At 59.1% G+C, this 113992-nt stretch carries 108 protein-coding genes, 2 tRNA genes and 2 pseudogenes (2 of these 112 cut by a window edge); 48 read left to right on the top strand and 64 right to left on the bottom strand.

Translation table 11 applies throughout. The annotated features are described in order from the left end of the window. The 14 genes from pip to hutC all read right to left on the bottom strand — a co-directional run. Positions 1–381, bottom strand: the 5' end (the start) of a protein-coding gene (gene pip / locus ACA072_RS01850) for a prolyl aminopeptidase (protein WP_109627529.1). The gene continues 591 nt to the left of window position 1, outside the view; only the first 381 of its 972 coding nucleotides appear in the window; it begins with the start codon at positions 379–381; its stop codon lies beyond the left edge, outside the window. A gap of 105 nt (positions 382–486) precedes the next feature. Beyond that, positions 487–1404 (bottom strand): alpha/beta hydrolase, encoded by a 918-nt coding sequence (locus ACA072_RS01845; RefSeq protein ID WP_497622742.1) that lies wholly within the window; start codon positions 1402–1404, stop codon positions 487–489. 156 nt (positions 1405–1560) lie between these two features. After that, a complete protein-coding gene (locus ACA072_RS01840; RefSeq protein ID WP_497622740.1) occupies positions 1561–2517 on the bottom strand; it encodes a choline ABC transporter substrate-binding protein in 957 nt (318 codons plus the stop codon). Between the two features lie 253 nt (positions 2518–2770). Next, the gene (hutG, locus tag ACA072_RS01835; RefSeq protein WP_497622738.1) at positions 2771–3574 is read right to left on the bottom strand and encodes an N-formylglutamate deformylase; all 804 of its coding nucleotides are present in this window, start codon (positions 3572–3574) and stop codon (positions 2771–2773) included. 10 nt (positions 3575–3584) lie between these two features. Beyond that, on the bottom strand, positions 3585–4790 hold the full coding sequence (hutI, locus tag ACA072_RS01830) for an imidazolonepropionase (RefSeq protein WP_497622736.1): 1206 nt from the start codon (positions 4788–4790) through the stop codon (positions 3585–3587). A 135-nt stretch (positions 4791–4925) separates the two neighbouring features. Beyond that, on the bottom strand, positions 4926–6458 hold the full coding sequence (hutH, locus tag ACA072_RS01825) for a histidine ammonia-lyase (RefSeq protein WP_497449792.1): 1533 nt from the start codon (positions 6456–6458) through the stop codon (positions 4926–4928). A gap of 117 nt (positions 6459–6575) precedes the next feature. Next, positions 6576–8099: a histidine ammonia-lyase gene (gene hutH / locus ACA072_RS01820; RefSeq protein WP_497622733.1), complete on the bottom strand. Its 1524-nt coding sequence runs from the start codon at positions 8097–8099 to the stop codon at positions 6576–6578. A gap of 158 nt (positions 8100–8257) precedes the next feature. Beyond that, positions 8258–9088 (bottom strand): quaternary amine ABC transporter ATP-binding protein, encoded by an 831-nt coding sequence (locus tag ACA072_RS01815; RefSeq protein WP_109627517.1) that lies wholly within the window; start codon positions 9086–9088, stop codon positions 8258–8260. Next, complete coding sequence (locus ACA072_RS01810) at positions 9085–9936, bottom strand: ABC transporter permease (protein ID WP_461978651.1); 852 nt, start codon at positions 9934–9936, stop codon at positions 9085–9087. Before ACA072_RS01810 ends, ACA072_RS01815 begins: the two co-directional genes overlap by 4 nt. A 70-nt stretch (positions 9937–10006) precedes the next feature. After that, the gene (locus ACA072_RS01805) at positions 10007–10975 is read right to left on the bottom strand and encodes an ABC transporter substrate-binding protein (RefSeq protein ID WP_048396062.1); all 969 of its coding nucleotides are present in this window, start codon (positions 10973–10975) and stop codon (positions 10007–10009) included. Positions 10976–11044: 69 nt separating this feature from the next. Further along, positions 11045–12517: a purine-cytosine permease family protein gene (locus ACA072_RS01800; RefSeq protein ID WP_497622731.1), complete on the bottom strand. Its 1473-nt coding sequence runs from the start codon at positions 12515–12517 to the stop codon at positions 11045–11047. Between the two features lie 154 nt (positions 12518–12671). Continuing rightward, the gene (gene hutU, locus ACA072_RS01795) at positions 12672–14354 is read right to left on the bottom strand and encodes a urocanate hydratase (protein WP_497622729.1); all 1683 of its coding nucleotides are present in this window, start codon (positions 14352–14354) and stop codon (positions 12672–12674) included. A gap of 464 nt (positions 14355–14818) precedes the next feature. Further along, complete coding sequence (locus tag ACA072_RS01790; RefSeq protein ID WP_497622727.1) at positions 14819–15388, bottom strand: HutD/Ves family protein; 570 nt, start codon at positions 15386–15388, stop codon at positions 14819–14821. Next, complete coding sequence (gene hutC, locus ACA072_RS01785; RefSeq protein ID WP_154505298.1) at positions 15385–16095, bottom strand: histidine utilization transcriptional repressor HutC; 711 nt, start codon at positions 16093–16095, stop codon at positions 15385–15387. Before hutC ends, ACA072_RS01790 begins: the two co-directional genes overlap by 4 nt. Positions 16096–16241: 146 nt before the next feature. Between hutC and ACA072_RS01780 the strand changes: the two genes are divergently transcribed. Beyond that, entirely contained in the window at positions 16242–17606 is a 1365-nt protein-coding gene (locus ACA072_RS01780) for a formimidoylglutamate deiminase (protein ID WP_497622725.1), read from the top strand. 118 nt (positions 17607–17724) lie between these two features. Here ACA072_RS01780 and ACA072_RS01775 read toward each other — a convergent pair whose 3' ends face one another. After that, on the bottom strand, positions 17725–18294 hold the full coding sequence (locus ACA072_RS01775; RefSeq protein ID WP_497622723.1) for a lipocalin family protein: 570 nt from the start codon (positions 18292–18294) through the stop codon (positions 17725–17727). A gap of 31 nt (positions 18295–18325) precedes the next feature. Then, positions 18326–18580, bottom strand: a complete 255-nt coding sequence (locus ACA072_RS01770) for a hypothetical protein (RefSeq protein ID WP_010464535.1) — start codon at positions 18578–18580, stop codon at positions 18326–18328. A gap of 283 nt (positions 18581–18863) precedes the next feature. On the opposite strand from ACA072_RS01770, the pseudogene ACA072_RS01765 reads away from it, so the two are divergent. Beyond that, positions 18864–19898: pseudogene (locus ACA072_RS01765) on the top strand (HAMP domain-containing protein); the annotation flags it as partial. Positions 19899–19991: 93 nt separating this feature from the next. Beyond that, positions 19992–20756 carry a methyl-accepting chemotaxis protein gene (locus tag ACA072_RS01760; RefSeq protein WP_370694726.1) on the top strand — a complete coding sequence of 255 codons (765 nt, stop codon included), beginning with the start codon at positions 19992–19994 and terminating at the stop codon, positions 20754–20756. Positions 20757–20873: 117 nt separating this feature from the next. On the opposite strand, the gene ACA072_RS01755 is transcribed toward ACA072_RS01760, so the two are convergent. The 5 genes from ACA072_RS01755 to ACA072_RS01735 all read right to left on the bottom strand — a co-directional run bounded on the left by ACA072_RS01755 (position 20874) and on the right by ACA072_RS01735 (position 30478). Beyond that, complete coding sequence (locus ACA072_RS01755; RefSeq protein WP_497622720.1) at positions 20874–21476, bottom strand: DUF924 family protein; 603 nt, start codon at positions 21474–21476, stop codon at positions 20874–20876. Positions 21477–21478: 2 nt separating this feature from the next. Then, the gene (locus ACA072_RS01750) at positions 21479–22489 is read right to left on the bottom strand and encodes a class 1 fructose-bisphosphatase (protein ID WP_497622719.1); all 1011 of its coding nucleotides are present in this window, start codon (positions 22487–22489) and stop codon (positions 21479–21481) included. Between the two features lie 292 nt (positions 22490–22781). Beyond that, the gene (locus tag ACA072_RS01745; RefSeq protein WP_497622717.1) at positions 22782–24155 is read right to left on the bottom strand and encodes a DUF3999 domain-containing protein; all 1374 of its coding nucleotides are present in this window, start codon (positions 24153–24155) and stop codon (positions 22782–22784) included. Continuing rightward, positions 24152–27739: a DUF2339 domain-containing protein gene (locus tag ACA072_RS01740; protein ID WP_497622715.1), complete on the bottom strand. Its 3588-nt coding sequence runs from the start codon at positions 27737–27739 to the stop codon at positions 24152–24154. Before ACA072_RS01740 ends, ACA072_RS01745 begins: the two co-directional genes overlap by 4 nt. 288 nt (positions 27740–28027) lie before the next feature. After that, a complete protein-coding gene (locus tag ACA072_RS01735) occupies positions 28028–30478 on the bottom strand; it encodes a glycogen/starch/alpha-glucan phosphorylase (RefSeq protein WP_497622713.1) in 2451 nt (816 codons plus the stop codon). 259 nt (positions 30479–30737) lie between these two features. On the opposite strand from ACA072_RS01735, the gene ACA072_RS01730 reads away from it, so the two are divergent. Next, a complete protein-coding gene (locus ACA072_RS01730) occupies positions 30738–31178 on the top strand; it encodes a YkgJ family cysteine cluster protein (RefSeq protein WP_131061316.1) in 441 nt (146 codons plus the stop codon). 255 nt (positions 31179–31433) lie between these two features. Here the strand turns inward: ACA072_RS01730 and typA are convergent, their stop codons facing one another. Both typA and thiI read right to left on the bottom strand, forming a co-directional pair. Next, positions 31434–33254, bottom strand: coding sequence for a translational GTPase TypA (typA, locus tag ACA072_RS01725; RefSeq protein ID WP_497622712.1), 1821 nt, complete (start codon positions 33252–33254; stop codon positions 31434–31436). 139 nt (positions 33255–33393) lie between these two features. Beyond that, positions 33394–34848, bottom strand: coding sequence for a tRNA uracil 4-sulfurtransferase ThiI (thiI, locus tag ACA072_RS01720; protein WP_497622710.1), 1455 nt, complete (start codon positions 34846–34848; stop codon positions 33394–33396). Between the two features lie 330 nt (positions 34849–35178). Here thiI and glnA point away from each other — a divergent pair, with 330 nt between their 5' ends. The 6 genes and pseudogenes from glnA (at position 35179) to ntrC (ending at position 40759) form a co-directional block, all read left to right on the top strand. Next, positions 35179–36585: a glutamate--ammonia ligase gene (gene glnA, locus ACA072_RS01715; RefSeq protein ID WP_131061256.1), complete on the top strand. Its 1407-nt coding sequence runs from the start codon at positions 35179–35181 to the stop codon at positions 36583–36585. Between the two features lie 96 nt (positions 36586–36681). After that, positions 36682–36771, top strand: a pseudogene (locus ACA072_RS01710) (metal ABC transporter ATP-binding protein); the annotation flags it as partial. 112 nt (positions 36772–36883) lie between these two features. Continuing rightward, complete coding sequence (locus ACA072_RS01705; RefSeq protein WP_497622708.1) at positions 36884–37393, top strand: DUF4124 domain-containing protein; 510 nt, start codon at positions 36884–36886, stop codon at positions 37391–37393. Next, positions 37390–38010, top strand: a complete 621-nt coding sequence (locus ACA072_RS01700) for a DUF4124 domain-containing protein (RefSeq protein WP_497622706.1) — start codon at positions 37390–37392, stop codon at positions 38008–38010. Before ACA072_RS01705 ends, ACA072_RS01700 begins: the two co-directional genes overlap by 4 nt. Positions 38011–38240: 230 nt before the next feature. Beyond that, positions 38241–39326 carry a nitrogen regulation protein NR(II) gene (gene glnL, locus ACA072_RS01695; RefSeq protein WP_109627482.1) on the top strand — a complete coding sequence of 362 codons (1086 nt, stop codon included), beginning with the start codon at positions 38241–38243 and terminating at the stop codon, positions 39324–39326. Next, positions 39323–40759 carry a nitrogen regulation protein NR(I) gene (gene ntrC / locus ACA072_RS01690; protein ID WP_010464563.1) on the top strand — a complete coding sequence of 479 codons (1437 nt, stop codon included), beginning with the start codon at positions 39323–39325 and terminating at the stop codon, positions 40757–40759. The genes glnL and ntrC overlap by 4 nt, the downstream gene beginning before the upstream one ends. A gap of 535 nt (positions 40760–41294) precedes the next feature. On the opposite strand, the gene ACA072_RS01685 is transcribed toward ntrC, so the two are convergent. Continuing rightward, positions 41295–41735: a hypothetical protein gene (locus ACA072_RS01685; RefSeq protein ID WP_497622703.1), complete on the bottom strand. Its 441-nt coding sequence runs from the start codon at positions 41733–41735 to the stop codon at positions 41295–41297. On the opposite strand from ACA072_RS01685, the gene ACA072_RS01680 reads away from it, so the two are divergent. Continuing rightward, complete coding sequence (locus tag ACA072_RS01680) at positions 41734–42189, top strand: tRNA (cytidine(34)-2'-O)-methyltransferase (RefSeq protein WP_007949025.1); 456 nt, start codon at positions 41734–41736, stop codon at positions 42187–42189. The genes ACA072_RS01685 and ACA072_RS01680 overlap by 2 nt on opposite strands. Before the next feature lie 165 nt (positions 42190–42354). Here the strand turns inward: ACA072_RS01680 and secB are convergent, their stop codons facing one another. The 3 genes from secB to ACA072_RS01665 are packed head-to-tail and all read right to left on the bottom strand — an operon-like array spanning position 42355 to position 43551. Next, positions 42355–42840, bottom strand: a complete 486-nt coding sequence (gene secB, locus ACA072_RS01675) for a protein-export chaperone SecB (protein ID WP_131061261.1) — start codon at positions 42838–42840, stop codon at positions 42355–42357. 41 nt (positions 42841–42881) lie between these two features. After that, positions 42882–43136: a glutaredoxin 3 gene (gene grxC, locus ACA072_RS01670; protein ID WP_010464569.1), complete on the bottom strand. Its 255-nt coding sequence runs from the start codon at positions 43134–43136 to the stop codon at positions 42882–42884. A 1-nt stretch (position 43137) separates the two neighbouring features. Next, on the bottom strand, positions 43138–43551 hold the full coding sequence (locus ACA072_RS01665) for a rhodanese-like domain-containing protein (protein WP_438661557.1): 414 nt from the start codon (positions 43549–43551) through the stop codon (positions 43138–43140). A gap of 153 nt (positions 43552–43704) precedes the next feature. Here ACA072_RS01665 and gpmI point away from each other — a divergent pair, with 153 nt between their 5' ends. The 4 genes from gpmI (at position 43705) to ACA072_RS01645 (ending at position 48878) form a co-directional block, all read left to right on the top strand. Further along, on the top strand, positions 43705–45234 hold the full coding sequence (gene gpmI / locus ACA072_RS01660; RefSeq protein WP_497622700.1) for a 2,3-bisphosphoglycerate-independent phosphoglycerate mutase: 1530 nt from the start codon (positions 43705–43707) through the stop codon (positions 45232–45234). A gap of 228 nt (positions 45235–45462) precedes the next feature. Continuing rightward, complete coding sequence (locus ACA072_RS01655) at positions 45463–46758, top strand: murein hydrolase activator EnvC family protein (RefSeq protein ID WP_497622698.1); 1296 nt, start codon at positions 45463–45465, stop codon at positions 46756–46758. 31 nt (positions 46759–46789) lie between these two features. Further along, positions 46790–48109, top strand: coding sequence for a S41 family peptidase (locus tag ACA072_RS01650; protein WP_497622696.1), 1320 nt, complete (start codon positions 46790–46792; stop codon positions 48107–48109). Between the two features lies 1 nt (position 48110). Next, entirely contained in the window at positions 48111–48878 is a 768-nt protein-coding gene (locus tag ACA072_RS01645) for a divergent polysaccharide deacetylase family protein (RefSeq protein ID WP_497622694.1), read from the top strand. Between the two features lie 147 nt (positions 48879–49025). On the opposite strand, the gene ACA072_RS01640 is transcribed toward ACA072_RS01645, so the two are convergent. The 7 genes from ACA072_RS01640 to ACA072_RS01610 form a co-directional block, all read right to left on the bottom strand. Beyond that, entirely contained in the window at positions 49026–49781 is a 756-nt protein-coding gene (locus ACA072_RS01640; RefSeq protein ID WP_497622693.1) for a substrate-binding periplasmic protein, read from the bottom strand. Positions 49782–49859: 78 nt separating this feature from the next. After that, positions 49860–50630: an imidazole glycerol phosphate synthase subunit HisF gene (gene hisF, locus ACA072_RS01635; RefSeq protein WP_007972752.1), complete on the bottom strand. Its 771-nt coding sequence runs from the start codon at positions 50628–50630 to the stop codon at positions 49860–49862. A 9-nt stretch (positions 50631–50639) separates the two neighbouring features. Continuing rightward, positions 50640–51377 carry a 1-(5-phosphoribosyl)-5-[(5-phosphoribosylamino)methylideneamino]imidazole-4-carboxamide isomerase gene (gene hisA, locus ACA072_RS01630; RefSeq protein WP_010464588.1) on the bottom strand — a complete coding sequence of 246 codons (738 nt, stop codon included), beginning with the start codon at positions 51375–51377 and terminating at the stop codon, positions 50640–50642. A gap of 42 nt (positions 51378–51419) precedes the next feature. After that, a complete protein-coding gene (locus ACA072_RS01625) occupies positions 51420–51677 on the bottom strand; it encodes a DUF2164 domain-containing protein (protein ID WP_497622690.1) in 258 nt (85 codons plus the stop codon). Beyond that, positions 51678–52316 carry an imidazole glycerol phosphate synthase subunit HisH gene (hisH, locus tag ACA072_RS01620; RefSeq protein WP_150579556.1) on the bottom strand — a complete coding sequence of 213 codons (639 nt, stop codon included), beginning with the start codon at positions 52314–52316 and terminating at the stop codon, positions 51678–51680. Beyond that, entirely contained in the window at positions 52316–52909 is a 594-nt protein-coding gene (hisB, locus tag ACA072_RS01615) for an imidazoleglycerol-phosphate dehydratase HisB (protein ID WP_003218037.1), read from the bottom strand. Before hisB ends, hisH begins: the two co-directional genes overlap by 1 nt. A gap of 269 nt (positions 52910–53178) precedes the next feature. Next, the gene (locus ACA072_RS01610; RefSeq protein WP_497622688.1) at positions 53179–54843 is read right to left on the bottom strand and encodes an OFA family MFS transporter; all 1665 of its coding nucleotides are present in this window, start codon (positions 54841–54843) and stop codon (positions 53179–53181) included. A gap of 224 nt (positions 54844–55067) precedes the next feature. Between ACA072_RS01610 and ACA072_RS01605 the strand changes: the two genes are divergently transcribed. The 6 genes from ACA072_RS01605 (at position 55068) to ACA072_RS01580 (ending at position 60075) form a co-directional block, all read left to right on the top strand. Then, positions 55068–55472: an acetyl-CoA sensor PanZ family protein gene (locus ACA072_RS01605; RefSeq protein WP_497622686.1), complete on the top strand. Its 405-nt coding sequence runs from the start codon at positions 55068–55070 to the stop codon at positions 55470–55472. A gap of 78 nt (positions 55473–55550) precedes the next feature. Further along, positions 55551–57773 carry an AsmA family protein gene (locus ACA072_RS01600; RefSeq protein ID WP_497622684.1) on the top strand — a complete coding sequence of 741 codons (2223 nt, stop codon included), beginning with the start codon at positions 55551–55553 and terminating at the stop codon, positions 57771–57773. Beyond that, positions 57770–58837 carry an A/G-specific adenine glycosylase gene (gene mutY / locus ACA072_RS01595; protein ID WP_497622682.1) on the top strand — a complete coding sequence of 356 codons (1068 nt, stop codon included), beginning with the start codon at positions 57770–57772 and terminating at the stop codon, positions 58835–58837. Before ACA072_RS01600 ends, mutY begins: the two co-directional genes overlap by 4 nt. Beyond that, entirely contained in the window at positions 58834–59106 is a 273-nt protein-coding gene (locus tag ACA072_RS01590; protein WP_010464608.1) for an oxidative damage protection protein, read from the top strand. The genes mutY and ACA072_RS01590 overlap by 4 nt, the downstream gene beginning before the upstream one ends. A 103-nt stretch (positions 59107–59209) precedes the next feature. Then, a tRNA-Phe gene (locus ACA072_RS01585) sits at positions 59210–59285 on the top strand. A 328-nt stretch (positions 59286–59613) separates the two neighbouring features. Beyond that, a complete protein-coding gene (locus ACA072_RS01580; protein ID WP_077747585.1) occupies positions 59614–60075 on the top strand; it encodes a DUF4234 domain-containing protein in 462 nt (153 codons plus the stop codon). A gap of 37 nt (positions 60076–60112) precedes the next feature. Here ACA072_RS01580 and ACA072_RS01575 read toward each other — a convergent pair whose 3' ends face one another. Beyond that, positions 60113–60562, bottom strand: coding sequence for a carboxypeptidase regulatory-like domain-containing protein (locus ACA072_RS01575; RefSeq protein WP_497622680.1), 450 nt, complete (start codon positions 60560–60562; stop codon positions 60113–60115). Positions 60563–60825: 263 nt separating this feature from the next. Here ACA072_RS01575 and ACA072_RS01570 point away from each other — a divergent pair, with 263 nt between their 5' ends. The 5 genes from ACA072_RS01570 (at position 60826) to ACA072_RS01550 (ending at position 64118) form a co-directional block, all read left to right on the top strand. After that, on the top strand, positions 60826–61881 hold the full coding sequence (locus tag ACA072_RS01570) for a PDDEXK nuclease domain-containing protein (RefSeq protein ID WP_497624934.1): 1056 nt from the start codon (positions 60826–60828) through the stop codon (positions 61879–61881). Between the two features lie 72 nt (positions 61882–61953). Further along, positions 61954–62928, top strand: coding sequence for an alpha/beta hydrolase family protein (locus tag ACA072_RS01565; protein ID WP_497622678.1), 975 nt, complete (start codon positions 61954–61956; stop codon positions 62926–62928). A 38-nt stretch (positions 62929–62966) separates the two neighbouring features. Continuing rightward, complete coding sequence (locus ACA072_RS01560) at positions 62967–63383, top strand: hypothetical protein (protein WP_497622677.1); 417 nt, start codon at positions 62967–62969, stop codon at positions 63381–63383. Positions 63384–63387: 4 nt separating this feature from the next. After that, positions 63388–63840, top strand: coding sequence for a hypothetical protein (locus tag ACA072_RS01555; RefSeq protein ID WP_497622676.1), 453 nt, complete (start codon positions 63388–63390; stop codon positions 63838–63840). Positions 63841–63911: 71 nt separating this feature from the next. Further along, positions 63912–64118, top strand: a complete 207-nt coding sequence (locus tag ACA072_RS01550) for an AbrB/MazE/SpoVT family DNA-binding domain-containing protein (RefSeq protein ID WP_497622674.1) — start codon at positions 63912–63914, stop codon at positions 64116–64118. Positions 64119–64233: 115 nt separating this feature from the next. On the opposite strand, the gene ACA072_RS01545 is transcribed toward ACA072_RS01550, so the two are convergent. Together ACA072_RS01545 and gabP are read right to left on the bottom strand one after the other, a co-directional pair. Beyond that, positions 64234–64560 carry a hypothetical protein gene (locus ACA072_RS01545; RefSeq protein WP_438661575.1) on the bottom strand — a complete coding sequence of 109 codons (327 nt, stop codon included), beginning with the start codon at positions 64558–64560 and terminating at the stop codon, positions 64234–64236. Between the two features lie 359 nt (positions 64561–64919). Then, positions 64920–66311, bottom strand: coding sequence for a GABA permease (gabP, locus tag ACA072_RS01540; RefSeq protein ID WP_497622672.1), 1392 nt, complete (start codon positions 66309–66311; stop codon positions 64920–64922). 552 nt (positions 66312–66863) lie between these two features. Between gabP and ACA072_RS01535 the strand changes: the two genes are divergently transcribed. From ACA072_RS01535 to ACA072_RS01505, 7 genes are all read left to right on the top strand, one after another. Beyond that, positions 66864–67637 carry an ABC transporter ATP-binding protein gene (locus tag ACA072_RS01535; RefSeq protein ID WP_007897462.1) on the top strand — a complete coding sequence of 258 codons (774 nt, stop codon included), beginning with the start codon at positions 66864–66866 and terminating at the stop codon, positions 67635–67637. Positions 67638–67650: 13 nt separating this feature from the next. Continuing rightward, the gene (locus ACA072_RS01530) at positions 67651–68397 is read left to right on the top strand and encodes an ABC transporter substrate-binding protein (protein ID WP_497622671.1); all 747 of its coding nucleotides are present in this window, start codon (positions 67651–67653) and stop codon (positions 68395–68397) included. Positions 68398–68475: 78 nt separating this feature from the next. Then, a complete protein-coding gene (locus tag ACA072_RS01525; RefSeq protein WP_497622669.1) occupies positions 68476–69171 on the top strand; it encodes an ABC transporter permease in 696 nt (231 codons plus the stop codon). Next, a complete protein-coding gene (locus tag ACA072_RS01520) occupies positions 69168–69857 on the top strand; it encodes an ABC transporter permease (protein WP_497622668.1) in 690 nt (229 codons plus the stop codon). Before ACA072_RS01525 ends, ACA072_RS01520 begins: the two co-directional genes overlap by 4 nt. Then, positions 69838–71067, top strand: coding sequence for a methyltransferase (locus ACA072_RS01515; RefSeq protein WP_497622666.1), 1230 nt, complete (start codon positions 69838–69840; stop codon positions 71065–71067). The genes ACA072_RS01520 and ACA072_RS01515 overlap by 20 nt, the downstream gene beginning before the upstream one ends. Before the next feature lie 343 nt (positions 71068–71410). Beyond that, positions 71411–72235 carry an FkbM family methyltransferase gene (locus tag ACA072_RS01510; protein WP_497622664.1) on the top strand — a complete coding sequence of 275 codons (825 nt, stop codon included), beginning with the start codon at positions 71411–71413 and terminating at the stop codon, positions 72233–72235. 78 nt (positions 72236–72313) lie between these two features. Then, positions 72314–72389: transfer RNA gene (locus ACA072_RS01505), tRNA-Thr, on the top strand. Between the two features lie 178 nt (positions 72390–72567). On the opposite strand, the gene ACA072_RS01500 is transcribed toward ACA072_RS01505, so the two are convergent. Further along, a complete protein-coding gene (locus ACA072_RS01500) occupies positions 72568–73209 on the bottom strand; it encodes a BRCT domain-containing protein (RefSeq protein WP_497622662.1) in 642 nt (213 codons plus the stop codon). Positions 73210–73437: 228 nt separating this feature from the next. Between ACA072_RS01500 and ACA072_RS01495 the strand changes: the two genes are divergently transcribed. Both ACA072_RS01495 and ACA072_RS01490 read left to right on the top strand, forming a co-directional pair. After that, positions 73438–75096, top strand: coding sequence for a hypothetical protein (locus ACA072_RS01495; RefSeq protein ID WP_497622660.1), 1659 nt, complete (start codon positions 73438–73440; stop codon positions 75094–75096). A 352-nt stretch (positions 75097–75448) separates the two neighbouring features. Continuing rightward, complete coding sequence (locus tag ACA072_RS01490) at positions 75449–75661, top strand: hypothetical protein (protein WP_497624933.1); 213 nt, start codon at positions 75449–75451, stop codon at positions 75659–75661. Positions 75662–75808: 147 nt separating this feature from the next. Here ACA072_RS01490 and ACA072_RS01485 read toward each other — a convergent pair whose 3' ends face one another. From ACA072_RS01485 to ACA072_RS01475, 3 genes are read right to left on the bottom strand one after another with little or no spacing between them, the layout of a single operon-like run. Continuing rightward, the gene (locus ACA072_RS01485; RefSeq protein WP_438661586.1) at positions 75809–76519 is read right to left on the bottom strand and encodes an SDR family NAD(P)-dependent oxidoreductase; all 711 of its coding nucleotides are present in this window, start codon (positions 76517–76519) and stop codon (positions 75809–75811) included. A gap of 43 nt (positions 76520–76562) precedes the next feature. Next, positions 76563–77219, bottom strand: a complete 657-nt coding sequence (locus tag ACA072_RS01480; protein WP_497622658.1) for a DsbA family oxidoreductase — start codon at positions 77217–77219, stop codon at positions 76563–76565. Continuing rightward, positions 77216–77437: a tautomerase family protein gene (locus ACA072_RS01475; protein ID WP_497622656.1), complete on the bottom strand. Its 222-nt coding sequence runs from the start codon at positions 77435–77437 to the stop codon at positions 77216–77218. The genes ACA072_RS01480 and ACA072_RS01475 overlap by 4 nt, the downstream gene beginning before the upstream one ends. A gap of 222 nt (positions 77438–77659) precedes the next feature. Here ACA072_RS01475 and ACA072_RS01470 point away from each other — a divergent pair, with 222 nt between their 5' ends. Further along, positions 77660–77983, top strand: coding sequence for a helix-turn-helix domain-containing protein (locus ACA072_RS01470; protein ID WP_497622655.1), 324 nt, complete (start codon positions 77660–77662; stop codon positions 77981–77983). On the opposite strand, the gene ACA072_RS01465 is transcribed toward ACA072_RS01470, so the two are convergent. Beyond that, a complete protein-coding gene (locus ACA072_RS01465; protein WP_497622653.1) occupies positions 77980–78327 on the bottom strand; it encodes a type II toxin-antitoxin system RelE/ParE family toxin in 348 nt (115 codons plus the stop codon). The two genes, ACA072_RS01470 and ACA072_RS01465, sit on opposite strands and share 4 nt — an antisense overlap. Positions 78328–79137: 810 nt before the next feature. Between ACA072_RS01465 and ACA072_RS01460 the strand changes: the two genes are divergently transcribed. Continuing rightward, positions 79138–79419, top strand: a complete 282-nt coding sequence (locus ACA072_RS01460; RefSeq protein ID WP_497622651.1) for a DUF3077 domain-containing protein — start codon at positions 79138–79140, stop codon at positions 79417–79419. A gap of 73 nt (positions 79420–79492) precedes the next feature. On the opposite strand, the gene ACA072_RS01455 is transcribed toward ACA072_RS01460, so the two are convergent. The 6 genes from ACA072_RS01455 to ACA072_RS01430 all read right to left on the bottom strand — a co-directional run bounded on the left by ACA072_RS01455 (position 79493) and on the right by ACA072_RS01430 (position 85607). After that, entirely contained in the window at positions 79493–81106 is a 1614-nt protein-coding gene (locus ACA072_RS01455) for a Fic family protein (RefSeq protein WP_497622649.1), read from the bottom strand. A gap of 375 nt (positions 81107–81481) precedes the next feature. Next, a complete protein-coding gene (locus ACA072_RS01450) occupies positions 81482–82255 on the bottom strand; it encodes a DeoR/GlpR family DNA-binding transcription regulator (RefSeq protein WP_497622647.1) in 774 nt (257 codons plus the stop codon). Between the two features lie 55 nt (positions 82256–82310). Beyond that, positions 82311–83312, bottom strand: a complete 1002-nt coding sequence (pdxA, locus tag ACA072_RS01445; protein WP_497624932.1) for a 4-hydroxythreonine-4-phosphate dehydrogenase PdxA — start codon at positions 83310–83312, stop codon at positions 82311–82313. Positions 83313–83317: 5 nt separating this feature from the next. Next, the gene (locus ACA072_RS01440) at positions 83318–83812 is read right to left on the bottom strand and encodes a nucleotide-binding domain containing protein (RefSeq protein ID WP_497622645.1); all 495 of its coding nucleotides are present in this window, start codon (positions 83810–83812) and stop codon (positions 83318–83320) included. A gap of 44 nt (positions 83813–83856) precedes the next feature. After that, on the bottom strand, positions 83857–84597 hold the full coding sequence (locus tag ACA072_RS01435) for a four-carbon acid sugar kinase family protein (RefSeq protein WP_497622644.1): 741 nt from the start codon (positions 84595–84597) through the stop codon (positions 83857–83859). Beyond that, entirely contained in the window at positions 84594–85607 is a 1014-nt protein-coding gene (locus ACA072_RS01430) for a 2-keto-3-deoxygluconate permease (protein WP_497622642.1), read from the bottom strand. Before ACA072_RS01430 ends, ACA072_RS01435 begins: the two co-directional genes overlap by 4 nt. A 791-nt stretch (positions 85608–86398) precedes the next feature. On the opposite strand from ACA072_RS01430, the gene ACA072_RS01425 reads away from it, so the two are divergent. Then, the gene (locus ACA072_RS01425) at positions 86399–87325 is read left to right on the top strand and encodes a LysR family transcriptional regulator (protein WP_497449755.1); all 927 of its coding nucleotides are present in this window, start codon (positions 86399–86401) and stop codon (positions 87323–87325) included. On the opposite strand, the gene ACA072_RS01420 is transcribed toward ACA072_RS01425, so the two are convergent. The 7 genes from ACA072_RS01420 to ACA072_RS01390 all read right to left on the bottom strand — a co-directional run bounded on the left by ACA072_RS01420 (position 87242) and on the right by ACA072_RS01390 (position 92305). Beyond that, positions 87242–87559, bottom strand: coding sequence for an AzlD domain-containing protein (locus ACA072_RS01420; protein WP_094469616.1), 318 nt, complete (start codon positions 87557–87559; stop codon positions 87242–87244). The genes ACA072_RS01425 and ACA072_RS01420 overlap by 84 nt on opposite strands. Continuing rightward, on the bottom strand, positions 87538–88254 hold the full coding sequence (locus ACA072_RS01415) for an AzlC family ABC transporter permease (RefSeq protein WP_131061304.1): 717 nt from the start codon (positions 88252–88254) through the stop codon (positions 87538–87540). The genes ACA072_RS01420 and ACA072_RS01415 overlap by 22 nt, the downstream gene beginning before the upstream one ends. Further along, on the bottom strand, positions 88251–88664 hold the full coding sequence (locus ACA072_RS01410; protein ID WP_178082335.1) for a GNAT family N-acetyltransferase: 414 nt from the start codon (positions 88662–88664) through the stop codon (positions 88251–88253). Before ACA072_RS01410 ends, ACA072_RS01415 begins: the two co-directional genes overlap by 4 nt. A 46-nt stretch (positions 88665–88710) precedes the next feature. Continuing rightward, positions 88711–89460: a 2OG-Fe dioxygenase family protein gene (locus tag ACA072_RS01405; RefSeq protein ID WP_094469618.1), complete on the bottom strand. Its 750-nt coding sequence runs from the start codon at positions 89458–89460 to the stop codon at positions 88711–88713. 231 nt (positions 89461–89691) lie between these two features. After that, positions 89692–90978, bottom strand: coding sequence for an OprD family porin (locus ACA072_RS01400; protein ID WP_497622639.1), 1287 nt, complete (start codon positions 90976–90978; stop codon positions 89692–89694). A gap of 242 nt (positions 90979–91220) precedes the next feature. Continuing rightward, entirely contained in the window at positions 91221–91616 is a 396-nt protein-coding gene (locus tag ACA072_RS01395) for a nuclear transport factor 2 family protein (RefSeq protein WP_497622637.1), read from the bottom strand. Positions 91617–91633: 17 nt separating this feature from the next. Next, the gene (locus ACA072_RS01390; RefSeq protein WP_497622635.1) at positions 91634–92305 is read right to left on the bottom strand and encodes a DsbA family protein; all 672 of its coding nucleotides are present in this window, start codon (positions 92303–92305) and stop codon (positions 91634–91636) included. Between the two features lie 254 nt (positions 92306–92559). On the opposite strand from ACA072_RS01390, the gene ACA072_RS01385 reads away from it, so the two are divergent. Continuing rightward, positions 92560–94653, top strand: a complete 2094-nt coding sequence (locus ACA072_RS01385; RefSeq protein ID WP_497622633.1) for a TonB-dependent receptor — start codon at positions 92560–92562, stop codon at positions 94651–94653. A gap of 202 nt (positions 94654–94855) precedes the next feature. Here the strand turns inward: ACA072_RS01385 and ACA072_RS01380 are convergent, their stop codons facing one another. From ACA072_RS01380 to ACA072_RS01365, 4 genes are all read right to left on the bottom strand, one after another. Beyond that, complete coding sequence (locus ACA072_RS01380; protein WP_094469623.1) at positions 94856–95068, bottom strand: hypothetical protein; 213 nt, start codon at positions 95066–95068, stop codon at positions 94856–94858. Between the two features lie 245 nt (positions 95069–95313). After that, on the bottom strand, positions 95314–96420 hold the full coding sequence (gene aguA, locus ACA072_RS01375; RefSeq protein WP_497622631.1) for an agmatine deiminase: 1107 nt from the start codon (positions 96418–96420) through the stop codon (positions 95314–95316). 4 nt (positions 96421–96424) lie between these two features. Beyond that, complete coding sequence (aguB, locus tag ACA072_RS01370; protein ID WP_497622630.1) at positions 96425–97303, bottom strand: N-carbamoylputrescine amidase; 879 nt, start codon at positions 97301–97303, stop codon at positions 96425–96427. Between the two features lie 314 nt (positions 97304–97617). Continuing rightward, positions 97618–100530, bottom strand: a complete 2913-nt coding sequence (locus ACA072_RS01365) for an aminotransferase (protein ID WP_497622628.1) — start codon at positions 100528–100530, stop codon at positions 97618–97620. Between the two features lie 178 nt (positions 100531–100708). On the opposite strand from ACA072_RS01365, the gene rfbC reads away from it, so the two are divergent. The 4 genes from rfbC to ACA072_RS01345 all read left to right on the top strand — a co-directional run bounded on the left by rfbC (position 100709) and on the right by ACA072_RS01345 (position 105056). Beyond that, positions 100709–101254 (top strand): dTDP-4-dehydrorhamnose 3,5-epimerase, encoded by a 546-nt coding sequence (gene rfbC / locus ACA072_RS01360; protein WP_497622627.1) that lies wholly within the window; start codon positions 100709–100711, stop codon positions 101252–101254. A 106-nt stretch (positions 101255–101360) separates the two neighbouring features. Further along, positions 101361–103169 (top strand): sensor histidine kinase, encoded by a 1809-nt coding sequence (locus ACA072_RS01355; RefSeq protein WP_497622625.1) that lies wholly within the window; start codon positions 101361–101363, stop codon positions 103167–103169. Beyond that, on the top strand, positions 103166–104560 hold the full coding sequence (locus ACA072_RS01350) for a sigma-54-dependent transcriptional regulator (RefSeq protein ID WP_497622623.1): 1395 nt from the start codon (positions 103166–103168) through the stop codon (positions 104558–104560). The genes ACA072_RS01355 and ACA072_RS01350 overlap by 4 nt, the downstream gene beginning before the upstream one ends. A 40-nt stretch (positions 104561–104600) precedes the next feature. Then, positions 104601–105056: a YiiD C-terminal domain-containing protein gene (locus tag ACA072_RS01345; RefSeq protein ID WP_497622621.1), complete on the top strand. Its 456-nt coding sequence runs from the start codon at positions 104601–104603 to the stop codon at positions 105054–105056. A gap of 99 nt (positions 105057–105155) precedes the next feature. Here ACA072_RS01345 and cysQ read toward each other — a convergent pair whose 3' ends face one another. Together cysQ and nudE are read right to left on the bottom strand one after the other, a co-directional pair. Continuing rightward, positions 105156–105980, bottom strand: coding sequence for a 3'(2'),5'-bisphosphate nucleotidase CysQ (gene cysQ / locus ACA072_RS01340; RefSeq protein WP_497622619.1), 825 nt, complete (start codon positions 105978–105980; stop codon positions 105156–105158). Further along, positions 105977–106543, bottom strand: a complete 567-nt coding sequence (gene nudE / locus ACA072_RS01335) for an ADP compounds hydrolase NudE (protein ID WP_109627374.1) — start codon at positions 106541–106543, stop codon at positions 105977–105979. Before nudE ends, cysQ begins: the two co-directional genes overlap by 4 nt. Before the next feature lie 90 nt (positions 106544–106633). On the opposite strand from nudE, the gene yrfG reads away from it, so the two are divergent. Continuing rightward, complete coding sequence (gene yrfG, locus ACA072_RS01330; protein WP_497622617.1) at positions 106634–107296, top strand: GMP/IMP nucleotidase; 663 nt, start codon at positions 106634–106636, stop codon at positions 107294–107296. 121 nt (positions 107297–107417) lie between these two features. Here yrfG and lysM read toward each other — a convergent pair whose 3' ends face one another. Then, positions 107418–107867 (bottom strand): peptidoglycan-binding protein LysM, encoded by a 450-nt coding sequence (gene lysM, locus ACA072_RS01325; protein ID WP_497622616.1) that lies wholly within the window; start codon positions 107865–107867, stop codon positions 107418–107420. 138 nt (positions 107868–108005) lie between these two features. Here lysM and ACA072_RS01320 point away from each other — a divergent pair, with 138 nt between their 5' ends. The 4 genes from ACA072_RS01320 to ACA072_RS01305 all read left to right on the top strand — a co-directional run bounded on the left by ACA072_RS01320 (position 108006) and on the right by ACA072_RS01305 (position 113031). Next, the gene (locus ACA072_RS01320) at positions 108006–108893 is read left to right on the top strand and encodes a LysR family transcriptional regulator (protein WP_497622614.1); all 888 of its coding nucleotides are present in this window, start codon (positions 108006–108008) and stop codon (positions 108891–108893) included. Positions 108894–108987: 94 nt separating this feature from the next. Next, complete coding sequence (gene fdhD / locus ACA072_RS01315) at positions 108988–109827, top strand: formate dehydrogenase accessory sulfurtransferase FdhD (RefSeq protein ID WP_497622612.1); 840 nt, start codon at positions 108988–108990, stop codon at positions 109825–109827. Further along, on the top strand, positions 109824–112172 hold the full coding sequence (locus ACA072_RS01310; protein WP_497622610.1) for an FdhF/YdeP family oxidoreductase: 2349 nt from the start codon (positions 109824–109826) through the stop codon (positions 112170–112172). Before fdhD ends, ACA072_RS01310 begins: the two co-directional genes overlap by 4 nt. A 370-nt stretch (positions 112173–112542) precedes the next feature. After that, positions 112543–113031 (top strand): glycine zipper domain-containing protein, encoded by a 489-nt coding sequence (locus ACA072_RS01305; protein ID WP_109627361.1) that lies wholly within the window; start codon positions 112543–112545, stop codon positions 113029–113031. A 67-nt stretch (positions 113032–113098) separates the two neighbouring features. Here the strand turns inward: ACA072_RS01305 and ACA072_RS01300 are convergent, their stop codons facing one another. Together ACA072_RS01300 and ACA072_RS01295 are read right to left on the bottom strand one after the other, a co-directional pair. Further along, a complete protein-coding gene (locus ACA072_RS01300; protein WP_497622608.1) occupies positions 113099–113530 on the bottom strand; it encodes an acyl-CoA thioesterase in 432 nt (143 codons plus the stop codon). Positions 113531–113720: 190 nt separating this feature from the next. After that, a protein-coding gene (locus ACA072_RS01295) for a 3-hydroxyacyl-CoA dehydrogenase (protein WP_497622607.1) crosses the window boundary here: on the bottom strand, positions 113721–113992 show its 3' end. Its footprint extends 955 nt past the window's final position; the window shows 272 of its 1227 coding nt (coding positions 956–1227); its start codon lies beyond the right edge, outside the window; its stop codon occupies positions 113721–113723.

Below are 113992 nucleotides of genomic sequence, written 5' to 3'. Positions count from 1 at the left end.
TACACGCTCCGGATGGGTTTGCGCGTAAGCCAATGCCAGCGTCGAACCCCAGGAACCGCCGAACAGCACCCATTTGTCGATGCCCAGGTGTTTGCGAATTCGCTCAAGGTCGGCGACCAGATCCCAGGTGGTGTTGTTTTCGAGACTGGCGTGGGGCGTGGAACGCCCGCAACCGCGCTGGTCGAACGTCACGATGCGATACAGGTTCGGATCGAAGTACCGGCGGCTCTGGGCATCGCACCCGGCGCCGGGGCCGCCGTGGATGAACACCACCGGCAAACCTTCCGGTGAACCGCTTTCGTCGACATACAGCGTGTGAGTTTCATCGACGGCCAGATCGTGCCGGGCGTGGGGTTTGATCTGCGGGTACAAAGTCTGCATTGCGCGCTCCGTAAGGGGTCGAGGTCATCCCTGGGGGGACTTCTATTATTCTGCCGTCCGGCATCATAAACCCGAATTACGCCAATGAGCATGCCCCTTGCAGCGTCATAATCTGTCAGCCAAAAACCCGAGCAGTATTTCATAGAGCAAGTCGACCTCGGCGACTCGGCCTCTGGCCCGCAAACAGCCGTGAACCAGCCCCTCACCGTAATAAAAAGTGGTGGTCACACCTGCGGCCTGCAGTTGCTCGGCGTAGAGCACGCCGTCATCGCGCAGCGGGTCAAATTGCGCTACGGCGATCAATGCCGGTGGCAGTCTGCCAAAGTCTTCGGCGAGCAACGGCATGGCATAGGCGCCCGGCTGTCGGGTGCCGCGCAAGTACAGCGCGTGATAACAATCCACATCGCTGCTGGCGAGCAACGGCGCGTCGATGCATTCGCTGCGGGACGGCAACTGGTTATCGCCGCCCAGCCCCGGATAGATCAGGACCTGCGCCGCCGGCAATGGCTCGCCCGCATCCCGCAACGCCAGGCAAAGCGCGGCTGCGAGATTGCCACCGGCGCTGTCGCCGGCTACCAGCGTGCGCTTGGGGTCAAGCTGAAAGGGCCCGGTTCGCAAAGCGCGCCATACACGCAGGCAATCATCGAACGCCGCCGGGAACGGATGTTCCGGCGCCAATCGGTAATCGACAGCGATGACCAACACGCCGAGTGTCGACGCCAGTTCCGCGCAGATGAAGTCGTGGGAATCCAGATCCCCCACCACCCAACCGCCACCGTGCAGATACACAATGCACGGGGCACCGCCGGTCGGAGGTGATACCGGCGGCTGATAGGACCTCACCGGCACACCGGCCAACTCGAAATCGACCACGTACAGCCCGGCGGGACGTGGCGGAGTGAACGCCCGGCACATCTCGCGGTAGGCCTGACGCAATCCGTCGAGGCTGCTGTCGGTGCTGTTGAAGCTGACGGTCTTCTCGACGAACGCCGTCATCTGCTCGGATAGCGGGTAAGGAGTCATGGGTCTGCAGTCAGCCTGCTCAGGAGATCGTGAATGGCAATGGAGATCCCTGTGGGAGCGGGCTTGCTCGCGAAGAGGGCGTGTCAGTCGATATTAAGGTTGTTTGACACACTGTCTTCGCGAGCAAGCCCGCTCCCACATGTTTTGCGGATACAGTCAGTTTTTGAGGCTGGCCAGAACAGTTGCTACGCCGTCCTTGCCCTCGAAACTGCTGACACCCGCCAGCCAGCGCTGCAAATCTTCTGGATGATCACGCAGCCATTGCCGGGCAACGTCCTGGGGCGTCTTGCGCTCCATGATCGGCACCATCAGCTGGCTTTCCTGGGCGGCAGTGAAGGTCAGGTTTTGCAGCAGGCGATTCACGTTCGGGCAACGTTCGGCGTAGTCCGGGGACGTGACGGTCGAAACGGTCGCCGCGCCTTCGTTCGGGCCATAGACGTCTTCGCTGCCGGTCAGGTAGGCGATCTTCATGTTGATGTTCATCGGGTGCGGGGTCCAGCCGACGAACACCACGAACTCCTTGCGATTCACCGCCCGCTGAACGGCAGCGAGCATGCCGGCCTCACCGGACTCGATCAGTTTGAAGTCCTTCAAGCCAAAGTGATTGGTCTCGATCATGGTTTTGATCGTGGTGTTGGCGCCGCTGCCCGGCTCGATGCCGTAGATCTTGCCGCCGAGCTTGTCCTTGAATTTAGCGATGTCGGCAAAGGTTTTCAGGCCCGCTTCGGCGACGTACTCCGGTACGGCGAGGGTCGCCTGAGCGTCCGCCAGGCTCGGTTTGTCCATGACCTTCACCTGATTGGCGGCCACGAACGGTGCGATGTTTTTGTCCATCGCCGGTTTCCAGTAACCGAGGAAGATATCGAGGCGTTTGTCACGGATGCCGGCGAAGATGATTTGTTGTACGGCGCTGGTTTGCTTGCTCTCGTAGCCGAGGCCGTTGAGCAACACGTCAGCCATGCCGCTGGTGGCGATCACGTCGGTCCAGTTGACCACGCCCATGCGCACGGCCTTGCAAGAGGCGTCGTCACTGGCCAGGACGCTGGTGCTTAGAAGAGCGGTGCCGCAGAGGATTGAGAGACAGCGGGTGAACAAACCTTTGGTGCTTGTCATAGGGAGCGTTCTCGTGCGGCAGTTGATTGTTATGGGCTCGGTGTCTTTGTGCACCGTGCGCAGAACATTACGCAGCGTCGAGAGGGGAAAAGCGAACTGTAGCGACCGAGATTTGCACAGTGGCGACAGTGGCGCCCTGACATCAAGTCGAACGCATTACCTGTGGGAGCGGCTTGCTCGCGAAAGCGGTGTGTCATCAACAATGATATCGACTGACACGCCCTCTTCGCGAGCAAGCCCGCTCCCACAAGGGTTATGCGTTGTATTGGTTTTTGCCCCAGGCCAGCAGGCCTTGCAGCAATTCCTTGAGCACCACTTGCGTCGGCTCAGCCAGGTCCGGGCGATAGCGGAACGGCTCGAACTCTTCCATATACGTGCACTGCCCCAGCTCCAGCTGCACCGCATGGATATTCTCGGCCGGGTTGCCGTAATGCCGGGTGATGTGACCGCCCTTGAAGCGACCGTTCAGCACATGGCTGTAATCGCCATGACGCGCACAGATCGCTTCCAGCTGAGTGGCCAACTGTGAATCGCAACTGGCGCCGTTGAAGGTGCCGAGGTTGAAGTCCGGCAGTTTGCCGTCGAACAGGTGCGGGATGATCGAACGGATCGAATGCGCATCGAACAGCAGCGCGTAGCCGAACTCGGCTTTCAGTCGCGCCAGCTCGTTCTGCAAAGTGGTGTGATACGGCGTCCACACCTGCTCCAGATAAATCGCTCGTTCCGCCACCGACGGTTCCATGCCTTCGCGAAACAATGGAATGCCGTCAAACAACGTCGCCGGATACAGGCCAGTGGTCGCACCGACATACAAAGGCTTGTCGTCAGACGGACGGTTCAGGTCGATGACAAATCGCGAGTATTCGGCAGCCAAGGTACTGGCGCCCAGCTCGGAGGCAAACTCATACAGCTTCGGAATGTGCCAGTCAGTGTCCGGCAGGCTGCGTGCGTCGGGGATCAACCCGGCTTCGACCGCCGGGGTCAGGCGCAGGCCGGCGTGAGGCATGCTGATCAGCAGCGGCACGCGGCCTTGTTTGAAGCTCAGAACCTTATCCACAACAGTTCTCCTAGACGCTTGTCTCGACGCCGTGACGTACGACGCGTTTTTCCAGGTCACCGCCCAGCCAGTACGACAGGTCGGCGGGACGATCGATTTGCCAGGCGACGAAATCCGCCACCTTGCCGGCTTCCAGCGAACCATGCGTGTCGGCCATGCCCAGAGCGGTGGCGGCATGGATGGTTGCACCGGCGAGGGCTTCTTCCGGAGTCATGCGGAAACAGGTGCAAGCCATGTTCAGCATCAAGCGCAACGACAGTGCCGGCGAAGTGCCGGGGTTGAGATCGCTGGCGATGGCGATTTTCACGCCGTGTTTGCGCAGGGCATCCATCGGCGGCAACTGGGTTTCACGCAGGAAGTAGAACGCGCCGGGCAGCAGCACCGCGACGGTTCCGGACCTGGCCATGGCGATGGCGTCGTCTTCAGTCATGAATTCCAGGTGATCGGCCGACAGTGCGTGGTAGCGCGCCGCCAGACTCGAACCGTGCAGCGATGACAATTGCTCGGCATGCAGCTTCACCGGCAAGCCGAGTTCTTGTGCGGTGATGAACACGCGTTCGACCTGTGCCGGCGTAAACGCCAGGTATTCGCAGAACGCGTCCACCGCATCCACCAGCCCTTCGGCCGCCAGGGCCGGGAGCATTTCAGCGCAGATGTGATCGATGTAATCATCGGCGCGATCCACGTATTCCGGTGGCAACGCGTGAGCGGCCAGGCAGGTGCTGCGTACGCTGACCGGCAGTTCGGCGCCGAGGCGACGGATCACCCGCAGGATCTTGCGTTCACTGGCCAGGTCGAGGCCGTAGCCGGACTTCATTTCGACCGTGGTCACGCCGTCGCGCATCAAGCTTTTCAGGCGCTTGGCGGCGCTGGCGAACAGCTCGTCTTCGGTGGCTGCGCGAGTGGCACGCACGGTGCTGGCGATGCCGCCGCCGGCCGCTGCGATTTCTGCATAGCTGACGCCTTGCAGGCGCTGTTCGAATTCACCGCTGCGGTTACCGCCGAACACCGTATGGGTGTGGCAGTCGATCAGGCCCGGGGTAACCCAGGCCCCTTTCAAGTCGTTGACGGCCGGGTACTCGCCCGCCGGCAGGTCACTGCGCGGGCCGACCCACTCAATGTACGCACCGGACGTCACGATGGCCGCGTCCTCGATGATCGAGTAGACGCCTTGCGCCATGGTTGCGACGTGGCAGTGTTGCCAGAGAGTTTTCATCCCGAATTCCTCGTCTTTGATCGTTCTCACGCTCCGCGTGGGAATGCCTCTAGGGACGCTCCGCGTCCAGTGACGCGGAGCGTCACGGGCTGCATTCCCACGCAGAGCGTGGGAACGATCGGTGGGTGGGTGGGGTTAGAGGCTAGGCAGCAACTTGGCCGAAACCAGCTCATTCAGGCAACGCGTCGCCAACAGCTCGGTCGCCGCATTGATGTCCGGTGCAAAGAAGCGGTCCTTCTCATAGAACGGCACTTCGTTACGCAGAATCCCGCGCGCCTTTTCCAGCTTCGCCGAGGTCTTCAGACCTTCACGCAAATCCAGCCCCTGAACGGCCGCCAACCATTCCACGGCCAGAACTCCGCGCGTGTTGTCGGCCATTTCCCACAAGCGCTTGCCGGCAGCCGGCGCCATGGACACGTGGTCTTCCTGGTTCGCCGACGTCGGCAGGCTGTCCACCGAATGCGGATGGGACAACGCCTTGTTCTCGCTGGCCAGTGCCGCTGCGGTCACCTGGGCGATCATGAAACCGGAGTTCACGCCGCCATTGGCCACCAGGAACGGCGGCAATTGCGACATGTGCTTGTCCATCATCAGCGAGATACGGCGCTCGCTCAGGGAACCGATTTCAGCGATGGCCAGCGCCATGTTGTCAGCGGCCATGGCCACCGGTTCGGCGTGGAAGTTACCGCCGGAGATCACGTCGCCTTCAGCAGCGAAGACCAGCGGGTTGTCGGAAACCGCGTTGGCTTCGACGGCCAACACTTCGGCTGCTTGACGGAACTGGGTCAGGCAGGCGCCCATGACTTGTGGCTGGCAACGCAGAGAGTACGGGTCCTGGACCTTTTCGCAGTTCTGGTGCGAGTCGGACACTTCACTGCGTTCGCCCAGCAGATCGCGATACGCGGCAGCGGCGTCGATCTGGCCTTTCTGGCCACGGGCGGCGTGGATGCGCGCGTCGAACGGCGAGCGTGAGCCCAACACCGCTTCGACTGTCAGGGCACCAATTGCCACGGCGCCGGCGAACAGATCTTCGCCTTCGAACAGACCACGCAGCGCATAGGCGGTAGAAACCTGAGTGCCGTTGAGCAGCGCCAGACCTTCTTTTGCCGCCAGGGTCAGCGGGGTCAGACCGGCGATTTTCAGCGCTTCGGTCGCTTCCATCCACTCGCCTTTGTAGCGGGCCTTGCCTTCGCCCAGCAGCACCAGCGACATGTGGGCCAGAGGCGCCAGATCGCCGGACGCACCGACCGAGCCTTTCAATGGAATGTGCGGGTAAACCTCGGCGTTGATCAGTGCGATCAACGCGTCAATCACTACGCGGCGAATGCCGGAAAAACCACGGCTCAGGCTGTTGACCTTGAGCACCATCACCAAGCGTACCAGCGCGTCGCTGATCGGCTCGCCGACACCGGCAGCGTGGGACAACACCAGCGAGCGCTGAAGGTTTTCCAGGTCTTCGCTGGCGATGCGGGTCGAGGCCAGCAGGCCGAAACCGGTGTTGATGCCGTAGGCGGTGCGGTTCTCGGCGAGGATCTGTTCCACGCAGGCAACGCTGGCTTCAATCTGCGCCGAGGCGCTGTTGTCGAGGGTGATTTTGACCGGTTGCTGATAGATATCACGCAGTTGGGCAAGGCTCAGTTGGCCGGGAATAAGGTTAAGCGCAGTCATTTTGTGCTCCTTTTGAGAGTTTGTTATGAACTCACCAGACGCTCCGGAGATATCCGTTGTCCGTCGCGTCTCGCTTTTGGGGAGCCGCGCCTTGGCACGCTGGTTTTTGTGTAGAAATCAGTTGAGGTTCGGTAACGCCTTGTGCAGCAAAATCGGGTCTTTCAGCACGCTGGCAGCGGCGGCGATGTCCGGTGCCAACCAACGATCCTGATCGTACGCAGGGACACGTTCACGCAGCAGACGCCACGCAGCATCTGTGCCTGCGCCAAAACGTTGTTCTTTCAAGAATTCAAACGCCTGAGCCGCCAGCAAGTACTCGATCGCAAGAATCTGCGTGCAGTTTTCCAGCGCACGATGCAGCTTCAGCGCCGCGTTGGTGCCCATGCTCAAGTGGTCTTCCTGCAGGCCCGAGGTAACGTAGTTGTCGAGCACCGCCGGTTGCGCCAACTGGCGGTTTTCCGCGCACAGCGAAGCGGCGACGTACTGGACGATCATCATCCCGGAATTCACCCCCGGATTCGCCACCAGGAATGCCGGCAAACCGCTGACGTGCGGGTTGATCAAGCGGTCCAGGCGACGCTCGGCGATGGAGCCGATTTCCGCCATGGCGATGGCCAGCAAATCAGCTGCCAGGGCCACTGACTGGCCGTGTGGATTGGCCTGGGACATGATGCGGAAATTATCCGGCGAGCCCAGCAGCATCGGGTTATCGGTGACCGAGTTGAGTTCGATTTCGATCTGCTTTTTGGCGTGCTCAAGCTGATCGCGAGCGGCGCCGTGAACCTGCGGGATCGAACGGATGCTCAGGGCATCCTGCGTGCGGATGCCTTTGCTCGACGCAATCACCTCACTGCCATCGAGCAGCGCCCGCAAGTTGATACCGACCTGCTGCATGCCCGGGTGTGGCTTGAGCGCGATGATCTCGGCATCGAACGCCGCGATCTGGCCGCGCTGGGCTTCAAAGCTCATCGCACCGATCACGTCGGCCCATTGCAGCAGACGCGTGGCATCGGCAATCGCCAGGCAACTGAGGCCGGTCATGCACGGCGTGCCGTTAACCAGGCACAAACCGTCTTTGGCACCGAGCGGGACCGGTTGCAGACCTTCTTCGGCCAGGGCTTGCTGTGCGGAAACGATCTGCCCGCGATAGCTGACATTGCCAACGCCCAGCAGCGCGATGCCGACGTGCGCCATGTGGGTCAGGTAACCCACCGAACCCTGGGACGGCACTTGCGGAGTGATGCCGCGGTTGAGCAGCGCCAGCAGAGCTTCGACCACACGGCGATGAATGCCGGAGTTGCCGTGGCTGTAGTTGCGGATTGCCGCACACATGATCGCGCGAGTCTGCTCGTCGGCCAGCGGAGCGCCAACGCCACAGGCGTGGCTGAGCAAGGTGTTGCGCGACAGTTGGCTGAGCTGCTCGTCTTTGAGCGAGACGTTGCACAAGGCACCCAGACCGGTGTTGACGCCATAGGCGCGCTCGCCGCTGGCGACGATGCGCTGGACGATGGCCTGGGCATTTTCGATGCGCGCCCAGTTCTGTGGCGACAGCTCAAGCTGTGCGCCATGGCGGGCTACGGCGACCACATCCTGCCAACGCAGCGGGGCGTCGGCGATAACGATTTTTTCAGCCTGGGACATCTTTAACCTCTTGAAGTTGATCGTTCCCACGCTCTGCGTGGGAATGCCGCCTGGGACGCTCCGCGTCCCGTTGTCAGCGCAAGGCTCAAGCCCTGCGCATGGGTGACGCGGAGCGTCACGGGATGCATTCCCACGCAGAGCGTGGGAACGATCGACTGTCAAACCACCGCCGCGCGACGCTGTACGAACCGGTCGACATACTCATCGGCCGGCGAATGCAGGATCTCTCGCGGCGTACCGACCTGAATCAGGCGCCCGTCCTTGAGAATCGCAATCCGGTTACCAATCCGCACCGCCTCATCAAGGTCGTGGGTGATGAAGACGATGGTCTTGTGGAGGGTCTTTTGCAGTTCCAGCAACTGGTCCTGCATCTCGGCGCGGATCAGCGGATCGAGCGCACTGAACGCTTCGTCCATCAGGATGATGTCGGTGTCCGCCGCCAACGCACGAGCCAGGCCCACACGCTGACGCATGCCGCCCGAGAGCTGATGCGGGTATTTGTTTTCGTAGCCCTTGAGGCCCACGGTGTTGATCCAGTGCAGCGCACGCTCGGAGCACATTTGCTTGCTCTCGCCACGCACTTTCAGGCCATAGGCGACGTTGTCCACCACGGTCTTGTGCGGCAGCAGGCCGAAGCTCTGGAACACCATGCTGATCTTGTGCCGGCGAAATTCGCGCAGGGCTTCCATGTCGTATTGCAGGATGTCCACGCCGTCCACCAGGATCGCGCCGCTGGTCGGGTCGATCAGGCGGTTGAAGTGGCGCACCAGGGTCGATTTGCCGGAGCCCGACAGGCCCATGATCACGAAAATCTCGCCGGTGCCGATGCTCAACGACAGGTCGTTCACGCCGACCACGCAGCCGGTCTCGGCCAGCACCTGATCCTTGGTTTTGCCTTGGCCAATCATGCCCAGCGCTTCCTTGGAACGGTTGCCGAAAATCTTGAAGACGTTTTTGACTTCGATTTTGCTGATGGCTTCGTTGTTCATTTGCTCACCTCATGCCGTGGCCGACCATACGCCTGAGTAATGCGGTCGATGACCACTGCCAGAATCACGATCGCCAGGCCGGCTTCAAGGCCACGACCGACGTTGAGGGTCTGAATCCCCACCAACACATCTTCACCGAGGCCACGGGCACCGATCATCGAGGCGATCACCACCATCGACAGGGCCATCATGGTGGTCTGGTTGATCCCGGCCATGATGCTCGGCAGGGCCAGCGGCAGTTGCACGCCAAACAGTTGCTGCCAGCGGTTGGCACCGAAGGCGTTGATCGCTTCCATCACCTCGCCGTCGACCTGGCGAATACCCAGATCGGTCAAGCGAATCAGCGGCGGCGCAGCGTAGATCACGGTGGCGAAAATCGCCGGGACCTTGCCGAGGCCGAACAGCATCAGCACCGGGATCAGGTACACGAAACTCGGCATGGTCTGCATGATGTCCAGCAGCGGCATCAGCACCGAACGCAGGCGATTGCTGCGTGCCGAGAGAATGCCCAGCGGGATGCCGATCAACACCGAAATGACCGTCGCCACCATCATCAGCGCCAGGGTCTGCATCAGCTTGTCCCAGAGGCCGACCGCGCCCACCAGGAACAATAGGCCGACGATCACAGAGGTGGTCACGATTTTGCGGGTCGCGTGCCAGGCAACGCCCGCCACGATTGCCAGCATCAGCCACCAGGGCGCCGCACGCAGCAGCCCTTCAAGATTGACGATGGCCCAAAGCAGGGTGTCGGAGATGCTGCGGAACACGTCGCCGTAGTTGGTGACCAGCGAATCGACCCAACCGTTGACCCAGTCGGCGATGGAAAAGGTAAAGCTTTCGGGAAACATAAGAGACTCTCAATCAAGGGGTTGCGATCAAGCGTCCGACTGCCGTCACCGGCAGTCGGAGAGGCCCAACCTACAAGGCCGCGTCGATTTTCTTGGCTGCGTCTTCGCTCACCCATGCGTGCCAGACTTCAGGATGTTCCTTCAAGAAGATCTTGGCCAGTTTTGGCGACTCGATCCGCTCTTTGGCCATGCGCCCGAGGTTCTGGTTGAGCAGGTCGATCGGCAGGTTGACCTTTTCCAGCACCGCCACCAGTTCCGGGGCTTGCTCGTGGAAGGTCTTGGACAGGCCAACCTTGATGGTCACGCTTTTGTCCACGCCTGGCTTTTCTTCAAGTTTGACCAGGTCGACCTGGCCCATCAGCGGGGTTGGCGACCAGTAGTAGAACAGGATCGGCTCGCCACGCTTGTAGCTCGACAGCACTGCGGCATCCAGCGCCGGACCGGTGCCCGGACGGAAGTTGGTGTAGGTGCTTTCCAGGCCGTAGCTTTTCAGCATTTCGCTGTTGTCGAGCTCACAGGTCCAGCCCGCCGGGCAGTTGTAGAAACGACCCTTGGAAGGCTCTTCCTGGTCCTTGAACACGGCGGCGTATTTGCCCAGATCGGCGATAGCTTTCAGGTCCGGGGCCTTGGGCTCCAGCTTGCGCTTGGCGTCGCCTTCGATCACGTAGCGAGGCACGTACCAGCCTTCGATTGCGCCAACGACCGGAGCGCCGACACCGACAACCTTGCCGGCCTTCTCCGCCTTGTTCCAGACTTCGCTGCGGCCGACCCACTCTTCGGCAAACACTTGAATGTCGTTGCTGCTCAGGGCGTTTTCCATGGTGATGGAGTTGCCCGGCAGGCTGTCGGTCTTGCAGTCGTAGCCCTTCTCCAACACGATTTGCATCACGTCGGTCAGCAGCATGCCGCTTTCCCAGTTCAGGCCGGCGAATTTCACCGGTTTGCCCGACTCGCACCAACCCGCGGCCTGAGTGGCGCCGGCGCTGGCGAGCAGGCCCATGGAAAGCAATGTGGTCAGCAGGGTCTTGTTCGATTTCATTGTAGTGACGCTCCTAATCATGAATTGGCTTACGGCAGTCAAGAGGCATCCAGCCCTGTCTACGTCCAATCAGGCCTGCGCCGCAGCGCGACCAGCCCCACTTGTTTTTTGTTGTACAACGCTGTCCTGCTCGACCGGCAGAATCAGGTGATCGGGCACCGAGCCGTGCCATTTTTTTGCGCACACGTAATACAGCGCGGCGGGCAGCACCAGACCGATGATCCAGGAAATATCCACACCACCCAGGACTTCTACCAGCGGACCGGTATAGAACTTCGTGGCAATGAACGGCAGTTGTACCAGTACACCGAAGACATAAACGCTGATACCGAGGGCGTTCCAACGACCGTAGCGACCGTTCGGATCGGCCAGCGCCGGCACGTCATAGCGTTCACGGGTGATGCAGTAGTAGTCCACCAGGTTGATCGCGCTCCATGGCGTGAAGAACGCCAGCAGGAACAGGATGAAGGACTTGAACGCACCAAGGAACGAGTGCTGACCGAGCAACGCCATCAGGGTCGCCGCACCGACGATGACCAGCACGAAGACCAGACGCTGCAAGCGCGTGACCTTCAGCTCACCACGGAAACCGCTGATGATGGTCGCAATGCACATGAAGCTGCCGTAGGAGTTCAGCGTGGAGATGGTGACCTTGCCGAACGCGATGCTGAAGTACAGCAGCGCTGCGGTGGCACCGGTACCGCCCAAACCGACGATGTAGGCCACTTCGTGGCCGGCGAACTGGCCGTTGGCCGAAGCGGCAGCGAACACGCCAAGGACCATTGCCACCTGGGCGCCAATGACCGAACCTGCGCCTGCGGCAAAAAAGGTTTTCACCGAGGAAACCTTGCTCGGCAAGTAGCGAGAATAGTCAGCCACATAAGGGCCGAAGGCGATCTGCCAGGATGCCGCGAGCGACACCGCGAGCAGGAAGCTGCTCCAGCTGAAGTGACGGATTTGCAGAAGTGCGCCAACGTCAACCTGACTGATCAGACGGCTGAACAGATAAACAAAGGCAATCACGCCAATGACACTGGCTACACGGCCTATCCAATGGATAACCCGATAACCGAGCACCGTGACCAGCACGATGACGCTGGCGAAAATCAGGATACCGACGCTGTCGCTAACCCCAAACAACTGGCCCAGCGCCTGGCCGGAAAGCACCGTACCGGTGGCGGTGAAACCGAGGTACATCAAGCAGACCAGCACGATCGGAATAGCTGCGCCATAAACGCCGAACTGCACGCGGCTGGAGATCATCTGTGGCAGGCCAAGCTTGGGCCCTTGTGCGGCATGCAGCGCCATCACGCCACCGCCGATCAGTTGCCCGATCAGCAAACCGATCAACGACCAGAACACATCACCGCCCAGCACCACGGCCAGAGCGCCGGTCACAATCGCGGTGATTTGCAGGTTGGCACCCATCCACAGGGTGAACTGGCTAAACAGACGACCGTGTCTTTCCGCTTCCGGGATGTAGTCGATCGAGCGTGTCTCGATCAACGGTTTGCTGCCTGCACGATCGTTGTTAACAGCCATGATTCAACCTCTGTGGATTGTTATTCTGGTTTACTCGATCCATGTAGCAGCTGCCGAAGGCTGCGTCGGGTTGCGAAGCGACCCTGGTATTCCAAGTTGGAACGAAGGTCCTTCGGCCCTTAACGCAGCCTGCGGCAGCTGCTACATGGCTAATTTATTTGCCGGTAATCATCGGCAGGTTCAGCCCTTGTTCCTTGGCGCAGTCGATCGCGATCTGGTAACCCGCATCGGCGTGACGCATGACACCGGTCGCAGGGTCGTTGTGCAGCACGCGAGCGATACGCTCGGCCGCTTCGTCAGTACCGTCGCAGACAATCACCATGCCCGAGTGCTGGGAGAAGCCCATGCCGACGCCGCCACCGTGGTGCAGGGAAACCCAGGTTGCGCCGCTCGCGGTGTTCAGCAGAGCGTTGAGCAGTGGCCAGTCGGACACAGCATCGGAACCGTCCTGCATCGATTCGGTTTCGCGGTTCGGGCTGGCAACAGAGCCGGAGTCCAGGTGGTCGCGACCGATCACGATTGGCGCGGACAATTCACCACTACGGACCATTTCGTTGAATGCCAGACCGAGCTTGGCGCGCAGGCCCAAGCCAACCCAGCAGATACGTGCCGGCAGACCCTGGAAGCTGATGCGCTCGCGAGCCATGTCCAGCCAGTTGTGCAGGTGGGCGTCGTCCGGGATCAGCTCTTTTACTTTTGCGTCGGTCTTGTAGATGTCTTCGGCGTTGCCCGACAGTGCAGCCCAACGGAATGGACCGATGCCGCGGCAGAACAGCGGACGGATGTAAGCCGGTACGAAGCCTGGAAAGTCGAATGCGTTTTCCACGCCTTCTTCCTGCGCCATCTGACGGATGTTGTTGCCGTAGTCGAAGGTCGGAATGCCCATTTTCTGGAATTCGAGCATCGCTTTAACGTGCACGGCCATCGATTGCTTGGCGGCTTTGACCACGGCAGCAGGCTCGGTCTTGGCGCGAGCGCGGTACTCTTCCCAGGTCCAGCCAGCCGGCAGGTAACCGTTGAGCGGGTCGTGGGCGCTGGTCTGGTCGGTGACCATGTCCGGGCGCACGCCACGCTTGACCAGTTCCGGCAGAATTTCCGCCGCGTTACCCAGCAGCGCGATGGAAATCGCCTTGCCTTCTTTGGTGTATTTGGCGATACGAGCCAGCGCGTCGTCGAGGTCGGTGGCTTGCTCATCGACATAGCGGCTGTTCAGGCGGAAATCGATGCTGACCTGCTGGCATTCGATGTTCAGCGAGCACGCGCCGGCCAGGGTTGCAGCCAGAGGTTGAGCGCCGCCCATGCCGCCGAGGCCTGCGGTCAGGACCCAACGACCTTTCAGGTCATCGTTGTAATGTTGGCGGCCGGCTTCGACGAAAGTTTCGTAGGTGCCCTGGACGATGCCCTGGCTGCCGATGTAGATCCAGCTGCCGGCGGTCATCTGGCCGTACATGGCCAGGCCTTTGGCGTCGAGTTCGTTGAAGTGTTCCCAGCTCGCCCAGTGTGGAACCAGGTTGGAGTTGGCGATCAGCACGCGTGGCGCGTTGGTGTGGGTCTTGAACACGCCGACCGGCTTGCCGGATTGCACCAGCAGGGTCTCGTCGTCATTCAGGTTGGTCAGGCTTTCGACGATCTTGTCGTAGCATTCCCAGTTACGTGCCGCACGACCGATACCACCGTAAACCACCAGTTCTTTAGGGTTCTCGGCGACTTCCGGGTCGAGGTTGTTCATCAGCATGCGCAGCGGCGCTTCGGTCAGCCAGCTCTTGGCGGTCAGCGTGTTACCGCGGGCAGCGCGGATTTCAACGTCACGAAACTTTGTAGGTTTATTGTCAGTCACGAAAAAGACTCCTCAGCGATCAATCCAAACCAACCCTGGCGGTGGGTAAGCCAGCCTGTGCGTATTGGTGCGCCACAGGCGAATCAGTGGACGTTGCGAGGAGTCTCGGTCGACTCATACGCATACGTCTTTACTTGTACATACAAGCATATGCAATCAAGCGGCCAACTTGTTGGATGGGTGTTCAAGAAAAGTTTTCCGGGACGCTGGAAGGCCCTTGGATCAAGGGTTTTGACGAAGATGAAATTTTTCGAGGGGGGATTTTGTGGAGGGGAGGCAGCTGTTACTTGAGCGGGGTTTTGCGCCACGCTGGGGCGTTCGGTAACAAAGTGGTGCGCGTTGGGGAACGCCGGAAAGCAAAAGATCGCAGCCTCGTTTCACTCGACAGCTCCTACAGGGAGATGGTGTTCATCCTGTAGGAGCTGTCGAGTGAAACGAGGCTGCGATCTTTCAAGAATCTTGAATCAGCGTGCAGTCAGCTCGATCACACAGCACGCCCCATTGCTGAAGACTTCCAGCAGGCCGGTGTTACCAACAAGTTGCAGGCAATCATGCCGACCCAATTGCTGGGCACTGTTACTGACCTTCACTTCCAGCGATTCGGTGACACTGAACACCAGCACAGTCCCGGCCGAACTGAAGAACCGTTGCTCCCCCTCCAGCCACTGCAACCGCGCGCTGTAACGTTGCGGTGCATAAATCAGGTTGAAGTCGCGTATCGGCCCGCCGAGCAACGTGCAGGACACCTGGCTCTCGCCACTGAAGGCAAACGGTTCCAGCGATAACAACGCAGGCGTGTCTTGGCCGTCGACGCGCAAGGTCATGCCGTCGCCTTGCAGCACAGTGATCACGCGCTCATAACCGGCGAAGGTCGAGAAGCCGCCCGACTCACCAATATCCGCAATCGACAGGCGCCAGCCGAAACCATCAAGGCCAGTACCCGCATCACGGGTAATTTCCTCAGTGCTGCCGCCGCCGTTTTTCCACGGCATGCGTGGGTAATCTTTTGCGCGTAAAACTTTCAACTCACTCATTTATGGAACCGACCTTCCAGACGATGACGGGAACCGGGGTGGATCAAACGGGCGGCGGTCACTGGCTGACGGCCAGACCAGGTGCGGCGACGAATCAGCAGGCACGGCTCGCCCTTTTCAATCTGCAGCAATTTGCACTCGGAGGCCTCAGCCAGAATCGCTTCGACCACGTGCTCGCCTTCAGTCAGGGGCGCGACCTGGTTCAGGTAGGCGTATGGCGTTTGCAGGGTGAAGTCCTGCTTGAGGTAATCCGGCGCCACCAGCGCGTTGACGAAACGGTCTTCGATTTGCACCGGAATGTCGTTTTCGAAATGCACGATCAGCGAATGGAAAACCCGCTGGCCTTCGCGCATATCCAGGGCCAGGGCGCGCTCGGAGCCGGCAGCCTCTTCTTCGAGGGTGATCACCTTGCACGTGTGGCGATGGCCACGGGAGGCGATTTCGTCGGCGATGTTGTGCACTTCAAACAGAGCGGACTGGCTTTTCGGTTCGGCGACGAACGTACCGACACCTTGCATGCGCACCAACAGACCGTCGGCGGTCATCTCGCGCAGGGCGCGATTGATGGTCATGCGGCTGAAACCGAGTTGGCTGACCAGCTCGCTTTCCGACGGAACGCGGTAGTGCGGCGGCCAGTTTCCACTGTCGATTTGCTGGGTGATCATCTGTTTGACGCGGGCGTACAAGGGCGCCGGACTGTCGCCCATGTTCGCGGCCAACGGTGACACTGGGGGCGGAGTCGGCACGGTTTATCCTTGTTCGTTGAAGAGAGGTTGCTAGCTTGCCGGAGTTTACCGAGCAGGCAAACGTCTGTATATGTATATACAAATAACACACGATGGGGTGCTGAACCATGTCCGCCTTCTTTGCCGAACGCGCGCTGCTGCCTAGTGGATGGGCCAACAATGTACGTCTTGAGGTCAGCGCCGATGGCGTGCTGACCCATATCCAGGCCGATTACCACGCAGATGACGCCGAACGGCTGAGCGGTCCGCTACTGCCGGGAATGCCGAATTTGCACTCCCACGCCTTCCAGCGAGCCATGGCCGGGCTGGCGGAAGTGGCGGGTAATCCGAACGACAGTTTCTGGACCTGGCGCGATCTGATGTATCGCCTCGTCGGAAAAATCAGCCCGGATCAACTCGGGGTCATCGCTCGTCAGCTCTACATCGAAATGCTCAAGGCCGGTTACACCTCGGTTGCGGAATTTCATTACGTACACCATGACACCACTGGCCAGCCATACGCCGACCCGGCCGAACTGGCGCTGCGCATCAGCCAGGCCGCCAGCTCCGCCGGTATCGGCCTGACACTGTTGCCAGTGCTTTATAGCCATTCCGGTTTCGGTGGCCAGACCCCGAACGACGGCCAGCGCCGCTTTATCAACAGCACCGAAAACTACCTCACGCTTCAGGCGCGCTTGCAGCCAACCCTGGCGCAGCAACCGGCGCAGTCGCTGGGCTTGTGCTTCCACTCGTTGCGCGCGGTCACACCGCAGCAGATCAGCGAAGTGCTGGCGGCCAGCGACAAGCAGTGCCCGGTACACATTCATATCGCCGAACAGCAGAAAGAAGTCGATGACTGCCTGAGCTGGAGCGGTCGTCGTCCGCTGCAATGGCTTTACGAAAATACCGAAGTCGACCAGCGCTGGTGCCTGGTCCACGCGACCCACGCCAACCCGGAGGAAGTCACGTTGATGGCCAAGAGTCGCGCCATCGCCGGTCTGTGCCTGACCACTGAAGCCAACCTTGGTGACGGAATTTTCCCGGCGGTGGATTTCCTCGCCCAGGGCGGACGCATGGGCATCGGCTCCGACAGCCATGTGTCATTGAGCGTGGTCGAAGAATTGCGTTGGCTGGAATACGGCCAGCGTCTGCGCGATCAGCGGCGTAATCGCTTGTATGGCGCGGATCAGCCGATGGTCGGCCGCACTTTGTACGACGCTGCGCTGGATGGCGGCGCTCAGGCGTTGGGCCAGCCGATTGGTGCGTTGGAAGTTGGAAAACGTGCGGACTGGCTGGTGCTGGACGGCAACGATCCGTATCTGGCGACGGCCAGTGGTGACGGGATTCTCAATCGTTGGTTGTTTGCCGGTGGCGATCGTCAGGTGCGGGATGTGCTGGTCAATGGCCAGTGGGTTGTGCGGGATGGGCGGCATGCGGATGAAGAAGAGAGCAACCGCGCGTTTACCCAGGTCCTGCGCGACCTTCTGGGCTAACGCAAAAAAATGTGGGAGCGGGCTTGCTCGCGAAGGGGCCACAACATTCAACATCTTCGTTGACTGTTAAACCGCCTTCGCGAGCAAGCCCGCTCCCACATTGGATTTCCAGTGGCAATCAGTTCGAGGTCTTGGCCATCTGCGTATCCGACGCACGCCAGATCAACCGCGTGGTGTCGTAGCCCTGCTGACGCGCCTTGCTCAGCAGTTCTTCACGCACTACACCGTTAACCGACGGAGTCCGCGACAGCAGCCACAGATATTTGCGGCTCGGATCACCCACGATGGCAGTCTTGTAATCGTCGCTGACGTATAGCACCCAGTATTCGCCTTTCGCCACACCCGGCAGCAATCGCGAGAACCAGGTATCGAATTCGACCCACAATTTGTCGGTCTTGCCCGGCACTTGCGGATAAGCCGTGCCCTTGGCCTCTTCCCACTGCCAGTCCGCCGTCAGGCAACGGTTCAGCACCAACACATTGCCGTCAGGCTTAAGCGTGTAATGGGCTTCGGATTGCGCGCAGTTGCGCTGGAAATACATCGGCAGACGGGCCAATTCGTACCAGGTGCCCTGGTATTTCTTGAGATTGACGCTGTTGACGGTTTTCGGCGCCAACGGATCTGTGCCAGAAGTGGCGCAGCCAGCCAATACCAGGCTGGCAAAAAGGAGTATCAATAACCGCTTCATTGTTTTTCTCCCGTGGGCGAGTAGCCCCGGATTACTTCAGGCCTTGGCCGGAAAACATCAGTACTTTGTCACCGGCGTACTGCACGCTGATAAAGCTGTTCTTGTCACCCCAGGTGCAACTGGACATGCCGAGCGCGCCCGAGCAGTCAGTGGCTTTGCCCAGCAAGGCTTCAACCTCTGCCTTGGGCATGCCGGCCGACAGCTTCGAGTAGTTTTCCTGATTGACCTTGCTGCATGCGGCCAACAACACGCAGAACGAGAGCAAGGCGATAGATCGCAGCGACATGGTGTAGCTCCTGGGGCGAAGGGGGAATGGCATGGCTGCCAAGCAAAGCTTAGAAGAGAAAACCCCTATCTGGTTCCCCGACTGCCCGGCTATTTATCAGGCCGCTCGTCTGCCTTTTTCCGAAAAATCAGCCACTTTCTTGCGCCGCTGAGTATTTCGTCGGTTTTCGCATAAAGGCGCCTAATCTTTGGCGCTCGCCAGTCGACATAGAAGCAGCGCAAAGCCCTCGACTGTGGCAAATTGACGCCCCTCGCTGACCAGCCCCTCCGCGGTAGTGCATTTAATGACCAGAAACATGAAATTCAGCCACAAGATCCTGCTGGCAGCCGCCCTCGTGGTCGCCGTAGCGTTCGCCTGCTTTATCCTGTTCAACGACTACCGCCAGCGCCAGACCTTGCGCAGCAGTACCGAATCCTCGATGCAGGAGCTCGGCAGCCTGACCACCAGCAACATCCAGACCTGGCTGGAAAGCCGCATCCAGTTGCTGCAATCGCTGTCCCAGCAGATCGCCGTGGACGGCAACGCACCCGCCAGCCTCAAGCGCGCCATCGACTTGCCGGCCTACACCGGCAACTTCCAGCTGAGCTACTTCGGGGGCACTGACGGCGTGATGTTCTCGATCCCGGCCGGCAATCGCGCGGCGGATTACGATCCTCGCGCCCGTGGCTGGTACAAGGCGGCCAACAGCGCGCAACAGACCATCGTCACCGAACCGTACATCGCCGCTTCATCCGGCAAACTGGTGATCACCGTCGCCACGCCGGTGCAGCATCAGAGCCAGATGATCGGAGTCGCCGGTGCGGACATCGACCTGTCGAGCGTCAGTGCGATCATCAACTCGCTCAACTTCGGCGGTCACGGCCACGCGTTCATCGTCAGCGCCGACGGCAAGATCCTGATCCACCCGGACAGCAAACTGGTACTCAAGAGCCTCGCCGAGGCTTACCCGAACGGCGCGCCGAAAGTCAGCCCGGGCCTGAAAGAGGTCGAGCTCGACGGCAAGACCCAGTTCATCTCCTTTACCCACGTCAACGGTGTGCCCTCGGCCGACTGGTACGTGGCGCTGGTGCTGGACCAGGAGACCGCGTTCGCGATGCTCAGCGAATTCCGCACCTCGGCGATCATCGCCATGGTCATCGCCGTGGTGATCATCATCGCGTTGCTGGGCATGCTGATCAGCTTCCTGATGCAGCCGCTGCTGACCATGGGCCGCGCCATGCATGACATCGCCGAAGGTGAAGGTGACCTGACCAAACGCCTGACCATCCACGGCCAGGATGAATTCGGCGCACTGGGCACCTCGTTCAACCGCTTCGTGGAGCGTATTCACACGTCGATCCGCGAAGTGTCCTCGGCCACCGGCCAGGTCAACGAAGTGGCGCTGCGTGTGGTGGCGGCTTCGAACTCATCGATGTTCAACTCCGATCAGCAAGCCTCGCGCACCAGCAGCGTGGCTGCAGCGATCAACGAACTGGGGGCCGCCGCCCAGGAAATCGCCCAGAATGCCGCCCTCGCCTCGCAACACTCGAGCGACGCCCGCGCCCTGGCCGAAGACGGTCAGCAAGTGGTGGATAAAACCATCGCAGCTATGCAGCAGCTCTCGGCGAAGATCAGTGATTCGTGCGGCAACATCGAAACGCTCAACAGCAACACCGTGAACATCGGGCAGATTCTGGAAGTGATCACCAGCATCTCGCAACAGACCAACTTGCTGGCATTGAACGCGGCGATCGAAGCGGCGCGTGCCGGTGAAGCCGGCCGTGGTTTTGCCGTGGTCGCGGACGAGGTGCGCAACCTCGCCCACCGCACTCAGGACTCGGCGCAGCAAGTGCAGAAAATGATCGAGGAGCTGCAAGTCGGCGCCCGGGAAGCGGTGAGCACCATGACCGACAGCCAGCGCCAGAGCGAAAGCAGCGTCGGCATCGCCAACCAGGCCGGTGAACGTCTGGGCAGCGTGACCCAGCGCATCGGTGAGATCGACGGGATGAACCAGTCGGTGGCGACAGCGACTGAAGAGCAGACCGCTGTGGTGGAGTCGATCAACGTCGACATCACCGAGATCAACACGTTGAACCAGGAAGGCGTGGAGAACTTGCAGTCGACATTGCGCGCGTGTGCTGATCTTGAACAGCAAGCGGCGCGGTTGAAGCAGTTGGTTGGCAGCTTCCGGATATAAGCTGCTGTCACTGGCCCCATCGCCAGCAGGCTGGCTCCCACAGGGGATTTGTGAACAACACAAACCAAATGTGGGAGCCAGCCTGCTGGCGATGGCGGCATCAGCTACAGCTGAAAACTAAAAGCGAGAACCAGGCTCCGATAGAAACGCCAACTCCTCATCCGTCGACTCCCGCCCCAACACCGCATTGCGATGCGGAAACCGTCCAAACCGCGCAATCACCCGCTGATGCTTCTCGGCATAGTTCAGATAATCGGTAAACAGCTTCTCATCCGCCTCCGGCTGCTGCGCAACCAGATCGATATAACGCGAAACTGCCTCGTTCTGCACCGCCAGATCCTCGCAATGCTCAAACACCAGGTAAATGAACACCCGCTGAATCGGCCTCAACTGCCGATCGAAATCCGCAGCAATGCCCTGCGCCACCAGTGCCTGAGCCCTGAGATCGCCTGAATAGGATTTTGGAGTGTCGCGAAAGATCATTCGCGGGAGTTGATCGAGCAGCAGCACCAAGGCCAACCAACCTTCAGGGCGTTGCGCCCAGTCAGTCAATCCGCCGGCCAGTGCCTGCTCGACCCAGTCACCGAAACGCGTTTGCGCTTCGAGGTCCTGGCTGTCGCGCTTGCCAAACCATAACTTGCCCTTGTCAGCCGCTATGTCGTTGGGGGATTCGAGCGTTCCGAACCACCAATCGAGCAACGGCTGCCAGGGCGCGGTCATGTTTATTCCTTGTGGTAAGCCGTAACGCGTGCGACTTCTTCTTTCGAGCCGAGGAACACCGCTACACGCTGGTGCAGGCCTTCAGGCTGAATGTCGAGGATGCGCTGGTGACCGTCGGTGGACGCACCGCCAGCCTGTTCAACCAGGAACGACATCGGGTTGGCTTCGTACATCAAGCGCAGTTTGCCCGGCTTGGATGGCTCGCGGCTGTCACGTGGGTACATGAACAAGCCGCCACGGGTCAGGATACGGTGCACGTCGGCAACCATCGCGGCGACCCAGCGCATGTTGTAGTTCTTTTTCAGCGGGCCTTCGTCGCCCGCCAGCAATTCGCCGACATAGCGTTGTACCGGAGCTTCCCAGTGACGCTGGTTCGACGAGTTGATCGCGAACTCCTGAGTGGACTCCGGGATCGTGATGTCTTCGTGGGTCAGTACGAAGCTGCCCATTTCACGGTCCAGGGTAAAGCCTTTCACACCGTTGCCCAAGGTCAGCACCAGCATGGTCTGTGGACCGTAAATCGCATAACCGGCGGCAACCTGCTGAGTGCCTGGCTGCAGGAAGGCCTTTTCGTTCAAAGGCTCGTTCTGGGTCAGGTATTCGTTCGGGCAACGCAGGACCGAGAAGATCGTACCGACCGGCGCATTGATGTCGATGTTCGACGAACCGTCCAGTGGGTCGAATACCAGCAAGTACGCGCCTTTCGGGTATTTGCCCGGGATCTGGTAGGCATTGTCCATTTCTTCGGACGCCATGCCGGCCAGGTGACCGCCCCATTCGTTGGCTTCGAGCAGGATGTCGTTGGACATCACATCAAGCTTCTTCTGCACTTCACCTTGGACGTTTTCAGTGCCCATGCTGCCCAGAACGCCGCCGAGGGCGCCCTTGGATACGGCGTGGCTGATTTCCTTGCAAGCACGCGCCACCACTTCGATCAGGAAACGCAGATCGGCAGGGGTGTTGTTGCTACGGGTCTGCTCAATCAAATAGCGACTCAGGGTAACGCGGGACATGGAAGGCTCCGGTGGAATGGGGGGCTAAAAACCCGCGCAGTTTAACGCGAGTCGAGGCGCATTTCCTCCTATCAGACGTGATACGCCCAATAGAGTTCATGCGCCGGGTTGAGCGTAGTTCTAAACGGACCGGATGTGGGCTGGGCACAGATGGCAGTTTCTAGGTTTTCTTTGCCTGAAAGTCAGTCTTCGCGAGCAAGCCCGCTCCCACAGGTGACCGCGTTTCATCAGCAATACTCGGTCGAATGTGGGAGCGGGCTTGCTCGCGAATGGCGCGCAGCGCCAGCCATTCTCAGGGTTTTATGGGAGGTTTGCGCAGCAAACTGAACGCCATCGCTGCGAGAAACAGCACACTCAGCAACAACACCCCCCACAACCCGAACTTCTTCCAGTTGGTGTCCGTAATTGCGGCCGCAGTCACCGCGGTCGTGTTGCTCACCACCGCCGCACCTTCCACCGACGCCTTGCCCAACGCCGCCCACTTTGCCGCGCTGTAATCCGGGATCAGTGTCGACAATGACAGATTCGCCGCCTTCACCGTCGCATTCCCCAGCGCCAGCGTATAAGGCCCCGCACCGCGCGCCAGAAACACCAATTGCGTCGAGCGCACAGCAAACTTCACCGTCGGTGCTTCCGCGCCCAGGCCACCGCCGCGTTCATCTACGACAAGCTTCAACTGCTGCACGGTTTGCCCCGACAGCTGCAATTCGTTCTGCACTACGTCCTGGCCACTCTGGGTCAGGCGATAGAGCAAACCGCTGGTCAGCGGCTGCCACGGCAGACTGCTTTCGCGACGACCGGACAACGTCACCGGCGCCAGACTGTTGGCCTGATTCAGCTCAACCTGCACCCGCTCGACATTCAGCCCCATCGGCAATTGCCATGTGTACTCCCCTGCCTTCACGCCGGTACCCGCCAGCGGTTGCGACCAGACCAACGGCAGCGGCAGGCTGCGAGCGCTGGCGCTTTGCAGTTGCGCAGAGGTCAGCGCCGGCGCCGATTGCGGTGAGTTCCACAGCAAGCGCAGATAACGCGCCGATTGCCCCGGCAAGCCGACTTCATGCTGCTCGACCCGCTCGTCGGCAAAGGTCAGCCGCGCCACCTGCCCTTCGCCCCACGACTGCCAATGCTGCAAGTCGTCGCTGGCTTCAATGGTGAAGCGCTGAAAGCCATCGCGCTCGCTGGTCCAGTCGAGGACCAACTGTTGCAACGGCGCCTTGATGCCGCTGGCGTCGAGCAACCAGCCACGCAGCACTTCTTCACCGGCCTCCAGCTGACTGGACGGCTGCACTTCAACCAAGGTGCCGTTGGCGCTCGATTGCACGCGAATGCCCGGCGCGCGCTCCGTGGCGTCTGCCGAGGTGTACAGCGGGAACCATTTCACGTCGGTCAGGGTGCGATTTTCCCGGGTGGACGCCGCCTCACGCGCCAAGGCGTAAGCCTGGGCCTCGCCGGCAGCGTTGAACACGCGGACATCGCTGAGGTCCGTTTGCCGCGCATTCAGTTGCACGCTCAAGGGCAATTCGAGGCGATACCAAGGTCCCTCGCCGCTCACCGACAACGGCACCTGCGTGGCGAAATCCGCCGGTTTTTCCTGAGCGCTGGCGGACAGCGCCACACCCAGTGCAACAGCGCCCAACCAGCCCAGGTTCAACTTCTGACTCAAGACGACACTCCTTCGGTTTCAGGGGCCGGCCTTTCAGCGTCCGGCGCAGCCTCGACGCGCTTGGGCGGCAGCGGCGCGAAATAGCCCACCACCAGCAGCAACACGCCGACGCCGATAAACGACACGATCCGCGCAAGGCCGCCGCGGTTACTCAATTCGACAAAGAACAGTTTGGCCACCACCACGCCAATCAGCGCGGCGCCAATCAGCCAGACTTCGCGGCGATGACGCAGATGGCCGCCGATCATCAGACTCAGCGCCATCAAGGTCCAGACAATGGACAGGCCGGCCTGCACCAGCATGGATTCAAGCAACGCATCCAGCTCGAACGGCACACCGCCCCAGTGGTGCGCGGTGCGCATCACCAGCGCGGTGAAGAAGGCGAACAGCGAAACCCCGGCGATCAATTGCGTGGCGTGGGGGACGTAGTCCTTGCGGATCGCCAGTTGCGTCACGGTGCTGCGGGACCAGACGTAGACGCCGAACAGCGCAAACAGCAGACCCAGCTCCAACGGGTTGATCAGCGGCACGTACGGCAAAGGTTCGGCCGTGCCGTCGCTGACGATGTTCGCCAGCCAGAACCAGCCGAGCATCAGCACAGCCAACGGTGCTGTCGCGTAGAAGCGGTATTCGCGGGGATAAGCCGAAACAGGCCAAGGCCAGTTGCGCGGCGCCGCCATCAACACCAGATACAGGCTCGGCAGGATCGCCCAACCCAGCCAGCGCCAGGCGTTGTACTGCTCGGATAACAGCAGCAAACCGTAACGCAGCTCCAGCGCCAGCACACCGATCAACAGCCAGCAGCCAAGCACATGGGCGGTGCTCAGGGCACGCGCCGGCAACATCGGCGCCAAGCGTCGCAGGGAGATGAAATGCACGACGAACACCGCTGCCCAGACCAGCCAGCCGAAGTTGGCCGCCGGGTGATAACGCGAGTGCCACGCAGCCAGCAGGACCAGACCGGCAGCGGGAATCAGCAAGGTGCAGAGCAAGCCGAGCGACGACCATTTCAAACGCAGCGTCAACACCGTCCAAAGCGCCACGCTCACGGCGGCAACCGCCAGCAGCAAAGTCGCTTGCAGATTCAGCGGTGCAAAGCGCAGCACTTCGCTGATCCACGCTATCGCCCACCAACCCGCGCCCCACACCAGCAGCACTTCGGACAAACGCTGCAAGCTCAGCACATCAAACGCCGAGGCATGGTTGCCGATCTGCAAGCGCCACGCCCCGACCATGGCGGCCAGGCCCAACACCCATGGTGTCCAGAAGCCGCTGTGGGCCAGCGGTTTCAAACCTTCGCTGGCCAGCGGCCCGAGCAGGTCCGGACCGGCGAACAGGAACGCCGCGCCGCCAATCACCTGCAACAGCAGGCCGAAGACAAAACTCACGCGCTGCTTGAGGTACAGGCTGAGCCAGATGATGAACAAGCCACTGGCCGCCCACACCGCACTCGCGGTCTGCCATGGCAGCACGAACAGCACCGCCAGATTGATCAGCACCAGACCCGCCAGCAACACCACCGACAAGCCGCGCAGCAGCCGCACGTCGTTGCGCACCATCTCATCACGCGCGGCGAGCAACATGCCGGCGATCAACGCAAGGCCGATCAGGGATGCGCTGAGCAAACCACTCCAGCCTGCGCTGAACACCGCAGCCGATTCACCGCCGGAGCTTTGCAAGCGCAGCAGGAACAACGCACCGCCGAGCAACTGCACAGCGAACGCGGTGAACAGGAACGTGCGCGATTGCAGACGCAAGCCGACAAACAACGTCGCCAACCCCGCCAGCGCCCAACTGATCGCGGTGCCGTGAGTCAGGAAGAACAACGGCGCCAGCAGATAGAGGAAGTTCAGGCCGAGGCACGCCAATACCGGCAGCCCCTTGCGTTCCCATTCCGACGTTTGTTCGGGCGAGGCTTTGCGCAGTTGATAGAAGCTGAACAACAACGCTGCACCGAGCATCAGTGCGCCCAATGGCGCGCCGTCGAGCAAGCTGCCGTCGCCGATCCGCAATTCGCTGACAAACGCCAGCGCCGAGCCCAGTTGCAGCAGCAAGGCAAATGCGCGAGCCAGTGGTCGTTGCTGACGCAGACCAAGCCAGAAGATGCCGGCGCCTTCAACGGCCCAAGCGGCGGCTGTCCAGCGAGCGTCGAGCCCCAGCGGAATCGCGAGGCTGGCGAAGATCACGCCCAGCGCCAGGCAGGTTTCCGCGAGCAGCAATGCACGGCCGCCCGTCAGGAAACGGGCCAGGCCCATGTAGATCATGCCCAACGCCAAGGCACTGAACGCTGCGGCGAACTCCAGATGCTGAACCAGCGCGAACTGCAAACCGAAGCCCACCAGCGGCGGACCGAACAGCATCGTTCCGTCGACGTAATCACCCTTGCGCGCCGACCAGCGCAGCAGCGCCTCACGGCTGTCGTCCTCGGGTGCGTCGCTCATCTCCAGCAGCTTGCGCCGGGCGAACAGCAGGCCGATGGCCAGGTACATCAGGAAGAACAGAATCAGGAACGGCTCGGTGCTCCACAGCAATTCCGGCGTATAGGAACGCAGGCCCCAGGCGAAGCCGATGCCGAAGGTGCCGACGAAACCGATCAGGTTCAGCAGTCGCCAGGCCTTGAACCAGGCGATGGCGAGGATGCCGGCGTTGAGCAGAGCGAAGTAGCTAAACAGCGCGACGTGGTTGCCAGCGCCGGTGGAGGTCAGGATCGGCGCCGCGAAACCGCCGAGTGCAGCAGCCGCGGCCAGGCCCAACGCATCCTGAGTGATGGCGAGAATCGCCGAGAACACCGTCACCGCGACCAGCAGGCCCAGCGCTGCGGTTGGGTCGAGCAGCGGGTGCAGGCGCATCGCGGCAAACACCGTCAGGTACAACACGGCAATCCCGGTGCCTTGCAGCATCAGCGCGTAATTGCTGTTGCGAGTTCTGAGCCACCACCCCAGACCGAGCAAGCCCAACGCAGCCGCCGCCACCCCGGCGTAACGCAGTTCAATCGGCACCACCATGCCTTCGGTGGCATACCGCAGCAAGAACGCCAGACCGAGAAACAACAGCACCACGCCGACCCGCAGCACGGTGTTGCCACCGAACAGCCAGTTGCGCGCGCCACTGATGGCCCGCTCGATGAAATTCGGGCCGCGAGGGATCGCCGGTTGTTGTGGTTCGCGGGTGACCGGCTCGGGTTTCCAGACATCATCGGGCAGCGGACGGCTGGTTTGCGCCGCCGTTGCGGCCATCGGTTCGAGTTCGGGTGGAAGCTCCCAGATCATCTCCGGGGTTTCGACAGGAATTTCATCAAGGGTGAATTCAGGCGACGGCGCGGCTTCGCTGGCAACCGGCTCACTGGTTTCCGGCGCTGTGACACCAGACACCTCCAGCAATGCCAGGCGTTGTTGCACTCCATTCAACGCAACCTGCGCCCGCTCCAGCAGCCGACGCTGCTCGACCGCTTGTGAATCCAGGCGGCCGATGCGAATGGCCTGGCCAATACCCAGCCCGAGCAGCGCACCCAATAGCGCATCGCTGAACGACTCATCGAGTATCCAGCCCAGCACCAGCCCAATCAGCATGAACATCCATTGCATGGTCGATATCCCTAAGCGGCCCCGCTGCAGGGCGAATCCGGATGAAGCAGCGTCTGATCCAGTCTAGTGACCAGACACCCGGAATCCAGTGTGAGAGCAGATTGCATCTGCACCACAAATCCAATGTGGGAGCGGGCTTGCTCGCGAAGGGGCCGTCACATTCAACATCAATATTGAATGTGACGGCCCCTTCGCGAGCAAGCCCGCTCCCACATGGGTCAAGTTGATGCCTAGTATATCGATCAGGCCTAACAACCGTCGGGCCTTACTCGCAATTATTGCTAAAAGTTACTCCAAAGCCTTCCAGATATCCGTGGCGTACTCGCGAATGGTCCGGTCGGACGAGAACCAGCCCATCCGGGAAGTGTTCAACACCGCCGAACGCCACCAGGCTTGCGAATCGTGCCAATGGGCTTCCACGCGCATCTGCGCGTCCCAGTAGGAATCGAAATCGGCGCAGACCAGGAAGCGATCGTAGTCGATCAGCGAATCGATCAGGCCTGCGTAACGGGACGGATCATCCGGCGAGAACACGCCGCCGCGGATCGCTTGCAGCACGTCGTTAAGCCGATGGGATGCAGCAATGTCCGGCGTCGCATTGAACTCGTGGTTCTGTTTGCGCGCTTCAACCTGCTGGGCGCTGAGGCCGAAGATGAACATGTGCTCGGCGCCGATGAACTCGCACATTTCGACGTTGGCGCCATCGAGGGTGCCGATGGTCAGCGCGCCGTTAAGGCCGAACTTCATGTTGCTGGTGCCCGAGGCCTCGAAGCCTGCGGTGGAAATCTGCTCGGACAAATCCGCCGCCGGAATGATGCTCTCCGCCAGGCTGACGTTGTAGTTGGGCAGGAACACCACTTTGAGCAGACCGCGCACCGTCGGGTCGTTGTTCACCACCCGGGCGATGTCGTTGGTCAACTTGATGATCAGCTTGGCCTGGTGATAACTGGCTGCTGCCTTGCCGGCGAAGATCTTCACCCGCGGCACCCAATCGATTTCCGGCTCGGCACGAATCGCCTGGTACAGCGCCACGGTGTGCATCAGGTTGAGCAACTGACGTTTGTATTCGTGGATCCGCTTGACCTGCACGTCGAACATCGCCGCCGGGTTGACCGCGATCCCCAGTCGTTCATGAATCAGGTACGCCAGGGCTTTCTTGCTGTGCAGGCGCTGCTCGGCGAAAGCTTTGCGGAATGCAGCTTTCTCGGCGAACGGCTCCAGATCCTTCAGTCGTGCTTCAGGGTTGTCCAACAGGTCCGGGCCAAGCGCATCGACCATCATCGACGTCAGCTCGGGGTTGGCCTGGTAGAGCCAGCGGCGGAAGGTGATGCCGTTGGTCTTGTTGTTGATCCGTTCCGGATAGAGCTTGTGCAGTTCCGAGAACACGGTTTTGCGCATCAGCTGCGTGTGCAGCGCGGACACGCCGTTGACGCTGTGGGAACCGAGGAACGCCAGGTTGCCCATGCGCACGCGGCGGCCGTTGTCTTCTTCGATCAGCGACACCGCACGCAACACGTCGAAGTCGTGAATGCCTTTGGCGCGCAACGAGTCGATGTGCTGGGCGTTGATCTGATAAATGATCTGCATGTGTCGCGGCAGCATCCGCTCCATCAAACCGACCGGCCAGGTTTCCAGCGCTTCCGGCAACAGCGTGTGGTTGGTGTACGAGAGCGTATCGACGGTGACCTGCCACGCCGCATCCCACGCCACGTCGTAGACATCGACGAGCTGACGCATCAGTTCGGCCACGGCAATCGAAGGGTGCGTGTCGTTGAGCTGGATCGCCGCATGGTCCCCCAAGGTCAGGACCGAGGTGTGCATGTTGCGATGGCGGCGCAGCAAATCCTGCAAGGACGCAGCGACAAAGAAGTATTCCTGGCGCAGGCGCAGTTCCTGGCCGGCTTCGGTGCTGTCTGCCGGGTAAAGTACGCGAGAGATACTTTCGGCCCGGGCGACTTCGGCCACAGCGCCCAAGTGGTCACCGGCGTTGAAGCGTTCCAGGTGCAAATCTTCCATGGCGCGGGCACGCCACAGGCGCAGCGTATTGACGCTCGCCCCGCGCCAGCCGACCACTGGCGTGTCGTAAGCAATGGCTCGCACGGTTTCCGCCGGGGACCAGACTTGCTTGGACTTGCCGTTTTCATCGGTCACGGTTTCGACACTGCCGCCGAAGCCGATCGGGTACACGACTTCAGGCCGTTCGAACTCCCACGGGTTGCCGAAATCCAGCCAGTGTTCGGTCTGCTCCTGCTGCCAGCCATCGACGATGGCCTGGCGGAACAAGCCGTGTTCATAACGAATGCCGTAGCCGTGGCCGGCGATGCCGAGGGTCGACATGCTTTCCATGAAGCACGCCGCCAGACGACCGAGGCCGCCGTTGCCCAACGCCGCGTCGGGCTCCAGCAGGCGGATGCGCTCAATATCGACGCCGAGTTCGGTCATGGCTTCGCGGGCGACGTCGAGCAGGCCGAGGTTGCTCAGGCTGTCGTAGAGCAGCCGGCCGATGAGAAATTCCAGGGAGAGGTAATAAACCCGTTTCTGACCTTTGCGGTAAATCTGCCGGGTGTGGTCCATCCAGTGCTCGACCATGTGATCGCGCGCTGCCAGGGCAATGGCTTCGAACCAGTCATGGTCGAAGGCGTGATCCGGGTCTTTGCCCACCGCGTAGGTGAGTTTGGTCAAGACGGCATCGCGAAATGCGGCCACCTCTGCTTCGCGAACAAGTGGTTCTTGAGTCATCGATAGGACCTCGAGCGAGCGTGGAGTTGTTGAGCCTAGACGGTCTGACAGGCCGCGGGGACTCTGGTTCGGCAGTTTTTCCTGATAGTGCGAGATAGGCCGGCATTACATTGTCATGTACCTGAATGAATGCAGGGGCCGTGCCGGATTAACGGTGTTATTTGGGCGAAGGATAAAAAATCTGGCGAAAGGTTGTTCAAAAATCCACCAGTCCCGGTATGATCGCGCGCCCTGATGCACACGCTGGTAACAACCGATGATGAAGTCCAACCTGATCGCTGCCGCAGAGATCGATCGCCTCGATACCTGGGCCAAATATTCTGCGCCGATGTGCGGCTCGTGTGTATCCAGCTGCTGCACCCTGCCGGTCGAAGTCAAGATCAAGGATCTGATCCGTATCGGCATCGTCGACGAATTCGAGCGCGGCGAGCCAGCGAAGAACATCGCCAAGCGCCTGCAGAAGGAAGGGATCGTCGAGCGCTACAGTCAGAAAACCGAGATCTTCACCCTCCAGCGTATGAGCAACAACGATTGCCTGTACCTGGATCGTAAGAGCCGTCTGTGCACTATTTATGAAAAGCGCCCGGACACCTGCCGCAATCACCCGAAAATCGGGCCACGGCCGGGGTATTGCGCGTATAAGCCCAAAGAAGTGGCGCGTGAGACCAGCGAAAGCCGCCGCACCCTCGAAAAATTCTAAAACCGCCTCGATCGCCGTAGCAGCTGTCGAGCCCCAGCGAGGCTGCGTTCGGCTGCGCAGCAGTCGTAAACCCAGTGAATGCGGTACACCTGAATCACCGAGGCGGATGGTTTAACGACTGCTGCGCAGCCGAACGCAGCCTCGCTGGGGCTCGACAGCTGCTACGGGGCGAACGAGTTGCTCCAGCCAGACAAACAAAAACGCCCCCGACCTTGCGGTCGGGGGCGTTTTTTTAAACGTTAACTAAGTCGAAACTCAGTTGCCGCTTTTCTTGGCAGCGCGGGTACGCTCGCTTTCGCCCAGGATCTTCTTGCGAAGACGGATGGACTTAGGAGTGACTTCGCACAATTCGTCTTCTTGAACGAATTCCAGAGCCTGCTCCAGGGTGAAGCGGATAGGCGGAACCAGAGCGATGGTTTCGTCTTTACCCGAAGCACGCATGTTGTCGAGCTTCTTGCCTTTGGTTGGGTTGACGCCCAGGTCGTTGTCGCGGCTGTTGATGCCGACGATTTGACCTTCGTACACGTCTTCACCGTGACCCAGGAACAGTTTGCCGCGAGCTTGCAGGGTTTCCAGCGAGTAAGTCAGCGCCTTACCGGTAGCCACCGAAACCAGCACGCCGTTCTGACGGCCGGACATGTCGCCGGACTTCATCACGTCGTAACGGTCGAAGATCGAGGTCAGGATGCCTGCACCGGAGGTCAGGGTCAGGAACTCGTTACGGAAACCGATCAAGCCACGAGCCGGGATGTTGTACTCAAGGCGCACACGGCCCTTGCCATCCGGAACCATGTTGGTCAGGTCGCCTTTACGGATACCGATCTGTTCCATGATCGAACCTTGCGATTCTTCCGGCAGGTCGATGGTCACGTTTTCGTACGGTTCGTGCTTCACGCCGTCAACCATGCGGATGATCACTTCCGGACGACCAACACCCATTTCGAAGCCTTCGCGACGCATGGTTTCGATCAGTACCGAGAGGTGCAGCTCACCACGGCCGGAGACTTTGAACTTGTCGGCGGTGTCGCCTTCTTCAACGCGCAGGGCAACGTTGTAGAGCAGTTCTTTGTCCAGACGTTCCTTGATGTTACGGGACGTCACGAACTTGCCTTCTTTACCGCAGAAAGGCGAGTCGTTTACCTGGAAGGTCATGGAAACGGTTGGTTCGTCAACGGTCAGCGGCTTCATCGCTTCGACGTTCAGTGGGTCGCACAGAGTGTCGGAGATGAACAGCTGGTCGAAGCCGCTGATGCAGACGATGTCGCCGGCAGCTGCTTCTTCAACGTCGATACGGTGCAGACCGTGGTGACCCATCAGCTTCAGGATACGACCGGTACGCTTCTTGCCGTCGGCGTCGATAGCGACAACCGGAGTGTTCGGCTTGATGCGACCACGAGCGATACGGCCAACGCCGATAACACCCAGGAAGCTGTTGTAGTCCAGAGCGGAGATCTGCATCTGGAACGGACCTTCACGGTCGACTTTCGGCGCAGGTACGTTGTCGACGATCGACTGGTACAGCGGGGTCATGTCTTCAGCCATGTCGGTGTGTTCCAGACCGGCGATGCCGTTCAGGGCCGAGGCGTAGACGACTTTGAAGTCCAGCTGTTCTTCGGTAGCACCGAGGTTGTCGAACAGGTCGAAAATCTGGTCCAGAACCCAGTCCGGACGCGCGCCTGGACGGTCAACCTTGTTGATGACCACGATTGGACGCAGGCCGGCTTCGAAAGCCTTCTTGGTCACGAAACGGGTTTGCGGCATAGGGCCGTCTTGAGCGTCAACCAGCAGCAGAACGGAGTCAACCATCGACATTACGCGTTCAACTTCGCCGCCGAAGTCGGCGTGGCCCGGGGTGTCCACGATGTTGATGTGGAAGCCGTTCCAGTTGATGGCGGTGTTTTTCGCCAGAATGGTAATACCGCGCTCTTTCTCCTGGTCGTTGGAGTCCATCACGCGCTCGTCGTTGAGCTCGTTGCGCTCCAGGGTGCCGGATTGACGCAAGAGTTTGTCTACCAGGGTGGTTTTACCATGGTCAACGTGAGCAATGATGGCGATGTTGCGTAGATTTTCGATCACTTGTGTATCTCGATCAGAGGATTCGGTGTGCTGACAGGTCGTGGCAGCGATTAACAGTAGAGTCAGGCCTTGCCGTTACAGCTTGACGGCAGAGTCGGGGGGCCGGTGACGCAGGCCACAGGCATACAGCCCCGGGCTCTTAGCTCGGTCGATAAACGCGCACATTGGCATGCCCCTCACTGAGCAAATGGTGGGCATGCAGGCGACTCATCACGCCTTTGTCGCAATACAGCAGGTACTGGCGAGTAGGGTCCAGTTCCTTGAAACGAGCGTTCAATGCATAAAACGGCATCGTTTGTACCTCAATGCCATCGAGGCCCAGCGGGTCGTCTTCAGCGGCATCCGGATGACGGATGTCGATGACGATCTGACCAGCCAGCGCTTCGCTGACTTCTTCGATCTGCAAGTCCTGGCCCAATTCGTCGATCACGCGATCGATCGGCACCAGCTTGGCGTTCTCGAGCGCACGCTCAAGGACTGCCATGTCGAACTGTTGCTCTTCGTACTCCACGCGCGGACGCTTGGCGTGGGTCTTGGGGTTCACCGAGATGACCCCGCAGTATTCCGGCATGTGCTTGGCGAAGTCGGCAGTGCCGATTTCGTTGGCCAGGTCGATGATGTCCTGCTTGTGACTGGCGATCAGCGGACGCAAGACCAGCTTGTCGGTCACGCAGTCGATCACGGACAGGTTCGGCAGTGTCTGACTCGACACCTGGGAAATCGCCTCGCCGGTAACCAGCGCTTCGATGTCCAGCCGATCGGCAATACGGGAAGCAGCGCGCAACATCATACGCTTCAAAACTACGCCCATATGACTGTTATCGACTTTCCCGAGAATTTCTCCCAGTACTTCCTCGAATGGCACACTCACAAATAACACGCGTTGGGAGCTGCCGTACTTCTTCCAGATGAAGTGCGCGACTTCCATCACGCCCAGTTCATGGGCCCGTCCGCCCAGATTGAAGAAGCAGAAATGGCTCATCAGGCCGCGGCGCATGATCTGGTACGAGGCAACGGTCGAATCGAAGCCGCCGGACATCAGTACAAGCGTCTGTTCCAGGGCACCCAGCGGATATCCGCCGATGCTGTTGTGCTGGCTGTGGATCACGAACAACCGTTTGTCGCGAATTTCGATGCGGACTTCGATTTCCGGCTCTTTCAGCGAGATTCCGGCGGCGCCGCACTGACGACGCAGTTGGCTGCCGATGTATTTCTCGACGTCCATCGAACTGAATTCATGCTTGCCGGCCCGCTTGCAGCGCACCGAAAAGATCTTCCCGGCCAGCGCCTCGCCGAAGTGCTGCTTGCACTTGGCGACGATATCGTCGAAGTCGCCCAGCGGGTATTCGTCGACTTGCAGGAAATGCGCGATGCCCGGCATGCAGCTCAGGCGCTCGGTCATCTCCTTCAGGGCTTTGGGCTCGCTGACGCGGGTTTCCAGCTCGAGATTGTCCCACACACCGTTCACCACCACAGCCGGGTCCAGGTCGCGGAGCACGGTACGGATGTTTTTGGCCAACTGGCGGATGAAACGCATCCGTACCGGGCGGCTCTTGATGGTGATCTCGGGGAAGACTTTTACGATTAGTTTCATGAAAACAGCGCGCGCTGGGCCAGCCGAAAAAGGGGGGCGCGGATTATAGCGGAAATTGCTCAAGGTTTAACCAGTTAATGTGCAGAAGGTTTTGCACGCACCAAAACGGGTCATTTATTGATTTTAACGCTACATTGTAGGGCGAGATTTTCCGCTTACAGACGCTTTGTGCCTTTATAAGCGTGTTATTGGGGCAAAAAACCCATGGTGGGGCACTGGCATGCAATTTGCTCCCTTGTGAGGCAGGTTGCCTTGGCAGAGTATTCGCGCCGGCATCACCCACATTCTAAGGGCATCCACTACTAAGCCCGAAGCCACCCGGAGGACACTATGTCGAAGTCGGTTCAACTCATCAAAGATCATGACGTCAAGTGGATTGATCTGCGCTTCACGGACACCAAAGGCACTCAGCACCACGTGACCATGCCGGCTCGCGACGCGCTGGATGAAGCTTTCTTCGAAGAAGGCAAAATGTTCGACGGTTCCTCCATCGCTGGCTGGAAAGGCATCGAAGCTTCCGACATGATCCTGCTGCCGGACGACAGCACTGCCGTTCTCGACCCGTTCACCGAAGACCCAACGCTGATCATCGTGTGCGACGTCATCGAGCCGTCGACCATGCAAGGCTACGATCGCGACCCACGTGCGATCGCCAAGCGTGCCGAGGAATACCTGAAGTCGACCGGTATCGGCGATACCGTATTCGTTGGCCCGGAGCCTGAGTTCTTCATCTTCGACCAAGTGAAGTTCAAGTCCGACATCTCCGGCTCGATGTTCAAAATCTTCTCCGAACAGGGTTCCTGGATGTCCGACCAGGACATCGAAGGCGGCAACCATGGCCACCGTCCAGGTATCAAAGGCGGTTACTTCCCGGTTCCACCGTTCGACCACGACCACGAAATCCGTACCTCCATGTGCAACGCCATGGAAGAAATGGGCCTGGTCATCGAAGTTCACCACCACGAAGTGGCAACTGCTGGCCAGAACGAAATCGGTGTGAAGTTCAACACCCTGGTCGCCAAGGCTGACGAAGTTCAGACCCTGAAGTACTGCGTGCACAACGTAGCTGTTGCTTACGGCCGCACCGCGACCTTCATGCCTAAGCCTCTGTACGGCGATAACGGTTCGGGTATGCACGTTCACTTGTCCATCGCCAAAGATGGCAAGAACACCTTCGCTGGCGAAGGTTATGCCGGCCTGTCCGACACCGCCCTGTACTTCATCGGCGGCATCATCAAGCACGGTAAGGCCCTGAACGGCTTCACCAACCCGTCGACCAACTCTTATAAGCGTCTGGTCCCAGGTTTCGAAGCTCCGGTCATGCTGGCCTACTCGGCTCGCAACCGTTCCGCTTCGATCCGTATTCCTTACGTGTCCAGCCCTCGCGCTCGCCGTATCGAAGCCCGCTTCCCGGATCCGGCAGCCAACCCGTACCTGGCCTTCGCTGCCCTGGTAATGGCCGGCCTGGACGGTATCCAGAACAAGATCCACCCTGGCGACGCAGCTGACAAAAACCTGTACGACCTGCCGCCTGAAGAGGCGAAAGAGATCCCACAAGTTTGCGGCAGCCTGAAAGAAGCCCTGGAAGAGCTGGACAAAGGTCGTGCGTTCCTGACCAAAGGCGGCGTGTTCTCCGATGACTTCATCGACGCTTACATCGCCCTGAAAAGCGAAGAAGAAATCAAGGTACGCACCTTCGTACACCCACTGGAATATGAGCTGTACTACAGCTGCTGATCCGGTAGCGCCTGCGAAAGCGGCGTGACAAAAAAAGAGGCCTCCTTCGGGAGGTCTTTTTTATGCCCGCAATTTTATGACTGATAAAAATCCCCTGTGGGAGCGGGCTTGCTCGCGAATGCGGCGTGTCAGCCAACATCATTGCTGAATGACACACCGCATTCGCGAGCAAGCCCGCTCCCACAAGGGATTTTGTGGTGGGGATCTCGGTAAATCATGCCCGGATGTTTATGAATTGGGTCAATCACCACCCCCTGACCTATGCTGCACCCCAACGCTTTCGTTTCTGGTCGATTTTATGGGTCGTGGTTTTCTTTTGATGTTGCTGCTGATCGCCCTGCCCGCCGCAGCGCAGATCTATAAGTACACCGACGCCTCCGGCAACACCGCCTACAGCAATCAACCGCCTGATGGCGTCAAGGCGCTACCGGTCGAGTTGCCGCCGCTTAACAGCGTAGAGCGGCAGCCCCCTCCTGCCCCGCCTGCCGAAGCCACCAACAACGAACAGCCTCGCAGCGCCTACGAGGTGCTGGAGTTGACCGGTCTGCCCACCGACGAAGCCCTGCGCGCCAACAATGGCACGTTCACGGTCAGCGTCATGATCAAACCGCGCCTTCAGGCACCGCACCTGTTCAGATTACTGCTGGATGATCAACCCTACGGGCAGTCGAGCAACGTGCCGATCCTGCAACTGGTGAACATTGACCGTGGCGAACACAGCCTGGCGGTGCAGGTGATCGACGGCGAGAACATCGTCCAGCAAAGCCCGACGGTGACGCTCACCGTGCAGCGGGTGCACAAGCCATGAGGGCGTGGCTGCTGATTGCCTGCCTGATCGCGCTGCCGGTATCAGCCGAGGTCTTCACCTACGTCGACGCTCAGGGCAATCGGGTCTACACCGACCAGCCAGGCTCAGGCAACGCCAAGCGTGTGCCACTGGCGACGAGCAATCGCATGTCCGCCAACCCGACTGGCGCGAGCCCCGTGGTTGCCGCCAAAAAGAATGAAGAACTGCTGCTGTTCCACTACGACATGCTCCGCGTACTGGTCCCGGAACCGGACGCTACGGTCCGTAGCAATGCCGGCGAGCTGATCGTCAGCGTTACCAACGAACCCGGCCTGCAACGGGGTCATCGCTACCGATTGCTGCTCGACGGCCAACCCACCGCCGAGCCCGGTCTCAGCCCGGTTTTTGCCCTGAGCAACATCGACCGCGGTAGCCACAACCTGTCCGTGGAAATCCTCGACGAACAAGGCCGCACCGTCGAACGCACCGCCAATCAACCCTTCCACATGCTGCGCATTTCCCTCGCACAGAAACGCCAGGTCAAGCCCTGCACCCTCACCGACTACGGCCAAAGGCCGGAATGTCCGCTCAAAGACAAACCTGAAGAAGAAAAAAATCCGTTCCTGCGTTTCTTTTAACCTCGTTCAGGTTTGCGCACTATATTGGTGCAATTGGTTGCACCGTTCCCACATCTCATCCCATTTTGGTTCGAAAGTACCCGCGAAAGCTGGCAGAACGCCACGCAAATGAGCTTCAAACGCCCGTTTCAGGCCTTAAACGCTTCTTTTCGGAGCCTTGGTTTGGTTTTTGCATTTTCCTGGTATCGGCGCGTTATTCACGCGCATGCCCTGCTCCAAAAGAGGTCCTGATGACCATTAGCGACGCACTGCACCGCTTGCTACTCGACAATCTGACCACCGCCACCATTCTGCTCGACGCCGAACTGCGCCTCGAGTACATGAACCCGGCGGCGGAGATGCTCCTGGCCATCAGCGGTCAGCGCAGCCATGGGCAGTTCATCAGTGAGTTGTTCACCGAATCCACCGAGGCGCTGAATTCCCTGCGTCAGGCGGTTGAGCAGGCGCACCCGTTCACCAAGCGCGAAGCGATGCTCACCGCCCTCACCGGCCAGACACTGACCGTCGACTACGCGGTGACACCGATCCTGGCCAACGGCGCCACGATGCTGCTGCTGGAAGTCCACCCCCGTGACCGTTTGCTGCGGATCACCAAGGAAGAGGCGCAGCTGTCGAAGCAGGAAACCAGCAAAATGCTGGTGCGCGGCCTCGCTCACGAGATCAAGAATCCACTGGGCGGGATTCGCGGCGCCGCACAACTGCTCGCCCGTGAATTGCCGGAAGAAAGCCTGCGCGATTACACCAACGTCATCATTGAAGAAGCCGACCGCCTGCGAAACCTCGTGGACCGCATGCTCGGCTCCAACAAATTGCCGTCACTGGCCATGTGCAACATTCACGAAGTACTGGAACGCGTCTGCCATCTGGTGGAAGCCGAAAGCCAGGGCTGCATCACTTTGGTGCGCGACTACGACCCAAGCATTCCTGACGTTTTGATCGATCGCGAACAAATGATTCAGGCGGTGCTGAACATCGTGCGCAATGCGATGCAGGCCATCAGCAGCCAGAACGAGCTGCGTCTGGGCCGTATCAGCTTGCGCACCCGTGCCATGCGCCAGTTCACCATCGGTCACGTGCGTCATCGCCTGGTGACCAAGATCGAAATCATCGACAACGGTCCCGGCATTCCCGCGGACCTGCAAGAAACCATCTTCTTTCCCATGGTCAGCGGCCGCCCGGACGGTACCGGGCTGGGCCTGGCCATTACCCAGAACATCATCAGCCAGCACCAGGGCCTGATCGAATGTGACAGCCACCCAGGCCACACCACTTTCTCGATCTTCCTGCCCCTGGAACAAGGAGCCACATCGACATGAGCCGTAGTGAAACCGTGTGGATCGTCGATGACGACCGTTCTATCCGTTGGGTCCTGGAAAAAGCCTTGCAGCAGGAAGGCATGACCACGCAAAGCTTCGACAGCGCCGATGGCGTGATGAGCCGCCTGGCGCGCCAGCAGCCGGACGTGATCATCTCCGACATCCGCATGCCGGGTGCCAGTGGCCTGGACCTTCTGGCGCGGATTCGCGAGCAACACCCACGGTTGCCAGTGATCATCATGACTGCGCACTCCGATCTGGACAGCGCTGTCGCGTCCTATCAGGGCGGCGCGTTTGAGTACCTGCCAAAACCGTTCGACGTCGACGAAGCCGTATCGCTGGTCAAGCGCGCCAACCAGCACGCTCAGGAGCAGCAAGGCCTGGAAGTACCGGTCGCCTTGACCCGCACCCCGGAAATCATCGGCGAAGCGCCGGCGATGCAGGAAGTGTTTCGCGCCATCGGGCGCTTGAGCCACTCCAACATCACCGTGCTGATCAATGGCGAGTCCGGTACCGGCAAAGAACTGGTGGCCCACGCCCTGCACCGTCACAGTCCGCGGGCAGCGTCGCCATTCATTGCTCTGAACATGGCGGCGATTCCGAAAGACCTGATGGAATCCGAGCTGTTCGGCCATGAGAAAGGCGCATTCACCGGCGCGGCCAACCTGCGTCGCGGGCGCTTTGAGCAGGCGGACGGCGGCACGCTGTTCCTCGACGAAATCGGCGACATGCCAGCAGACACCCAGACTCGCTTGCTGCGCGTACTGGCCGATGGCGAGTTCTACCGCGTCGGCGGTCATACGCCGGTGAAGGTTGATGTGCGCATCATCGCTGCGACCCACCAGAATCTGGAAACCCTGGTGCATGCCGGGAAATTCCGTGAGGACTTGTTCCACCGCCTCAACGTAATCCGCATCCACATTCCACGCCTGTCGGACCGTCGCGAAGACATCCCGACCCTGGCCAAGCACTTCCTCAGCCGTGCCGCGCAGGAACTGGCGGTGGAGCCGAAGCTGCTGAAAAGCGAAACCGAGGAATACCTGAAGAACCTGCCGTGGGGCGGCAACGTCCGTCAGCTGGAGAACACCTGCCGCTGGATCACGGTGATGGCTTCGGGACGTGAAGTGCACATCAGCGACCTGCCGCCAGAGCTGTTGAGCCTGCCGCAGGATTCGGCGCCAGTGACCAATTGGGAGCAAGCGCTGCGTCAGTGGGCTGACCAGGCGTTGGCGCGCGGTCAATCGAGTCTGCTCGACAGCGCCGTGCCGGCGTTCGAGCGGATCATGATCGAAACCGCCCTGAAACACACCGCCGGACGTCGTCGCGATGCCGCCGTTTTGCTGGGCTGGGGGCGTAATACCCTGACGCGCAAGATCAAGGAATTGGGGATGAAGGTTGATGGTGGGGATGATGATGAGGGGGAAGAGGGTTAACCCTTTAACCGATCATTCCCACGCTCTGCGTGGGAATGCAGCCCAGGACGCTCCGCGTCTCTGCCAAAGCGGACGCAGAGCGTCCATTGAGGCATTCCCACGCAGAGCGTGGGAACGATCATCGCTCCTCCGTGCACCGCCGCAATGCACCGTGAACCGCAATCGCGCACGGCAACAGATCCGAAACCCCGCCTGCGTTCGCAATCGAACCCCTATTGAAAAAACACGAAAGCCCCGAATACCGGGGCTTTCAGCTTTCCAAAGCGGCTTTCGGTTTCAACTTGTTAAAACCTGGCACGCCCCCTGCAACAGTCCATTCAGTGATTCAGTTCACCACCCGGTTTCGGGGACCTTGGTACAGGCAGGCCGGGGATTCCCCTCTTTACATCGGGCTCAACGCACCGCGACGAGCCCCCAGTTTTGGGGCCCTTGATACAGGCAGGTCAGGGGTTCCTTCTTTACACCGGGCTCGACGCCATGCGCGAGCCCTGCCGTTTTGGGAACCTTGGTACAGGCAGGCCGGGGATTCCCTCTTTTATTGCTCCCGGAGATGGATCTCCAGCCGCCAGCGGTCATCGACCTCGCTACCGGTCCACTCTCCCTGCAGCGGTCGGGCCGCCACCACCGTCAACAACAACCCCCCATCACTCAAGCGCGTCCGCCAGTTCGCGACCTTGTCGTTGAGCTTGAGCTGACCTTTCTGCGCCTTGCCTTGCGCCTCGAACAAGAGCGCGAGGCTGCCGTCGACGAACTCGCCGTGGGACTTGGGTTCGTTGTTGAACCACACCACCAGCCCATCGTCCGTCACTTCGACTTGTTGCAATTCGCTGGGGTCAGGCGTGGTCAGGCGACCGATCATCAGCCCCACCATCAGTCCGACAATCGCCAGCGAACCCATCACCCGCGGTAATAGTTTCGAACGTGGATCGACGGGCGGCGTAGAATGCCGCTCATCTTTACCTTCGGAGCCGTGCATGTTTCACGTCATCCTTTTCCAACCAGAAATTCCGCCGAATACCGGCAACGTTATCAGGCTGTGCGCCAACAGTGGCTGCCACCTGCATTTGATCGAACCGCTGGGCTTCGAGATGGACGACAAGCGCCTGCGCCGGGCCGGACTCGACTACCACGAGTATGCCACCCTGCAACGCCACGCGGACCTCGCCAGTTGCCTGGAAAGCCTTGGCCATCCTCGGTTGTTCGCCTTCACCACCAAAGGCTCGCGACCGTTCCACGATGCCAGTTTTGCCGAAGGCGACGCGTTCCTGTTCGGCCCGGAAAGCCGTGGCTTGCCGGCCGAGGTGCTCGATGCACTGCCCGGCGAACAACGCCTGCGCTTGCCGATGCGTGAAGGCTGCCGCAGCCTGAACCTGTCGAACACTGTGGCGGTCGCCGTCTACGAAGGCTGGCGCCAGCTCGGTTTCAAGTAATCCCTCCACTGATCGTTCCCACGCTCTGCGTGGGAATGCAGCCCGTGACGCTCCGCGTCACTGGACGCGGAGCGTCCCTAGAGGCATTCCCACGCAGAGCGTGGGAACGATCAGCCAAGAAAAAAGCGCCTGTTACGGCGCTTTTTTCGTTACTGCATCGGACCGTTACTGAACGGTTGGAGTCTCGCCAGCCGCCTGCATGCGTTGCAGTTCTTGAGCGTACAGCGCGTCGAAGTTCACCGGAGCCAGCATCAGGGCCGGGAACGAACCGCGGGTCACCAGGCTGTCCAGGGTTTCGCGAGCGTACGGGAACAGGATGTTCGGGCAGAACGCGCCGAGGGTGTGGCTCATCGACGCGTCGTCCAGGTTCTTGATCAGGAAGATCCCGGCCTGTTGCACTTCAGCGATGAACGCCACTTCGTCACCGTTTTTCACGGTCACGGACAAGGTCAGCACGACTTCGTGGAAGTCGCCTTCCAGGGCCTTTTGACGGGTATTCAGATCCAGACCGACGCTCGGCTCCCACTGCTGGCGGAAGATCGCCGGGCTTTTCGGGGCTTCAAAGGACAAGTCACGTACGTAGATGCGCTGCAAGGAGAATTGCGGTGCGGTGTCTTCTTCGCTAGCTGCAGTGTTCTGTTGGTCAGTCATCTCAGATCCTTTCTGATCTTGGGGTCTTATAGGGAAGGCGTTCAGGCCTTGAGCATGGCGTCGAGCTTGCCGGCGCGCTCAAGGGCAAACAAATCATCACAGCCACCAATGTGGCGCTCGCCGATCCAGATCTGCGGCACGGACGTACGTCCAGCCTTCTGGGCCATCGCGGCGCGCACTTGCGGCTTGCCATCGACCTTGATCTCTTCGAAGGCCACGCCTTTGTTCTCGAGCAGGTACTTGGCTCGCGAACAGTAGGGGCAGTAATCGCTGGAATAGACGACGACGTTGCTCATATCACTTCACCAGCGGCAGGTTGTCGCCTTTCCAGCTGGAAATACCGCCGGACAGCTTGGCGGCGGTGAAGCCGGATTTCATCAGTTCGCGGGCATGGGTGCCGGCGGTCTGGCCCATGGCGTCGACCAGGATGATGGTCTTGGCCTTGTGCTTTTCCAGTTCGGCAATGCGAGCGGTCAGTTTGTCGTGAGGAATATTCAACGCGCCAACAATGTGGCCGGCGGCGAAATCCTTGACCGGACGAATGTCGATCACAACGCCCGCGTCCTTGTTGACCAGCCCGGTCAGTTCACCGGTGCTCAGGCTGCGGCCGCCGCCTTGCATCTGATAAGCGATCAGCAACGCCAGCAGTACGACGAAGATACCGACGAGCAGATAGTGGTTAGTGGCGAATTGAATCAGGTTAGCAACCATCGAAGGAGGTTCCAGGGCGTTAAAATGTCGACCAGTATACACAGCCACTATGGTGGGCCAAACCCCGTCCGGCGGTGACGCGGTCGGAACTTCGCTTTAAACTGCCACTCCCTTTTCCATTGCCCTCTTTTAACTCAGCCACGAGTGGAATCCATGACTACCACGCCTAAACCTTTGGTCCTGATTATTCTCGACGGCTTCGGTCACAGTGAGAGCCCTGAATCCAACGCCGTGTTTGCGGCGAAGAAGCCCGTGCTGGACCGCTTGTGGGCCACCGTGCCGAACGGCCTGATCTCGGGCAGCGGCATGGACGTCGGCCTGCCGGACGGCCAGATGGGCAACTCCGAAGTCGGCCACATGAACCTGGGCGCCGGTCGCGTGGTGTATCAAGACTTCACACGCGTGACCAAATCGATCCGCGACGGCGAATTTTTCGAGAACCCGACCATTTGCGCCGCTGTGGATAAAGCCATTGCTGCCGGCAAAGCCGTGCACTTCATGGGCCTGCTGTCCGATGGCGGCGTTCACAGTCACCAGGATCACCTGGTTGCCATGGCCGAACTGGCTTACAAGCGCGGCGCCGAAAAAATCTACCTGCACGCCTTCCTTGATGGCCGCGACACGCCGCCGAAAAGCGCCCAGTCGTCCATCGAACTGCTCGACGCGGCCTTCCAGGCCCTCGGCAAAGGCCGGATCGCCAGTATTGTCGGCCGCTACTTCGCCATGGACCGCGACAACCGGTGGGACCGCGTGTCCCAGGCCTACAACCTGATCGTCGACGGCAACGGCGAATTCAACGCCGCCACCGCACAGGAAGGTCTGCAAGCCGCTTACGAACGTGGCGAGAGCGACGAATTCGTCAAAGCCACCAGTATCGGTGAGCCGGTGAAAGTCGAAGACGGCGATGCCGTAGTGTTCATGAACTTCCGCGCCGACCGCGCCCGGGAACTGACCCGCGTGTTCGTCGAAGACGGTTTCAAGGAGTTCGAACGTGCGCGCCAGCCGAAACTGGCCGGGTTCGTGATGCTGACCCAATACGCTGCCAGCATTCCTGCGCCATCGGCCTTCGCCGCCGGCAGCCTGGACAACGTGCTGGGCGATTACCTGGCGAAAAACGGCAAGACGCAGCTGCGCATCGCTGAAACCGAGAAATACGCCCACGTGACCTTCTTTTTCTCCGGCGGTCGCGAAGAACCGTTCCCGGGCGAAGAACGCATCCTGATCCCGTCGCCGAAAGTCGCCACTTATGACTTGCAGCCCGAGATGAGCGCCCCGGAAGTCACCGACCGCATCGTCGACGCCATCGAAAACCAGCGTTACGACGTGATCGTGGTCAATTACGCCAACGGCGACATGGTCGGCCACAGCGGCGTATTTGATGCGGCGGTGAAAGCCGTTGAATGCCTGGACCTGTGCGTTGGCCGCATCGTTGATGCGCTGGACAAGGTGGGTGGCGAAGCGCTGATCACGGCCGACCACGGTAACGTCGAGCAGATGTCCGATGAATCCACTGGCCAGGCTCATACCGCTCACACCACCGAGCCGGTGCCGTTCATTTATGTCGGCAAGCGTGATTACAAGGTGCGTGATGGCGGCGTGCTGGCGGATGTGGCGCCAACGATGTTGATGCTGCTGGGGATGGAAAAGCCGTCTGAAATGACCGGTACTTCGATTCTGGTGTAACCGGTCCTTAAAACACCACCAAACCCTGTGGGAGCTAGCCTGCTAGCGAATGCGGAGTGTCAGCCAACATCAATGTTGCCTGACCCATCGCATTCGCTAGCAGGCTAGCTCCCACATTGGTTTTCAGTGTTTTGCAGCCCGGTTATCACACAACCCCAATTGGGCGTTTTTTTTGCGGCGCTTGGCGGGCATACTAGGCCGTCCCTTTCCCTGGTGTCGCCCGCCTTTATGCTTCGCGTCCTGATAGCCCTTGCTCTGACTTGCCTGCTCCAACCGGCCTTTGCTGACGAGCGCGCGCAAACCCAACAACAGTTGGACGCCACGCGTCAGGACATTGCCGAGCTGAAAAAGCTGCTGGGCAAGCTCCAGGAAGAAAAATCCGGCGTGCAGAAGGACCTCAAGGGCACCGAGACCGAGATGGGCAAGCTCGAGAAGCAGGTCGATGCCCTGCAAAAAGAGCTGAAGAAAAGCGAATCCGAGCTGCAGCGACTCGATGGTGAGAAAAAAAAACTCCAGAGCGCGCGCACTGAACAGCAACGACTGATCGCCATCCAGGCCCGTGCGGCCTATCAGAACGGCCGCCAGGAGTACTTGAAGCTGCTGCTGAACCAGCAGAATCCGGAAAAATTCGCCCGCACCCTCACCTATTACGACTACCTGAGCCAGGCCCGCCTGGAGCAGCTGAAGAATTTCAACGAAACCTTGCGCCAACTGGCCAATGTCGAAAAAGACATCGGCTTGCAGCAGGCGCAATTGCTGGTGCAGAAAAGCAGTCTCGACAGCCAGCGCGACGAACTCGACAAGGTTCGCAAGGAGCGCCAGCAAGTCCTGGCCAAGCTGAGCGACGATGTGAAGGCGCGCGATCAGAAGCTGGCCGCCCGCGAGCAGGATCAGGCAGACCTGTCTAAAGTCCTTAAAACCATTGAAGAAACCCTGGCCCGCCAGGCTCGAGAGGCTGAAGAAGCGCGCCAAAAAGCGCTCATCGCCCAGCAGGAAGCCGAAAAAAAGCGTTTACGTGAGGCTCAGGAACTGGCCGATGCCACGACTGATGCCCCACGTAAACCCGTTAAATCGACACCCGGCGTACTGGTTTCAAGTTCAGGCGAAACCTTCGGCGGCGCTTTTGCTTCAACTCGCGGCAAACTTCCATGGCCCGTTGATGGTCGACTGCTTGCGCGCTTCGGTGAATCCCGTGGCGACGACGCCCGTACCAAGTGGGACGGCGTGATGATCAGTGCCTCCGCCGGCAGCCAGGTGCACGCCGTGCATGGCGGTCGCGTGGTGTTCGCCGACTGGCTGCGTGGCGCCGGGCTGCTGGTGATTCTCGACCACGGCAACGGCTTTTTGAGTCTTTATGGTCACAACCAGACGCTGCTCAAGTCTGCGGGTGACGTAGTAAAAGCCGGTGAGTCCATCTCCACTGTCGGTAACAGTGGCGGGCAGGACACGCCAGCGCTGTATTTCGCTATTCGTCAGCAGGGTCACCCGAGTGATCCGGCGCAATGGTGTCGTGCGCAAGGATAAGCACAACATCTTCTTCAGGAGTTCGTTCGACATGCTGCATTTGTCCCGCCTTACCTCGCTGGCCCTGACGATCGCCCTGGTGATCGGCGCGCCTTTGGCGTTTGCCGCTCAACCGGCCCCGGCTGTCGCGCCTGCGGGCACTGCCGCGACCACCAAGGCGCCGTTGCCCCTGGAAGAGTTGCGCACCTTTGCCGAGGTCATGGATCGGATCAAGGCAGCCTATGTCGAGCCGGTGGACGACAAGACCCTGCTGGAAAATGCCATCAAGGGCATGCTCAGCAACCTCGACCCGCACTCCGCCTACCTGGGCCCGGAAGACTTCGCTGAGTTGCAGGAAAGCACCAGCGGCGAATTTGGCGGCCTGGGCATCGAAGTCGGCGCCGAAGACGGTTTCATCAAAGTGGTTTCGCCCATCGATGACACCCCGGCCTCCAAGGCTGGCATTCAGGCGGGCGATTTCATCGTCAAGATCAACGGCCAGCCGACTCGCGGCCAAAGCATGACCGAAGCCGTGGACAAAATGCGCGGCAAGATCGGCCAGAAAATCACCCTGACCCTGGTGCGCGACGGCGGTACACCGTTCGACGTGACCCTGTCCCGCGCGATCATTCAAGTGAAGAGCGTCAAGGCGCAGCTGCTTGAGTCGGGCTACGGCTACATCCGCATCACCCAGTTCCAGGTCAAGACCGGCGAGGAAGTCTCCAAGGCCTTGGCCAAGCTGCGCAAGGACAACGGCAAGAAGCTCAACGGCATCATTCTCGACCTGCGCAACAACCCGGGCGGCGTGCTGCAATCGGCGGTGGAAGTGGTCGACCACTTCATCACCAAAGGCCTGATCGTTTACACCAAGGGCCGCATCGCCAACTCCGAACTGCGCTTCTCCGCCACCGGCAAAGACGAAAGCGAAGCCGTGCCAATGGTTGCCCTGATCAACGGCGGCAGCGCCTCGGCCTCGGAAATTGTCGCCGGCGCCTTGCAGGATCAGAAACGCGCAGTGGTCATGGGCACCACCAGTTTTGGTAAAGGCTCGGTGCAAACCGTGTTGCCGCTGAACAATGACCGCGCATTGAAGATCACCACGGCGCTGTACTACACGCCGAACGGCCGCTCGATCCAGGCCCAGGGCATCGTCCCGGACATCGAAGTGCGCAAGGCCAAGATCACCAGCGAGCAGGACGGCGAGTACTTCAAGGAAGCCGACCTCCAAGGTCACTTGGGCAATGGCAACGGCGGCGCCGACAAACCGACCGGTTCCAGCGGCAAAGCCAAGGCAATGCCACAGGATGACGATTACCAACTGGCCCAGGCGCTGAGCCTGCTCAAAGGGCTGAGCATCACCTCCGGTCGCTGAGGTGCGCCTGCGGTATTTGATCGGTCTGCTGTGCTGTCTGGCGGGTGTTGCTCATGCAGCGCCCGCCCCTCAAAAGGCCTACATCACGCTGATCATCGATGACCTGGGGCAAAACCTGCCCCGGGATCGTCGCGTGCTGGCCCTGCCCGGTCCGGTCACTGCGGCGATCATGCCCGACACGCCCCACGCCACCGAATTCGCCCGCGAAGCCCATCGCGCCGGCAAGATCGTCATCCTGCACATGCCCATGGACCCGGCCACCGGCCCGTTCGCCTGGCATCCCGATTTGCCCATCGACGAACTTGAGAAACGCCTGAACGCGGCGTTCAAGGTCGTGCCCTATACCGCCGGCATCAACAACCATATGGGCAGCCGCATGACCGCCCAACGACCGGCCATGGCCTGGTTAATGGTGGACTTGCAGCGCCGGCACAAGCTCTTTGTCGACAGCCGCACCAGCGCGCAGACGGTTGCGGCGGCCGAGGCGCAGAAGATCGGGTTGGCGAGCGTTTCGCGGGATGTGTTTCTGGATGATGAGCGCACTGAAGCGGCGATTCTCACTCAGCTGCAGACGGCGATCAGTTTGGCGCGTCAGCAGGGTTCGGCGGTGATGACCGGGCATCCGTATTCGCAGACATTGGCGGTGCTGGAGCGGGAGTTGCCCAAGCTCAAGGCTCAAGGTATCGAGTGGATCGACATCAAACAGATGATCAGCGTGCGCAGCAATCGCGCGACGGCTGCTCACGGGAAGGACGGCATGTACCGCTAATCGCCAAGCACCACAATCTCAATATGGGAGCGGGCTTGCTCGCGAAGGGGCCAGGTCAGGCAACATAAAAGTCGACTGACACACCGCTTTCGCGAGCAAGCCCGCTCCCACATTGAATTGTGCATGGCACAGATTCGGCGTTTGAATTCAAAGATACCGCGCCATGATGTCGTCCACCACGCCTTCCTTGCGCAGTTGATCCAGCGCGGCCTGAAGCTTGACCACCACTTCGTCCGGTACATCTTTGTTCAAGGCCAGATAAAGCTCGGCGCTGTTGAAGCGCAGTACTGTCTTGAGGCCGTTAACGCCCTCCTGCCGCGCCAGATACCGCCCGGCCGGATCGCCCGTCGCCCACAAATCAATCTGACCATTCACCAACTTCTTCGCGTTGTCCTGATCGCGCAGCACCACTATCGGCTTCAACCCCTGCTTGGCCAGCGTCTCGGCAATCGCATCACCCTTGTACGCACCAATCTTGTATTTGCGCGCCTGCTCCAGCGACTCAAGGCTGATCTTGCTGTCAGCCTTGGCCAGCATGATCCAGTCATCCGGGCCAATCGGGCCGACCCACTTGAAGAGTTTCTCGCGGTCCGGCAAACGCGCCATCACAAATACGCCGTAACCAGGTTTCTCGAGGGCGAGTTTGTAGATTCGCTCCCAAGGGAAGCGCAGCGTCAGGCTGTAGGTGACGTCGGCACGTTTGAACATTTCGCGGACAATGTCCACGGCAATGCCGTTGATGTTCTCGTCTTGAGCGAAGTTCTTGCCGTTCTTCGCCATGTTGTACGGCGGGAAGTTTTCCGTCAGCAACACCAGGTCGGTGTCGGGACTTTCTTCAGCGTGGACTCCATTGATGAGCAACAGAGAAGCGCTGGCGAGGACAAGAAGAAGACGTTTGATCATGTCGGGCTACCGAAATCCATGGCGTGCCCAAGAGTGCCTTGAGCCCGCCATGCTGTCCACTGGCCTGCATGGATTTGTTTATCGCATTACGATCCCGCGATGCGCCATATAGGCCTTGGCTTCCTGCACGGTGTATTCGCCGAAGTGGAAAATACTCGCCGCCAATACAGCGCTGGCGTGGCCTTCGATGATGCCATCGGCCAAATGCTGCAGATTGCCGACACCGCCGGACGCAATCACCGGGATACCCAGCGCATCGCTGATGGCGCGGGTGACGCCCAGGTCGAAGCCGTTTTTCATGCCGTCCTGATCCATGCTGGTCAGCAGGATTTCACCGGCACCGAGGCCTTCCATCTTCTTCGCCCACTCAACGGCGTCGAGGCCGGTTGGCTTGCGGCCACCGTGAGTGAAGATTTCCCAGCGCGGGGTTTCGCCCGGGCCGGAGACTTTCTTGGCGTCGATCGCGACGACGATGCACTGCGAACCGAAATGCTGGGCAGCCTCGCCAACAAATTCCGGGTTGAACACGGCCGCGGTGTTGATCGAGACCTTGTCCGCGCCGGCATTCAAAAGGTTGCGAATGTCCTGCACGGTGCGCACGCCGCCGCCCACGGTCAGCGGGATAAACACCTGGCTGGCCATGCGCTCGACGGTATGCAGCGTGGTGTCGCGGCCGTCGACGCTGGCGGTGATGTCGAGAAAGGTAATCTCGTCGGCGCCTTGCTCGTCGTAGCGACGGGCGATTTCCACCGGGTCGCCAGCATCACGAATGTTCTCGAACTTCACACCTTTGACGACCCGGCCGTTGTCCACGTCCAGGCAAGGGATGATGCGTTTGGCCAGCGCCATGGTCAGTCCTCAGCCTTTGTACGAATCGCAGAAAGCTTGCGCTTCAGCGACGTCGAGGGTGCCTTCGTAGATCGCCCGGCCGGTGATCGCGCCGATGATGCCCGGCGCCTTGGCGTCGAGCAGCGACTTGATGTCACCGAGGTTGTGAATACCGCCGGAAGCGATGACCGGAATGCGCGTGGCAGCGGCCAGCGCAGCGGTGAACGGAACGTTGCAGCCCTGCATCATGCCGTCTTTGGCGATGTCGGTATAAACGATCGCGGACACGCCGTCGGCTTCGAATTGCTTGGCCAGGTCGATCACCTGGATGGTGCTGATCTCAGCCCAGCCGTCGGTGGCGACGAAACCGTCTTTGGCGTCCAGACCGACGATCACTTTGCCCGGGAACGCGCGGCAGGCTTCAGCGACGAAGGCCGGATCTTTCACGGCCTTGGTGCCAATGATCACGTAGCTCACGCCCGCTTTCACGTAGTGCTCGATGGTTTCCAGGGAACGGATACCGCCGCCGATCTGGATCGGCAGGTTCGGGTAGCGCTTGGCGATGGCAGTGACCACTTCGCCGTTGACCGGCTGACCTTCGAAGGCGCCGTTCAAGTCGACCAGATGCAGACGACGGCAACCGCCCTCCACCCACTTGGCAGCCATGCTCACCGGGTCATCGGAGAACACCGTGGAATCTTCCATGCGGCCCTGGCGCAGACGAACACAGGCACCGTCTTTGAGATCGATAGCGGGAATAATCAGCATCTGGCAAACCTTCAAATTCGATTGTTCAGCTTCGCTCGAAAATCAGTTTTTCTCGAGCGCCCACAAGTCGCTTTCGATGCTTTCGAACCTCTCTTTGAGGTGCGTCTGCACATCGAAAATCGCCCTGTTGTAATAGTGCGGCGCAATTTCACGGGTAAACAGCTCAAGGATTTCAGCCGCTTCGAACGAACCCAGGTCCAGTTCGAAGCGTTCCTCCATGAAGCGTTTGATCTTGTGATTGGCCTCGTTCTCCTGCTCGGGAGTGAGGGTCAGGATCGGCGGCTTCTTCTTGACAGCCATTTACCAGCGACCGTCCCACGCAGCGAAGTTCTGCAGCAATTGCAGGCCATGGGTATGGCTCTTCTCCGGGTGGAACTGCACGGCGAAACGCGAGCCTTCGGCCAGCGCTGCGGCGAAATCGACACCGTAGTGACCGCCACCCACCACCTGCCGCGCATTGCCGGCAGCGATGTAGTAGCTGTGCACGAAGTAGAAACGCGCCAGGTCCGGAATGTCGTGCCACAGCGGGTGACTCACCGTCTGCTTCACTTCGTTCCAGCCCATGTGCGGGACTTTCAGGTGTTCGCCGTCTTCGTGCAGGTCTTTGCCGAAGAACTTCACCGCGCCCGGGAACAGGCCGATGCAGTCGACGCCGTCGTTCTCTTCACTGCTGTCGAGCAAGGCTTGCATGCCGACACAGATGCCGAGGAACGGACGATCCTGGCTGACTTCACGCACCAGCGAGTCGAAGCCCAGGCGACGGATCTCCGCCATGCAATCGCGAATCGCGCCGACGCCGGGGAAAACCACCCGGTCGGCTTCGCGAATCACATCGGCATCGCTGGTGATCAGAACCTTGCCGGCACCGACGTGCTCGAGGGCCTTGGCCACCGAGTGCAGGTTGCCCATGCCGTAATCGATAACCGCGACCGTCTGCATTACAGAACGCCTTTGGTCGACGGCATCTGACCGGCCATGCGGTCGTCGAGCTCTACGGCCATGCGCAGTGCGCGGCCGAATGCCTTGAACACGGTTTCGATCTGGTGGTGGGTGTTGGTGCCACGCAGGTTGTCGATGTGCAGGCTGACCAGCGCGTGGTTGACGAAGCCCTGGAAGAATTCCTGGAACAGGTCAACGTCGAAACCGCCGACGGTGGCGCGAGTGTAGGGAACATGCATCTGCAGGCCAGGACGACCGGAGAAGTCGATCACCACGCGCGACAGCGCTTCATCGAGCGGCACGTAGGCGTGGCCGTAACGACGGATGCCTTTTTTGTCGCCGATGGCTTTGGCGAAGGCCTGACCCAGGGTGATACCGACGTCTTCCACGGTGTGGTGGTCGTCGATATGCAGGTCGCCCTTGCTGACAATATCCAGGTCGATCAGCCCGTGACGGGCGATCTGGTCCAGCATGTGCTCAAGAAAAGGAACACCGATATCAAATCGGGCCTTTCCGGTGCCATCCAGGTTGATCGAGGCTTTGATCTGGGTTTCCAGAGTGTCGCGCTCGACTGACGCCTTACGTTCGGCCATCACCAGCTCCGCAAAATCATTGGGCGAAAAAGGCAGCCATTATAGGGGCGCGGGCGCGAAACAGAAACACGGGAGGTGATATGACTGACGGACAGAACCCTGCGCTGTCGGGGATAGACATGTCCATACAAGCCATTTGAATGGAACACAAAACAAATGTGGGAGCGGGCTTGCTCGCGAAGGCGGAGTGTCAGCCACCAAATATGTCGACTGACACTCCGCCTTCGCGAGCAAGCCCGCTCCCACAGGGGTAATGCGCTAAACGTTCATTAGTGGAACAGAACTGCAGTTTTCTGCAGCGTCACCCAAACACCCCACGCCAACGGAATCCCCACCACCAGCCAGGCAGCAATCGCCAACGGCTTGGTGCCTGCATCCGCTTTCCACTCCAGCACGGTGCTGGCATCAGCACCCTTGTCGTGGCCCAGCGCCTGTTCGGCGGCCAGTTCAGCGTCGGTCATGAAGTACTTGTCGGCCACCGGGCGAACCATCAGGTTGCACAGGAAGCCCAGCACCAGCAGGCCCGCAAGGATGTACAAGGTGATGTCGTAAGCCGCGGCGCGTTCAACACCGATGCTCAGCTGATATTCACGCAGGTAGTTCACCAGCACCGGACCCAACACGCCCGCCGCTGCCCAAGCCGTCAGCAGACGACCGTGGATCGCGCCGACCATTTGCGTACCGAACAGGTCCGCCAGGTAAGCCGGCACGGTCGCAAAACCACCGCCGTACATCGACAGGATGATGCAGAACGCCGCCACGAACAGCGCAACGTTGCCCAGGTGACCGAGGTTCGGGATCAGCGCGTACAGCGCGAAACCGAGGGCGAAGAACACGAAATAAGTGTTTTTACGGCCCAGGTAATCCGAGAACGACGCCCAGAAGAACCGGCCACCGATGTTGAACAGGCTCAACAAACCGGTGAAACCTGCAGCGATTGCAGCAATCGATGCCAGTTGCCCGGCGTCCAGTTGACCGAATGGCAAATCAACACCGATCAATTTACCGCCGAACACTTCCTGCAACAGCGGCGAAGCCATACCCAGGATGCCGATACCGGCCGATACGTTCAGGCACAGCACCAGCCACACCAGACGGAACTGCGGAGTTTTCCACGCCACATTCACGTGAACGTGACGGTGAGTGATCATCGCGTTCGCAGCTTTTTTCGCCGGAGCGGTCCAGCCTTCAGGCTTCCAGCCGGTTGGCGGCACGCGGTAGGACAGTGCGCCACCGATCATGAACACGAAGTAGATCGCGGCCATCACCAGGAAGCTCTGCCATACGCCGACGCTCTCTGCCGAAGCGAAATGCCCCATCAGCGCTGCGGCCAGCGGAGCACCGACCATCGCACCACCGCCGAAGCCCATGATCGCCATGCCAGTCGCCATGCCGCGCTTGTCCGGGAACCACTTGATCAGGGTCGACACAGGCGAGATGTAACCCAACCCCAGGCCGATACCGCCAATGACCCCGGAGCCGATCCACATCAGCCAGATCTGGTGGGTATAGACCCCCAGCGCTGAAATCAGCAGACCACCACACCAGCACAGCGCCGATACAACGCCAGCCTTGCGCGGCCCGGCGTGTTCCAGCCAGCCGCCCCAGATCGCGGCCGAGCAGCCAAGGAAGATGAAGAACAGGGTGTAGATCCAGCCGAGCATCGAGATCGGCCAGTCACATTGCGAAGAGAAAACCTGCGAGATGAAGCTCATGTCGGGCGCGCAGGCTACTGCCTTGGTTACGCCCAGGGCTTTGGACAGCGGCAGCCAGAACACCGAGAAGCCATAAGCCATGCCGATGCAAAGGTGGATGGCCAGGGCGGCCGGTGGAACCAGCCAACGGTTGAAACCGGGCTTGGCGATGATGCGCTCCTTGGACAGGAACGCGGGCTGATCGGCTTTGAGGCCGTCCGCCGTGATGCTCGTGGTCATTGTGTATCCCCCAATTATTAGTATGGTTCGCCAGCCACTCTTCGCCCCCAGCCTTATGCGCACGCATGACTGTCTTTTTCAGGGTGAAGCTCCATTTTGGTGCGACATCACGCCGCAGAAGGACGGACGAACTGGCAGAGGTTACCATCTGTACGTGACAGAAAAACCAAAGTGATATCACCTTTATGCAAGTCGTCTGTTCTCGTACCACTGAAGGAGCCTCCATGCCGATCGTCGTCGAGCTGCTGCAAGAAGCCACTTACCAGGATCAGCAAGACCTGCAAAAAATTTACCGCGACGCCCCGGACTGGCTCTTCGCCCCGTTTTCCGGGGATGCGCAGCTGATCGAAGGCTGCCTGGGTGACGGTTCGCTGATTGCCGGACGCTTCAATGATCGACTGCTCGGCGCGGCCCGTTTGCAACGGCACCAGGACGTCTGGCACTTGTCCCAACTTTGTGTACGAAAAATTACCCGTCGTCGCGGCGTTGCCGAGCGCATGGTGAACGAAGCACAGAAAATGGCGTCGCAATCGGGCGCGACATTGCGTTTGCTGGCGCCTGCCGGGCATCTCGAAGCTCAAGCCCTGGCCGCCAAGCTGAAAGTGCCGCTGGATGTGTTGCCGGCGTGATCGCTGACCGGTCGTCCGCTTCGGGGCGCTATACTCCCCGGCTAAATTTCGAATTCGACTAACTACAAGGACTCGCCCATGAAAGCGTTCGGCAAAATCCTGGGTCTGGTGCTTCTCGGGCTGTTGCTGATCATTGTGGCGCTGGGCTTTGCCCTGACCCACCTCTTCGATCCCAACGACTATAAAGACGAGATTCGCCAGATTGCCCGCGACAAGGCCCACATCGAGCTGACGCTCAATGGCGATATCGGCTGGAGCCTGTTCCCGTGGCTTGGCCTGGAATTGCACGAAGCCAGTGTCGCGACCCTGGCCAAGCCCACCGAGCCGTTCGCCGACTTGCAGATGCTTGGCCTGTCCGTGCGCGTGCTGCCACTGCTGCGCCGCGAAGTGCAGATGAGTGACGTGCGCGTCGAAGGTCTGAGCCTGCGCCTGAACCGCGACAAGGACGGCCACGGCAACTGGGAAGACATCGGCAAGAACCCGGCGCCAGCTACGCCAGCTGCCCCGCCGGGCGAACCGGCACCTGCGCCGGACACCACCGCCCAGGCGGAAAAACCGGCCCAGCCGATTCGCCTGGACATCGACAGCCTGACCGTCAACAACGCCCGCGTTGAATACAACGACGAGAAGACCGGCAAGCAGTTCAGCGCCGAAAGCATCCAGCTGAGTACCGGCCCGGTCCACGACTCGACCAACATCCCGGTCAAACTCACCGCGTTCCTCGGCACCAATCAGCCGGTTTTGCGGATACGCACCGAGCTCAATGGCGAGCTGCGTTTCGAGCGCGCCTTGCAGCGCTACAAATTCGAGGACATGAAACTCACCGGCGAAGTCGCCGGCGATCCACTGCAAGGCAAGACCATGACCTTCGCCGCCCAAGGCCAGTTGCTGCTGGATAAAGCCGCGAACGTCGCCGAATGGACCGGTATCAAGATCTCCGCCAACCAATTGCGCGCGCTGGGCGAACTGAAGGTCAACGACCTCGACAAGACGCCTCAAATCAGCGGCGGCATTTCGATCGCCCAGTTCGATCTGGCGAAATTCGTCGACAGCATCGGCCAGAAACTCCCGGCCATGGCCGAAGGCAGCCTGAGCAAGGTCGAGCTGGTCAGCCGTCTGGCGGGCACGCCTGCGAGCCTGTCGCTCGACAACATCAACCTGAAAGTCGACGACAGCAGCTTCAGCGGCCGTATCGCCGTCGAGGATTTCGCCAAGCAATCGCTGCGCGCGACCCTCAAGGCTGACACCTTCAACGTCGATCGTTACCTGCCGCCAAAATCCGCTGAAGCAAACAGCGCGACTCAAGTGCGTCAGGCCGAAGTCGCCAGTACCGAAGCCGATGCCATGGCGGGCGCCGGCAGCACACCGTTGCCCGCCGCACCGACCAAAACCGCGTGGAGTACTGAACGCCTGTTGCCGGTAGAACGCCTGAGCAAACTCGACGTGGACGCCGACCTGACCTTCGGCCTGCTGACCCTCGACAAACTGCCGATCCAGAACGCCGCACTCAAGGCCACCGGCCAGGGCGGCCTGCTGACCCTGGAGAACCTGCGTGGCGACCTGTACGAAGGCAACTTCGAAGCCAAGGGCACCCTGGACGTACGCCAGGCAGTACCCGCACTGAACATGCAGACGCGCATCACCAAAGTACCTGTGGAAAAAATCCTCGAAAGCCAAGGGAAGAATCCGCCGGTCAAAGGTCTGGTGACGCTCAACAGTGCGTTGACCGGCAGCGGCAATAGCCAGCAAGCACTGATCGACACGCTCAATGGCAACGCCAGTTTCGTCATCAACAACGGCGTGCTGCTCAATGCCAACCTTGAGCAACAACTGTGCAAAGGCATCGCCACCCTTAACCGCAAAACACTCAGCGGCGAACCACGGGGCAAAGACACGCCATTCCAGGAGCTCAACGGCAACCTGACCTTCCGTAACGGCGTGGCCAGCAACCCGGACCTGAAAGTGCGCATCCCAGGCATGACCGTGAAGGGTGACGGCGACGTCGACCTGCGAGTGCTGGGCATGGATTACCGCGTGGGTGTGGTCGTCGAAGGCGACAAGAGCGACATGCCGGACCCAGCCTGCCAGGTCGGTGAGAAGTTCGTCGGCATCGAGTGGCCGTTGCGCTGCCGTGGCCCGCTGGAACTGGGCGCCAAGGCTTGCCGCCTCGATAACGAACGCATGGGCCAGGTCGCGAGCAAACTGGCCGGCGAAAAAATCAGCGAAAAAATCGACGAGAAGCTTGGCGACAAGGTCAGCCCTGAGCTGAAAAACGCGTTGAAGGGGCTGTTCAAGCGATGAGAGCCGAGCAGTTTTCATCGGCGGTGCTTGACTGGTACGACCGCCACGGCCGCCACGATTTGCCCTGGCAACAAGGCATCACGCCGTATCGGGTGTGGGTCTCGGAAATCATGTTGCAGCAAACCCAGGTCAGCACCGTGCTGAATTACTTCGACCGCTTCATGGCCTCGCTGCCGACGGTCGAGGCCCTGGCCGCCGCGCCGGAAGACGAAGTGCTGCACCTGTGGACCGGCCTCGGTTACTACACCCGCGCGCGCAATTTGCAGAAGACCGCGAAGATTGTCGTGGCCGAATACGGTGGCGAGTTTCCCCGGGATGTGGAAAAGCTTGTCGAATTGCCCGGGATCGGTCTGTCCACGGCCGGCGCCATCGCCAGCCTGAGCATGGGCCTGCGGGCGCCTATCCTCGATGGCAACGTCAAACGGGTCCTGGCGCGCTTTACCGCGCAAGAGGGATATCCGGGCGAGCCGAAGGTTGCCAAACAGCTGTGGGCGAACGCTGAGCGCTTCACCCCGCATGATCGGGTCAACGCCTACACCCAGGCGATGATGGATCTGGGCGCCACACTTTGTACCCGTAGTAAACCGAGCTGTCTGCTGTGTCCGCTGGAAAAAGGCTGCGAAGCGCACATGCTTGGCCTGGAAACCCGCTACCCGATCCCCAAGCCGCGCAAAACCGTGCCACAGAAGCGCACGCTGATGCCGATGCTCGCCAACGGCGAAGGCGCGATTCTGCTTTACCGCCGCCCTTCCACGGGCTTGTGGGGCGGTCTGTGGAGCCTACCGGAACTCGACGACCTCGACGACCTGCAACACCTGGCCTCGCAGCACTCACTGGAACTGGGCACGCAACAAGCGCTGCCGAGCCTGGTGCACACCTTCAGCCATTTTCAGTTATCCATCGAACCCTGGCTGGTTCAGGTCCAGGAGGCCGGCCATCACGTGGCCGAGGCCGACTGGCTCTGGTATAACCTCGCCACCCCGCCGCGCCTGGGCCTTGCCGCCCCGGTCAAAACCTTGCTCGAACGCGCGGCCGCCGTATTGAACGCAGGAGAGTCGTCATGACCCGCACCATCATGTGCCGCAAGTACAAAGAAGAATTGCCCGCCCTGGAGCGCGCTCCATTCCCGGGCGCAAAAGGTCAGGACATTTTTGACCACGTCTCGGCCAAGGCCTGGGCCGACTGGCAGAAACACCAGACCCTGCTGATCAACGAAAAACGCCTGAACATGATGAACGCCGAAGACCGCAAATACCTTCAGGGCGAGATGGACAAGTACTTCTCCGGCGAGGAATACGCCAAAGCTGACGGCTACGTTCCGCCGGCTGAATAATCCTGCTTTCTCGGGGGTCGGATCGTAAGCGACGGTAATAATTAAATATTTTTTGAAAACTTGCTTGACGACCCCCTGAAAAACCCGTTTAATGCGCCCCGTTGCCCAGATAGCTCAGTCGGTAGAGCAGGGGATTGAAAATCCCCGTGTCGGCGGTTCGATTCCGTCTCTGGGCACCAAATACCGAAAACCCTGAATCGCAAGATTCAGGGTTTTTTTATGCCTGCGATTTGATAACGACAGCCCACCGCAGCGCAGATGCCGGAAAAACAATCACGCTTTAGTACTCGGGCACGATGATGGCACCGTGCTATGATTTTGCGCGTGCATGGAATAAAGCCAACATTGATCCCGATGCCCCCGCATCCGAATCAGTCGATACAGGATAGAGACAGCGCAAGGAGTGCGTGCTTTTTCACCCCTCCCCGCAAAACACTGCCCTCCCCCTGCTCGACGACAGCTTTCCAGGCACGCCCCCTTCTCGAAAGCCCCGAACATGGAACAGTTATGTCTGACATCAATGAACTGAAAGACAAGATCAACACCAAAACCTTGAACATGGTCCTGCTGTCGATTGCGACCGCCGGGATCTACTTGCTGTTGTGGTTGTACAAGAGCAACCAGAAGATCAACGAAACGACGAAAATCAAAGTGGTCGACGACACTTACGTTATTTGGGTCGCCGTATGCCTTGGCTGGAGCGGCGCGTTGTCGAACCTGGGCGACGTGTTGTTCGACTCGCTTTCCGGCATTCTGCTGATCGCATTGAACGCGCTGTACATCGTGTGGGCCTTCAAGGCAAAAAATGCGCTGTCGGAATACGCCCTCAACGAGCATAAAATCGACCTGCGCATGAACGGGTTCTATACCTTCTTCCTGAACATTTTTTACGTGAATTACTGCATCAACGACTTGCCTGAAGAGCAGCGCAAACAACTGATCCTGCGCGGCCAGACGACGCAAGCCTGATCAACTGGCGAGGGGCAGTCTCAACGGACTGCCACCGTCACTCATCACCCCTCCAGTTGAACACCAGATTACGCACGCCAGCGCTGCCGACATCTGTCGTGTCGCGCTTTGCCTCACCGTTTCGGGTGGCGACCACGGTGTACTTGCCAGCAGGTAACTGGACATAAACCAGAGGCCCTGCCTGACTGAGTGTCAGTATTGATTGACCTTGAGGACTCTGGATAACCAACTCGACATCCGGTACATATTTGCCCTCCGGCCCAATGGAAAAGGTCATGTGCAGGTTGTAGCCGGTCGTTTGCTGAATGGCCTTCGCTTCATCCTCGCCGATACCGCCGGACAAATAGGTAATCCCGTTCTGTTCCTGTCGCTGAATCTGCACGCCTGAACTGTCGACGGGCTCGAGGCTGGCGGCAACTGACATTGCAGAAAACATCAGCACACCGACGGTGGCGATGGGCAACATTAGGAAATGGATGGACTTCATGATGACGACTCCTGGGCTTCACAGCGCCCTCCTGGTCCTTCACTTTTGATTTCCCGGGCGACGGCCAAGTTTTAGATTGATTCGGTCTTGAGCTCACTGCGAAATGGACTACACCTTGTATTCCTCATGTCCGTGCTGCCGTCGGCATGCTCCTGCAAAACGAATCCGGCATTTCCTTCTGGCTTCCCAGACGCGCCCTGCATCTTCGCCCGGCCCTCTCTTGTCATTCTCTTTCGCCTGTTCCTCCAGCCGCGGAAGACTTCATGAGCATTGTCAAAACCGAAAACACTCAAGACCCACAACTCGCCTATCTGGTGGGTAACCTTGGCGAACTGATCCGTCAGGCGCGACAGAAAGTGCTGCGAGCGGTCGATACCGTTCAGGTGCAAACGTGCTGGCAGATTGGAAGACATATTGTCGAGTTTGAGCAAGAAGGGGCTCGGCGGGCGGCATACGGCAAGCGCTTGCTTCCGACACTCGCCAACGCTCTCACTACCCAGTTTGGAAAAGGTTTTGATGAACGCAACCTGCGATATATGCGGGATTTCTATCAGACCTTTCCAATTTGGGACGCAGTGCGTTCCGAATTGAGCTGGACCCACTATCGCCGATTGCTACGAGTCGATAACGACCACGCCCGCGAGTGGTACATGAACGAATCAGCCATTCAAAACTGGTCATCCCGCGCCCTGGAACGCCAAATCAACACCCTCTACTACGAACGCCTGCTAGCAAGCCGTGACCGCCCTGCCGTCAAACAGGAAGCCGCAACCAACATCCAGAAAATGAGCGCGCACCCTCGGGACTTCATCAGGGATCCGGTGATGCTGGAGTTTCTGGGCTTGCCCGACGCGGGCCTGACCCAGGAAACCGATCTCGAACAAGCACTGATCCATCAGCTTCAAGCCTTCCTGCTTGAGCTTGGCAAAGGCTTTGCCTTTATCGCCCGCCAACAACGCATCAGCACCGACAGCAAAGACTTCTACATCGACCTGGTGTTCTACAACTACTTGCTCAATTGCTTCGTCATCTTCGATCTCAAGAGAGGCGAACTTACCCATCAGGATGTCGGCCAAATGGACATGTACGTGCGTATGTATGACGACCTCAAACGCGGACCGGAGGACGGCCCTACCGTTGGCATCATTCTCTGCGCGCAGAAAGATGAGTCGGTGGTGCGCTATTCAGTGCTGGAGGGCAACGAACAACTGTTCGCCAGCAAGTACAAGCTGGTACTGCCTAGCGAAGAGGAACTTCGTGCGGAGCTGGATCGGGAACGCGCCGTGCTTGAGGATCGACAGCTCAATCGCAAGACGTGAAAACGACGGGTGGATTGTTCACAAGCGATGTGAGGACTATCGTTGGCAACTACCCGCAAAGGTCCAAAGCCGATGAATTTGCAGGACATGCCTTCACTGGTGCCGACTCAAATCGAATTGTCGCTGACCACCGACACTGCTGGCGAACCGTTCAAGGAACCCGCCGCAGACGGCTTCATCCTCGGCGGCTTCACTTGGCGGCACGCCTCTCAGGACATCGCGCGCCCGGTGGTTATCATCAATGCGGCCACCTCGGTTCGTTGCCGGCATTACTCGCGCTTCGCCGACTACCTGTTCGCCAACGACTTCGATGTCATCACCTATGACTACCGCGGCATCGGCGAGTCGCGGCCAACGTCGCTGAGAGGGTTGGAGGCTTCATGGTCCGATTGGGGCGCACTGGACTTTGAGGCGATGCTCAAGCGCGCACAGCGCGAATTCCCCGGCCAACCCATCGACGTAGTCGGCCACAGCTTTGGAGGCTGTGCAGCGGGTCTTGGGGCGTCAGCGCATTTGATTCGGCATTTGGTGACGGTCGGCGCGCAATTCGCGTACTGGCGCGACTATGCGCTCGCCCATCGCTGGCGGATGCTCGGCAAGTGGCATGTGGTGATGCCGTTGATGACCCTGCTTTACGGTTACTTCCCCGGAAAACGCCTCGGCTGGCTGGAGGACACGCCCGCCGGCGTGGTTCGCGACTGGAGCACGCCCACTGCACGCTACGAAACGCGGCCCAGTGGTCGTGTCATGCATGCAAAAACCGGCCAGCTTCCCTTTGCATCAGTCACTGCAAAAAACCTGGCCATCAGCATCAGCGATGATCCTTACGGTACGATCGCGGCCATCGAACGCCTGCTCGGCTACTTCACCGGCAGCACAAACACCCACCTGCGAATCGCCCCCGAAGACATCGGCGAAGAAGAAGTCGGACATTTCGCCTTTTTTCGCAGCGCATACCAAGCCACACTATGGCCCATTGCATTGTCCTGGTTGCAGACCGGCGAACTGGCCCCCGATACACCCGGGCGGCGAGTGCCTCGCAGCTGATTGACCCGCCCCTCTCATCGAATGACGGAATTTCACCCATGGCATCCGCCAACAAACAGAACAAACGCGCCTCCCGCGCGAAAGCCAAGGCCAAGCAGAACCGTACCCAGCGGGCTGCCGCGCCGGTCGAGCTGGACCCGAACGATGATCGTATCGACTTCGAGTCGGTGGACTTGACCGAACTGTTCAAGAAAATGATCGACGCCGAAAAAACCAGCCAGCAAGCAATGTGCGTGGCCTTCCTCGAAGACCCGCTGCTGGAACTGGTGTACGAACAGGAAGGTGAAGAAGGCGCGATGGATTTCATCCTCGCGGCGCTGATCGAATATCGCCAATGGTCCACCGAAGTCGATGAAGCCGGCGCCCTGGCATGGATCGAATCACCGGCCTTCCAGGCTGACTACGTAGCGGCGTCCGACGCCATTGCGGCTCAAACTCAACAGAAAGCGAACTGAATTAATGGCATCCCTGAACAAGCAGCAAAAACGCGCCAAACGCGCCAAGATCAAAGCCAAGCAAATCAACATCCACGGCCGAAAACCTGCCGCGCTGGACGATGACCTGGGTGAAATCGGCGAGCCGATTCCGGAATACACCCTGGCAATGTTCAGCAAAATGCGCGACGCAGAGGCCATCAGCCGCAACGACATGCTGCTGGCCCTGCTGTCCGACCTCGCCGGGATCATCAGCGACCATCCCGAACTGCTGGACATGGAAAACGCCGACAACGAAGCCATGGCCGCCACTCACCTGGCCGCCGACATGCTGATCGACTACCGCATGTGGGCCGACGGCATGGACCGCGATGCCGCACAGGCCTGGCTGACTGATCCGCAGTTCATCACTGATTTTGGCGATGCTCTGGATAGCTATCGTCAGTCGTTGGATGCGCAGGAAGAAAAAACTGAGTAAGCAATTTCCTCAAAACAGTCCGATTACCAGCGGCCGTTTGCACCGATATGCGTAGGAGGTCGAGCCCCCCCATGGAAAATAAGACCCTTTTCATGAGTTATCGATACAAGCTCGATCAACAGCCCAAAACAGTACTGGTGTCGGACGATGCAAACCAAGTCGGTACCGTCGGAATCGGCAATGCTCGTGTCATTGAGGCCACTGGAGATATGTGGAACGACTGGTTCGACGGCGATGATGTCAGTGTCGACTTTATAGCTACCAGGCAACAACCATGATTGATACGCCTATCTAGAAGTCCCGGCTATCTGCCTTAGAGCCCGACAGATGTAAGCAAAAACGGCCGCTTGTCATCACTGACAGCGGCCGTTTTTTAAGCCTGAAAAACAACAATCAGGCAGCAACACCTTCCAGACGCGGAATATCAATACCGAGCTTGGCGCTGGCATAACCCAGTTCGCCTTTGGCGATGGATTGAGCCTTGTAGCCGGCAGCGATCAGGTCCTGCACGTACAGCTTGTTGTAGATAAACATGAACACAAGGTTGCTAAGGCTGAACGTGAAGCAGGCCACGACGAACATGATCGCAGCCCATTTGAAATCACCACGGAACAATGCCGGGAAAAAGCCAAAGAAAAACACGGTCCACGAGAAGCCGATTGGCGCTTCCTTCATGGCACCGGTATTAGGGTTTTTGAACACAACCGATGTAAACGCCATGCCTGTCTCCTTGATGCCCCAATGGGTTGGCTGAATGGCCGGGCTATCTCCATACAGCTCTTTTAAACGGCAAGCACACGCAAACGCATCCGTGACTGACGTCAGATGAGGGAACAGGCAAGAAAGGGTCGGTGCTTTAGCCAGGAAGGCTGGGGGCGTCGAACAATCCGTGTCCTGAAACTCCATCGCATCCCGCAACAGCGAGATACACATTCGAAGAGAAGGCTACTATCTCGCCATCATCGTGTCCATCAGATAGCCGCTCGATAATTCGCCCGAATGAAAGCAAAAACGACCGCGATCATTTCTGATGGCGGTCGTTTCTGTGCTTCAACAGCGTTCGGCCTGAGTCAGAACACTCAGCGCGCTACCGCTGCGATCAGCTTCTCGTTGCGACGACGGCGCGCCACAAACAAGCCCGCAGCCACGACCAACAAGCTCAGCAGACCGGTCGAGAGGATCTCCACGCGGTGGGCTTCCTGGAACAGCATGATGGTCAGGGCCGCGACAATGAAGATGATCACTGCGTAGGTCAGGCCCGGGAACAGCCACATACTGAAGGCGATTTTTTCACCACGAGCCATACGCTGTTTTCGCATACGCAGCTGCGAAATCGCGATCACCAGGTACACCAGCAGCGCGATGGCGCCAGAACTGGCCAGCAGGAATTCGAACACCGCAGCCGGGGCCACGTAGTTGGCGAACACGGCGAGGAAGGCTGCGCCAGTGGACAACATGACAGCCCAGTAAGGCGTGCCGCTTTTGTTGGTGCGCTGGGAAACGGCCGGTGCATCACCGCGTTTGCCCAGGGAGAACATCATGCGCGACGCGGTGTAGAGCGCCGAGTTCAGGCAGCTGGTCACCGCAACCAGCACCACGATGTCGACGATCAGCTTGGCATTCGGGATGCCCATGCGCTCCAGCACGGTCTGGTAGGAGCCGACAGCGGCCAGAACCGGGTCATTCCATGGCACCAGGGCCACGACGATGAAGATCGACACGAGGTAGAACAAGCCAATCCGCCAGATCACCGAGTTGGTGGCCTTGGAAATTTGCTGGCCAGGGTTCTTCGATTCGGCGGCCGCGATGGTCACGATCTCGGTGCCCATGAAGGAAAACATGGTAGTCAAAATGGCGCCCAGTACCGCGCCCATGCCGTTTGGCAGGAAGCCCTGGGTGTCGAACAGGTGCGACACGCCGCTGACCTGGCTGTTCGGCAGGAAGCCGAAGATCGCCATGATGCCTAGGCCGATGAAGCCGATGATCGCGATGACTTTGACCAGGGCAAACCAGAATTCGAACTCACCGTAGTTCTTCACGCTGAACAGGTTGGTGACTGTCAGCAGCAAGGTGATGACCAACGTGAAAGCCCAGATGGCCACGTTGGGGAACCAGGCATGCAGGATGGTCGCGGCCGCGTTGGCCTCCAGCGGGATCACCAACACCCAGAACCACCAGTACAGCCAGCCGATGGTGAAACCGGCCCAGTGACCGATCGCGCGATCGGCGTAGGTCGAAAAGGAACCCGTGTCTGGCGACGCGACGGCCATCTCGCCGAGCATGCGCATGACCAGCACCACCAGAGTACCAGCGGCGGCGTAGGCCAACAGCACGGCCGGGCCTGCGGCGGCGATGGCGTGGCCAGAGCCTACGAACAGGCCGGCGCCGATAACCCCGGCGATCGACAACATGGTCACATGACGCGGTTTGAGCCCCTGTTCGAGGCCATTGGAGCTTGGGGTACTGCTCATTGAAACTTCCTTTTAAGGGAAAGCGATTTGCATCCATCCCGTCTGGCGTTCCTTCTCGTAAAAAGAAACCAACAGGGCGTTCCGGATTCTGCACGCAATAATTGCGCCAAAATGTTTCGAACTCCTTAAGCACGGGGCCTGTAGCGTGACCGGACAGTCATCGCAAGTCCTTGAGATTAATGGCAATTCGCCAGAGCGTTACCCTGCGACTCACTTTAGGAACGAGCCAGCGCACCAGAAACACACCCGAAAATATTACGACGCACAATAAAAGTGCACATCAGGAACGTTTGGCCGGTTAGCGCTTCCAACACCCCGTCAAAGCTGGCAACATCGCGCCCTTTTTTACGCGACACCCACGGGGCAGCCGGTTCAAACGGCTGTTCGGTTGATAGCAGCGCGACAGTCTGCTGTACCGATGCGACAACCTGCCACATGCCACCCGTTTACCGCCCGTAGCGCTGTTGGCTGCCATTCAGACGCTATGCTAGCTTGGCCGCCTCGCCAGGAAGGCCAACCAACAGCAGGAGCGAAACACTATGAGGAAAGCACATGGCTGAGGCCACGCCCGCGCTTGAAATCCGCAACTTGCACAAACGCTACGGACAGCTTGAGGTGCTCAAAGGCATCTCGCTGACCGCCCGCGACGGCGACGTGATCTCGATCCTGGGTTCTTCCGGCTCCGGCAAGTCCACGTTCCTGCGTTGCATCAACCTGCTGGAAAACCCGCACCAGGGCCAGATCCTGGTGGCCGGCGAAGAACTCAAGCTCAAAGCCGCCAAGAACGGCGAACTGGTCGCCGCCGACGGCAAGCAGATCAATCGTCTGCGCAGCGAGATTGGTTTTGTGTTTCAAAACTTTAATCTCTGGCCGCACATGAGCGTGCTCGACAACATCATCGAAGCCCCGCGCCGGGTGCTCGGTCAAAGCAAAGCCGAAGCCATCGAAGTCGCCGAAGCCTTGCTGGCCAAGGTCGGCATCGCTGACAAGCGCCACGCCTATCCGGCGCAACTGTCCGGCGGTCAGCAACAACGCGCAGCCATCGCCCGCACGCTGGCGATGCAGCCCAAGGTGATTCTGTTCGACGAACCCACCTCCGCCCTTGACCCGGAAATGGTCCAGGAAGTACTTAATGTCATCCGCGCACTGGCCGAAGAAGGCCGCACCATGCTGCTGGTCACCCACGAAATGGGTTTTGCCCGTCAGGTTTCCAGCGAAGTGGTGTTCCTTCACCAGGGCCTGGTAGAAGAGCAAGGATCGCCACAGCAGGTGTTCGAAAACCCGCTTTCGGCGCGCTGCAAACAATTCATGTCCAGCAACCGCTAACGGAGCTACCCGCATGCAGAACTACAAAAAGGTCTTCCTGGCAGCCGCCGTCACCCTGGCCTTCAGTGCCGGTGCCATGGCCGAAACCCTGAAGATGGGCATCGAAGCGGCCTACCCGCCGTTCAACAACAAAGATGCCAGTGGCAATGTCGTCGGCTTCGACAAGGAAATCGGCGACGCCCTGTGCGCCAAGATGAAAGTCGACTGCACCGTGGTCACGTCCGACTGGGACGGCATCATCCCGGCCCTGAACGCCAAGAAGTTCGACTTCCTGATCTCCTCGATGTCGATCACCGACGAGCGCAAGCAAGCGGTGGACTTCACCGAACCGTACTACTCCAACAAACTGCAATTCATCGCCAAGAAAGACGTCGACTTCAAAACCGACAAGGCTTCCCTGCAGGGCAAAGTGATCGGCGCACAACGTGCGACCCTCGCCGGCACCTGGATGGAAGACAACATGGAAGGCGTTGAAGTCAAACTCTACGACACCCAGGAAAACGCTTACCTCGACCTGACTTCCGGTCGTCTGGACGGCATCCTGGCGGACAAGTACGTCAACTACGAGTGGCTGAAAAGCGACGCCGGCCGCCCTTACGAATTCAAGGGTGACCCGGTGGAAGAAAGCGACAAGATCGGTATCGCTGTACGTAAAGGCGACACCCTGCGCGCGAAGCTGAACCTTGCCTTGAAAGAAATCGTCGAGGACGGTACTTACAAGAAGATCAACGACAAGTACTTCCCGTTCAGCATCTATTGATTCTGACTTGCCTGACTGGCGCCGTTCGCTGACGGCGCCAGTCCCTGGCATTGCCTGCTGCACATTGAAAAGAAATCCATGACTATCGATCTCTACGGATTCGGCCCGGCGCTCGCCGCTGGCGCGCTGATGACTGTGAAACTGGCACTCTCAGCCTTGTGCCTGGGGCTGGTGTTCGGTCTGCTCGGCGCCTTGGCCAAGACTTCCCCGTACAAGCCGCTGCAATGGCTTGGCGGCACTTACTCGACCCTGGTGCGCGGCATCCCGGAATTGCTCTGGGTGCTGTTGATCTACTTCGGCACGGTCAACCTGATGCGTGCCCTGGGCGAGTTCTTCGGCAATCCCGACCTCGAACTGAATGCCTTCGCTGCCGGCGTAATTGCGCTGGGGCTGTGCTTCGGCGCCTACGCCACGGAAGTGTTTCGTGGTGCGATTCTGGCGATTCCCAAAGGTCACCGTGAAGCCGGCGTGGCTTTGGGCCTGTCGAAGTTTCGCATCTTCACCCGGTTGATCATGCCGCAGATGTGGCGCATCGCCCTGCCCGGCCTGGGCAACCTGTTCATGATCCTGATGAAGGACACCGCGCTGGTGTCGGTCATCGGCCTGGAAGAAATCATGCGTCATGCACAAATCGGCGTGACCGTGTCCAAACAGCCGTTCACCTTCTATATGGTGGCAGCGTTCATGTACCTGGGCCTGACGATTCTCGCCATGACCGGCATGTACTTCATGGAAAAACGCGCCGCTCGCGGCTTCGCGAGGAGCACGCAATGAATTGGGAAGTCATCATCAAGTGGCTGCCGAAACTGGCTCAGGGCGCAACACTGACCCTGGAACTGGTGGCCATCGCCGTGATCGCGGGTTTGTTGCTGGCGATTCCGCTGGGCATCGCTCGCTCGTCGCGACTCTGGTACGTGCGGGCATTCCCCTACGGCTACATCTTCTTTTTCCGTGGCACGCCGTTGCTGGTTCAGCTGTTCCTGGTCTACTACGGCCTGGCGCAGTTCGATGCGGTCCGTAACAGCTCGATGTGGCCGTACCTGCGCGATCCGTTCTGGTGCGCCACGGCGACCATGACCCTGCACACCGCGGCCTACATCGCCGAGATCCTGCGCGGCGCGATTCAGGCCATTCCACCGGGCGAGATCGAAGCAGCGCGCGCCTTGGGCATGTCCAAGCCAAAGGCGCTGTTCTACATCATCCTGCCCCGGGCGGCGCGTATCGGCCTGCCGGCCTACAGCAACGAAGTGATCCTGATGCTCAAGGCCAGCGCCCTGGCCAGCACCGTGACCCTGCTGGAACTGACCGGCATGGCTCGCACCATCATTGCCCGGACCTACCTGCCGGTAGAGATCTTCTTCGCCGCGGGCATGTTCTACCTGCTGATGGCTTATGTGCTGGTTCGCGGCTTCAAGCTGCTGGAGCGCTGGCTGCGCGTCGATGCCTGCCAAGGGCGCTGATTCCTACGTGTTGACGGGCGACGCCTTGCTCGCCCGTTTCACGGCGCTGGATGTTTTTCTGATAGAGCATCAGGCGTTGTGGAAGCCTCGTCCGTTTACTCATCTGCAGCTTCCTTGGGAAGCGTCCTACCCGGAACTGGCGATTTGGCTACGCGGGCGGTCGCTTGAGGACGCGGAAAACAGCCATAACCAACCTGGTTTGCTGGACGCGCCGGAGCCGTTTGCTTCATTGGCGGCGCTATCCCTTGAGTTGAGTTCGGTGGACGAGTTGCCTGCGCACTCGCTGGAAGCGGCCGGGCATCGATTGAATGTCGACGTGCCCGGGCGCAAGTGGCAGCAGATTGAGGCATTTGCCAGTCGCTTGGCGTTTACCTCGCCGCCGAAACATTGGCTGGATTGGTGTTCGGGCAAGGGCCACTTGGGTCGGCGTTTACTGCAACCCGGGCAACAACTGACGTGCCTGGAATATGACCCGGCGCTGGTAGCCAGCGGTCAGGCGCTTAGCCAACGCCATCACATGCATGCGATGCATGTCGAACAGGATGTGCTTGCGCCTGACGCTGCTTCTTTATTGAACGCCGATCACACGCCTGTCGCGCTGCATGCTTGCGGTGATTTACATGTTCGACTGATCCAGCTCGCCAGCGCCGCAGGCTGCAAACAATTGGCCATCGCACCCTGCTGCTATAACCGAATCAGTCTTCCTGCGTACCAGCCACTTTCCTCGGCCGGTTTGCGATCCGACCTACAACTCTCACTCGACGATCTCTCGCTGCCAATGAGCGAAACCGTCACCGCCGGTGCTCGCGCTCGACGTCAGCGTGACACCTCCATGGCCCGGCGCCTGGGTTTCGACCTGCTGCAACGGCAACTGCGCGGTGTTGACGACTACCTGCCTACTCCGTCCCTACCGAGTGGCTGGCTGGACAGATCCTTCGCCGACTACTGCCATCATTTGGCTGCGTTTAAAGAGTTATCCACAGTCGGCCCGCAAGATTGGTCCGCACTCGAAGCCGCCGGATGGCAACGACTTGCCGAAGTTCGCAACTTGGAGCTGTTGCGCGGCCTTTTCCGACGCCCGCTGGAGCTTTGGCTGGTCCTCGATCGGGCATTTTTCCTTGCCGATCGGGGCTACACCGTTCGCCTCGGTACCTTCTGCGAAACCCCGCTCACGCCGCGCAATTTGCTGCTCCTGGCGGAACGCCCTTAAAAAGCCACAGCCTGTGGATAACTCTGTTGATGAAATTATCGTGGATCCAATATAAGCGCCTGTTTCAGGGGTGAAACGCTACTGTTCAATTTTCGTACACATGATAAAAAACCGAGAAAAACAGGCATTTGCGTACAAATGAGAACGGGTCCGCAAAAAAGTCATGAGCGTCACTTCTGAGTGCGCCCGTTGTGCATAAGCATTTAATGCAAAGGACATAAGCGCCTAATCCGGGACGTCATCTGCGGAAAATTGCGCCGCTTCCCCAGTCTTGTTATACAAACAGCCAAGGCCGCCGACAGCGCGGCCACGAACAAGAAAATCCGACTGACAGGATGCGACAGTGACGTTCATTTCTTACGCACAGAATTTCGAAGACATACGCCTGTGGCGCGCCCTCAAAACCGTTGAAGACGGCTTCTACATCGACGTCGGCGCCAACCACCCCACCCACGACTCCGTGACCAAAGCTTTCTATGACCGTGGCTGGACCGGCATCAACGTCGAACCGATGCCCAATTACTACGACGCCCTGTGCCAGGAACGTCCCAAAGACACCAACCTGCAATGCGTGGCCGGCGAAAGCGCCGACGACCTGACCTTCTACGGCATCGCCGGCACCGGACTCTCCACCCTCGACCCCGCCATGGCGCAAATGCACAAAGACGCCGGCATGGACGTGCGCAGCCAAACCGTCAAATCCCGCACCCTGACCTCCATCTGCGAAGAACACGCCAAGGGCCGCGAGATTCACTTTCTGAAAATCGACGTCGAAGGCCACGAAGAAACGGTGCTGCGCGCCATGGACTTCACCCAATGGCGGCCGTGGGTCATCATCATCGAAACCCCTTGGGAGCGCGACCAGGCCTGGGAAACCCTCGTCACCGACGCTGGCTACCACTCCATCCTGTTCGACGGCATCAACACCTACTACCTCGCCAACGAACACCTGAACCTCAAACCCGCCTTCGACATCCCGCCCTGCAACCTGGACGAGTTCCAGTTCTGCAAAGGCCACAACTTCAGCCACCCCGTCAGCGACGCCGAACCCCAGCTCGCCGCCGCCCTGCAACGCGCCGAACAGGCCGAAGCGCAGCTGCGTGCAATGCAAAACAGCCGCACCTGGAAAGCCCTTCAGAAAATCAAGAAAACCCTGCTTCGGGCCTGACTTGAAGGCTGCGTAAAAATAGTCTGAATTCAGGGGTTTACAGAACCATCCCAATCGCTATAATCGTCGCCCTAACACGCCGGTATAGCTCAGTTGGTAGAGCAACTGACTTGTAATCAGTAGGTCCCGGGTTCGACTCCTGGTGCCGGCACCATACAAAACGAAGCCCCTGCAGAAATGCAGGGGCTTTGTTGTTTCTGAAACGTCCACTTTTTGTCCACACAGTGGAACCTGTGGGAGCGAGCTTGCTCGCGATGAGGCCGTCAAACCCAACGACGCTCTACCCACCAAAGCAAAGGCCGCTTTTCCCAAGGCACGGAAACGAAGCAACCTCAACCAAACAGCATCCTTTGCCAATGATCCTCACCCACAATGGCAATCGAAGCTCCCGCCTCCCGCAATTCCACTGCCTTCATGATCTTCGTTCCATAAGTGCTGTGGCGCCACTGCTCATTACCCACGCTACCGACCACCAGGTAATGCACCTTCTTACTCACACCCCCGCCAATCAAACCACCTCGTTCTTCGACCAGCGCCTGACATTCCTTTCGCGGCCCAAAGGCCATGACACCCGTAAATACAAACATCCGGCCATCCCACACCAAATCAGGGATCGGTGAATTGAAGGGAAGGTCCGTGGGAGTAACGACAACAGCGCCGCCGACCTTCGGTCTCTCAATGCCCACTCCAGAAAAACCACGCAGAATGTTCAGCAGCTCTAGGGACTCATCCATGTCTAGAGCATTGTCCTGAAGCATGAACGCCAAACGCGAATACAGCAGATTGATCACCGGATCGTTCAGATGCGCGAGATTGTTTTCTAACCATTCCTTCAGAAAAGCCGCTTCTGTAATGTTCACAACACCATCCGCCGTAATCCCTGCAGCCAACCCCACCAAGGAATCGGCAGCGCGTCGATCGATACGGGCGCGGTGGAAGAATTTACTGTTCTCGAACTCGCTGTGTAGATCCATTACAGGTTTTCCTTGGGGTAGGGAATGACTCGATGACGAGGCATGAACGGGTAAATGCTGTATTCAAAGCTAGCACCGATGCGCCTGACCGCTGATCTTAATTAGGAAAATAACTCATTCCCTTTCCACTACCATTTTCCACACTTGATATCGTCAAAAAAATAATGGCATATTGCCTACAAGCGCATCTAGGGAACGCCTACCCGCGCCAGCACAAGGACGATAAAAATGACAACATACTTTGAAAATACCATTTCGAAAATTTATGGCGACAAAGACGATTTCATAATAATAGGGCTGACTGGTCAGACAGGAAGTGGGTGCTCAACTGTAGCAAGCATACTTTCAAAAAAGCAGAATCAGATAAAGCATTCCTTATATAAAGGAAGCTCACCAAATGACAACACTCAAAGAAAGCAAAAAATAATCTATAAATGCTTTGAAAAAACCTGGACTCCTTTTATTTCGATACAAGCTAGTTCCATTTTAACATTGTTGCTCAGCGAAAAAAGCATTGAAGATACTGCAAGATTCATAGGAAGCGTCTCCGGACTTACTGACGTGTTACAGAAAAACATCATAGAAAGCATAAAAGTTACAAAAGACACACACACCAGTCTAAACCTTCAAGATATTAACTCACTTAGAATTTTTTACACCGAATTCTTACCTAATCAAAACAACGAATTAAAAAAACAAATTGGCGGCGCTAGATATGTCGCTCTATTTCAAACAATAGGTAACAATGTCCGAAACTCAGGCGACCCAACCTCAGACGAGGTAATAGGGGGAAGTTTCTTTTCGTTAGCCGAACGAATCAACAAAATAATTAAAGATATACGTAAAGCCAGAAACAAAGGTGAGCGGACATTCATCGTAATAGACGCGATTCGCAATCCATTTGAAGCAATATATTTCCAGGATAGATACTCGTCATTTTATTTAATGGCCGTTTCGTGTGAAGACGACCAGCGTAAAACCCGACTCAGAGCGCTGGGGCATACGGACACACAAATTAAAGCGATGGATGAAGAGGAATACGGCGATAGAAAGCTAACCGACAAATCAACTTACATAAAGCAAGATATCCAAGCCTGTCTGCAGCGATCCGATTTATATATTAGCAACCCAAACTCAACCAATACAGTTTCACATTTCAGCTTACTAGCAAATCAAATCATAACGTTCGTTTGCCTTATGGTTCGTCCAGGGTTAATAACACCAACGCCTTTAGAAAGATGCATGCAAATTGCTTACACCGCAAAACTGAATTCGGGTTGCATTTCCAGACAGGTAGGGGCGGTAGTAACGGATAAAAATTTCTCAGTCCAGTCCGTAGGATGGAATGACACTCCCTTTGGACAGGTACCATGTAGTTTAAGAAATAGGTTTGATCTAGTGAGTGGGAATGATCAAGAGGCATACTCCGAATACGAAAAATCGGATATTAAATACATCGCTAGATTTACCCAACAAAGCGAAAAATACTTAAAAATTGAGAGTACAGGAAGAAATGTTTCGTATTGCTTTAAAAGCGAATACAACGACTTGATAGGAGAAAAAAACCAAGTACACACTCGTTCACTACACGCCGAAGAAAATGCTTTTTTACAAATATCAAAATATGGTGGCAGGGGCATAGAAAACGGAAAGCTGTTCACCACCGCAAGTCCTTGCGAACTTTGTTCAAAAAAAGCATATCAATTGGGCGTAAAAGAAATTTATTACATTGATCCTTACCCAGGAATTGCAATGAGTCACATCCTCATGGGTGGGACAAATAATCCAAAGCTGATTCTTTTTTCAGGGGCTATTGGGAAAGCATTCCATAATCTTTACTCGTCAAAAATGCCTTACAAAGATGAGCTTAATGCGCTATCACTGTAACCCCTCAACAACTTAAACCATATATTATAATAATCAGTGAAAAAGGGGACGCTTCTATTTTCCCATTATCGAAAAGGCTCACCGAAAGGTGGGCCTTTTTCGTTTATGGGTCTCACGCTCCTGAGTTTCCCCTGCTCGCTTCGTTTCGTGTTCGCTCCTCCTCCCCCCCCTCGCTGAAGGATGGTTATATTGATCAAAGGTGCAAATCGACGCATCCAATTCTGGCACCGGCTGTCTACATACATCACCGAAACGATGAGCGGTTACGGTCGAAAATCAGCGAGGCGGCATAATGACAGCAGTGCTTCTGCACAATCTGCCACTTCACTCCGCCGTTGCGAGCCCCTTTGTAATGAACACCGAACGACGTTACTCGATCATCTTGGAGCACAGCGCCGAGGTGCTGCTTGAACATGCACTCATGGCGCAGATAGAGGCATTTTGGGACGCCAACGATACCCGCTACTTCGGGTTGCGTATGGAGGACGAGCACAGCGCGCACGCACGAGTGATTGTTACGGACGAAGTCCCCGACGAAGAAGATGTGGAGCTTTCCTGTCTGTAGCGAATGGAATCACTCGCCACCTACTAGAGGTGGGGGGCCGACCAGACGATTCTCAGATCTATTTTCAGATCTGGTGCCGACACCCAAAAAAAAGCCCTCGTAGAAATACGAGGGCTTTGTTGTTGCTGGCGTTTAAAAAACCCGCTCTTAGTGACCAGCGCTCTGCCCACCATCCACATGCAGAATCTCGCCAGTAACAAAATTTGCGCTATCCAGATAAACAACAGCCTGCGCAATGTCACTAATCTCACCCATGTGCCCAACCGGATGCAGATTCCCCAGCGCCTCATGAGTTTCCTCACCATGCATCGGAGTCTTGATGATGCCCGGAGAAACCGCATTCACCCGAATCCCGCGCTTGGCGTACTCAATCGCCAGGGACTTGGTCGCAGCGTTCAAACCACCCTTAGTCAGCGAAGCCAGCACCGAAGGCACACCATCAATCGCGTGATCGACCAGGCTGGTCGTGATGTTCACGACGTGGCCTTTGCCTTGTTTTTCCATCTCGGTGATCGCGAGCTGGGTGATGTAGAAGAAGCCATTCAGGTTTACCGACAGAACGGCGGCATAGTCTTCAGCCGTGTAAGCAGTGAACGGCTTAGCAACGAAGATCCCGGCGTTATTGACCAGGGTATCGATGCGGCCAAAACGGGCGATGGTTTCACGGATCACTTGCTGCGCAACTGCCGGATCGCCGATGTCGCCTGCCACAGTGAGGATGTCCGGGTCGGTGGACGGTTTGATCGAACGCGAAGTGGCGACAACTTTGTAATCCAGATCGCGGAACGCCTTGACCATGCCTGCGCCGAGGCCTTGGGATGCGCCGGTAATAACGATGACTTTTTTCGAATTGCTCATGATGAACCTCAACTAATTAATAATGGTTTGAAAAAACAGGTAATCAGGCTTCGGCGGGGGCGTTGGCCATTTGTCTCAACATCTGTTCGTAGTACTCGACCGACTGCGAACCGGACACCAGGTGACGTCCGTTAAGCACCATGGCCGGCACCGAGTTGATGCCGTGCTGGCGGTAGAACGCTTCAAGTTCACGCACTTCTTTGGCAAACGCGCCGGACGCCAACACCTCTTGAGCAGCCGCTGCATCCAGTCCTGCTTCAGCCGCCAGACGAACCAGCGTCTCGCGATTACTCGGGTTCTCGCCGTCGGCGAAATAGGCTCGCAACAGGATTTTCTTCAGTGCGACCTGCCGCCCTTCCTGCAAGGCCCACAACAACAGCCGATGCGCATCAAACGTGTTGTAGAAGTGAGTGCGCTTCTCCAGATCGAACTTGAAACCGAGGGCCGCGCCACGTTCGATCTGCATCGCTTTACCGGCGGCGACGTCTTCAGCAGTGCGTCCATACTTGCGCATCAAATGCTCGACCGCTTTTTCGCCGACCGCCGGCATGTCCGGGCTCAACTCGAAGGGCTTGTAGGTCAGCTCGACCGAGATTTCCCCGGCCACGTTCTCGATCGCTTGCTCCAGCGCTGTGGCGCCCAAAGCGCACCACGGACACACCACGTCGGAGATGAAATCGATGGAGACGGACGCGGTCATGACTTGCCCTCCGTCTCAGCCAGCTGCTTTCGGTACTGGGTGGTGGTGATGCCGGCGTAGCCCCAGTTATCGGTGTCGACTTCTTCGATCACGATGTGGGTCAGGTGCGGATCCTTCTTCAGGACGCGTTCCAGGGTTTCAGTGATTTCGGCGATCACCTGAGCTTTCTGCTCAGAGGTAACGCCATCGCGGGTGATGCGTACGCTTACGAAAGGCATGAGGACTCTCCAGTGACCTTCCCTTCGGAATGAATGGGTCGGCGTTGGAGCTCAATGTATGGAGTTAGCTGGAGGGGATAAAGGTGGGGGCGGGAACATCATTAGTTACTTGGTGTAATGAGTATACTGGCGCAAGAACAAAAAAGGTTTGCATCAAAAATGATGAGTCGCTAACCTCCGATTATCGTAAATTTTAGATATCAGCCGAAAAGGTGGATGCATATGGCAATTCAATTCTTCGACAGCCCGTTCCATGTCACGCATGACGAGGAGGTCGCCAGCAAAATGGCTCTGAAAATGGAGCTGTCGATCTTCATCACTGACTGCATCAAAAAACTGGGCCTCAAACAGAGTGAGGCCGCAGCCAGGTTGAACATCACCCAATCACGCGTTTCAGAGCTCACCACTGGCAAGATCGAGAAATTTACGATCGATGCAATGATGGACATGCTGGATAAACTCGGCTTTCGCACCACGTTTACCTTGCCATCCAACGATGTCGGCGCGTTACCTCAAATCGTCATTTCACAAGCTCACGCCTGCTAGACATTACATCCCATTTTTCGAAGCTCTCTTTTGAGCTCCTTTAACCGATCTTGCGCAACAGTCATTGCGTGACGATCAGTTCGATTCGTCGTTTTCACGAACGAATGAAGGACGAAAATGGTGTCCGCATACTTCGCAATGTAGATGCATCGATATGCCGGGCTACCATTGATGATCAACTCAATCGCCCCCGCCCCGATTGAACTCAGCTGCTTTATTGCCAGCTCTGGATCCCCGCCGTACTGCACACGCATCAGGTCTTTCCCGAACTCATCCTGAACCCAGCCCGGCAAGTCCCTGTACTCACGAGTTGCTGCTTCACTTACAAAAGCAAATCTCTTCAAATGATGGATTCCTACCTGAAACAGTCGATGCCTTCTCAACGTCCAGTAGACGATTGAAGAGATACTGTTTAGTAGTTATCGCAGGCCTCTTTTTCCGTAGGACTCACCCCCTTTTGATGTAGTCCGTTTTGCTACGTGTCGCATTTTTTCAGTTTCTGCGACACGTTTTGAGGACGTGTCGCTGGCAACGACATGACCGAGTCAAAACGCTCCGGCATTGACAGCCTGGCCCCAGCGATAGGGAGGACTCCGCTCTCATTCATTTCGCGTACAGATTCCAGCAAATCTTTTTGAAACTGATCCAATTCAACGTCCATTCCTGATGCCTGCTGCAGCAAGTCGAGTAGGCCTCAGCAGGCCTTCTTCAAATTATGGAAATTATGGCTGAGCAATAATTATTGCCCAGCCATAAAAATCACTAAAACCTTCAAGCCACGCCACCACCTAGCCACGATTGCGCATCCCTCTCCCTCAAGATACCTTCAGATCGTCGCTGCCAATTCAGCGACCGGGCCTGAGAACCCGGGTAATATGCGCGCGCACCAGCGCCCTAAATCACGATTGCCGGCGTTTTTTTGTGCCTGCATTTCCGTGCAATGGCGGCTGTGCGTGGGAGACCTTCGGGTCTGCCGGGTCGTGCATACCGGTTTCTCAGCCTGCGCACAGCTGCCACCCATTCGCCTGAGAACGAAGGCGGCAGCTCTACTTTGATTTTGGAGTATTGCAAATGCACGCTATTGATCCGTTCAAAACTTCTATCTCTGCCACACCGGTCACCACCCGCCACCGCCCAAAAACCGGAGGTGCCCAATGACCAACCCCCAAGACCTGAAAACCATCGGCCTCACCCCTTTCTCCTACCACGCCAACCAACCGCTGTTCCGCATCAACGCCGGCGTCCCGGTCATCGCAGCCCTCTCCCACGCCTCCGATCTGCTCCACATCGCCAAGCTCCTCGCCTCAGACGCAGCCATGGTGAGAGACACCGATCGCCACGCCTGGGCATCGCATTATTTGCAGGATATGAGTAAGGCGATCATCGATGATGTGGTGAAGGTGTTGGACGCGCCGATGAACAATCGCAATCAGTAACGCCGTCACGTACATCAAAAAACTGCGCGCATAAAAAAGCCCCGAATCAATCGGGGCGTTTTGCATAAGTCGGTCATCGACCCACTGGCTGATTCGGGTGGTATCGATCACTCACGCTACTGTCTATCGGCTCCTCCCCCCGAACCGACTGAGCCACAGCGTCGACAATGGCGGCCCAAATCTCCGGCCTTGCCAGTACAGGCATCTCCTTTGCCAATACGTTGCTCAGCTTCCCTTCGTTCTGCTCTATGGATCGCAAGAGCCGATCAGCCTGTTGATCAGGCATCTCAACGACCTCCTTGATTGCCTGTCTGGCCCTTATGTGGCTGCGCAAATACCGCGACTCTTCACGCATCTGTTCGGTGATGGTGCGGCGAATCACGTTGGACATGAAAACAACGTGTGGCCCCAGGTTCGGATAGCGCCACACCGGGCGGGCCTGATCCTGGCCTGTGAATTCAATATTCGAGACCACGCCGTCAGGATATTGCGTACGCGTATTGGCGAATGCTACCTGGTCTCGTATGCCCTGCATGAGCGGTTTTGAAACCTGATCCAGCACGCTGTCATATAGTCGCCGCTCGGCAGAGTCGTCGGTGATAACAGCTGATATCGGAAGAATTACCGGGTCTGGAATGGCCCCGTCACGACGCAGAATATCGTTGATCAGGAAGCGATGGACCCGGCCGTTGCCGTCGGCCAGCGGATGGATGTACACGAAAGCGAACGCTGCCACAGCACTGCGCATGACCGGGGACTGCCCTTGAGTGCGATTCAGAAAGACGCGAATGCCTTCCAACATCCGCTCCAGATCGCCTTCCGGGGGAGCGACGTAATGGACAATCTCCTGATAACGGACAGTTTCGCCAACAAACACCGGAGATTGCCGAATCCCCATACGTGTCAGTGTGGTCACTGCTCCAAGGATTTCTTCTTGCATCTCAGCCAGTGCAGCATCGGTGAGCGGCAGTTCGCCCTGACCGGTTCGCCGCGCCAACACATCTGCGAAACGCTGAATACGCGTAGAACGGTCCGCCTCCCCTTCAATGGCGAAACTGGCTTTGCTTTCCCTGAGCGTCATCCATGCGGCGGCGCGCAGCAGAAGCGCTTCGCCAAACTCTGCGGTCAGTTGACCAAAGAGGTGAGGCACATCAAGGTCCGCTGCTGACTTGACGGCTGCTGTCTTGACGACGATTGGGCAGAAGTAGCTCGAGCCAGGCAGGTTGTCATTCACTCGCCAACGCGGCACCTTCACCGCCTCTTCGGGTGAAGCCGCCACCAACAGATCGGCGTTGATGGCGTCAACATACTTACCGCCTATTGGTTCTGGCGCCTGCAACTGCTCGCCAGTGAGCCACTCAAATAAGAACGCTGACCTGCGGGCATATTGGCCGGTGGGCTCGTCATTCAACCAGACTTGTAACGGTGCAGGACCCACCTTGGCAAACAGTCTGGTCAAGAACTCAAGGTTCGGAACTTCATGCCGCAGGTGAAATTGCAGATGGGATGAAAAGTCCGGATCGGGGAGCATGTTTTCCGTATAGGTCTCAAGACGAAAACCGTCTTCGACCTGAGTTGACCGTCGGCTACCGACCTGACTTAACACGGGTAGCCGTGCCATCGGCCGCACGTCGAATGTCGTCGCTAGCCAGGCAGCACCGATGGGGTCTACGGGAAACTCGCTCACGTCACACTCCTTTTAAAACCACGGCCAAATCAAACTGCCATAAATGGAGATTAACGATCAAAATCAGGTTTTGCTGCATAAAAATGATTATTTTTCGGTGCTAATGCATAAAAATGAACATTTAGAGCTCTTCAAATTGAGATACACCAATAGAAATGGGCATCGTCGAACTGACCCCAAACGCATAAAAACGATTTTACTTGCACAAAAACGATCATAAATCTGGCTTTTTGCACAAAACCGTTTCGAAATCGGACAATTTCACTGAACCTCTCACACGCTGAAACCCGAAACGTCGCCACCTTTTCATCCAAAAAAAAGCCCCGAATCGGTCGGGGCATTTTTTTGGTGTTAGTCATTTCAGTGGAGATGCAATCAAGCGACGATCACGGTTTCCACAGTGATCTGCTTCAGCGCATAAAACGGTGCAAGCATTGCTTCATCCGCGGAGGCCCCGGTAATCAACCGCCACTCCCGCTCAATCGGCGTCCAATGCTGCTGCCGAGCGCGCCCCAGCTTGTCGGTGTCGGCAAGGACAACAATCTGCGCCGCCCGCTTAATGATGCACTCCTTGAGATACGCCTGCTGCGCACTCGCCTCACACAACCCAAACTCCGCAACCACACCGTCGGCCCCCAGAAAAGCCTTGTCCACACTCAACCGACTCAACGTCAGCTCGGCCAACGGACCCAGCGTGCTCATGCTCGAACCGCGCAGATCGCCACCAATCAACGTCAACCGCACCCCCGGCGCATTGGCCAAAGTCATCACGGCGAGCAGATTGTTGGTCACCACATGCACGTCTTGTCGCGAACACAAATGATGGGCCAGCGCGGCGCAGGTGGTGCCGCCATCGAGCAATACGGTATCGCCATCCTGAACATGAGCTGCCGCCGCCTGGGCGATAGCGTCTTTCTGCTCCCACTGCGACGTCTTGCGTTCTTCAAGCGAAGCTTCCGGCTCGTGAACGCCGACCACCGAAGTGGCGCCGCCATAGGTCCGCACCAGGTGCCGCTGTTTGGCGAGCATGGTCAGGTCGCGTCGCACCGTCGCTTCCGAGACCCCGAGCGCCGCGCTCAATTGCTCGACGTTGGCATCGCCAATGCGTACGAGATCGAGGATGGCGCGGTGGCGTTCGGAGGCTTTCATGGCGGGTCTCGTTGTGTGGACGGTGGTCGATCTTACACGACAGCGCCCGCGCGGCTCATCCCCGTCGCGTGGCGAGCTCCGCCCCCTGACGCAGCGCTTCGAGCAGGCTGCGTTCATCGGCAATGCCCTTGCCGGCGATATCGAAAGCGGTGCCGTGGTCGACCGAGGTGCGAATCACGTCGAGGCCGACGGTCACGTTCACACCGGCTTCAAGCCCCAGCACTTTGACCGGGCCGTGGCCTTGGTCGTGATACATCGCCACCACGAGGTCGAAGTCGCCGCGGCCGGCGCGGAAGAACAGCGTGTCGGCGGGCAATGGGCCGGTGACGTCGAGGCCGCGTTCTTGCAGCAGCTTTACCGCAGGGATGATTTTTTCTTCCTCTTCGCCGTAGCCGAACAAGCCGTTTTCACCGGCATGGGGATTGATCCCGCACACGCCGATGCGTGGTTTGGCGATGCCGGCCTTTATCAACGTTTCGTTGCCGCGTTCGATGGTGCGCTGGACCAGGCCCGGTTCGATCTTGCGGATCGCGTCGATGATGCCGATGTGGGTCGTGACGTGAATCACCCGCAGTTGCGGCGCGACCAGCATCATGGAGACTTCGTCGACGTTGGTCAGGTGCGCGAGCATTTCGGTGTGGCCGGGGTATTTGTGGCCACCGGCGTGCAGCGCTTCCTTGTTCAGCGGCGCGGTGCAGATCGCATCGATCTGTTTGGCCTCGGCGAGTTGCACCGCACGGGCGATGTATTGATAGGCGGCGTCACCGGCGATCGGCGACAGTTCGCCGAACGGCAGGTCGTCGGGGATCAGGTCGAGGTCGATGCAGTCAATGGTGCCGGCCTCGTACAAAGCCTGGGCGGCGTTCTCGATGCGGCGCACTTTGGCGCTGCCACCGACGATGACGTTGGCCTGTTCGAGGCGGCGGGCATCGCCGATCACCAGGGGCCGACATTGTTGGTAGACGATGTCGTGAGTCAGGCTCTTGACGATGATTTCCGGGCCGACACCCGTGGCGTCGCCCATGGTGATGCCGATGATGGGGAGGTAGTTGCTCATAGTGTTCATTCGAGTCCTTGGATTCGTGTGCGTTGGGGCGGGGAGCGATCGGCGCTGTCGCTCAGGTGTTGCCATGCCGCATACAAGGCGTTGTCGGTGCCGAACGCGCCGGCTTTGGTGACGATGCCGGGGCGGTGACCCTGCCGGGAAACGGTCGGGCGGGCGAAGGCGACGCCGGCTTCGATTTCGGTCAGCAGTTGCAGGCTGTCGATGCCGACGGTGGTCAAGATGGCCCGGGCCGTTTCGCCACCCGTGGCGATCAGGCCACCGACCTTGGCGAAGTGTGGTTCGACCAGCACGGCGAGCATGGTCGAGAGTTGCGCGCCCTCTTGCGGATCGAACGCTTCATCGCGCCCGATGCGCAGCAGCAGGTCACTCCAGCCGTCCAGTTGCTCGCCGATGCGCGATTGCCAGAGCACCCAATCGCCATGGGTTGTGCCTTGGCGAAGGACTTCAGGCGGGACGACCAATTCGCTGACGCCGCCACGCTCTTTAAGCAACGCGCACTGTCGCTCGCAGACGCAGGAAAGGCTGCCGACGAGGATCAGAATCGGTGCCTGATTTTTTTGAGGGCATCGGGTTCGATGGCCGTGAAACGTGCTTCTGAGAAATCAGGAAGACTGGCGATTTCTCGCGCCAAGCCACCCGAACCGATCCAGAACAGCGGCTGCTCCATCGATGCGGTCAGGCGGGCGAGGGTCAGCAGGTCGTCTTCAGTTTGCGCATCGACGATCAACGCCTGCGTGCCATTGCCGGCAATTTCAGCGATGTGCCGCTCGGGGGCTTTTTCGTTGCCACGCAAGGTGTCGAGGTCGAGCTTCGCGGTGCTCAGGCCGGCGGCAACGAGCATCGCCTCGACATCGGCCGGACGGTCGGCGTTTTCCAGTTTCCAGGTATCGGTGGTTTCCAGCGGCTGGCCGTTCACGAACACTCGACCGCCGCGCAACGTACGCCCGGTGGCGGGGAACGCCGGGGCGACGATGGCCAAGCCGGCCAACGGCTGCAGGGCGGCGACTTCGGCCGCCCAGTTACCACGCAAGGTCGAATCGATTTTCTTGTACAGGCGCTGCCCGGGTTGATGCAGTGCCTTGAACGCGGCGACGGTGCGCTCAGCGGCCCGCGCCGGGGAGAGACGCCGAGTATCCGTATCGGCGGCAATCACCTGAGCGTCGGCCTTGTCATTCAAGGGGTCGAGCGTGACGACCGTTTGCAGCCCCACGCTCGCGAAGCCGATGGCGCAATCCGCCGCGCCGGACAGATCGTCTGCGATGATCAGAATCTTCATCGCAACGCCTCCTGCTTTTGAGGTTCGATCCCTGGCTCGGGTACGACGACCGGGTTGCGCTGCTGCACGCGTTTGGCGACGGCGGCGGTGAGCAGCGGCGCGAGAATCGCGGTGACCACCACGCAGGCGGCCACCAGAATGGTCGCGCTTTTGGCCGCTTCGGCGTACACCGGATTGGCTGCCGCAATCAGCGCTGGCACGGCGGCGGCATTACCGGCGGTGGTGGCTGCGGCAACACCGGCGACGCCTGTGCCACCGGTCAAGCGGTCGGCGAAGAACAGCGGAATGCCGGTCAGCACAACCACCGCAACGCCCATGCCGAGCCCCAACAAACCGGCCTGCCAGACGTTATGCAAGTCCAGGCTGGCGCCGAGTGCCAGGGCGAAGAACGGGATCATCACCGGAACAGCCTTGGCCAGAAAGTCGCGCATGTCACGGTCGAGATTGCCCAGCAGCATGCCGAGGGCCAGTGGCAGGATGCTGCCCACCAGCGTCGGCCAAGGGAACGCTGACAGGCCGGCGATACCCAGGGTGACCATTGTCAGGAAAGGACCGGACTCCAGCGACATGACCGAGTAGGCACCGACATCCTCAGAGCGGCCGTATTGCCCCATCAGCGCCATGTACAAGCCGCCATTGGTGTCGTTCATCGCCGCGACAACCGCCAGCGTTGAAATACCGGCGAAGAGGCCGGACGAAATCGGCTGCTCACCCAGGAAGTGCCCGAGCACAATGCCGATCAGGACGGCGATGCCGACTTTCGTGATGAGCAGCGTGCCGCCCTTCTTCAACAGATACGGCGTGGCCTTGATATTGATGCTCGCGCCCATGCAGACGTAGAACACCGCGAGGATGGGTAACGCCCCGGTGAACAGTGCATTGGTGAAAGAGCCGAAAAACTTCGGTGTGTCGGGAAGGAATGTAGCCACCAGCGAACCGATCAGCAGCGGGACAATCATCATGCCGCCAGGGATGCGTTCAATGGTGCGCTTGATAGGAATTTGGGCCACGAGGGTCTCCTTTTATAATTGTTTGGTAAGACGTTTATCACCTCGAAAACTGACCGGATCGATCACTTTATGATTGAGTCAGTCAAAATTATCTTAAGAGATCGTTCGCAATTGCGCAAACCAATCATTCAAATGATCGTTTTGATCATTTGTGGCGGATGAGACCTCTTTCTAAAAGCAGCCTTTCTGGCTAATGCGGATCAGTTAAGCAATTTCCGCGGCAACGCAATTTTTTGTAGCAGCTGGCGAAGCCTGCGTCCGGCTGCGCAGCAGTCGTAAAACCTGAATTTACGGTCTTCCTGAAACACCACATCGTCTGATTTCACGCCTGCTGCGCAGCCGAACGCAGGCTTCGCCAGCTGCTACCGATCGCGTTACGACCTAATTAACTGGCATTAGCCTCTCAGGCTGCTTTTTTATTGGCGAAAAAAAGCCCCGAACCAGTCAGGGCTTTGCCTCCCGTTTCGCTTTCACCTCTGCATGTCCTCAATCGAGTCGAACTGCTGGCAAAATTCTCGTGCTTCTTTCGCAGGAAAAAACCCCACAACGCAGTGAGTTTCAACAAAAAAAAATGCCCAAACCTCCCGGTCCGAGCATTTTTTTGACCCTGATCACCCACCCCTCCCCTAAAACCTCGACTCTATGTAAGCCTCCAGCCATCGGACGCAGCATCATTTCGCTACTAAACTCGGGACAAGCGTGTTCATGTGCAGGATTATAGCCAGCACGTATCGCCCAACCGGCGGCCAGGTACTCAACAATAGCCAGCCCACTTTAGAGGGCATTACCCAATGGATAGCAGAACCCTACGCAACCTGATGCGCATTGTGCAGACCGGCTCTTTGTCGGCGGCGGCAGAGCATTCCTGTTTAACCGTGCAGGCGTTGGCCGCGCAGTTGAACAAGGTCGAAGAGCAGTTCGGTTTTCGGTTGTTTCGTCGCTCCAACAAGGGGTTGACCCTGACTCCGCAAGGCACGGAACTCACGCCTTACATGGACAAGGTGTTGGTTGCCACGCGGCAACTGGAAGAAAAAGTGGCCGCGCTGAAGGTGCCTGGGCAGCGCACGCTCAAGGTGGCGCTGAACACCACGCTGTCGGCTGACTTCAATCGGCGAATGATCGGACGCCTGATTGAGGTGTTTCCCGACTATCAGCTGGAATTCAGCTACGCCGAGTCGATGGAAAACCTCAGCAAGCTGAAGAATGAAGACTTCGACCTGGCGGTGCTGATCGGCCCGCAGAAGCCGGGGCTGCCCAGCATCATCCTGCCTGACGTCCAGGTGCAGGTGGTCGGTGCGCATTGCGGTCAGGAACATGATCCGCTGGTGTTGCTCGGCAACAAGTTTCAGGTGCGTCCGGCGGATGACTGTCCGTATTCCCACAGCTTCTTGCGCTTTCTCGACGCCGGTCTCGGCAATTACGAGTCGGGCAAGCGGATGGTGTACTCGTGCAGCGAAACCCTGACGTTGTCGTTGATCACGCAAATGGACGGCCTCGGCATGGTTTCGCGGGATGCGGCCCAGCGAAACGGCCTGACCATTTTCCCTGGCTTCGAGGATGCCCTCGAAGTGCGGCTGGCGATCAATAATCCGGAGTTGTCGGGGCAGGCCTTGCACGATGTGGTCGACCTCCCGCTACATGAACGAGCCGAGCGCAATGTACGCAGCCGTTCCCACCGCAACGGAGAGAAAGAGGTTTTTGCTGAAATACGCACATAACAACGTCGGAATCGCGGCATAAAATTCCGGGCGATCGAGCTGCACGTGCTGATCCTTGATCAACAACGGCGTGAGGCTGATTGCAGCGACGATCGCCACCGGCAAGTATTCCAGCGCCCGGGCGACGAAGGGCGGCCAATGGTCGGTGTTCACTTGCAGCGGCAACGCGCGCGGCAGGAAGGTCACGGCCATCATCAACGCGACCACCAGAATCAGGAACGTTTGGTCAGGCATACGCCCACCCCGCAGCCCACGAAGGTGGCGATGAAGACGTTGAAAGGCGAGCTGCCGACCAGGCTCAGTGCGCCCATGCAAGCGACGGCGGCCAGTGCGGCGATGAGTTTGTTGCGCGTGTTGCACAGCGACACCAGCACGTAGAGCATCATCGCGGTCAGCGCGTAGTCGAGCTGATACTTGATCAGGTGCGCCGCGTACTGCGCGCAAATCGCCCCCAGCAAACCGCCGAGCACCCACGAGGTGTGGCAATACAGATTAAAGCCGATCAGGTAACGCACGTTGACCGGCGAGCCCTTGCCCAGTTTGACGCTGTGAAAAGCGAACGACTCATCGGTCAGCCCGCCCGCGTAACACCAACGCTCAAACCTACTGAGCCCCATCGCCTGCAACGCCTTGGCCATGTAAACCGACATCAGCATGTGCCGCGCATTGATCAGAAACGTGGTGAGGATGATGGTGGTGAGCGAAGCGCCGCTGGAAATCAGCGCCAGGGCGGCGAACTGTGAAGCGCCGGCATACACGAACAGGCACATGGCAACTGGCAGCCACACGGGCAACCCGGCATTCACCGCCATCAAACCGAACACAAACGACACCGTGAAGTAACCCGCAACCACCGGGCTGGCTTCGGCGAAAGTGCGCGACGCGTGCGGTTCGACCATCAGCGGCTGGCTGCTGGACGTCTCATTCATAGGTCCCTCTCAAATGTTCTTTCGCCGCGCGGTTCGCAAAAACCCTGGGCGCTCCAAAAGCGTTGGCCGGCAAGGTTAGCATCGTCGACAAACAGGAACATGCGCAGCACACCCACGCGCTTCATGTCCGAGGACGCCGCTTCAACCAGGCGTTGGCCGACGCCCTGGCTTCGGTAATCCGGGCTCACTGCAAGGTGGTTGATCGTGCCGCGACTGCCGAGCATTCCGCCCAACACCGCGCCGACGATTTCGCCGCTGACATCCAGTGCGATAAACGCGGTGGTGGTTTTCTGCACCAGCACACCGCGCAGGCATTTGGCGTCCTGCCATTCACAGAAAGACACTTCTTCGAATTGCCGAAAGAAGCGTTCCAGGCGCTGTGCATCCTTGGCCGTGGTGCGCCGCAGCATCACCGGTGCGGGGCACTCGGCGAGGCTGCTTACGGCGTTGTACTGTTCAGCGAACAATGTCGAAAGCGGTCCCGGGCCGCGAGAAAGAGATCGCCAGAATCTGCCGGTACGCCATGTCGTGAGAATGGGTATTGCGTGCCGGTGTCACGTAGTGACGCATGTCGCGATCGAGAAAGTAGGTGGTGTCGAGGATTTCCTGATACGTCGTCGAGGCCAGGTGTTCCTGGTTTTCCGTGTCGTACAAACGGCTCTCCGCCCCCTCAACGTTATTGCGTCCCCAGAAGTGCACGCCGCTGAACGGATAACCATCGCAGTGAATCCCTTCCGGGGTGATTTCAAGTTGTTTGCCAGGCTTGATCTCGATGCGGATCTGATGAATCTGGCATTGCCAGATTTCATCGTGCAACTCGGGTGGCAACACGTTTTTGTACACTTCGAAGTCGGTGTCGATCAGGCTGCGCATTACCGGCGAACTGATGATTTCATCGGAGAAATCCTGGAAGTGCCGAACCATCCCGCCCACGTAGCTGTTGTTGGCCTTGGACTGAACATAGGCGCGGTGTTCCAGTTGCTTCAGGTCGCGCGTGACCGGGTTGTATTCGAAATCGCTGTAGCGACGATAACGCATGCCCGCCTCGGCCTGACCGTAGTAACTGTCCGGCTCCATGTTTTCCCAACTTCTGGTCAATCTGACGAAATCGTTGAAATGACCGAAAAGATTGAAGTCAGCACCCCGGACGTTGGCATATTTGTCACGCCGTAGAAATTCGCCCACTTCTTTGTTCAAAACGATCATTTTCAAAATCTCCGTACATTTAGCAGCCTAATCTAGAGAGCGCAGGATTTACGTCCATGAGAAAGAATTTGAGGCATATCAAGCGCTGCTTGAAGCGGAGCATGAGGTAGCTTTAATTCGACTTTTCACGATCGAAAATGGCCTTTTTATGCGCTTTTCAACGGTTATCAGGCGAAAAAAAACCCCGAGCCAGTCGGGGTTTTTAGCGAGTGTCAGCCACTCAATCGATCATCAGAAGATGTTGATCGGGTAATCCACGAACACACGCACTTCGTTACCGCTGACGTTGTACTCGCTGGATTTCTGCGATACACGCAGGATCGAGCTGCGCAGTTTCACGCTCAGGTCTTTGGCCGGGCCGCTTTGCACGACGTACTTGAACTGGTTGAAGATTTCACGCTCGGTGCCGCCTTCGCTGGTGGACGTGGTGATGTTGTCACCGCGCACGTAGGCGAAGTTGTAGCTCAGGCCAGGAACGCCGAATGCGGTGAAGTCCAGGCCGTAGCCCAACTGCCAGCTGCGCTCGTCTTCAGCGTTGAAGTCGGACCAGTAGGAGTTCGCCAGGTAAATGGTGTTTCCACCGTCGCCGACACGACCTTGATCCTTCTGATAGCCGCCGTAGGCGTAGCCCAGGTTGCTGTCGCCAGTGCTGCGCTGGTGACCGAGGGTGAACGAGTGCGGGCCGGTGGCGAAGGTCGCGGCCAGGCTCCAGATCTTGTTGTCGTCGCCGGTAGCGCCGCTTTCACGGACGTAGGAATCATCCAGCTTGGTGCGATAGCCGTTGAAGTCCAGGGTCAGGGACTGATCCTTGTCGATCGGGAACACGTAGTTGGCGTTCACGTATTGCTTCTTCAGCACGTCTTCGACGTCGGATGCGTAGAGCGCAGCCTTGAATTGTTCGGTGAACTGGTAGCTACCGCCCAACACGTTGATCGACTTCAGGCCACCACTGTCACGGCCTTCAGCGCTTTTGCGCGACTCGGCGGTGAAACGACCGGCGTTCAGCTCCAGGCCTTTGATTTCCCGGGAGGTGATCAAGGTGCCGGTGTAGCTTTCTGGCAGCAGGCGCACGTTGTCGTAGCTCAGCACCGGCAGGGCCGGCATCTGGTCGCCGTAGGTCAGCGTGGTGCTGGAAACACGGAATTTGACCGCTGCGCCGCCCTTCGACAGGTCGTCAGCCGCGTTGCCGCTGTCGCCCTTTTTAAAGAAGTCGATACCTTGTGCGCCGGTGCGACCCTTGCCGCCATCCAGACGCAGCGCGTACAGACCGAAAGCATCCACACCGACACCGACGGTGCCTTGGGTGAAGCCGGACGAGAACGTGCCGATGGCCGCTTGGCCCCATTCGGCTTTGTCCGGACGACCGTCTTTGTAATCACGATTCATGTAGGCGTTGCGCAGCAGCACTTTGAGGCTGCTGTCTTCAACAAATCCCTTGGATTCGGCCTGGTCGTTAGCCATGGCCTGTGTAGCGCTCAACATCCCCAGAGCGATCAGGCTGATTCGCTTATTCAACATTTTGTTTTTTTCCTTATTACCGGTTGATACGCGCTGTGTCGAACGGCTGAAATGGCGCTATCGCGCTCTTTTTTCACCCCAAAGCAAAAAAGGCCCGCCCACGAGAAAATCGTGGCGGGCCTTTTTATTATTTTGTGAGTCATGGCGGTTAGCCACAGGCGTTGGACGGGATCGTATCCGCGCCCTCAGCGGTGTGTCAATTTCATGAATCGTCTATGAAAAGGCGAAAATCGTCTAAGCAATTACTTGCCAGCGATCGCCTGTTGCACCGTATGGCTGTCGACGAACTGTTCGAAGTGGGTGACTTTACCGTCCGCCAAAGTCCACAAATGCGCCACGCGAGCATTCATCGGACGGCCAGTGACCTTGTAGACTCCGCTGTAATTGCCGTAGGCAAACACCTTATCGCCTTGTGCGACGTAGTCCTCGATCTTCAACTGAAAATCATCCCATTCGCTGCCCAGTCGCTTGAACACGTTCTCGACGATGGCATCGACACCCACGTAGGTGCCGGCGTAAGGAAAGCCTGCCGCCTCGGTCCAGCGGACATCAGCGGCCAGGGCCACCGCGGTGTTGCGTGCGTTTTCCTGGGAGTTGGCGCCTTCGTAGGTGCTTTTGATCAGGCTCAGGTTGTCCATGGTGACTCCGGATGAATTCAAGGGGCGCAGCCGTCGATGCCACAGACTTGTACGGGGGCTGACGACGTTTGTGCAGGAAGTGATTGGCTTAACCATTGCGCGAATGCTTGCGGCTTGCCGAGCCAGGGGCCGATATCGATCAGGGTGAATTGGCCATCCTGTTCAAGGACGAAAGTCGGAAAACCCTGGCCGCCGACCTTGGCCAAGAGTGCGCGGCTCTCCCTGACATGGCGATCGGTTTCTACTGCTTTGAATGCCAGCTGGAAGGCTACGGGCTCGAGGCCGAGATCATTGGCAAGCTCCACCAAAACCGCTTCATCGGCGATGCGCCCACCTTCCACGTAATGAGCCGTCTGCAAACGCCCCAGCAACTCAAGTCCGCGCCCCGCTACCTCTTCGGCGGCCAACACTGCCGCAATCGGCGGTGTGGAATCGAACACAGCGGTGTCATCGCGCAACAGACCTTCGAAATACGCTTCGCCAAAAGGCTGGCCGGTGTACTCGGCGATGCGGCGGTCGTGGGGCATCACGTAGTTGCGCAACTGGGGCGAAACGGTTTGGCGGTTGGCGCCGCTCATCATGCCGCCGCCGTGAGCGATCACCGGCAGCACGCCTTGGGCCGCTTGCACCAACGGCTTGGCGCCGTAGCACCAGCCGCATAAAGGGTCGTAAATGTAGTGAAGGATCAAGGGAAGACTCCGGCAGCCAATCAGGGAAATTCGATGCCGGCAGATTAATCCCCAGACCGTTGCGGAAAAACGCTGGAATGGCTTTCAGTCTGTTTCATGAATCGGTCGAATCCCCTCGCCAAGCCTCTGTAGCAATCTCGACACAACTCGAAACAATCAAACAGCGGAACTTTTCAAGAATAATTAACGAAAGTAAATAACAAGCATTACCATTCGCGCCCTCGAATTCTTCCACCCTTTCGGATGCGCTTCAGATGCCTGCCCCCTTCCGCCTTACGCCCGTCACCCTTGGGCTTTCTGCTTTTCTGTCTGCCGGTTTCACCTGCGCCGCGACCACCGTTTTACCCGAAACCTCGATCAGTGCCGAAGCCGAAGCCGACGACCCGCGAGTGAAGGAAACCAGCACCGCAACCCGCACCGCGACACCGGTACGCTACGTGCCTCAAGCCATCGACTCGATTAAAACCTCGAACGTCGTGGATTACGGCACCAATGATCTGGGCACTGCGTTAAGCGGCATCCCCAACGTCAGCAGCGGCGCCGACACCCGTTTCGACAGCCTGCGCATCCGCGGTTTCGACGCCAGCAACGACTTCTACCTCGATGGCATTCGCGACGACAGCCAATACGTGCGCGACTTGCACAACATCGAGCACATCGAAGTCCTCAAGGGCCCGGCGGCCGTATTATATGGCCGTGGCAGCCAGGGCGGGATCGTCAACCGGGTTAGTAAACTGCCCGAGTTCGGCCGCCGTTCGACCGTCGAAGCCCAAGGCGGCAGCGATGATTTGCGCAGCCTTTATGCCGACCTCAGCACCGATCCGTCCGAGAACATCAGCCTGCGCCTGAACATGGGCAACATGGATCAGAACAGCTTCCGTGATGGCGTCAGTGGCAACCGCCAACTGTTCGCGCCGTCGATGAGCTGGCAACTGACGCCGGACCTGAACTGGCTGGTGCAGTACGAATACAGCCGCTACAACCGTACGCCGGATCGCGGTGTTCCTGGGGTAAACGGACGCCCGGCAGACGTGGGACGCGATACGACCTACGGCAGCGACCACGATTTCATCGACGACAAGTCGCAATCCCTACGCTCCAAACTCAGCTATGAACTCAGCGACAACTGGCAACTGCGCCACACGCTGGGCGTGTTCAAGCTCGACAGCGATTTCGACAACACGTACCTGACCGGTTACACCCCGGCCACCAACAAGGTCACGCGCCAGCACTGGCAGCAGGACCTGACCACCCGCAATGTCTACAACAACGTCGAGCTGGAAGGGGGGTTCGACACCTTCGGCCTGGAGCACCGCCTGCTGACCGGCATCGAGATTGGCAGCCAGCGCCGCGATCCGACCTTGTACACCGCGGCCACTTCCGGGCGGGGCAGCTCACCGGTGCCGGCGCTGGACCTGTACAACCCGAATCGCGATTTGCGCCATACCGGGCGCATGCAGGTGTCCAGCGACAACCACACCGAAGTCGAAAGCCGTGCGGTGTATGTGCAGGATCAATTGCGCCTGAACGATCAATGGCAACTGCTGGCCGGTTTGCGCTACGACACCTTCGACATCGAATCGACCAACAAGCTGCGCAACATTTCCGAAGACCGTGACAGCCACAGCACCAGCCCGCGTGTAGGCCTGGTCTGGACGCCGCTGCAGAATCATTCCTTCTATGCGTCATGGACCAAGACGTTCTCGCCGGTGGGCGGCGGGTTGATCGGCATCACCCCGGGCGTTGCCGGTAACAGCAACGATTTGAGCCCGGAGCTGACCAAGCAGAAGGAAATCGGTGTGAAGAGCGACTGGCTCGACGACCGCCTGAGCACCACCCTGGCAATCTACGAACTGGAACTCTACAACCGCCGCACCAGCGATCCGCTCAATCCGACCATCACGTTGCTCTCGGGCCTGCAACGTTCCCGCGGGATCGAGCTGACCGGCACCGGCAAAATCGCCGGCAACTGGTACGTGCGCGGTGGCGTGGGCGTGCAGGACGCGACGGTCGAGAAGGATAACAACGGCTTTGAGGGTAAGCGCATCAGCAACGTGGCCAAGCACAACGGCAGCCTGTTCCTGACCTGGAAACCGGAAATGGGCTGGTATGCGGAGACCGGTTTGACCCTGGTGGGCCAGCGTTATGCCGACAACCTCAACACCGTCGTGCTGCCGGGTTATGGCCGTTGGGATGCACTGGCCGGATTCCGACAGAAGGATTGGGACTTGCGCGCGGCGCTGAACAACATCAGCGACAAGACCTATTACTCGTCGGCTACCAGCGCCGCACAGATTCAACCGGGCGAACCGCGTAGCCTGGTCGTGACTGGCACCTACAGTTTCTAAACACTGATTACCGGGTGTTGATCGTTCCCACGCTCCGCGTGGGAATGCCTCATCGGACGCTCTGCGTCCGCTCTTGGGACGCGGAGCGTCCCGGGCTGCATTCCCACGCAGAGCGTGGGAACGATCATGGGTACAAAACCATCGCCCATAAAAAAGCGCCGCCATCCCGGCAGCGCTTTTATCAATCCTTTGTTTTTTCTTCTTATCCTTCCATCACATCCCACAACGCTTCCAGTTCCGCCTCGCTGAATAAACCAGCGGGGTAACGCTCGATCATCATCCGGCGCGGATCAGGTTCTCTGATCTGACGCGTTCCATTGGACTTCAACCAGTGCGCCAGGACCTGGAGCGATTCGCTGTTTACTGCCAGGGGATGCAACGCCCGCTCGCTCACTACGTTCACTTCGGCGTTCATTTCAGCGCTCTCTCCTGGTTCGTGAGCGGCTAACTTATCCAAGGTTTATGACAGAACATCGCAGTCCTCCCCCTCCCTGTTTTACACCTTGGGAGATACAAGAGCTGTGCCAACGTTTCTGAACTGTCGACAAGCGGATACAAAGAAGCCCGCAGTCCTTTCGGGCTGCGGGCTTCTTGATGAACGGCGGGGATAAACTTGAGCCTCAGTCGTTTTTCAACCGACTCAGGCTGTTACAACCCCACTCACTCCTTGTGCGGCGCCGGTTGCTGTTGGGTAAGGCAGTGGATGTTACCGCCTCCCAGTAACAGTTCGCGGCCCGGCACCATCACCACCTCGTGCTGCGGGAACAGACCCTGCAAAATTTCTTTCGCCGGACCGTCCAGCGGGTCGTCGAAACTCGGCGCGATAATGCCGCCGTTGACGATCAGGAAGTTCACGTAGGAACCGGCCAGACGAACGGTCGGATTACGCTCCTGAGTCCCGTCCACCGGATCCACGCCAGCGCACTCTTCCTCGGTCGCATACAGCGGCCCCGGGATCGGCATCTTGTGCACCGTGAATGAGCGACCCTTGGCATCGGTGCTGCTTTCCAGCACTTTCATTGCCGCCTGGCAGCGTGGGTAGTTCGGGTCCTGTGGATCATCGGTCCAGGCCAGCAACACCTCGCCCGGACGTACGTAGCAGCAGAAGTTATCCACATGGCCGTCGGTTTCGTCGTTGAACAGACCGTCCGGCAGCCAGATGATTTTATCCACAGCCAGGTGGGCGCTCAGCACCGCTTCGATTTCCCCACGGTTCATGTGCGGGTTGCGATTGCGGTTGAGCAGGCATTCTTCGGTGGTGATCAGGGTACCTTCGCCATCGACGTGGATCGAACCACCCTCGAGCACGAAGCCTTCGGTGCGGTAGCGCTGGCTGCGCTCGATCTCGAGGATCTTGCCGCCCACCTGCGAATCGCGATTCCACGGCGAATACAGACCACCGTCGAAACCGCCCCACGAATTGAAGTCCCAGTTCACACCACGGACTTCGCCACTGTTATTGATGACGAACGTCGGACCCGTGTCGCGAACCCAGGCGTCATCGCTGGACATCTCGACCACACGAATATTCGGTACGTCGAGACGGGCGCGGGCGTTTTCGTATTGGCCGGCGGATACCGCCACGGTCACCGGTTCAAAACGGGCGATGGCCTTGGCCACGGCCACGTGCGCGGCTTGCGCAGGTTTGCCGCCCAGGCGCCAGTTGTCCGGGCGTTCAGGCCAAATCATCCAGGTTTGGGTTTGTGGCGCCCACTCGGCAGGCATGTAGAAGCCGTCGGCGCGCGGGGTGCTGTTTAAAGTGGTCATGCGATCAGGACTCCAGGGAACCGTCGAGGGTTTTGATCGCATTGTATAGGTTCGGGCGACGATCACGGAATGAACCCCACGCACTGCGAATGTGCTCCAGTTCGTCGAGGTCGAAGCTGTGAACCAACACGCCTTCTTCGGTCTTGTCGAGCTCCTGAACCTTCTCGCCGAACTGGTTCGCGATGAACGACGAGCCGTAGAAGGTGATGTCGTAGCCGTCCTGCTCTTCGTTGCCGATGCGGTTGCTGGCAATCAGCGGCATCAGGTTGGCGCCGGCATGGCCTTGTTGCACGCGTTGCCAGTGGTCACGGGAGGAAATGGTTTTGTCGTGCGGCTCGCTGCCGATGGCCGTCGGGTAGAACAGAATTTCTGCACCCATCAACGCCATGCTGCGGGCGCACTCCGGGAACCACTGATCCCAGCAGATGCCCACGCCGATTTTCGCGTACCGGGTGTTCCAGACTTTGAAGCCGGTATCGCCCGGGTTGAAATAGTACTTTTCGTGGTAGCCAGGGCCGTCCGGGATGTGGCTTTTACGATAAATCCCGAGGTTGCTGCCGTCGGCATCGATGATCGCGATGCTGTTAAAACGCGCGCGGCCGGCCAGTTCATAGAAGCTGATCGGCAGCACCACTTGCAGTTCCTTGGCGACTTTCTGGAAGTGCTTGATGGCGACGTTGTCTTCGACCGTCGTGGCCAGTTGCAGGTAGTCCGGGTTCGGCTTCTGGCAGAAGTACGGCGCCTCGAACAGTTCCTGGATCAGGATGATCTGCGCGCCTTTGGTTGCAGCCTCACGGACCAGTCTTTCAGCGGTCTCGATATTGGCTTCAAGGTCCCAGGAACAGGCCATCTGGGTGGCGGCGACGGTAACGATACGACTCATGAATCATCTCCGGGCAAGTGCTGATGGGTCGAGTGTGGTCTCGACCGATGACAGAAACGGGAAGCACGGGCATGACGAGTCACGCCGTGGGCAATGGCGACTTTATAGCCGATAAAAATCGGCTTTAAAAGCGATTAGTCTTCCATCTGTCTATTTTTAAGCACTTAAACCCGATAAAAATCGATATTTTGTCGACGGTTGGGATATCGCCTTCGCGGGCAAGCCCGCTCCCACAGGTTTCGTGTCGCACGTGAAACCCGTGTATGACATGGACCTGTGGGAGCGTGGCTTGCCCGCGAAGGCGATTTCAAACCTTACAACCCTTCTGCCAACACCTTCGCCAGCATGTCGACAAAGAAATCCACACTCCGTCGCGAGGTCACCATCGGCGGTTTGATCTTGAGCACGTTCAGGTAGTCCCCCGTCGGCTGCATGAAAATCCCCAACTCCCGCAAGCGATCACACAACGCCGCAGTTTCTTCAGTCGCCGGTTCCAGGGTTTTGCGATTGCGGACCAGTTCCACGCCCAGATAGAAACCAGAACCATGCACCGCGCCCACCAGTGGATGAATATCGATCAGCGCTTCGAGCCGCTCCTTGAAATACCCGCCTACCACCTGGGCGTTTTCCCAGAGCTTTTCTTCTTCCATCACATCCAGCACCGCCATGCCTATCTGGCAACTCACCGGGCTGCCACCGGCCGACGAAAAGAAGTAACCCTCGGCCTCCAGTGCCTCGGCGATTTCCCGGCGGGTGATCACCGCACCCAGCGGCTGGCCGTTGCCCATGCCCTTGGCCATGGTGATGATGTCCGGCACCACGCCTTGCTCTTCGAAGCCCCAGAAGAAATGGCCCATGCGCCCGTAACCGACCTGCACTTCATCGGCGATACACACACCGCCCTGCGCTCGAACCAGCGCATAGACCTGTTTCAGATAACCCGGTGGCAGCGAGATCCCGCCGGCATTGCCGTACACCGGTTCGCAGATGAACCCGGCCAACTGGCGTTTCTGCCCGGCGATTTTCGCCAGGTTGTGTTCGACGCTGCGCACGTAGTCCGGCGCGCTGTCGAGGCCACGGAATTCGCCGCGATAGATATTCGGCGCGGTCACCGGGTGCACCCAATCGGGACGGCTGCTCAAGGCTTTCGGGTTATCGGCAATCGATGTCGAAACCGCGTCCGCGCCTACCGTCCAGCCGTGATAGGCCTCCAGCACGCTGATCATGTCGCGACCGCCGCTGTAGGCCCACGCCAAACGGATCGCCAAGTCGTTGGCCTCGCTGCCGCTGTTGACCAGGAACACCCGGTCCATGCCCTCCGGCGACAACTTCAGCAAACGCTCGGAAAACTCGGCCACCGCCGCGTAGTTGAAGCGCGAATTGGTGTTGAGCAACGACCACTGACGGCTGGCAACCGCCGCCATGCGCGGATGACCGTGGCCAAGCACCGCGACGTTGTTGAGCATGTCGAGGTAGGAGCGGCCCTGCATGTCGATCAGGTGATTGCGCCAGCCGCGTTCGATGCGTGGCGGGTCGACGTAATAGTGCTTCTGGGTGCGCGCGAAACTGGCATCACGACGCGCCAGCAGCGTCTGCGAATCGAGCTCTGCTTCAGCATCGCAAGCCAGCCCCAGCAACGCCGCCGGTGAGGGACACAACGCTTGCCATGCCGCAGCGCGAGACGGCGTGCAAAACAACGGCGCATCGAACGAAGTGCCTCGGCTCAACTGCACGATCAATGGTCCGCTGACCGCGCCCAGCACTTGGCCTTTGACCAGCGCCGCACCTGTGTGCAGCGACGGCGTCACGCCCCACAAGCGCACGCTCAATTGCGGACCGTCCAGTTGCAGCACACCCGCCGCCGGCTGATGAACCACGCCGGCAAACGGCGATTCCACCGCCGTGCCGTTTGGCACTCGCAGCTCCACGTGCAAGGGGCACGTGTCTGGCTCGGAGGCGCTATCCGATTGGGTGCGCGACAAACGATATTGACCATAACGGCTGGCCGCCAGACCGTGCGCCGCAGCGGCTTCAGTCAGCAAACGCTGATCAACTCCCTCCTGCTCCCAGTTACCCGCCTCGAAATGCGGGCTCAGCACGCCCAGATCAATCAAGGCAAACTCACGCCCCACCAAGCTCGGCAGCAATGGCGCGAAACCTTCGCTGCCAATACTCGGCAGCGCCTGGCCGACCGACGTCAGGATCGCCGCTTCCATCAATTCCAGCGGCAGCGACGTGGCCACGCGGAAGATCTCCCACTCGTGGGTCAGGTTGTCGCGGCTGTAATCATTGCCTGGATCGATGCTGACCTGCTGTTCACCGCTCAGCACCAGCACCGCCGCACGCGCGACGATCAACGGCCACAGCGCCAGCAGCTCTTCATGGGTGAGCGGATTGACGGCGTGATACGCCTGCACCGCCGGCAAGATATAGAACGGATCGCCATCAGCGTGATGCAGCAACGCCGCGCAGGTGACCGACAGATCGGTAATGCGCCAGGTGCGGATCAGGTCGCCGAAGTCGATCACGCCCTGCAACTGCCACTGACGTTGCGAATCGCGCTGCCAGACCACGTTATCGTCGGTGATGTCCATGTGAATCGCCTGCACCGGCAGCTTTTCCACCAGTGGCTGCAAATGACGCTCGGCCCGTTCCGCCGCTTCGGCGATCAATTGGCGTTGCGCATCATCCTTGATCACCGGCAGCAAATGACCGATCAACGCATTGGCGTGGCGGGCGTCCCACTGCAGCGTGCGCTCAAGGCCCGGATGCTCGAATGCCGCCAGCGCCAGGTCCATTTCGCCGCAGAGTCGACCGAAACCGGCCACTACCGAACCGGGCAGATGATCGAGGTGTGTCAGCGACTGACCTTCGATGTAATCGAGCAGGCGCACATGCACGGCCTGACCACCGACTTCCAGGGTGAGCAGGTCCGCACCGTTTTTTGCCGGGATCACTCGCGGCACATGCACACTGGATTGTTCACCCAACTGCTTGAGCCCGGCATGCTGGGCTTGCAGCTCCAGCGCCGAATAGTCGCCCCGGCAGATTTTCAGGACGAAACGCCCCCGGTCGCTGTCGACCCGGAAGTTGAGGTCCTGCTGGCTGCCCAGGGCGTGCAACCTGCCGCTCAGCCCGTAATGCCCCTCCAGCAGCTTTAGCGCTTGCTCCGCAGACACTTGCGGGCTGGGCAGACTGGCGCGGTGAATCAACGTGGCGAGCGGCATACAACGACCCCTGAAGTTTTATTAGGCGCTTATATCGCCACCGCTTGAGGCGATACGCAACCCCTCTCCAGACCAGCCGATCAATACCTCGCTGTCACATGAGGGTCGTCACCACTCGCGCCGGCCGGCACTTTGCGCAAGAATGTCGGCCATCAAAGCCTATTGCTGGAGAAAGGACATGAATGTAGTCACCACCGACCTGCCCGGTGTTCTGATCATCGAACCCAAGGTATTTGGTGACGAGCGCGGTTTTTTTTATGAAAGCTTCAACGCCAGGGCTTTTGAAGAAGCGTCTGGCCTGGCCACACAGTTTGTTCAGGACAACCATTCCCGCTCGCGAAGAGGTGTACTGCGCGGCCTGCATTACCAACTGGAAAACACCCAAGGCAAATTGGTGCGCGTCACCGCCGGTGAAGTGCTGGATGTGGCGGTGGACATTCGTCGCAGCTCGCCGCATTTCGGCAAATGGGTCGCCGTGCGCCTGTCCGCCGACAACCATCGCCAACTCTGGATCCCGGAAGGTTTCGCTCACGGATTTGTAGTGCTGAGTGAATTTGCCGAGTTTCTTTACAAAACCACCGACTATTACACACCGTCGGCGGAGCGCAGCATTCGTTGGAATGACCCGGACCTGGCCATTGACTGGCAGCTGGAGGAAGCTCCGCAACTGTCCGGCAAGGATCAGGCCGCTGCGTTCTTCAAGGACGCTGACGTCTTTTCCTGAATGCCTGTCTGAAACTGCGTTTTCAGGAACGACTTGACCCAAGGTGCGCAGACTGCGCCCTGAAGCGTAGGCATAATGCGCCTGTACCCACAGGCGCTCGATGCTCATGACTCCGACCCTCCCTCCCCGACCCCGCTGGCGCAGCCTCGCACTGCTTGCACTGTGCCTGGCGCCGTTGCTGTGGCCGCTGGAGCATCTGGCCGAGCGTTATTACCGCAGCGAACTGGCCGGGCAAAACCGTCAGACCCTCGACCTGTACGTCGCCAACCTGCTGGGCACGCTGCACCGTTATGAAGTGCTACCGCAGATCCTCGGCGATCTTCCGGCCCTGCGCGCGGTACTCGGGGCGCCGGACGACAGCGTCACCCAAGGCAATGCCAATCGCCTGCTGAAGAACATCAGCGCCCAGACCGGCGCCGAAGTCATGTACCTGATGGACACCACCGGCAAGACTCTCGCAGCGTCGAACTGGGACAAGCACGACAGTTTTGTCGGGCGCAATTTTTCCTTCCGGCCGTATTTCAGCGAAGCCATGGCCGGACGGCTCGGGCGCTTTTTCGGTTTGGGGACAACTTCGGCCAAACGCGGCTATTTCTTCGCCGCCGCCGTGCGCAATGGCGAGAAGGTCATTGGCGTGCTGGTGGTCAAGGTCGACCTGGACCACACCGAAAGCCTCTGGGGCAAAACCCCGGAACAGCTGCTGCTGACCGACCATAACGGCGTGGTCATCCTCACGTCTCGGCCCGAGTGGCGGTTCCGCTCGACCCGGCCCTTGAGCGAAGAAGAACGCAAAGCGATCACCGCGATTCAACCGTACCCGACCCGCGACCCGAAACCGTTGAGGCTCAACCCCAACGCCTGGTTGACCCAAACCCAGCAGATCGCCGAAACCGGCTGGAACGTCAGCATTCTCGCCCCGCGCACCCTGATCGATCGCCCGGTGCGTACGGTCGTCGCCATTGGCGGCGCGACGTTGCTGGTGTTGATGCTGCTGCTCGGCCTGATGATGCAGCGCCGCCGCCATTACCTCGAACGCATCGCCTTCGAAGCCAAGGCCCGGCGCGAACTGGAAGGCCGGGTCGCCGAGCGGACCAGCGACCTCGAAGGCCTCAACCGTCGACTGAAACAGGAAGTACTGGAGCGCGAACATGCCCAGCAGGAACTGGTGCGCGCCCAGGACGACCTGGTTCAGGCCGGCAAGTTGTCGGCGCTGGGGACGATGTCCGCGAGCATCAGCCACGAATTGAATCAACCGCTCGCCGCCATTCGCAGCTACGCGGAAAACGCCGAAGTGCTGCTCGACCATCAGCGCACCGACGACGCCCGCGGCAACCTCAAGCTGATCAGCGAACTGACCGGGCGCATGGCGTCGATCATCGCCCACTTGCGTGCCTTCGCCCGGCGCGATCGCCATGCGCCGGAAAGCGTCGCCCTGCAACCGGCGCTGGATGACGCGCTGGCGTTGCTGGCCAAGCGCCGGCGCAGCATGGAAGTCGAGTTGATCCGCGATTTGCCGGCGGCCACGTTGTGGGTCGAGGCCGGAGAAACCCGTCTGCGCCAAGTGCTCGGCAACCTGTTGGCCAATGCCCTCGACGCGCTGACCGAAAAAGGCCCACCGCGTAAACTCTGGTTGAGTGCCCAATCCACCACGGACGGCGTCACTTTGTACATTCGCGACAACGGCCCCGGCTTTTGCATGGAAGCCCTTGGTCGCGCCAGCGAGCCCTTCTACACCACCAAGACCCGCACCCAGGGGCTTGGCCTGGGGCTGGCGATTTGCGAAACCCTGATGCGTGCCTTCGGTGGTGAACTGTCGTTCGCCAACCACAAGGAAGGCGGCGCCCTGATTACCCTGAAGCTGCGCGCAGGCGCGCCGGGTGTGAGCCTGCAACCGTCCGAGGACCGAAGTGCATGACCATCGATAACCGTGTCCAGGTCGTGCTGATCGACGACGATCCACACCTGCGTCAGGCCTTGAGCCAGACGCTGGACCTGGCGGGCCTGAAAATCCTGCCACTGGCCGAAGCCAAGGGCCTGGCCGGGCAACTGGAGCGTGACTGGCCGGGCGTGGTGGTCAGCGACATCCGCATGCCGGGCATGGACGGCCTTGAACTGCTGACCGAACTGCATGCTCAGGACCAGGAGCTGCCGGTGCTGCTGATCACCGGCCACGGCGATGTGCCGCTGGCCGTGCAGGCCATGCGCGCCGGCGCTTATGATTTCCTGGAAAAACCCTTCGCCAGCGACGCACTGCTCGACAGCGTGCGCCGCGCCTTGGCCTTGCGCCGCTTGGTGCTGGACAACCGCAGCCTGCGCCTGGCCTTGAGTGACCGTAATGAACTGAGTACCCGACTGGTCGGGCAATCGGCGCCGATGTTGCGCTTGCGCGAGCAAATCGGTGCGTTGGCGGCCACCAAGGCCGACGTGCTGATCCTCGGCGAAACCGGTGCCGGCAAAGAAGTCGTGGCCCGGGCGTTGCACGATTTATCCAGCCGTCGCAGCGGCCCGTTCGTGGCGATCAACGCCGGGGCATTGGCCGAATCGGTGGTGGAAAGCGAGTTGTTCGGTCACGAGCCGGGCGCGTTCACCGGCGCGCAAAAGCGCCGCATCGGCAAGTTCGAATTTGCCAACGGCGGCACGTTGTTTCTTGATGAAATCGAAAGCATGAGCCTGGATGTGCAGGTGAAATTGCTGCGTTTGCTGCAAGAACGTGTCGTCGAGCGTTTGGGCGGCAATCAGCTGATCCCGCTGGACATCCGCATCATCGCCGCGACCAAGGAAGACCTGCGCCAATCCGCCGATCAAGGGCGCTTCCGTGCCGACTTGTATTACCGCCTGAACGTCGCGCCGCTGCGTATTCCGCCGCTGCGCGAGCGCGGCGAAGATGCGCTGATGCTGTTCCAGCATTTCGCCGACGAAGCCAGCACTCGCCACGGTTTGCCGCCCCATGAACTGCAACCGGGGCAGCGCGCCCTGCTGCTGCGCCACACCTGGCCGGGCAACGTGCGGGAACTGCAAAACGCTGCCGAACGCTTTGCCTTGGGCCTGGAGCTGGCGCTGGATAACAACACGCCGGAGGGGGCTGCCGGCAGGCCGGTCGACGTAGTCAGCGGCGGCCTGAGCGAGCAGGTGGAAAACTTCGAGAAATCGTTGATTGCCGCCGAACTGGCCCGCTCTCACAGCTCGGTGCGCAGCCTCGCCGAAGCGCTCGGCATTCCGCGCAAGACCTTGCACGATAAGCTGCGCAAGCACGGCCTGAACTTCGCCGACGGTGGCGCCAGCAGCCACACCGACGAACTCGATTGAGCTACCGTCAAACCATCATCTTCAAACAAGAGGCCCGTGTATGACCCGCGACAGTCGTCACCTGGAATCAGTCCTCCATCGCGATATTCCGTTGACCCGGGACATGGGCCTCAAAGTGCTCGACTGGCACGACCAGCAACTGCGCCTGCACTTGCCGCTGGACGCCAACGTCAATCACAAAAGCACCATGTTCGGCGGCAGCCTGTATTGCGGCGCGGTGCTGGCCGGTTGGGGCTGGCTGCATTTGCGCTTGCATGAAGAAGGGATTGAAGGCGGGCACATCGTGATTCACGAAGGGCACATCACTTATCCGCTGCCGGTGACCATGGACGCGATTGCGATTTGTCAGGCACCGAGTGCGGTGGTGTGGAAGAAATTTCTGGCGACGTATCAGCGATACGGGCGGGCGCGATTAACGTTGCATTCGCGGATCGTCAATGCCGATAGCGATGACGATGCGGTGAGGTTTAACGGGCAGTACGTCCTTCACCGCTAACGCAAAAGAACGCAGCCTCGTTTCACTCGACAGCTGCTACAGGGGGCGCGTTTCTCTGTAGCAGCTGTCGAGTGAAACGAGGCTGCGTTCTTTTGATCTTTACGCCCGCGCCAGCTCCAGCAGTTTTTCGCGCCACGCAGCCTTCGCCGGCAACGCCAAAAAGAACTCATTCAACAACGATTCCCGCGCCGGGTAACAAAACGGCTTCCCACTCAAATCCAGCACTTCACCACCCGCCCCTTCCAGCACACCTTGAGCCGCCGCCGTGTCCCACTGCGAAGTCGGCGCCAGGCGCGGATAACAATCCGCCGCGCCCTCTGCCAACAGGCAAAACTTCAATGAACTGCCGATATTCGCCAGTTGCAGCTCACCCAGACTGGCGCTCAATCCGGCCAGCAAACGCTCCTGCTCGGGGCTTGAATGCCGACGGCTGGCGACGACGGTAAATTCGCCCGGAGCCGGGACATTGCGAACCTGAATTGGCAACGCTTCTGCACCTTTATCACCCCGCCACGCGCCCAGACCGGCACCACCGACATAAAACCGCCCGTTGGTCGGCGTCGACACCACGCCAAACACCACCCGGCCTTGCTCGATCAGCGCAATGTTGACGGTGAACTCTTCGCTGCCGGAGATGAACTCCTTGGTCCCGTCCAACGGATCGACCAGCCACCAGCGCTGCCAACCGGCACGCACGCTCAAGGGAATGTTGGCGTCTTCTTCGGACAGCACCGGAATGCTCGGGTCCAGCGCCGTCAGCCCGTCCAGAATCAGATGGTGGGCTGCGAGGTCCGCCGCCGTGACCGGGGAATCATCAGACTTCGCAGTAACCGCCACGCCCGTGCGCCAGAACGGCAGGATCGCTTCGCCAGCCTTCAACGCCAGTTCAATCACCGGCGCCATCAACGGATGAGGGAAATTCATGGCAGAAATACCCCACGCTGAGTCAGCAGATCACGGGCCAGGTACAGCGCCGCCAAGGCACGGCCCTCAGTGAATCGCGGGTTCTGCGCCAGAGCCGACAGTTCGCGCAGGTTGATCTTGTCCACGCCCATCGGCTCGGGCTCGTCGCCTTCCAGGCTTTCTTCGTACAGGTCGGTGGCCAGCACCACCTGGATCTTCTGGCTCATGTAACCGGGCGACAACGACAACTCGGTCAGATGCTCCAACTGCCGCGCGCCATACCCGGCTTCTTCCTTGAGCTCGCGCTCGGCTGCCGCCAGCACGTCCTCGCCCGGCTCGATCAAGCCCTTGGGCAACGACAGTTCATAGGCATCGGTGCCGCCGCAATACTCTTCGACCAGCACAGCGTGATCGGCATCAAGCATTGCCACGATCATCACCGCGCCATACCCGGCGCCTTTACCGACCAATCGCTCGTAAGTGCGCTCCACGCCATTGGAAAAGCGCAGTTTCAGCTCTTCGACGCAGAACAAACGGCTGGTGGCGACGATCTCGCGGGCGAGTACGGTGGGTTTCTGGCGCATGAAAGGCTCCTTGGCGTAAGCGGGTTACTATACCCGGCCTATCCTGATTGTTGACCTCGGATATCTTTTTTACCGCTGGAGAAGTTTTTTATGTCCCTGCTGCCCTGGCGCGACATCGACACCGTTCTGCTGGATATGGACGGCACGCTGCTGGACCTGCACTACGACAACCATTTCTGGATGGAGCACCTGCCTCAGCGTTACGCCGAGTTGCACGGGGTCAGCCGGGCCATGGCCGAGATGGAATTGCAGCCCTTGTTCGAACGCAACGCCGGGCAGTTGCAGTGGTATTGCCTGGATTTCTGGAGCACCGAGCTGAAGCTGCCGGTGCGTGAACTGAAGCTTGAAACCGCCCACCTGATCGCCCTGCGGCCCGATGCGGATACGTTTCTGGCGGCGATCAAACAGGCGGGCAAACGTGTGGTGATGATCACCAATGCGCACCGTGATTCGCTGTCATTGAAACTGGAAAGGATTGAACTGGCGCCGTACTTCGAGCGGTTGATCAGCTCGCATGACTACGGTTTTCCCAAGGAAAATCCGCAGTTCTGGGAGGCGTTGCAGGCCGACATCGGTTTCGACCCGGCGCGCAGTCTGTTTATCGACGATACGTTGCCGATCCTGCGCAGTGCGCGAAGTTTTGGCGTGGTGCATCTGTTGGCGGTGAGCGAGCCGGACAGTCGCAAGGGGCCGAAGGACACGGCGGAGTTTGCGGCGGTGGGGGATTATCAGGAGTTGATTGCCGGGCTTTAGACCGAGTTGCCTGCATCGCGAGCAGGCTCGCTCCTACATTAAAAATTCAGTGAACACAGAGTTTGTGTACGAAGAAGATCCAGTGTGGGAGTGAGCCTGCTCGCGATTGCGGTCTCAAGGCTTACTCAGGAATCCGCAACGACTGTCCCGGATAGATCTTGTTCGGATCCTTGAGCATTGGCTTGTTGGCTTCGAAGATTTTCTGATACTTGTTGGCATCGCCATACACACGCTTGGAAATGGCACTCAGCGTGTCGCCCTTCTCAACCGTGACAAACTTCGCAGGTGTGGCCACCGGTCCGGTCACCGTGATCTGGTCATCCACACCGCTGATACCGGCCACGTTACCCAGTGCAAGAAGGATCTTTTCCTTCTCTTCCTGGCTGGCGGCTTCGCCGGTGGCGATGATTTTTTCACCCTCGACTTTCACCTGGATCTTGGAAGTGTCGATCCCCGTCAGCGCATCCTTTACATGCTTGGTCAACGCCTCGCTGTTGGCTTCAGCCTTGTCCGGCGTCAGCGCATCGAGAATTTTTTCACCGGCTTCTTTTAGAAAACTGAAAAGGCTCATCGTTTGCTCTCCTTGGGGTTTTAGGTTCCAGACGCAAAAGCCTAGACCAAGCTTGCAACCCCCGGTTCCAACCCGACCAATGACGTTGATCCGGCGCAAGCGCTAGAATCCCCTCCCTCACCGCGCCCTGGAGCGAAGATGGACATCAAGCAGCTCAAATTCCTCATCGCCCTCGACGAAACCCGCCATTTCGGCCAGGCCGCCGCGCGCTGTCACATCACCCAGCCGACCCTGTCCATGCGCCTGCGCAGCCTCGAAGAAGAACTCGACCTGCCGCTGGTCAATCGCGGCCAGCGCTTTGAAGGCTTCACCGCGCCGGGCGAGCGCGTGTTGGCGTGGGCGCGCACGGTGCTGGCGGCCTACGACGGCTTGCAGGCCGAAGCCGCCGCCTGTCGCGGCAATCTGGTCGGTACGTTGAGATTGGGCGTGGTGCCGCTGTCGAGCTTCGATCCGCTGCCTTTGATGCAACGCCTGCACGCCGAACACCCGAATCTGCGCTTTGAACTCTCGGCCCTGAGTTCCGAGCAAATTCTCGAACAACTGGCGAACAATCGCCTGGACCTCGGCGTGTCATATCTGGAGCGTCTGGACAACGAACGCTTCGATTCCCTGGCCTTCAGCGAAACCCACATGGGACTGCTCTACGATCAGCGCTTCTTCAACTTCGGCGAGGCGCCGCTGAGTTGGGAGTCCTTGATCGAGTTGCCCCTGGGTATGCTCACCAGCGGCATGCACTTTCGCCAGTCCATCGACCACAACTTCCACAGCCGCGGACTGACCCCACAACCGCTTTTGCAAACCGATGCCGTCCACCAATTGTTACAAGCGGTGCACGGCGGCCTCTGCTGCGCGGTGATGCCTTTAGAGGGCGGCCTGGAAAACCTGACCGATCACTTGCGTCTGCAACCCATTGAAAACGCAAAGACCCTTGCCCGGCTGGGGCTGATCATGCGCCGCAGTGCCCCAAGATCAGCCTTGGCCGAAGCCTGTTTTGCGATCTATCAACAATCGTTGACGGCTTCTTGATCGACGCCATCTATCAACGGATCAGTAATAGCGATTAGACGTGACAACTTGACGCGCATAGGCTTAAAGCTGACTAAACCGTCGGTGATGCCTCATGAACACCAAGCGCCCTGTTTGCGCGGCACCAGCCACTGAAACGCCCGCGCCCGCCGCCAGCCAGACGTACAGTTACAGCGACCTTCAATACACCGAATCGGCCAGCACCGCGCTCGCCGAGGAAGTCGCGTTGGCGATTGCTTATAACGGCATTAGTCAGGCTGTGATGCTGGTAACGCCGACGGACCTGGAAGACTTCATTGTCGGGTTCAGCCTTGGCAGCGGCATCATCGAAGACGCCTCCGACATCTATGACCTGCAACTCAGCGGCTCTGGCTCGGCGCAATACGCGCAAGTGACCATCGCCAACCGCGCGTTCTGGAACCTCAAGCAACAGCGCCGGCAAATGGCTGGCACCAGCGGTTGCGGGCTCTGTGGCGTGGAGGCCGTTGAGCAGGCGTTACCAGACCTCAAGGTGTTGGCCGGCGCGCCCTTGCCGCCCGCCGAGTGGCTCGATGGTTTGCGTCAGCGTATCGGTGCATTCCAGCCACTCGGTCAGCACTCCGGTGCGGTGCACGCGGCGGTGTTCATGAACGGTCAGGGCGAATTGCTGCTGGGCCGCGAAGACATCGGCCGGCACAACGCCCTCGACAAACTGATTGGCGGGTTGATTCGCCAGAAGATCCCGACTGAAGGCGGCCTGGCGATTGTTACCAGCCGTTGCAGCCTCGAATTGATCCAGAAAGTGTTGCGCGCAGGCATCCAGACCCTCGTCAGCCTGTCGTCGCCCACGGGCCTTGCCGTGCAATGGGCCCGTCGCCATAACCTCAACCTCATCCATCTGCCCCAGAAGAATGCACCGCGGGTCTACAGCCCGGCATTGGAGAATCAAGCGTGAGTCAACACCGTCAAGCCGACCAGAAACCCGTCCCTCGCTACAAGCCCTACAAAGGCCCGGCCGGTGGTTGGGGCGCATTGGCCAGCGTTGCCCGAGCCTGGTTGACCAGTGACAACGCGCTGAAAAACCTGCGCATGATGCTCAAAACCAACAAGAACGGCGGCTTCGACTGCCCCGGTTGCGCCTGGGGCGATTCCAACGAAGCCGGCATGGTGGCGTTCTGCGAGAACGGCGCCAAAGCGGTGAACTGGGAAGCGACCAAGCGGCGTGTCGACGGCGCATTCTTCGCCAAGCACAGCGTCAGCTCGTTGCTGGAACAGAGCGACTATTGGCTCGAGTATCAGGGCCGTCTGACCGAGCCGATGAGCTACGACGCCGAAACCGATCGCTACAAGCCGATCAGCTGGGAAGCGGCGTTCGCCTTGATCGCCAAGCATTTGCAGGGCCTGTCGAGCCCGAATCAGGCCGAGTTCTACACCTCGGGCCGCGCCAGCAACGAAGCGGCGTATTTGTATCAGTTGTTCGTGCGCACCTACGGCACCAACAACTTCCCCGACTGCTCGAACATGTGCCACGAGGCCAGCGGTGTGGCATTGGCGCAAAGTGTCGGTGTTGGCAAAGGCACCGTGACCTTCGACGACTTCGAACATGCGGATGCCATTTTTGTCTGGGGCCAGAATCCGGGCACCAACCACCCGCGGATGCTCGAACCCCTGCGCGAAGCGGTTAAACGCGGCGCTCAGGTGGTGTGCATCAACCCGCTGAAAGAGCGCGGCCTGGAACGCTTCCAGCACCCGCAACACCCGATCGAAATGCTCACCAACGGCGACAAACCGACCAACACCGCTTACTTCCGCCCAGCGCTCGGCGGCGACATGGCAATCATGCGTGGCATGGCCAAATTCCTGCTGCAATGGGAGCGCGACGCGCAGAAGGCGGGTGAGCCTGCGGTGTTCGACCACGACTTCCTCAATGAACACAGCGTCAACGTGCTGGAATACCTGGGCACCGTCGACGACACCTCATGGGAGCAGATCGTCGAGCAGTCCGGCCTGCCCCTGGTGGAAATCGAGCAAGCGGCGCGCATGTACGCCAAAGGCAAAAACGTGATCATGTGTTGGGCCATGGGCATCACCCAGCACCGCCATTCGGTGGCGACCATCCAGGAAATCGCCAACCTGATGCTGCTGCGCGGCAACATTGGCCGGCCGGGCGCCGGTCTGTGCCCGGTGCGTGGCCACAGTAACGTGCAGGGCGACCGTACGATGGGCATCAACGAGCGTCCGCCGGTGACCTTCCTCGACTCCCTGGAGCGGCGCTTCCAGTTCAAGGTGCCGCGTGAAAACGGGCACAACGTGGTCGAGGCGATCCACGCCATGGCCGACGGCCGCGCGAAAGTCTTCATCGGCCTGGGTGGCAACTTCGCCCAAGCCACCCCGGACAGCTCGCGCACCTTCCAGGCCCTGAGCAATTGCGACCTGACTGTGCAGATCAGCACCAAACTCAACCGTAGCCATCTGGCCCACGGTAAAGACGCGTTGATCCTGCCGTGCCTGGGCCGCACCGACATCGACATCCAGACCGAAGGCCCGCAAGCGGTGACCGTTGAGGACTCGTTCAGCATGGTCCATGCCTCCAACGGCCAGTTGCAGGCACTGTCGAATCAGATGCGCTCCGAGCCGTGGATCATCGCCGGCATCGCTGCCGCCGCCCTGGGCAGCAAACCGGTGGACTGGAACTGGCTGGTGGCCGATTACAGCCGTATCCGCGACCTGATCGCCGATACCATTCCGGGCTTTCGCGACTTCAACGAAAAGATCAAAAATCCGGGCGGTTTCTACCTCGGCAACAGCGCCGGTGCGCGCAAGTGGAACACCCCGTCCGGGCGCGCCAACTTCCGGCCAAACGCTCTGCCCAAAGACCTGGTGCACGAACGCACACGCGCCACGGGGGTGTTGCCGGACCTGATCATGCAATCGATGCGTTCCCACGACCAGTACAACACCACGATTTACGGGCTGGATGACCGTTATCGGGGCGTGAAGGGCCAGCGGGATGTCTTGTTCGTCAATGAAGCCGACATCATTCGCCTGGGCTTCAAGCCTGGACAGAAGGCTGACATCGTCTCGATCTGGAATGATGGACGTGAGCGTCGGGTGAAAGGCTTTACGTTGCTGGCGTTTGATATTCCTGCAGGGCAGGCCGCGGCGTATTACCCGGAAGTGAATCCGCTGGTGCCGCTGGAAAGCACCGGGGATGGCAGCCATACGCCGACGTCGAAGTTTGTGGCGATCCGGTTGGAAGCGGCGAGTGAAACCGGATTGATCCTGGCGAAGTCGGCTTAACGCGTCTGCAGGTCTGGCCCCTTCGCGAGCAAGCCCGCTCCCACAGTTAATCTTCGTCGGACACTACACCTGTGTTCACTGCAGATTAAATGTGGGAGCGGCGGTGCGGCGATCCGACTTGCTCGCGAAGGCGGTGGAACATTCAACGAATCTTCCGGATCAGTTACTTTCCAATCGCCCACAAAAAAGGCCGTTTTTTCACAAAAACGGCCTATCCGAAGTAGCTAAAGACCGGCGAAAAACCGTTAAGTTCCGCCCAAAAAACAGCAACTTATAGAAATGTGCTCAAGTCGTGTTACTCGTCGGATTTCGATTGTCACGACCCTGACACAGCCTCAGGATCGCGCCGTCATCCCCTTGAGGTTCCTCTATGAAGTTCTCCTCGATTCTCTTGTTGTCCCTTGGCCTGGTCAGTGGCTTCGCTTCTGCCGGCGGCACCACCGAAGCAGGTGTGGGCGGCGCATTGGGCGGGGTTCTTGGCTCAGTCGTCGGTCAATCGCTGGGCGGCAATACAGGTTCCACCATTGGCGCGGCCCTGGGTGGCGCGGGTGGTAGCGCAGTCGGCGCAGACAAACGCAGCCGTGGCGAAGCCGCCATTGGCGGTGCGTTGGGCGCAGCAGGCGGTAACGTGGTCGGCCGCAGCATGGGCGGCACCACCGGCAGCCTGATCGGCTCCGCAGCAGGCGGCGGCGCCGGTGGCGCGCTGGGTAACTACATGGGCAACAAGAGCGATGAGGACGATGATCGTCGCTCCTATCGCGGCGGCCGTGATGATCGTCGTTACTACCGTGATGGCCATCCGGGCCGTGGTCATGCCTATGGTCATCGCAAACATCACAAGCACAATCGTCATCATTGAGGCCTGAACGGCATCGCTGACCGCTAGAAAAAAAATCGCAGCCCAAGGGCTGCGATTTTTTTGTCCTTTAAACCACCAGGCGTTCCAACGCACCGCGCAACCCGGCAGGAATCGCCACCGGCTGATTCGACGCCCGATCAACAAACACATGCACGAAGCGCCCCGCCGCGCAGGCTTCTTCTTCCCCAGCCTTGAAAACCGCCAGCTCGTATTGCACCGAGCTGTTGCCCAGCTTGCCCACCCGCAGACCGATCTCGATCCGGTCCGGAAAGGCGATGGAGGCGAAGTAATCGCAAGACGAACTCACCACAAACCCCACCACTTCGCCGTCATGGATATCCAGCCCACCGACTTCGATCAGGTAGGTGTTCACCGCTGTGTCGAAAAAGCTGTAGTAGGTGACGTTGTTGACGTGGCCATAGGCGTCGTTGTCGTGCCAGCGGGTGGTGATGGGCTGGAAGTGAGGGTAGTCGGTGCGTTGGGGCATCGGGTTGGACATCAGTGTCGATTCCTGGAGTTGGTTTGCCAGTCTAAGGCGAATACCGCGTTATCGTTCTTCGCGAGCAAGTCGGATCGCCGCACCGCCGCTCCCACATTTAATCTTCTGTGAACACATAGTTTGTGAACGACAGAGCCCCCTTGTGGGAGCGGGCTTGCTCGCGAAGAGGCCTTCAAAAGCGCTGCATCAATCACCTGTCAGCAAACCCCTTACCCGCCACCTCCAACTCGCCAATCAACCGCGCCGGCGTCCAGAGATCACCCTGGCGAGTCTCCAGCGCCATCAAGCGCTGATGAATATCCGCCAGACCTTGCTGGTCCGCCCACGCCATCGGCCCGCCCTTGTCCGCCGGGAAACCGTAACCGTTGAGGTACACCAGATCGATGTCGTGCGCTGACCCGGCAATGCCTTCCTGCAGGATCTTCGCCCCTTCATTGACCAGTGCCAGCAGGCAGCGCTCAA

The sequence above is a fragment of the Pseudomonas sp. LBUM1656 genome (genome assembly GCF_059716065.1).
Note: the sequence above shows the minus strand (reverse complement) of the source record. Positions and strands in the feature narration are given on the sequence as shown.

What these genes read in the sequence shown, in the direction of transcription:
- ACA072_RS01395 (WP_497622637.1), bottom strand. Translation starts at nt 91,616, where the DNA reads ATGGACAACCTGAGCCTGATCAAAAGCACCTACGAAGGCGCCAACTCC.
- ACA072_RS01525 (WP_497622669.1), top strand. Translation starts at nt 68,476, where the DNA reads ATGACTATCGATCTCTACGGATTCGGCCCGGCGCTCGCCGCTGGCGCG.
- ACA072_RS01770 (WP_010464535.1), bottom strand. Translation starts at nt 18,580, where the DNA reads ATGTCGCTGCGATCTATCGCCTTGCTCTCGTTCTGCGTGTTGTTGGCC.
- secB (WP_131061261.1), bottom strand. Translation starts at nt 42,840, where the DNA reads ATGACTGACCAACAGAACACTGCAGCTAGCGAAGAAGACACCGCACCG.
- ACA072_RS01460 (WP_497622651.1), top strand. Translation starts at nt 79,138, where the DNA reads ATGACCAACCCCCAAGACCTGAAAACCATCGGCCTCACCCCTTTCTCC.
- rfbC (WP_497622627.1), top strand. Translation starts at nt 100,709, where the DNA reads ATGAATGTAGTCACCACCGACCTGCCCGGTGTTCTGATCATCGAACCC.
- ACA072_RS01475 (WP_497622656.1), bottom strand. Translation starts at nt 77,437, where the DNA reads ATGCCTTTCGTAAGCGTACGCATCACCCGCGATGGCGTTACCTCTGAG.
- ACA072_RS01300 (WP_497622608.1), bottom strand. Translation starts at nt 113,530, where the DNA reads ATGTCCAACCCGATGCCCCAACGCACCGACTACCCTCACTTCCAGCCC.
- ACA072_RS01775 (WP_497622723.1), bottom strand. Translation starts at nt 18,294, where the DNA reads ATGAAGCGGTTATTGATACTCCTTTTTGCCAGCCTGGTATTGGCTGGC.
- ACA072_RS01435 (WP_497622644.1), bottom strand. Translation starts at nt 84,597, where the DNA reads ATGAAGATTCTGATCATCGCAGACGATCTGTCCGGCGCGGCGGATTGC.
- hisA (WP_010464588.1), bottom strand. Translation starts at nt 51,377, where the DNA reads ATGCTGATTATTCCCGCTATCGATCTCAAAGACGGTGCCTGTGTTCGT.
- ACA072_RS01530 (WP_497622671.1), top strand. Translation starts at nt 67,651, where the DNA reads ATGCAGAACTACAAAAAGGTCTTCCTGGCAGCCGCCGTCACCCTGGCC.
- ACA072_RS01680 (WP_007949025.1), top strand. Translation starts at nt 41,734, where the DNA reads ATGTTTCACGTCATCCTTTTCCAACCAGAAATTCCGCCGAATACCGGC.
- ACA072_RS01605 (WP_497622686.1), top strand. Translation starts at nt 55,068, where the DNA reads ATGCCGATCGTCGTCGAGCTGCTGCAAGAAGCCACTTACCAGGATCAG.
- ACA072_RS01845 (WP_497622742.1), bottom strand. Translation starts at nt 1,404, where the DNA reads ATGACTCCTTACCCGCTATCCGAGCAGATGACGGCGTTCGTCGAGAAG.
- ACA072_RS01560 (WP_497622677.1), top strand. Translation starts at nt 62,967, where the DNA reads ATGGCATCCGCCAACAAACAGAACAAACGCGCCTCCCGCGCGAAAGCC.
- ACA072_RS01400 (WP_497622639.1), bottom strand. Translation starts at nt 90,978, where the DNA reads ATGTTGAATAAGCGAATCAGCCTGATCGCTCTGGGGATGTTGAGCGCT.
- ntrC (WP_010464563.1), top strand. Translation starts at nt 39,323, where the DNA reads ATGAGCCGTAGTGAAACCGTGTGGATCGTCGATGACGACCGTTCTATC.
- ACA072_RS01570 (WP_497624934.1), top strand. Translation starts at nt 60,826, where the DNA reads ATGAGCATTGTCAAAACCGAAAACACTCAAGACCCACAACTCGCCTAT.
- ACA072_RS01640 (WP_497622693.1), bottom strand. Translation starts at nt 49,781, where the DNA reads ATGATCAAACGTCTTCTTCTTGTCCTCGCCAGCGCTTCTCTGTTGCTC.
- hutH (WP_497449792.1), bottom strand. Translation starts at nt 6,458, where the DNA reads ATGACTGCGCTTAACCTTATTCCCGGCCAACTGAGCCTTGCCCAACTG.
- ACA072_RS01485 (WP_438661586.1), bottom strand. Translation starts at nt 76,519, where the DNA reads ATGAGCAATTCGAAAAAAGTCATCGTTATTACCGGCGCATCCCAAGGC.
- ACA072_RS01345 (WP_497622621.1), top strand. Translation starts at nt 104,601, where the DNA reads ATGACCCGCGACAGTCGTCACCTGGAATCAGTCCTCCATCGCGATATT.
- aguB (WP_497622630.1), bottom strand. Translation starts at nt 97,303, where the DNA reads ATGAGTCGTATCGTTACCGTCGCCGCCACCCAGATGGCCTGTTCCTGG.
- ACA072_RS01800 (WP_497622731.1), bottom strand. Translation starts at nt 12,517, where the DNA reads ATGGCTGTTAACAACGATCGTGCAGGCAGCAAACCGTTGATCGAGACA.
- ACA072_RS01705 (WP_497622708.1), top strand. Translation starts at nt 36,884, where the DNA reads ATGGGTCGTGGTTTTCTTTTGATGTTGCTGCTGATCGCCCTGCCCGCC.
- ACA072_RS01535 (WP_007897462.1), top strand. Translation starts at nt 66,864, where the DNA reads ATGGCTGAGGCCACGCCCGCGCTTGAAATCCGCAACTTGCACAAACGC.
- hutI (WP_497622736.1), bottom strand. Translation starts at nt 4,790, where the DNA reads ATGAAAACTCTCTGGCAACACTGCCACGTCGCAACCATGGCGCAAGGC.
- ACA072_RS01515 (WP_497622666.1), top strand. Translation starts at nt 69,838, where the DNA reads ATGCCTGCCAAGGGCGCTGATTCCTACGTGTTGACGGGCGACGCCTTG.
- cysQ (WP_497622619.1), bottom strand. Translation starts at nt 105,980, where the DNA reads ATGAATTTCCCTCATCCGTTGATGGCGCCGGTGATTGAACTGGCGTTG.
- glnA (WP_131061256.1), top strand. Translation starts at nt 35,179, where the DNA reads ATGTCGAAGTCGGTTCAACTCATCAAAGATCATGACGTCAAGTGGATT.
- thiI (WP_497622710.1), bottom strand. Translation starts at nt 34,848, where the DNA reads ATGAAACTAATCGTAAAAGTCTTCCCCGAGATCACCATCAAGAGCCGC.
- ACA072_RS01740 (WP_497622715.1), bottom strand. Translation starts at nt 27,739, where the DNA reads ATGCAATGGATGTTCATGCTGATTGGGCTGGTGCTGGGCTGGATACTC.
- ACA072_RS01425 (WP_497449755.1), top strand. Translation starts at nt 86,399, where the DNA reads ATGGATAGCAGAACCCTACGCAACCTGATGCGCATTGTGCAGACCGGC.
- hutH (WP_497622733.1), bottom strand. Translation starts at nt 8,099, where the DNA reads ATGTCCCAGGCTGAAAAAATCGTTATCGCCGACGCCCCGCTGCGTTGG.
- ACA072_RS01365 (WP_497622628.1), bottom strand. Translation starts at nt 100,530, where the DNA reads ATGCCGCTCGCCACGTTGATTCACCGCGCCAGTCTGCCCAGCCCGCAA.
- glnL (WP_109627482.1), top strand. Translation starts at nt 38,241, where the DNA reads ATGACCATTAGCGACGCACTGCACCGCTTGCTACTCGACAATCTGACC.
- ACA072_RS01840 (WP_497622740.1), bottom strand. Translation starts at nt 2,517, where the DNA reads ATGACAAGCACCAAAGGTTTGTTCACCCGCTGTCTCTCAATCCTCTGC.
- mutY (WP_497622682.1), top strand. Translation starts at nt 57,770, where the DNA reads ATGAGAGCCGAGCAGTTTTCATCGGCGGTGCTTGACTGGTACGACCGC.
- ACA072_RS01780 (WP_497622725.1), top strand. Translation starts at nt 16,242, where the DNA reads ATGTCCGCCTTCTTTGCCGAACGCGCGCTGCTGCCTAGTGGATGGGCC.
- ACA072_RS01565 (WP_497622678.1), top strand. Translation starts at nt 61,954, where the DNA reads ATGAATTTGCAGGACATGCCTTCACTGGTGCCGACTCAAATCGAATTG.
- ACA072_RS01735 (WP_497622713.1), bottom strand. Translation starts at nt 30,478, where the DNA reads ATGACTCAAGAACCACTTGTTCGCGAAGCAGAGGTGGCCGCATTTCGC.
- ACA072_RS01650 (WP_497622696.1), top strand. Translation starts at nt 46,790, where the DNA reads ATGCTGCATTTGTCCCGCCTTACCTCGCTGGCCCTGACGATCGCCCTG.
- hisB (WP_003218037.1), bottom strand. Translation starts at nt 52,909, where the DNA reads ATGGCCGAACGTAAGGCGTCAGTCGAGCGCGACACTCTGGAAACCCAG.
- ACA072_RS01755 (WP_497622720.1), bottom strand. Translation starts at nt 21,476, where the DNA reads ATGACCGCGCCCTGGCAGCCGTTGCTCGATTGGTGGTTCGGAACGCTC.
- hutC (WP_154505298.1), bottom strand. Translation starts at nt 16,095, where the DNA reads ATGGGCGACAGTCCGGCGCCCTTGTACGCCCGCGTCAAACAGATGATC.
- ACA072_RS01405 (WP_094469618.1), bottom strand. Translation starts at nt 89,460, where the DNA reads ATGATCGTTTTGAACAAAGAAGTGGGCGAATTTCTACGGCGTGACAAA.
- pdxA (WP_497624932.1), bottom strand. Translation starts at nt 83,312, where the DNA reads ATGAGCAACTACCTCCCCATCATCGGCATCACCATGGGCGACGCCACG.
- ACA072_RS01480 (WP_497622658.1), bottom strand. Translation starts at nt 77,219, where the DNA reads ATGACCGCGTCCGTCTCCATCGATTTCATCTCCGACGTGGTGTGTCCG.
- gabP (WP_497622672.1), bottom strand. Translation starts at nt 66,311, where the DNA reads ATGAGCAGTACCCCAAGCTCCAATGGCCTCGAACAGGGGCTCAAACCG.
- ACA072_RS01580 (WP_077747585.1), top strand. Translation starts at nt 59,614, where the DNA reads ATGTCTGACATCAATGAACTGAAAGACAAGATCAACACCAAAACCTTG.
- ACA072_RS01665 (WP_438661557.1), bottom strand. Translation starts at nt 43,551, where the DNA reads ATGGTTGCTAACCTGATTCAATTCGCCACTAACCACTATCTGCTCGTC.
- ACA072_RS01380 (WP_094469623.1), bottom strand. Translation starts at nt 95,068, where the DNA reads ATGAACGCCGAAGTGAACGTAGTGAGCGAGCGGGCGTTGCATCCCCTG.
- ACA072_RS01655 (WP_497622698.1), top strand. Translation starts at nt 45,463, where the DNA reads ATGCTTCGCGTCCTGATAGCCCTTGCTCTGACTTGCCTGCTCCAACCG.
- ACA072_RS01320 (WP_497622614.1), top strand. Translation starts at nt 108,006, where the DNA reads ATGGACATCAAGCAGCTCAAATTCCTCATCGCCCTCGACGAAACCCGC.
- ACA072_RS01450 (WP_497622647.1), bottom strand. Translation starts at nt 82,255, where the DNA reads ATGAAAGCCTCCGAACGCCACCGCGCCATCCTCGATCTCGTACGCATT.
- ACA072_RS01730 (WP_131061316.1), top strand. Translation starts at nt 30,738, where the DNA reads ATGAAGTCCAACCTGATCGCTGCCGCAGAGATCGATCGCCTCGATACC.
- ACA072_RS01420 (WP_094469616.1), bottom strand. Translation starts at nt 87,559, where the DNA reads ATGCCTGACCAAACGTTCCTGATTCTGGTGGTCGCGTTGATGATGGCC.
- gpmI (WP_497622700.1), top strand. Translation starts at nt 43,705, where the DNA reads ATGACTACCACGCCTAAACCTTTGGTCCTGATTATTCTCGACGGCTTC.
- ACA072_RS01805 (WP_048396062.1), bottom strand. Translation starts at nt 10,975, where the DNA reads ATGAAATCGAACAAGACCCTGCTGACCACATTGCTTTCCATGGGCCTG.
- nudE (WP_109627374.1), bottom strand. Translation starts at nt 106,543, where the DNA reads ATGCGCCAGAAACCCACCGTACTCGCCCGCGAGATCGTCGCCACCAGC.
- yrfG (WP_497622617.1), top strand. Translation starts at nt 106,634, where the DNA reads ATGTCCCTGCTGCCCTGGCGCGACATCGACACCGTTCTGCTGGATATG.
- ACA072_RS01305 (WP_109627361.1), top strand. Translation starts at nt 112,543, where the DNA reads ATGAAGTTCTCCTCGATTCTCTTGTTGTCCCTTGGCCTGGTCAGTGGC.
- ACA072_RS01545 (WP_438661575.1), bottom strand. Translation starts at nt 64,560, where the DNA reads ATGGCGTTTACATCGGTTGTGTTCAAAAACCCTAATACCGGTGCCATG.
- ACA072_RS01790 (WP_497622727.1), bottom strand. Translation starts at nt 15,388, where the DNA reads ATGAGTGAGTTGAAAGTTTTACGCGCAAAAGATTACCCACGCATGCCG.
- ACA072_RS01385 (WP_497622633.1), top strand. Translation starts at nt 92,560, where the DNA reads ATGCCTGCCCCCTTCCGCCTTACGCCCGTCACCCTTGGGCTTTCTGCT.
- lysM (WP_497622616.1), bottom strand. Translation starts at nt 107,867, where the DNA reads ATGAGCCTTTTCAGTTTTCTAAAAGAAGCCGGTGAAAAAATTCTCGAT.
- ACA072_RS01815 (WP_109627517.1), bottom strand. Translation starts at nt 9,088, where the DNA reads ATGAACAACGAAGCCATCAGCAAAATCGAAGTCAAAAACGTCTTCAAG.
- fdhD (WP_497622612.1), top strand. Translation starts at nt 108,988, where the DNA reads ATGAACACCAAGCGCCCTGTTTGCGCGGCACCAGCCACTGAAACGCCC.
- ACA072_RS01415 (WP_131061304.1), bottom strand. Translation starts at nt 88,254, where the DNA reads ATGAATGAGACGTCCAGCAGCCAGCCGCTGATGGTCGAACCGCACGCG.
- ACA072_RS01520 (WP_497622668.1), top strand. Translation starts at nt 69,168, where the DNA reads ATGAATTGGGAAGTCATCATCAAGTGGCTGCCGAAACTGGCTCAGGGC.
- ACA072_RS01810 (WP_461978651.1), bottom strand. Translation starts at nt 9,936, where the DNA reads ATGTTTCCCGAAAGCTTTACCTTTTCCATCGCCGACTGGGTCAACGGT.
- ACA072_RS01590 (WP_010464608.1), top strand. Translation starts at nt 58,834, where the DNA reads ATGACCCGCACCATCATGTGCCGCAAGTACAAAGAAGAATTGCCCGCC.
- ACA072_RS01410 (WP_178082335.1), bottom strand. Translation starts at nt 88,664, where the DNA reads ATGCTGCGGCGCACCACGGCCAAGGATGCACAGCGCCTGGAACGCTTC.
- ACA072_RS01355 (WP_497622625.1), top strand. Translation starts at nt 101,361, where the DNA reads ATGACTCCGACCCTCCCTCCCCGACCCCGCTGGCGCAGCCTCGCACTG.
- ACA072_RS01350 (WP_497622623.1), top strand. Translation starts at nt 103,166, where the DNA reads ATGACCATCGATAACCGTGTCCAGGTCGTGCTGATCGACGACGATCCA.
- ACA072_RS01555 (WP_497622676.1), top strand. Translation starts at nt 63,388, where the DNA reads ATGGCATCCCTGAACAAGCAGCAAAAACGCGCCAAACGCGCCAAGATC.
- grxC (WP_010464569.1), bottom strand. Translation starts at nt 43,136, where the DNA reads ATGAGCAACGTCGTCGTCTATTCCAGCGATTACTGCCCCTACTGTTCG.
- ACA072_RS01495 (WP_497622660.1), top strand. Translation starts at nt 73,438, where the DNA reads ATGACAACATACTTTGAAAATACCATTTCGAAAATTTATGGCGACAAA.
- ACA072_RS01625 (WP_497622690.1), bottom strand. Translation starts at nt 51,677, where the DNA reads ATGGCTGTCAAGAAGAAGCCGCCGATCCTGACCCTCACTCCCGAGCAG.
- hisH (WP_150579556.1), bottom strand. Translation starts at nt 52,316, where the DNA reads ATGCAGACGGTCGCGGTTATCGATTACGGCATGGGCAACCTGCACTCG.
- ACA072_RS01685 (WP_497622703.1), bottom strand. Translation starts at nt 41,735, where the DNA reads ATGCACGGCTCCGAAGGTAAAGATGAGCGGCATTCTACGCCGCCCGTC.
- hisF (WP_007972752.1), bottom strand. Translation starts at nt 50,630, where the DNA reads ATGGCGCTGGCCAAACGCATCATCCCTTGCCTGGACGTGGACAACGGC.
- ACA072_RS01550 (WP_497622674.1), top strand. Translation starts at nt 63,912, where the DNA reads ATGGAAAATAAGACCCTTTTCATGAGTTATCGATACAAGCTCGATCAA.
- ACA072_RS01470 (WP_497622655.1), top strand. Translation starts at nt 77,660, where the DNA reads ATGGCAATTCAATTCTTCGACAGCCCGTTCCATGTCACGCATGACGAG.
- ACA072_RS01600 (WP_497622684.1), top strand. Translation starts at nt 55,551, where the DNA reads ATGAAAGCGTTCGGCAAAATCCTGGGTCTGGTGCTTCTCGGGCTGTTG.
- ACA072_RS01760 (WP_370694726.1), top strand. Translation starts at nt 19,992, where the DNA reads ATGTTCAACTCCGATCAGCAAGCCTCGCGCACCAGCAGCGTGGCTGCA.
- ACA072_RS01500 (WP_497622662.1), bottom strand. Translation starts at nt 73,209, where the DNA reads ATGGATCTACACAGCGAGTTCGAGAACAGTAAATTCTTCCACCGCGCC.
- ACA072_RS01610 (WP_497622688.1), bottom strand. Translation starts at nt 54,843, where the DNA reads ATGACCACGAGCATCACGGCGGACGGCCTCAAAGCCGATCAGCCCGCG.
- ACA072_RS01490 (WP_497624933.1), top strand. Translation starts at nt 75,449, where the DNA reads ATGAACACCGAACGACGTTACTCGATCATCTTGGAGCACAGCGCCGAG.
- aguA (WP_497622631.1), bottom strand. Translation starts at nt 96,420, where the DNA reads ATGACCACTTTAAACAGCACCCCGCGCGCCGACGGCTTCTACATGCCT.
- ACA072_RS01750 (WP_497622719.1), bottom strand. Translation starts at nt 22,489, where the DNA reads ATGTCCCGCGTTACCCTGAGTCGCTATTTGATTGAGCAGACCCGTAGC.
- ACA072_RS01575 (WP_497622680.1), bottom strand. Translation starts at nt 60,562, where the DNA reads ATGAAGTCCATCCATTTCCTAATGTTGCCCATCGCCACCGTCGGTGTG.
- ACA072_RS01700 (WP_497622706.1), top strand. Translation starts at nt 37,390, where the DNA reads ATGAGGGCGTGGCTGCTGATTGCCTGCCTGATCGCGCTGCCGGTATCA.